This window comes from Mycobacterium sp. IS-836 (assembly GCF_001954275.1).
Taxonomy (GTDB): Bacteria; Actinomycetota; Actinomycetes; order Mycobacteriales; family Mycobacteriaceae; genus Mycobacterium.
The window spans coordinates 1-113619 of the sequence record NZ_MBEU01000004.1; the positions used below are offsets into that span (position 1 = coordinate 1).

A 113619-nucleotide genomic window follows, 5' to 3' on the forward strand; every position below is an offset into this window, starting at 1 on the left:
TTGTCGCAGCAATGCAATCCTCTATCTAGGCAAAACAGCGCATTTGTTAGGTATGCCCTAACCGCATTTTCCGGAACGCTTTGACCTGGGACGACCTCGCGTGGCTGCGCTCGCTGACCGAGCTGCCGTTGCTCCTGAAGGGCATCTGTCACCCCGACGACGCCCGGCGCGCCCGGGACGGCGGTGTCGACGGCATCTACTGCTCCAACCACGGCGGGCGCCAAGCCAACGGCGGCCTGCCCGCCATCGATTGCCTGCCGGCGGTGGTTGAGGCGGCCGATGGCCTGCCGGTTTTGTTCGACTCGGGCATCCGCAGCGGCGCCGACGTCATCAAGGCGCTGGCGCTGGGCGCCACCGCGGTGGGCGTCGGCCGCCCGTACGCCTACGGCCTGGCGCTCGGCGGCGTCGACGGCGTCGTGCACGTGCTGCGCACGCTGCTGGCCGAAGCGGACCTGATCATGGCCGTCGACGGCTATCCCACGCTCAAAGATCTCACCCCGGACACGCTGCGGCGCGTCGACTAAGCGGCGACCGGCGCGCCTGCGACCGTGGGGGAATGCAGGCGATCCTCGAGGAGTTCGACGAGTACCTGGCGCTGCAATGCGGTCGCTCGGCGCACACCCGTCGCGCCTACCTGGGCGACGTGCGCTCGCTGTTCGAATTCCTGGACGGACGCGGCATCGGCCTGGACGGCTTGAGCCTGCCCGTGCTGCGGACGTGGCTGGCCGGGGCGGCCAGCGCCGGCGCCGCCCGCACGACCCTGGCCCGTCGCACCTCGGCGATCAGGGCGTTCACCGCGTGGGCAACGCGGCGCGGACTGCTGACGACCGACCCCGGCGCCCGGCTGCAAATGCCCAAGGCGCACCGCACGCTGCCCGCGGTGCTGCGCCAGGACCAGGCGCTGGACGCCATGGCCGCCGCGAAATCCGGTGCGCAGCAAGGAGATCCATTGGCGCTGCGGGACCGGCTGATCGTCGAGATGCTGTACGCCACCGGTATTCGGGTGAGCGAGTTGTGCGGCCTGGACATCGACGACGTCGACTTCCGGCAGCGGCTGGTGCGGGTCCTCGGCAAGGGCAACAAGCAGCGGACGGTGCCCTTCGGGGTGCCCGCCGCCGACGCGCTGCGGGCCTGGCTGGACGACGGGCGTCCGGCGCTGCTCACCGCGGAGTCCGGGCCGGCGCTGCTGCTCGGCGCGCGGGGCCGCCGGCTCGATGTGCGCCAGGCCCGCACGGTCGTGCACCAGACCGTCGCCGCGGTCAGCGGCGCCCCCGACATGGGTCCGCACGGCCTGCGGCACAGCGCGGCCACCCACCTGCTCGAAGGCGGGGCCGACCTGCGCGTCGTCCAGGAGTTGCTCGGCCATTCCAGCCTGGCGACCACCCAGCTGTACACCCACGTCGCGGTGTCTCGGCTGCGTGCCGTGCACGACCAGGCCCACCCGCGAGCCTGAGTGTGCACCGGCGGCGCCCGGTGTGCGTCCAGGGCGCCACAGCTGCACCCTCGACCACGCGACTAGCCGTCCAGCGGCTTGAGGCGGATGCGGGTCGACTTCAACAGGCCCAGCGGATCGACGTAGTGCGCGCCCGACGCGGGGCCCCACATCGCGCCCCAATGCAAACACGCCGCGGCCCGGCAGCCGGGGTGACCGGCGACCAGCTCGCCCAGCACCGTCGACGCCGTCACCGGCTGGCCGGCCCGCACCGCCGCCCGGACCGGTTCGTAGCTGGTGTGCAATCCGCCGGGATGGGCGAGCGACACCACCGGCCGCCCGGCCAGCATCCCGGCGAACACCACGGTCGCCTGACCCGCCGCGTAGACCGGCTGGCCGGGGGCGCCGGGCAGGTCCACCCCGCGATGCCCGGGATTCCAGTCGGGTGAGGGCGCGTCGAATCCGCGGGAGACCGCCGGCGGCGGCCGCAACGGCCAATCCAACCGAACGTCGTCGGCGGCCGCCGGCACCGCGGTGACCAGGGCCAGGGTCGCCAGCAGCGCCGTCCACCGCACTCGTGCAGTTCAGCGCAATGCCGAAGATCGGGCCAGTCAGCGCTGTGGACAAGCACCGTCAAAGCACCTGGCTGAACGGTGTAAACTCCTTCCCGCGGTCCGTGTAAACGGGCTGACTTCGCGTGTCTGCGCAACAACCGGATGTCGAGCGGTCCCGATTAAGGGTTCGACATCTCAGCAGGCACCAGGGCCCGGCTTCACCCGATGCCGGGCGACAACCGAGAAAAAGGACTGGCCGTAATGGCTGTTGTAACCATGAAGCAGCTGCTTGACAGCGGCACCCACTTCGGGCATCAGACCCGTCGCTGGAATCCCAAGATGAAGCGGTTCATCTTCACCGACCGCAACGGCATCTACATCATCGACCTGCAGCAGACGCTGACCTTCATCGACAAGGCGTACGAATTCGTGAAGGAAACCGTCGCCCACGGAGGCACCGTGCTGTTCGTCGGCACCAAGAAGCAGGCGCAGGAATCGGTCGCCGCCGAAGCGACCCGCGTCGGCATGCCGTACGTGAACCAGCGCTGGCTGGGCGGCATGCTCACCAACTTCTCCACCGTGCACAAGCGGCTGCAGCGCCTCAAGGAGCTGGAGGCGATGGAGCAGACCGGCGGCTTCGAGGGCCGCACCAAGAAGGAGATCTTGGGCCTGACGCGGGAGAAGAACAAGCTGGAACGCAGCCTGGGCGGCATCCGCGACATGAACAAGGTGCCGTCGGCCGTCTGGGTCGTCGACACCAACAAGGAGCACATCGCCGTCGGCGAGGCCCGCAAACTGGGCATCCCGGTGATCGCGATCCTGGACACCAACTGCGACCCCGACGAGGTCGACTACCCGATCCCGGGCAACGACGACGCGATCCGCTCGGCCGCCCTGCTCACCAAGGTGATCGCCTCCGCGGTCGCCGAGGGCCTGCAGGCCCGCGCCGGCCTGGGCCGCGGTGACGGCAAGCCGGAGGCGGAAGCCGCCGAGCCGCTCGCCGAATGGGAGCAGGAACTGCTGGCCTCGGCGACCGCCAGCGCCACCCCCGCTGCCACCCCCTCCGCGGGCAACGACGCCGCTGCGGGCGCAACCGAATCAACACCCACGGAAGGCTGATATGGCGAACTTCACCGCCGCCGACGTCAAGCGGCTTCGGGAGCTCACCGGTGCCGGCATGCTCGACTGCAAGAACGCGCTGGCCGACAGCGACGGCGACTTCGACAAGGCCGTCGAGGCGCTGCGGATCAAGGGCGCCAAGGACGTCGGCAAGCGCGCCGAGCGCGCCACGGCCGAGGGCCTCGTCGCGGCCAAGGACGGCGCGCTGATCGAGCTCAACTCGGAGACCGACTTCGTCGCCAAGAACGCCGAATTCCAGGCCCTGGCAGACCAGGTCGTCGGCGCGGCGTTGGCCGCCAAGGCCACCGACGTCGACGCGCTGAAGGCCGCCAAGATCGGCGACACCACCGTCGAGCAGGCCATCGCGGACCTGTCGGCCAAGATCGGCGAAAAGCTGGAACTGCGCCGCGTGCAGTACTTCGACGGCAAGGTCGAGACGTACCTGCACAAGCGTGCGGCCGACCTGCCGCCCGCGGTCGGCGTGCTCGTCGAGTACACCGGTGATGGCGCCGAGGCGGCGCACACCGTCGCGCTGCAGATCGCCGCGCTCAAGGCCCGCTACCTGTCCCGCGACGACGTACCCGAAGACGTCGTTGCCAGCGAACGCCGCATCGCCGAGGAGACCGCGAAGGCCGAGGGCAAGCCGGAGCAGGCGCTGCCCAAGATCGTCGAGGGCCGGCTGAACGGCTTCTTCAAGGACGCGGTGCTGCTCGAGCAGCCGTCGGTGTCGGACAGCAAGAAGACCGTCAAGGCGCTGCTCGACGAGGCCGGCGTCACGGTGACGCGGTTTGTCCGCTTCGAGGTGGGTCAGGCCTAGCCGGCCGGGGCGAACAGCTAGCGTCACTGTTATGCGACGCGTGCACGCTTTCGGTGATGATGCCCTCGGCGATCTCGACGCGGTCGGCCTCAGCGCCGCCATCCGCGCGGAATGGGTCAGCCGGGCCGATGTCATCGAGGCCGCCATCTCCCGCACCGAGGCCGTCAACCCGGTCCTGAATGGCTTGGCGCACAAGGCGTTTGACCAGGCTCGGGCCACCGCGGCAGGTTCTCGTGCGACGGGCTTCTTCAGCGGCGTCCCGACGTTCATCAAGGACAACGTCGACGTCGCCGGCCTGCCGACGATGCGGGGCGCCGACGCCTGGACGCCGTTCGACGCCGTCGCCGACGGCGAGTTCACCCGGCTGTATCTGGTCACCGGGCCGACAGCGCTTGGCAAGACGCAGATGTCGGAATTCGGGTTCAGCGCATCCGCCGAACATCCCCGACTGGGCCCGGTGCGCAACCCGTGGGATACCGACTACACCGCAGGTGCCTCGTCGTCGGGGTCGGGCGCGTTCGTCGCGGCGGGCGTGGTGCCGATCGCGCACGCCAATGACGGCGGCGGCTCCATCCGAATTCCGGCCTCCTGCAACGGACTTGTCGGGTTGAAGCCGTCGCGCGGCCGGCTGCCGCTGGATCCGGAGCTGCGCCGGATGCCGGTAGGCATCGTCACCAACGGCGTGCTGACCCGCTCGGTGCGTGACACCGCCGCGTTCTATCGGGAGGCTGAGCGCGTCTGGCGCAATCCCAAGCTGCCGCCGGTCGGGGACGTCACCGGCCCCGGCAGGCAGCGGCTGCGCATCGCGGTGTTGACCCGTTCGGTGCACCGGGAGTGCAGCCCGCAGCTCCGCGAGCTGACGCTGAAGACGGCCAGTCTGCTCGAGGAACTGGGCCACCGCGTCGAACATGTCGACGAGACCCCGGCCCCGGCCGGGTTCTCGGACGACTTCGTGCTGTATTGGGGATTCCTGGCGCTGGCGCAGGTGCGCGCCGGGCGGCGGCTGTTCGGCAAGACGTTCGACCGCACCCGGCTGGACGCCCTGACGCTGGGACTGGACCGTCACACCAGCCGCAATCTGCACCGGTTGCCTGCCGTGATCATGCGCCTGCGCAGGATGCGGCGCCGCAGCGCGGAGTTCTTCCGCAACTACGACGCGGTGCTCACGCCCACGGTCGCCGACGAAACCCCGCGGGTCGGATACCTCGCGCCGACCGACTATCAGCAGCTGATGCAGCGGCTGATCGACTGGGTGGCGTTCACGCCGTGGCAGAACGTCACCGGCGATCCGGCGATATCGCTGCCGCTGGCCCAGACCGCGGATGGCATGCCCGCCGGCATGATGCTGTCCGCCGACATAGGGCAGGAAGCGCTGCTGCTGGAGCTGGCCTACGAACTCGAAGAGGCCCGGCCGTGGGCGCGGATCCAGGACCCCGACGGGGCCACGTAACTCAGTCCGATCCGAGCTTTTCGAGCATCCGTTTGAACTCGCGTTGCTGGGCCGCAGTCAGTTTGGCCAGGATGCGCGAATCGGCGACCCGGACCGCGCCCTCCGCGCGCTTCAATAGGGTGCGGCCCGCGGCGGTCAGCGTGGCCGGCAATGCGCGCCCGGAGGACACCGACTCCGGTCGGGCCACCGCGCCGATCTCTTCGAGCCTGCGCAGCACCGTGTTCATGGCCTGCGGCGTGACGTTGGTGTTGCGGGACAATTCCGCGCTGGACATGCCCGGGTTCATCGAAAGGATCCGCATACAAACGAATTCGGGCAGTGTCAGCCCGAGCGGGCCCAACACCGTGGAGACCTCCGGTCGCAGTACCGCCGCCACCCGGTAGAGCAGGAAACCGAGTGGGGCGTCTTCGATCTGACCCATGTCAATGATATTGACATACGTCGCGGGCCGGCAGCGACCGTATCTACAGAATCGGCCGGCCGCCCGTCACGGCCACCCGCGCACCGGAAATGTAGCTCGCATCATCGGAGGCCAACAGCACGTAGATTCCGGCGAGCTCGGCCGGCTGGCCGGCACGGCCGAGCGGCACGTTGTCGCCGAAGGATTCCACACTTTCCGCGGGCATGGTCGACGGAATCAGCGGCGTCCAGATGGGGCCGGGTGCCACGCTGTTGACGCGGATTCCTTTGTCGCCCAACAGTTGAGCCAGGCTGGCCGAAAAGTTGGCGATCGCCGCCTTGGTCGCCGCGTAGGGCGCCAGGGTGGGGTTGGGGCTGTCGGAGTTCACCGAGGAACTGCCGATGATCGACGACCCGGGGCGCATGTGCGGCAGCGCGGCCTTCGCGAGGTAGAAATAGGCACCGACATTGAGCCGGAAGGTGTAGTCCCATTCTTCGTCGCTGATCTCTTCCAGGTTTTTGTGCATCATTTGATATGCGGCGTTGTTGACCAGGATGTCGATGCCGCCGAATTCTTTGACCGCCCGCTCGACCACCGCCCGGCAGTGGGCCGCGTCGGAGAGGTCGCCTGGAACCAGCACGCACCGGCGCCCCGCGTCCTCGACGTAGCGGGCGACATCGCGCGCGTCATCGTGCTCGTTGAGGTAGGAGACGAGGACGTCGGCGCCCTCCCGGGCGAACGCTATCGCGACGGCCCGCCCGATTCCGCTGTCACCTCCGGTGACGATCGCCCGCTTGCCGGTGAGTTTGCCCGAGCCGCGGTAACTGGTTTCGCCGCAATCGGGCACGGGATCCATCCGGGCCTGTAGCCCGGGCGGGCTCTGTTGCTGCGCAGTAAAAGTCATACGCTGCGGCTACCCGCGGGGGTGGCCGCTAATCAACTGATGATTCTGGTGCCGCTGTTAATTCTGTGGTTCCAAGCGAAACGTCATGCGGCGCAATGTGGCACAAAAAGAATGCCGGCCATTCCTACTGGTAATCGAGGCGCAGATCGGGAAATTTGCGTTTGGCCCCGTTTAGCCCCGCGACAAATGGGTTATGCGAATTGCCATGCCGTTGTCGCACCCTGCCCAAGGGGGTGACAGTTCGACACGAAAGGAAATTTGAGCATGAAGGTCAGCAAAACTGCTGTAAAGACGGCTATTGCCGCCGGGGGAATTGCGGCGACAAGCGTTTTCGCCGCAGCGACCGCCTACGCTGCGCCGCCCAACATCCAGGGTTTCGGCACCAGCGAACAACTCGTGGACGGGCCGCTGATCACCAACTACACCGTGAGCAACCTGCAACCCAGCAACGCGGTGATCCCCGGCTACACGCCCAAGGGAACGCTCTACCAGGCTGACATCACCGCCAGGTCGGACAGCGGCCTCGTTACCCCGATGGTTAACGACTTCATCGCCCGCGGGCCCAACGGTCAGAACTACCGCGTGATCGACAAGGTGCAGGCCCCGGGCAGCCTTAACCCGGCGCCCATCCCGCAGGGCAGTGAATCGACGGGCACGCTGTACTTCGACGTGACCGGCGCACCGCCGAACGGCGTCGCGTACAACGACGGGATGCAAGACGTCCTGATCTGGACGTCGAACGTGCCTGGCGGCGCGGGGCCTGCCGCGCCGAACCAGAGCCCGGCACCCGGCGCGCTGCCTAGCCCGGCGCCCAACGGGCCGGCGCACACCTAATCGGCTGGCACGAATCTCCCTGCGCCACACCTGCTGGCGCGGGGAGGTTTGCGTATGCGGGAATTCTCACGACCGAAGGGGGTATCCGGCTGATATGACTGACATCGACCACAGGCCAGCCGACGTCCGTGAACAAGCTCAGCGACATGCCGAACAGGCGCGCGCGACGATGGGGGAGAAGCGCAGCGACGCCGACGGCGGGCTGAGCGGCTGGGTGGCCGGGCGTGCCGGCGAATGGGACCTCAGCGGCCAGGACGAAACCACTTTGCAGCGCCAGAAGTTCTTCTGGAACGTCTTGGTTGACTATTGGTTCCGCATGGAGATGGACGGCTGGGAGAACATCCCGCCGCCGCCGGCGCTGCTGGTGGGGATTCACTCGGGCGCGCCGTTCGTCTGGGACGCGTGGACCGTCGGTATCCAATGGTGGCGCCGCTTCGGGCAAGACCGCCCGCTGCACGGCACCGCCCACGACGCGTTGATGGCGATCCCGCTCATCGGGCGCTACTTCCGCTCGATGGGGGTGCTTCCGGCCGCCCCGGACGCGATCGCCACCGCGCTGGCCGAGGGGCGCGACGTGGCGTTGTGGCCGGGCGGCGAAGTGGATTCGCTGCGCCCGTGGACCGAGCGTGATCACGCCAACCTCGCGGGGCGCACGGGGTTCGTGAAGATGGCGATTCGCGCCGGCGTGCCGATCGTGCCGATCGCCACCGTCGGCGGTGCCGACGCGATGCCGGTGCTCATTCGCGGCGACCGGTTGTCGAAGGCGTTGCAACTCGACCGCCTGCTGCGGCTGAAAGTGTTCCCGCTGGCGGTCTCGCTGCCCTGGGGCATCGCGCCGGCGGCGCTTCCGCAGCTGCCGCTGCCGGCCAAGATCAGGACCCGGTTCATGCCCGTGGTCGAGCTGGACCGCGACCCCGCCCGCGCCGACGACGACGACTACGTCGACCGCAAGTACCGCGAGGTGGAGGACAGCATTCAGGAGGGCATGGACGCCCTGGCGCGCAAGCGCGCACTGCCGCTCTTCGCGTGACCGGACACCCGAAAGGTCATGTGGGACAGGGCATTTAGGTCAGGCTTGAGCGCCCGTCGGGATCGAGCCCAGCGCCGCCGGTTCGTTGACGATCCATTCCGGATGCGGCGGTGTCACGGCCATGTAGCCCACACCGCGCACGGTGTCGACCATCGATTCGTATTCGGTTCCGAGCTTGGCGCGCAGTCGCCGCACGTGAACGTCGACCGTACGGACCCGGCCGTTGCAGTCGTATCCCCACACCTCGTGCAGCAACCGGGTGCGGCTGAACGCCCGGCCCGCATGCTGCACAAGGAAATTCAACAGTTTGAACTCCGTCAGCGTCAGACCGAGGTCCCTGCCCGCGAGCGACCCGGTGAAACTCGCCGGGTGCAGAGTGAGGTCGCCGAACCGCAGTGTGCCGTCGACCGCGTTGCGCCGGCGTTTGACCGCCAGGCGTAGGCGCGCCTGCAACTCGTCCGCGCTGCCCGCCGGCAGCATCACGTCATCGAAATTCCAGTCGACGTCGATGGTGACGACGTTTGCCGGGGTAACGACGGCCAGCACCGCGGTGCCCGGCGCGCTGGTGGTGAGGCGCCGGCAAGCGGTGCGAGCCGCGGTGAGGTTGGTACGCGCATCGATGATCGCGACGTCGGCCTTTTCGCACTGCCCGTCAATGTGATCGCCCAGCGGCGCGCGCCGCATGCTGTGTGCGAATGAACTCAGCGTCGGTAATACCGATTCGAAATCGTCGGCATCGGTGAGTAGTAGTACGTCCAAAGACATCTCCAAAATTCATGACAGTTCTGTCATGGAACCCGTAGGCACCTCCCATGGAGATGTCCCGCCAGCGCAGCGCTGAATACCCGCCTCAGGGCAGAACTATGCCACCTTAATTTCCCCGCCGGGCGGCAATGGTGAGCGCCCGGAGAAAGTCGACGGGCCCGGCCCGTGAGGCCGGGCCGGACCCATCCGCGGAAACAAGCCGCTAGTTCTGGTTAGACTTCTGCCGTTCCTCGGCCACCTGCGCGCTGCCGCGCGCCGCCTCGGCCTCGGCCTCCTTCTTGGCCGCGTTGCGCTGCGCCTCGGCCTTGTCCTGCTGGGCCTGGCCCTCGCGGGTGAGGTCATCTCGACCCGATACGGCTCCGACGGCCTCCTTGACGCGTCCCTTGGCGTCCTCGACGACGCCCTTGACGGCTTCGGCAGGTCCGGATTTGTTGGTGTCCGCCATGAATGATTCCTCCTCAGTGGCGTACTTATTTGGGCGATTCACGCCCAATGCCGATCCACAAACGGTCGGCCCGGTCAGCGCGGGTCCGGTCCTTATTCTCAAGACCTCGATTTCGCCCGCAAGGATGCGGATTCCCCATGCCGCAGGATGCTCAAACATCGACCAGCTCGTGCGGGCAACCGAGCAGATAATGCACCCCGCCCATGCCGGATTGTGCTGCGATGAGGCAGGATGTGAAATGCCGTTCCGGGTGAGGTCGTCCGGGATGGCACTGTCATGCGAGGAGTGTGATGACGGACCCCGAGCCAACCAGCGCCAACGGTGTACCGATGGGCCGATCGAAGTATTCGAGAGTGTTGCTCAAGCTCGGTGGCGAGATGTTCGGCGGCGGGCAGGTGGGCCTGGATCCCGACGTCGTGGCACAGGTGGCCCGCCAGATCGCGGAGGTCGTTCGCGACGGGGTGCAGGTCGCCGTCGTGATCGGTGGCGGCAACTTCTTCCGCGGCGCGCAGCTTCAGCAGCGCGGCATGGAGCGCACCCGGTCGGACTACATGGGCATGCTCGGCACCGTGATGAATAGCCTTGCGCTGCAAGACTTCCTGGAGAAGGAAGGCATCGTGACCCGGGTCCAGACCGCGATCACGATGGGCCAGGTGGCCGAGCCGTACCTGCCGTTGCGCGCCGTGCGCCACCTGGAGAAGGGCAGGGTGGTGATCTTCGGCGCCGGCATGGGGCTGCCGTACTTCTCCACGGACACCACCGCCGCGCAGCGGGCGCTGGAGGTCGGCGCGGAAGTCGTCTTGATGGCCAAGGCGGTCGACGGGGTGTTCTCGGAGGACCCGCGGCAGAACCCGGACGCCGAGCTGCTCACCGCGATCAGCCACCGCGAGGTCATCGACCGCGGGCTGCGCGTGGCCGACGCCACCGCCTTCAGCCTGTGCATGGACAATGGCATGCCGATCCTGGTGTTCAACCTGCTGACCAGTGGCAATATCGCCCGGGCGGTCGCTGGTGAGAAGATCGGAACGCTGGTCACCACTTGAGGGGCGCAGAAATGAGGAGCGGCGCAGATGATTGACGAGGCTCTCTTCGACGCGGAAGAGAAAATGGAGAAGGCCGTATCCGTAGCTCGCGACGACTTGTCAACCATCCGAACCGGCCGCGCCAACCCGGGGATGTTCAACCGGATCGTCATCGACTACTACGGCACCAACACGCCGATCACGCAGCTGGCGAGCATCAACGTCCCCGAGGCCCGGCTCGTGGTCATCAAGCCCTACGAGGCCAATCAGCTGCACGCCATCGAGACCGCGATTCGCAACTCCGACCTCGGGGTCAACCCCACCAATGACGGCACCCTGATCCGGGTGGCCGTGCCGCAGCTCACCGAGGAGCGCCGCCGCGAGCTGGTCAAGCAGGCCAAGCACAAGGGGGAGGAAGCCCGGGTGTCGGTGCGCAACATCCGCCGCAAGGCGATGGAAGAGCTGCACCGCATCCGAAAGGACGGCGAGGCCGGCGAGGACGAGGTGGGCCGCGCCGAAAAGGATTTGGACAAGACCACCCATCAGTACGTCACCCAGATCGATGAGCTGGTCAAGCACAAAGAAGGCGAGCTGCTGGAGGTCTAGCGGCCGCTCAGCAACGAACCCCGTGTCGTCCAACTACGCCGCCGCAGGCATCCCGCCCGAGGAGCCGGCGCGTGGGGTGCACAACACTCTCCCGCAGCCGGCGAAGAAGACGTCCCGGGCCGGCCGCGACCTGCCCGCGGCGATCGTGGTGGGGCTGTTCACCGGTGGACTCGTCGTCGGGACCCTGTTCTTCGCGCCGCGCTATTGGGTGGTGCTGTGCGCCGGGGCGATTCTGCTCTCCAGCCATGAGGTGGTGCGGCGGCTGCGGGAGGCCGGCTATGTCATTCCGGTCATCCCGCTGCTGGTCGGCGGCCAGGTCACCGTCTGGCTGACGTGGCCGTACGGCGCCCGGGGCGCGTTGGCCGGCTTCGGGGCCATGGTGGTGGCCTGCATGTTCTGGCGGCTGTTCATGCACGACAAGAGCAGGCCCCACGATCAGTCCGCTGGTCCGCCGTCGTCGCATTACCTTCGGGACGCGTCGGCCACGATCTTCCTGGCCGTCTGGGTGCCGCTGTTCGCCTCGTTCGCCGCGCTGCTGGTCTACCACCCGAAGGAAGGCGCGGGGCGGGTGTTCTGCCTGATGGCGACGGTCGTCGCCTCCGACGTGGGCGGGTACGCCGTGGGGGTGCTGTTCGGGAAGCACCCGATGGTCCCGGCGATCAGCCCGAAGAAATCCTGGGAGGGGCTGGCCGGCTCGCTGGTCTGCGGCGTCACCGCCGCGACCCTGTCCGTGACGTTCCTGGCCGGCAAAGCGTGGTGGATCGGCGCGCTGCTGGGCGTTCTCCTGGTGCTCACCTGCACCCTCGGCGACCTGGTGGAGTCGCAGGTCAAGCGCGACCTCGGCATCAAGGACATGGGCCGGCTGCTGCCCGGTCACGGCGGCCTGATGGATCGCCTCGACGGCGTGCTCCCGTCGGCCGCCGCGGCGTGGGCCGTGCTCACGCTGCTTCCCTAGGTCCTTCCCTGGGGGCTTCCCCAGGTTCCGGAGCCCGCGGCGTGGCCGATACTGGACAGATCATGGTCCAACAGCTGGTTTTCGACGAGCCCCGGCCGAGCAGGCCGCCGCGGCACCTGGCCGACCTCGACGCGGCCGGCCGCGCGTCGGCGGTCGCGGAGCTGGGCTTGCCGGCGTTTCGGGCCAAACAGCTCGCGCACCAGTACTACGGCCGCTTGCTCGCCGACCCGCGACAGATGACCGACCTCCCGGCGGCCGTGCGGGACCGGGTCGCCGAGACGATGTTCCCGAAGCTGCTCACCGCGGTCACCGAGGTCACCTGCGATGCCGGCCAGACCCGAAAGACGTTGTGGCGGGCCATCGATGGCGCCACGATCGAGTCGGTTCTGATGCGCTATCCGCAGCGCAACACGCTATGCATTTCGTCGCAGGCCGGCTGCGGCATGGCGTGCCCGTTCTGCGCGACGGGTCAGGGCGGGCTGACGCGCAACCTGTCCACCGGCGAGATCCTCGAGCAGGTGCGTGCGGGAGCGGCGGCGCTGCGCGACGACTTCGGCGACCAGCGGCTGTCGAACGTCGTCTTCATGGGCATGGGTGAGCCGCTGGCGAACTACGCCAGGGTGCTGGCCGCGGTGCGGCGCATCGTCGAGGCGCCGCCGCACGGTTTCGGCATCTCGGCCCGATCGGTGACGGTGTCGACGGTGGGTCTGGTTCCCGCGATCCGCAAGCTCGCCGACGAGGGGCTGGGGGTCACGCTGGCGTTGTCGCTGCACGCGCCCGACGACGAGCTGCGCGACACGCTGGTGCCGGTCAACAACCGCTGGAAGATCGGCGAGGCCCTCGACGCGGCCCGGCACTACGCCGATGCCACCGGGCGGCGGGTATCGGTCGAGTACGCGCTGATCCGCGACGTCAACGACCAGCCCTGGCGAGCCGACCTGCTCGGCAAGCGGCTGCATCGGGCTCTTGGGCCGCTGGTGCACGTGAACCTCATTCCGCTCAACCCGACGCCGGGCAGCGATTGGGACGCCAGCCCGAAGGCCGTCGAGCGCGAGTTTGTCCGGCGGATCCGAGCGAAAGGAGTGTCATGCACCGTGCGAGACACCCGGGGCCGAGAGATCAGCGCCGCGTGCGGTCAGCTCGCCGCGCAGCCTGAACCGCGCTGACCCCTCGCGCGTCTTTAAGACATAAACCAGCAAATGAGGTGTGCCATGATTCGCCTGTTGTCCCCGCTCAGATTGTTTGCCGCAGCGGTTTTTGCCGCCGCATTGATATTCGGCCTGGCCGAGGCGCCGCACGCGAAGGCCGCCGACGAGCGCCTGCAGTTCAGCGCAACGACCCTCAGCGGTGCGCCGTTCAATGGCGCCAGCCTGCAGGGCAGGCCGGCGGTGCTGTGGTTCTGGACGCCGTGGTGTCCGTTCTGCAACGCCGAAGCTCCCGGCGTCGGCCAGGTGGCCGCCGCCAATCCCGGAGTCGCCTTCGTCGGCATCGCCGCCCACTCGGATGTAGGCGCGATGCAGAACTTCGTGTCCAAGTACAACTTGAACTTCCCCAATCTCAACGACGCCGACGGTGCGATCTGGGCCCGGTACAACGTGCCCTGGCAGCCGGCCTATGTGTTCTATCGGGCCGACGGCAGCTCGACATTCGTCAATAACCCGACGGCGGCCATGCCACAGGACGAGCTGGCGGGCCGCGTGGCCGCGCTGACGCACTGACCCGGTGAACCAGGGCCTCATTGGTCTGGCCTTCGCCGCCGGATTGGTTGCGGCCCTCAACCCGTGCGGGTTTGCGATGCTGCCCGCGTACCTACTTCTGGTGGTGCGCGGGCAGCCACCCGCTGCACGGTCGCTGGGGCCATGGCCGCCGATCGGCCGCGCAGTAGTGGCCACCGCCGGGATGGCGCTCGGCTTCGTGACGGTGTTCGGCGTGTTCGGGGCGCTGACCATATCGGCGGCCGCGACGGTGCAGCGCTACCTGCCCTACGGGACGGTCGTGATCGGCGTTGTGCTTGTCGCCCTTGGGGTTTGGCTGCTGTCCGGTCGGGAGTTGACGGCGCGCGCGATGGGCCCGCGGTGGGCGCCGAACGCGCGGCAGGGGTCGTGGCTGGTGGGCATGTACGGGTACGGCGTCAGCTATGCGATCGCCTCGCTGTCGTGCACCGTCGGTCCGTTCCTGGCGGTCACCGGCGCGGGCTTTCGGGGCGGATCGATCCTCAACGGTGTGGCGATCTATGTGGCCTACGTCGCGGGCCTCACCGCGGTGGTCGGCGTGCTCGCCGTCGCCGCGGCCATCGGCGGTTCGGCGTTGGCCGACCGGATTCGGCGAATCCTGCCGTTCGTCAACCGGATCGGTGGAGCACTGCTGGTGGTGGTCGGTCTGTACGTGGCCTACTACGGCGTCTACGAGCTCCGGTTATTCAACGGCCGGGCGAATCCGCACGACGCGGTGATCGGCGCGGCCGGGCGCCTGCAGGGACTGCTGGCCGGCTGGGTGCACCAGCATGGCGGATGGCCCTGGGTCGCCGCGCTGTTCGTGCTGCTCGCCGGCGCGCTCGTCGGCGCCTGGTACCGGCGGGCGCGGCGCTGAAACCCTTTCCCGGCCCTACCTGATCCAGCCGCGCCGGCGGCCCCACAGATCGCGCACCAGAACGACGAGCGTCAGTGCGGCAAACCCGATCAGGTACCAGTTCTCGACGTGACCGACGTGGTTGCCGCGCAGCATCGCCAGCAGGAATAGGACCGCGAATATCCCGACGCCGTGCCAGGTGCGGTGGTTGATCCGGCTCCACCCCCACGCCGCCGACGGCACCTCGGCGGGGTCGACGCCGTTGAAGTGCTCCACCTCGGTACTGGCCACGGCGATTTTCCCTTTCGGATCGGATCGGTTTAACCGAGATTCTGGCATACGCGAGGACCCGCGGGCATCGGGGCGCGGGGCACAATGAATGGGTGACCGACCCGGCAACCGAAGGAAACGCCCAGGGCCGCCTGCGGGTGCTGGTGCTGGGCAGTACCGGCTCGATCGGCACCCAGGCGCTGGAAGTCATCGCCGCAAATCCGGAGCGCTTCGAGGTGGTGGGGCTGGCCGCCGGGGGCGCGAACGTGGACACGCTGCTGCGCCAGCGCGCCGAGACCGGGGTCACCAACATCGCGATCGCTGACGATCGCGCGGCCGAGCGTGCCGCCCAGGAAGTCGGGCACATCCCCTACAGCGGTCCCGACGCGGTCACCCGGCTGGTCGAGGAGACCGAGGCCGACGTCGTGCTCAACGCGCTGGTCGGGGCCTTGGGCCTGCGGCCGACACTGGCCGCGCTGGCGTCGGGAGCGCGCCTGGCACTGGCCAACAAGGAATCGCTGGTCGCCGGCGGGCCCCTGGTCGTGCGGGCGGCCCGACCGGGTCAGATCGTGCCCGTCGACTCCGAGCACTCCGCGCTGGCCCAGTGCCTGCGCGGGGGCGACCCCGACGAGGTCGCCAAGCTGGTGCTCACCGCCTCCGGCGGACCCTTCCGCGGCTGGGCCGCCGCCGACCTCGAGGCCGTCACCCCCGAGCAGGCCGGCGCCCACCCGACCTGGTCGATGGGCCCGATGAACACGCTGAACTCGGCGTCGCTGGTCAACAAGGGACTCGAACTCATCGAGACCCACCTGCTGTTCGGCATCCCCTACGACCGCATCGAGGTCGTGGTGCACCCCCAGTCGATCGTTCATTCGATGGTCACGTTCGTCGACGGCTCGACCATCGCCCAGGCCAGCCCCCCGGACATGAAGCTGCCGATTTCGCTGGCGTTGGGCTGGCCCCGGCGAGTCGGCGGCGCCGCGCTCGCCTGCGATTTCACCACCGCTTCGACCTGGGAATTCCAGCCGCTGGACAGCGCCGTCTTCCCGGCCGTCGAGCTGGCCCGGCACGCCGGGACGACCGGCGGCTGCATGACCGCCGTCTACAACGCGGCCAACGAAGAGGCCGCCGAGGCGTTTCTCGACGGCCGGATCGGCTTCCCCGCCATCGTGAGAACGATCGCCGACGTGCTACACGCCGCGGACCAATGGGCCCCCCACTTGGGCGAGGTACCCGCTACCGTGGATGACGTACTAGACGCGCAGCGCTGGGCACGTGAGCGAGCGCAGCGCGCAGTCAGAAAGGTCCTAGCAGCCCGATGATGTTCGCAATCGGCATTGCGCTGTTCGCGCTCGCCATCCTGATCTCGGTGGCCCTGCACGAATGCGGCCACATGTGGGTCGCGCGCGCCACCGGCATGAAGGTGCGCCGGTTTTTCGTCGGCTTCGGCCCCACCTTGTGGTCGACGCGGCGCGGCGAGACCCAGTACGGCGTCAAGGCCGCGCCGCTGGGCGGCTTCTGCGACATCGCCGGCATGACCCCGGTCGAGGATCTGGCGCCCGACGAGGCCGACCGCGCCATGTACAAGCAGGCGACCTGGAAGCGTGTCGCCGTGCTGTTCGCCGGCCCGGGCATGAACTTCGTCATCTGCCTCGTGCTGATCTACGGCATCGCACTGGTGTGGGGGCTGCCCAACCTGCACCCGCCCACCCGGGCCGTCGTCGGCGAAACCGCTTGTGTCGCACCGGAAACGGCGCCGGGCAAGATCGGCGCCTGCACCGGGCCCGGGCCGGCGGCGCTGGCCGGCATCCGCGCCGGCGACGTCGTCGTGAAGGTCGGGGACACCCCGGTCGCCAACTTCGAGGACATGGCCGCCGCGGTGCGCAAATTGCACGGCACCGTTCCGGTCGTCGTCGAGCGAGGTGGCACCACGATCACCACCTACGTCGACGTGACGCCCACCCAACGCTTCTTGACCAACGGGCAGGGCGGCCAACCCCAGGCCTCGACGGTGGGCGCGATCGGGGTGGGCGCCGTCAAGTCCGCGCCCGCGCACTACGGCGTGCTCTCCGCGATACCCGCCACCTTCACCTTCACCGGCGACCTCACCGCCGAGGTGGGTAAGGCGCTGCTCGCGATACCCACGAAAGTCGGTGCGCTGGTGCATGCCATCGGCGGCGGACAGCGTGACCCGCAGACACCGATGAGCGTCGTCGGCGCCAGCATCGTCGGCGGCGACACCGTCGACCACGGGCTGTGGGTGGCGTTCTGGTTCTTCCTGGCCCAGCTGAACCTCATCCTGGGCGCGATCAACCTGGTGCCGCTGCTGCCCTTCGACGGCGGCCACATCGCGATCGCGGTGTTCGAAAAGATCCGCAACAGCATCCGATCCGCCCGCGGCATGGTCGCGGCCGCGCCGGTGAACTATCTCAAGCTGATGCCCGCGACATACGTGGTCCTGGTGTTCGTGGTCGGCTACATGCTGCTGACGGTGACGGCCGATGTGGTCAACCCGATCCGGATCTTCCAGTAGTAGAGAGAAGGCATACACGTGACCGTTGGCCTGGGCATGCCGGACGCGCCGGCGCCCACGCTCGCCCCGCGCCGCAAGACGCGGCAACTGATGGTGGGCGACGTCGGGGTCGGCAGCGACAATCCGATTTCGGTGCAGTCGATGTGCACCACCAAGACCCATGACGTCAACACCACCCTGCAGCAGATCGCCGAGTTGACCGCGGCCGGCTGCGACATCGTCCGGGTGGCCTGCCCGCGGCAGGAGGATGCCGACGCGCTGGCCGAGATCGCCCGACACAGCCAGATCCCGGTGATCGCGGACATCCACTTCCAGCCGAAGTACATCTTCGCCGCCATCGACGCGGGCTGTGCCGCCGTGCGGGTAAACCCGGGCAACATCAAGGAATTCGACGGCCGGGTGGGCGAGGTCGCCAAGGCCGCCGGCGCGGCGGGCATTCCCATCCGCATCGGGGTCAACGCCGGCTCGCTGGACAAGCGGTTCATGGAGAAGTACGGCAAGGCCACGCCCGAGGCGCTGGTCGAGTCGGCGCTGTGGGAGGCCTCCCTGTTCGAGGAGCACGGCTTCGGCGACATCAAGATCAGCGTCAAGCACAACGACCCGGTGGTAATGGTCGCCGCGTACGAGCAGCTGGCCGCGCAGTGCGACTACCCGCTGCACCTCGGCGTCACCGAGGCCGGCCCCGCCTTCCAGGGCACCATCAAGTCCGCCGTCGCCTTCGGTGCGCTGCTGTCGCGGGGCATCGGCGACACCATCCGGGTATCGCTGTCGGCGCCGCCCGTGGAGGAAGTCAAGGTCGGCATCCAGATTCTCGAGTCGCTGAACCTGCGGCCGCGTTCGCTGGAGATCGTGTCGTGCCCGTCGTGCGGTCGCGCGCAGGTCGACGTCTACACCCTGGCCAACGAAGTCACCGCCGGTTTGGACGGTCTCGACGTGCCGCTACGGGTCGCCGTGATGGGCTGCGTCGTCAACGGGCCGGGGGAGGCCCGCGAAGCCGACCTCGGCGTCGCGTCGGGAAATGGCAAGGGCCAGATCTTCGTTCGCGGCGAAGTCATCAAGACCGTGCCCGAAGCGCAGATCGTCGAGACGCTGATCGAAGAGGCCATGCGGCTCGCGTCCGAGAACAACAGCGATCACGGACCGGACACAACCGCGAGCGGTTCGCCTATTGTGACCGTAAGCTGATAGGGGCCTTACCGGCCTTCGGTCCGCACCACAGAGAGTTCGCCAGATGTCGGCTCCGCCCATCTTTCGCCTCATCGGCGACCGGCGGGTGTCCGTGGTGCGTGACGCCGCCGCGGTGTGGCGGGTCTTCGAAGAGGACCCGGTCGGGTCGTGCATGGTCGCGGCGCGCGTGGCGGATCACGGCATCGACCCCAACTCGATCGGCGGCGAGCTGTGGACCCGCCGCGGCGTGGAGGAGTCGCTGTGCTTCGCCGGGGCCAACCTGATCCCGCTGCGCGGCGGGCCGGCCGATCTGGCTGCGTTCGCCGACGAGGCGATGAGCGGGACGCGACGTTGTTCGTCGCTGGTCGGCAGGGCCGGCCTGGTGATGCCGATGTGGGAACGGCTCGAGTCGGCGTGGGGTCCCGCGCGCGATGTCCGCGACCACCAACCGCTGATGGCGTTGACGACGCACCCGAGCTGCGAGATCGACACCGAGGTACGTCAGGTCCGCCCGGAGGAACTGGACGCGTATCTGGTGGCCGCCGTCGACATGTTCATCGGCGAAGTGGGCGTCGACCCGCGGCTCGGTGACGGCGGTCGCGGCTACCGCCGCCGGGTGGCCAGCCTGATCGCGGCGGGACGCGCGTGGGCGCGCTTCGAGCACGGTGAGGTCGTGTTCAAGGCCGAAGTGGGATCGCAGTCCCCGCGCGTCGGCCAGATTCAGGGGGTATGGGTGCACCCCGAGTGGCGCGGCCTGGGGATCGGCACCGCCGGCACCGCAATGGTGGCCGCCGTGATCGTCGGCGGCGGGCGGATCGCCAGCCTCTACGTGAACAACTTCAATGCGGTGGCCCGTGCGGCCTACGCCCGGGTGGGCTTCGTCGAGGTCGGCACCTTCGCGACCGTGCTGCTGGACTAGCTGTATGCGAGCGTGCGGCTGGCCGCACGTTCGGCACCCAACGTGCGGCTGGCCGCACGTTCGACGGCAGGGCCTGGCGCCGAGCGGCCCATAACGGTTGGGTCTCGGTGTGTCGGCGCCGGTGTGGAGGCCCTCGCTTTAACATCTGTACCGATGGCAACAAAAACCACATTGACCCCATTGGTTTCTGGCGTGCTGCTGGTCGCGGTGATCGCCATGTCCGGGTGCACGCCGCGGCCCGACGGCCCGGGCCCGGCCGCCGAGAAGTTCTTCCACGCGCTGTCCATCGGGGACACCGCGTCGGCCGCCCAGCTCAGCGACAACCCCAACGAAGCCCGTGAAGCGTTGAACGCCGCCTGGGCCGGACTGCAAGCAACACACCTCGACGCCCAGGTTCTGTCCGCGAAGTACGCCGAGGACACCGGCACGGTCGACTACCGGTTCAGCTGGCACCTGCCCAAGAACCGCACCTGGACGTATGACGGCCAGCTGAAGATGGCTCGCGACGAGGGTCGCTGGGAGGTCCGCTGGGCCGCCAACGGGCTGCATCCCAAGCTGGGTGAGCATCAGACGTTCGCCTTGCGCGCCGACGCGCCGCGGCGCGCCTCGGTGAATGAACTCGGGGGCAGCGACGTGCTGGCGCCGGGCTACCTGTACCACTACACGCTGGACGCCACCCAGGCCGGGCCCGGCCTCATCGGGACGGCGCACGCGATCGTCGATGTGCTACGGCCCCTGAACGATTCGCTGACCGACCCGCAGTTGCTGGCCGAGCAAGCCAGCTCGGCGACCCAGCCGGTCGACCTGGTGACGCTGCAACCCGCCGACAACGACAAGATCTTCCCGCTGATCGGCAAGCTGCCGGGGATCGTGATCACGCCGCAGGCCGACATGCTGCCCACCGACCCGCATTTCGCGCCCGCGGTCATCAGCCAGGTGAAGAAGGCCGTCATCGACCAGCTCAACGGTCAGGCGGGCTGGCGGGTGGTCAGCGTCAACCAGAACAACGTCGACGTCGCCGTGTTGCACGAGGTCGAGGGCACGCCGGCGCCGTCGGTGTCGATCACCCTGGACCGGGCGGTGCAGAACGCGGCCCAGCACGCGGTCGACACCCGCGGCGGCAAGGCGATGATGGTCGTGATCAAGCCGTCGACGGGGGAGATCCTCGCGATCGCGCAGAACGGCGCGGCCGACGCCGACGGCCTGATCGCCACCACCGGCCTGTTCCCGCCCGGATCGACATTCAAGATGGTCACCGCTGGAGCGGCCATCGAGCGCGACATGGCCACCCCCAACACGATGCTGGGCTGCCCCGGCCGCATCGACATCGGGCACCGCACCATCCCCAACTACGGCGGCTTCGACCTCGGCGTGGTGCCGATGTCACGAGCGTTCGCCAGTTCGTGCAACACCACATTTGCCGAGCTGAGCAGCAGGATGCCGCCCCGTGGCCTGACGCAGGCGGCCACCCGCTACGGGATCGGGCTCGACTACCAGGTGGACGGCATCACCACGGTCACCGGGTCGGTGCCGCCGACGGTGGACCTGGCCGAGCGCACCGAGGACGGGTTCGGCCAGGGCAAGGTGCTGGCCAGTCCGTTCGGCATGGCCCTGGTCGCGGCCACGGTCGCCGCCGGCAGGACGCCCGTGCCGCAGCTGATCGCCGGACGGCAGACGGCGGTCGACGGCGACAACACCCCGATCAGCCCGAAGATGGTCGACGCGCTGCGGCCCATGATGCGGCTGGTGGTGACCAACGGCACCGCCAAGGAGATCGCCGGCTGTTGCGGTGAGGTGTACGGGAAGACCGGTGAAGCCGAGTTTCCGGGCGGATCGCATTCCTGGTTCGCCGGGTACCGCGGCGATCTGGCGTTCGCCTCGCTGATCGTCGGGGGCGGCAGCTCCGAATACGCGGTCCGGATGACCAAGGTGATGTTCGAGTCACTGCCGCGGGACTTCCTCGCCTAATCCGATGGTGGCGACCCACTGCGCCCGGCTACGCCGCGCTTGCGATCGCCACCCGCGCCCGGTCCGCGCCGCCGCAACAGCGGTAAATTGCGAACATGACGGATACCGGCCCCGACATGGTCACGTTGCGCGTCTCCGACGCCGACCGCAACGGAACCATGCGGCGCCTGCACAACGCCGTCGCGCTCGGGCTGATCGACATCGGCGAGTTCGAACAGCGCTCGTCGCGGGTGTCCTACGCGCGCACCCGTCATGAGCTCGACGAGCTCGTCGGCGACCTGCCCGGGCCGGGTGCCATCGTCACCTCCGCGGCCGACCGGGTGGAGCTGCGGGGCTGGGCCGGTTCCCTGAAGCGGCACGGCGAATGGATGGTGCCCACCCGCCTGGCGCTGGTGCGCCGCCTGGGCTCGATCGACCTCGACCTCACCCGGGCGCGGTTCGCCGGGCCGGTGGTGGTCATCGAACTCGACATGAAGTTCGGCTCCCTGGACCTGCGGCTGCCCGACGGCGCCAGCGCCTCGATCGACGACGTCGAGGTCTACGTGGGCAGCGCCGCCGACCGGCGCAGGGACGCGCCGGCCGAGGGGTCGCCGCACGTGGTCCTGACCGGCCGGGTGACGTGCGGTTCGGTGATCATCCGCGGGCCGCGCCGTTCGCTGCTGCGGCGTCGCTAGCGAGCCGAATTCGCGAGTGTGCTTATTTGCAGGCGGCTCGTTGAACGCACCGCCGAATGAGCCTCGTTAAGCTGGCTGCATGCCCGCTCGCACCGCGCTTTCCCCCGGAGTGTTGTCCCCGACGCTGCCGGTGCCCAATCGCATCCCGCGTCCGGAATACGTCGGCAAGGCGACCGCCAAGGAGGGCACCGAGCCGTGGGTGCAAACGCCGGAGGTAATCGAGAAGATGCGCGTCGCCGGACGGATCGCGGCCGGCGCGCTCGCCGAGGCGGGTAAGGCGGTCGCGCCCGGGGTGACGACCGACGAGCTGGACCGCATCGCGCACGAGTACATGGTCGACAACGGCGCCTACCCATCGACTCTGGGTTACAAGGGATTCCCGAAGTCGTGCTGCACGTCGCTCAACGAGGTCATCTGCCACGGCATCCCCGACTCGACCGTGATCGCCGATGGCGACATCGTCAACATCGATGTCACCGCCTACATCGACGGTGTGCACGGCGACACCAACGCGACGTTCCTGGCCGGCGACGTCTCCGAGGAGCATCGGCTGCTCGTCGAGCGGACCAAGGAGGCGACGATGCGGGCGATCAACGCCGTCAAGCCGGGGCGTGCGCTGTCGGTCGTCGGCCGTGTCATCGAGGCATACGCAAACCGGTTCGGGTACAACGTGGTTCGCGACTTCACCGGGCACGGCATCGGCACCACGTTTCACAACGGCCTGGTGGTGTTGCACTACGACCAGCCCTCGATCACGACGGAAATCCAGCAGGGCATGACGTTCACGATCGAACCGATGATCAACCTCGGCGGCCTGGACTACGAGATCTGGGACGACGGCTGGACGGTGGTCACCAAGGACCGCAAGTGGACCGCGCAGTTCGAGCACACCCTGCTGGTCACCGACACCGGCGCCGAAATCCTGACCCAGGTGTAAGGACCCGTTGAACGGCGCGCTGCTCGTCGCGGGCACCAGCTCCGACGCCGGGAAATCCATGATGGTCGCGGGCCTGTGCCGGCTGCTGGCGTGCAAGGGCATCCGGGTCGCGCCGTTCAAGGCGCAGAACATGTCCAACAACTCGGTCGTCACCGCCGAGGGCGGCGAGATCGGCCGGGCTCAGGCGATCCAGGCGCGGGCGGCGGGGCTGGAGCCCAGCGTGCGGTTCAACCCGATCCTGCTCAAACCGGGCGGCGACCGCACGTCGCAGCTGGTGATCCGCGGGCAGGTGGCCGAATCCGTCAGCGCGGCCGGCTACATCGAACATCGCGACCGGCTCGCCGGCATCGTCGCCGACGAGTTGTCCTGCCTGCGTGACGAATTCGACGCGGTGATCTGCGAGGGCGCAGGCTCACCAGCCGAAATTAACCTGCGCGCAACGGATTTGGCCAACATGGGCCTGGCCAGGGCCGCGAACCTGCCGGTGGTCCTGGTCGGCGACATCGACCGCGGCGGCCTGCTGGCCCATCTGTTCGGCACGGTCGCCGTGCTCGAACCCGACGACCAGGCGCTGATCGCGGGGTTCATCGTCAACAAATTCCGCGGCGACCCGGCGTTGCTGGAACCCGGGCTGCGCCAGCTGCTCGCCCTGACCGGCCGCCCGACCTACGGGGTGCTGCCCTACACCGACGAGCTCTGGCTGGACGCCGAGGACTCGCTGTCGGTGGTCGCCCATCGCGTCGTCGGCACGCCGGCGCCGCCCCACGGCAGCCAGTGGCTGCGGGTGGCCGCGGTCCGGCTGCCCAGGATCTCCAATTCCACCGACGTCGAGGCGCTGGCGTGCGAGCCCGGCGTGCTGGTGCGCTGGGTCACCGACCCGGCCGACCTGGTGGACACCGACCTGATCGTGCTGCCTGGCAGCAAGGCCACCGTCGCCGACCTGACCTGGCTGCACGATCGGGGCCTTGCCGCCGCGATCACCCGCCACGCCGGGGCCGGCAAGCCGGTGCTGGGCATCTGCGGCGGCTTGCAGATGCTGTGCCGGCGCATCGAGGACACGGTGGAATCCGGCGCCGGGGAGGTTGCCGGCCTCGGGCTGTTGGACGCCGACATCGCGTTCGACCGGACCAAGACGCTGCGCCGCTGGCAGCGGCCGCTGGCCGGGTACGAGATCCATCACGGGCGGCTGTCGCGGTGCGACGAGGACACCTGGTTCGATGCGGACTCCCAACCACAGGGCATCGTGCGCGGCGCGGTGTTCGGCACGCACTGGCACGGGCTGCTCGACAACGACGACTTCCGGCGCGCGTGGGTGACCCGCGTCGCCGACGCCGCCGGTCGCGGCGGATTCGTGGCTTGCCCCGACACCGACGTCACCGCACGCCGCGATGCCCAATTGGATGTGATCGCCGGGCTGCTCGCGTCGCACCTCGACGTCGATGCCGTCCTCGGCCTGCTCGACGGGCCCCCGCCGCGTCGACCGCACATCGCAAGCGCGCTGCGGCCGTAGCGCCGCACAAGCCTCGCGCACACCGGCCGCTTCCCTGTAGCGTGCGGGAGTGCCCTCGATGATGACCACACTCGACGGGTTTCCCGTTCCTGTTGGCGTAGCCGGTCCCGACAAGGGCGTCGTCGTCGTCATACTCGGCGACGCACAGCGGACGCCCGCCGCGTATGACGCCATGTGCGAGCGCCTGCACACCGCTTCGCTGCGCACGGTCGTCGTCGGCCTCGATCCGCGGCTGACGCCCAAGTCGGTGGTCGGAATCCTCGACGCGCTGGGCATCGGTTGGGCCGTGGTGGTCGGCGACCGTGCGGGTGCCGACCTGGCGTGGGAACTCGCGGCGACCAAGTTGGGCCGGTTCACCGGCCTGGTCGTCATCGACCGCGGGCACCCGCGGGTGCCCGACCCCAGCGGGGTCATTCGCGACGAACACTGCCCGCCGGTGGAGATCGGCACCACCGTTCTGGTCAGCTCCCCGGGCGGGCGGTCGGTGGCCCGCAACAGCCAGCGCTTCGTGTATGCCGAATACCGCACGGTGGATCTGCTCGGGCGGCGCAACGCGCAGGAGTCGACCGCGCAGTTGGCCGCCGAGATCGTGTTGCGCGCCAGCACCTGGTAGCCGGTCCGGATTCGCGCATGTTGTCCGTGGCCGCGCTGGACCAGCTGGTCGGGATCGATGAGGTGGATACGGTCATCGTGGCCTTCACCGATATGCAGGGCCGGCTCGTCGGCAAGCGGATCGCGGCCCGGCTCTTCCTCGACGAGGTCGCCGCCCACGGCGCCGAGTGCTGCAGCTACCTGCTCGCCGTGGATGTCGAAATGAACACCGTGCCCGGTTACGCGATGTCGAGCTGGGACACCGGATACGGCGACATGGTGATGATGCCCGACCTGACCACACTGCGACTGGTGCCCTGGCTGCCCGCCACGGCGCTGGTCCTCGCGGACCTGTGCTGGGCCGACGGCAGCGCGGTCGCCGCCTCGCCCCGCGCCGTGCTGCGCCGTCAGCTGAACCGGCTGGGTAAGCGCGGACTGGTCGCCGATGTCGCGACCGAGCTGGAGTTCATCGTGTTCGACCAGTCCTATCGCGAGGCCTGGGCCGGCGGCTATCGCGGGCTGACGCCGGCCAGCGATTACAACATCGACTACGCGATATTGGCGTCGTCGCGGATGGAGCCGCTGCTGCACGACATTCGGTCGGGCATGCAGGGGGCGGGCCTGCGGTTCGAGGCCGTCAAGGGCGAATGCAACAGGGGGCAGCAGGAGATCGGCTTCCGTTACGACGAGGCGCTGGTGACCTGCGACAACCACGCCGTCTACAAGAACGGCGCCAAGGAAATCGCCGACCAGCATTCCCAGAGCCTGACGTTTATGGCGAAATACGATGAGCGCGAAGGCAATAGCTGTCACATCCATCTTTCGCTGCGAGCCGAGGACGGGCCTGAAAAAGGTAAAGCGGTGTTCGCCGACGACTCCGGGCCGCACGGCATGTCGTCGACGTTTCGCAGTTTCGTCGCCGGCCAGTTGGCCACGCTGCGCGAACTCACGTTGTTCTTCGCCCCGAACATCAACTCCTACAAGCGATTTGCCGACGGCAGTTTCGCGCCCACCGCGCTGGCGTGGGGGCTGGACAACCGCACCTGCGCGCTGCGGGTCGTCGGCCACGGCCGCAACATCCGGGTCGAATGCCGGGTCGCGGGCGGCGACGTCAACCAATACCTCGCGGTGGCGGCACTAATAGCCGGTGGGCTGTCCGGCATCGAGCGGGGGCTGGAGCTACCCGATCCGTGCGCGGGCAACGCCTACGAGGACCCCGACGCGAACCGGCTGCCCGCCACGCTGGCCGAGGCCGCCGCGTTGTTCGAAGCCTCGGCGCTGGCGCGCGAGGCGTTCGGCGACGACGTGGTGACGCACTACCTCAACAACGCGCGCGTGGAGGTGGCGGCGTTCAACGCGGCGGTCACCGACTGGGAGAGGGTGCGCGGTTTTGAACGCCTCTAGACGACCCAGACGACCGGTGGTGGGCCTGACCACCTATCTGGAGCGGGTGCAGGCGGGAATCTGGGACGTCCCGGCCGGCTATTTGCCCGCTGACTACTTCCAGGGCGTCATCGATGCCGGTGGGGTCGCCGCGTTGCTGCCGCCGCAGCCGGCCGACGCCGATGCCGTAAGCGCGGCGCTGGACAGCCTGGACGCCTTGGTGATCACCGGAGGTTACGATCTCGACCCCGCCGCCTACGGACAGCCGCCGCATCCGACCACCGACCAGCCGCGCACCGTGCGCGACGCGTGGGAGCTCGCGCTGTTGCGGGGCGCGCTGGACCGAGCGCTCCCGGTGCTCGGCATCTGCCGCGGCGCGCAGGTGCTCAACGTCGCGTTCGGCGGCACGCTGCACCAGCACCTGCCCGACGTGCTCGGCCACGATGGGCATCGGGCCGGCAACGCCGTGTTCACCACGCTGCCGGTGCGGACGGTGCCGGGGACGCGGCTGGCCGCGCTGATGGGGGAGTCCACCGACGCGTCGTGCTATCACCATCAAGCCATCGACAAGGTGGGTCATCCCCTGGTGGTCAGCGCGTGGGACGCCGACGGCGTCGTCGAGGGGTTGGAGCTGCCCGGCGACCACTTCGTCCTCGCGGTGCAGTGGCATCCGGAGCAGACCCTGAGTGACCTGCGGCTGTTCAAGGCGGTCGTCGACGCCGCGCGGTCCTATGCGGACGGCCGATGACTCAACTGATCAACCCCGCCACCGAGGAAGTGCTGCGCTCGGTGCAGCACGCCGATGCCGCCGCGGTCGACGACGCGGTGGGCCGGGCGCGGGCGGCCCAACGCCGCTGGGCGCGGTTGCCGCCGGCCGAACGTGCGGCCGGGCTGCGCGCCTTCGCCGCGGTGGTCGACGCCCATCTCGACGAGCTGGCTGCGCTCGAGGTCGCCAACTCGGGTCACCCCATCGCGTCGGCCGAATGGGAAGCGGCCCACGTCCGCGACGTGTTGACGTACTATGCCGCCAGCCCGGAACGGTTGTCCGGCAAGCAGATTCCCGTGGCCGGCGGCCTCGATGTCACCTTCAACGAACCGCTGGGCGTCGTCGGGGTGATCACGCCGTGGAACTTCCCGATGATGATCGCGTCCTGGGGCTTCGCGCCGGCCTTGGCCGCGGGCAACGCCGTGCTGGTCAAACCGGCCGAGTGGACGCCGCTGACCACGATCCGGCTCGGCGAGCTGGCGCTCGAAGCCGGGTTGGACAAGGACCTGCTGCAGGTGCTGCCGGGGGAGGGCGCGGTGGTCGGGGAGCGGTTCGTCACCCACCCCGACATTCGCAAGATCGTGTTCACCGGGTCCACCGAGGTCGGCAAGAAGGTGATGGCCGCCGCGGCCAGCCACGTCAAGCGGGTGACCCTGGAACTCGGTGGGAAAAGCGCGAACATCGTCTTCGCCGACTGCGACCTGGAGCGCGCCGCGGCGACCGCACCGGCCGGGGTGTTCGACAACGCCGGTCAGGATTGCTGTGCCCGCAGCCGGATCCTGGTGCAGCGCAGCGTTTATGACCGCTTCATGGAGTTGCTCGAGCCCGCGGTGCAAGGGGTGGTGGTCGGTGACCCCACGTCCCGCGACACCGAGATGGGCCCGCTGGTATCGGCGGCGCACCGCGACAAGGTCGCCTCCTATGTGCCCGACGACGCCCCCGTCGCGTTTCGTGGCAGCGCCCCCACCGGGCGCGGATTCTGGTTTCCGCCAACGGTTCTGACCCCGCAGCGCACCGACCGCAGCGTCACCGACGAGATCTTCGGCCCGGTCGTCACCGTGCTGCCCTTCGACGACGAGCACGACGCCGTCACGCTGGCCAACGATACGGCGTACGGCCTGTCGGGATCGATCTGGACCGACGACCTGTCCCGCGCGCTGCGGGTATCGCGCGGGGTCGAATCCGGCAACCTGTCGGTGAATTCGCACTCGTCGGTGCGCTACAACACCCCATTCGGGGGCTTCAAGCAGTCGGGGCTGGGGCGTGAGCTCGGCCCGGACGCGCCGCTGCACTTCACCGAAACCAAGAACGTGTTCATCGCGATCAAGGAGGAGAGCTGATGGACTTGACCCGACGGCTCGCGGGCCGGGTGGCGGTGGTCACGGGGGGCGGCGGCGGCATTGGCGTGGCCGCGGCGCGCCGGATGCACGCCGAGGGCGCGACCATCGTCGTGGGCGACCTCGACCGCGACGCCGGCGCCGCGGCCGCCGAGGAGGTTTCGGGTTTGTTTGTGGCCGTTGACGTTTCCGACGAGGACGCCGTCAACGCGCTGTTCGACACGGCGGCGGCAACCTACGGCTCGGTCGACATCGCATTCAACAACGCGGGCATCTCGCCGCCCGAGGACGACCTGATCGAGAACACCGGGCTGCCGGCGTGGCAGCGAGTCCAAGACGTCAACCTCAAATCGGTGTACCTGTGCTGCCGGGCGGCGTTGCGCCACATGGTGCCCGCGGGCAGCGGTTCGATCATCAACACCGCGTCGTTCGTCGCGGTGCTCGGCTCGGCGACTTCGCAGATCTCCTATACCGCCTCCAAGGGCGGGGTGCTGGCGATGTCGCGGGAGCTGGGCGTGCAGTTCGCCCGGCAGGGCATCCGCGTCAACGCGCTGTGCCCGGGACCGGTCAACACCCCGCTGCTCGCCGAGCTTTTCGCCAAGGACCCCGAGCGGGCCGCGCGCCGGCTGGTGCACGTGCCGCTGGGCCGCTTCGCCGAACCCGACGAAATCGCTTCCGCGGTCGCGTTTTTGGCCAGCGACGACGCGTCCTTCATCACCGCGTCGACGTTCTTGGTCGACGGCGGCATCAGCTCGGCCTACGTCACGCCGCTCTAGGCGGGGTCGATGAGCTCGTTGAAATCGGCCACGGAACCAATGCCCTCGACATAGCCGAAGGAGCCTTGCTCGAGCACTTCGCGCGCGGCTCGAAGGACGGCGCTCAGCCCGGCGCGGCAGAACGAGGTGCCGATGCTCACCCTGCGCACGCCGAAGTCCTTGAGCTGGGCGAGGGTGAATCGGTTCCGCCCGAAGCCGGCCACGTAGTTCAACGGTTTCGTGACGCTGCTGCACGCCGCGCGGAGCGCCGATTCGTCGGGCAGGCCCGGCGCGTACAGCACGTCGGCGCCGGCGGCCTCGAATGCCCGCAGCCTCGACAGGGTGTCGTCGAGGTCGGGACGGCCCCGGATGAAGTTCTCCGAGCGAGCGGTCAACGTGAAGGGATAGGGCAGCGCGCGGGCGGCCTCCGCGGCGGCCTGTATTCGTTCGATCGCCAGTTCGCGGGCGAAGATGGGCTCGTCGGGGTCGTATGTCGCGTCTTCGATGGACGCCCCGGCCAGGCCGATCTCACCCGCCAGCCGGATCGTCTCCGCCACCGTCTCGGGCGATTCCCCGAACCCGTTCTCCAGATCCGCGGTCACGGGCAGGGGCGTCGCGTCGACGATCGTGCGCACGTGTTCGAGCGTCTCGTCCCGGCTGACCGCGCCGTCGCCGTCGCGCCGGCCCAACGAGAACGCGAGGCCGGCACTGGTCGTCGCCAGCGCGTGGAATCCGAGATTGGCGAACAAGCGAGCGGTGCCGATGTCCCAGGGATTCGGGAGCACGAGCACCTCGTCGCCGGTGTGCAGTTGCCGGAACCGTTCGCCGCGATCGGTGCTATCCATACCTACGGTCTAGCACTGGCCTCCGACAGCTAGCCGGTTGTGAAGGTGATCAGCGGAATGGCCGTTTCGGCCTGTGTCGCGCCGCCGTGAAAACCGATGAGGCGAGCCGTCTCCACCGGCTCGTGCCCGGTGGCCAGCACCGCGGTATTGCCGGTGCAGACAACGACGACATCGCCGATTCGTGCCAGGTGTGCCGGATTGACCGGGCCGAACATGCCCGTCGCCACCGCCTCCTCGCGGCTGTAGACCTTGGCCCAGCCGTCGAGCACTTCGCTCCAGGTGGACCGCACGCCGTCCGCTGCGCCGGGCTCGGTGTGCAGGTAGCGCACCCGCGGCTCGCCGGCGACCACCCGCACCCCCTCGGCCAGGCGCGGGTCGGTGTCGAGGTCGACGCGCGCTTCCGGCGGGACGTTGAGGCCGCCGTGGTCGGCGGTCACCAGCAGCGCCGCGTCGGGAGGCAGCGTCTCGACCAGGCGGGTCAGCAGCGCATCGACACGCGCCGCCGCTTCGTGCCATTGGGGCGAGCCGATGCCGAACACGTGGGCCGCGGTGTCCAGATCGGCGGTATAGCCGTAGACCAGCCCGGGCGCGGCCGCCAGCTCGTCGCCCAGCCTTAGGGCGTAGTCGTCGGAGGGCTGTGTGGGCCGGAAGTCGGCCCCGCCATACGCGGCGTCGGTCAGGCCGCTGCCGATAAAAGCCGCCGGCAGCACGGCGCGCGCGCTGATGCCGGAGCGCTGCAGCCGCGCGAACCAGGTGGGCAGCGGCTGCCAGACGTCGTGCGGCGGGTCGTCGCGCCACACGATGTGGGTGAGCACCCGGTCGGTGCCGGGCACGTTGAGCGTGAAACCGAGGATGCCGTGCTGTCCCGGCTGGGCCCCGGTGCCCAGCGACACCAGGCTGCTCGGGGTGGTCGACGGGAAGGTGCAGGCGAGCTCGCTGAGACGCCCCGTGTGGCCGGCGACCACCGAGGCGAGCAGCGGTGCGCTGCATGCCAACTCGGGCAGCAGGTGCCAGCCCAGGCCGTCGACCAGCACCACCGCGACGCGATCGACCGGGCCAACGGGTTCGGTGAGACCCAGGGCGTCGACCGCGCCCGGGGCGCCGAGCAGTGCGGCCGCGGCGGGCAGCACATCGCAGATCGAACCGGGCACGCTTGAGCCCATTTCCCTATGCCCACTTCTCGTCGAGGCGGCCATAGCGCCAGACGAGCACGGCGCCGGCCCACGTGAGCGCGAACATGCCGACGACGACGAAGCCGACGGTGTTGAGGTCGAGGCCGCCCAGCCATTCCCAGAACGGGCCCCGCCATCCCAGCTGGCCCGCGAACAGACCGAGCAGTTCGATGCTGCCGATCAGCAGCGCGACCGCGACCGACAGCCCGGTGACCGTGATGTTGTAGTAGATCTTGCGCGCCGGTCGCGAAAAGGCCCAGCCGTAGGCGAAGTTCATGAACGAGCCGTCGAGGGTGTCCAGCAGGCACATGCCGGCGGTGAACAACACCGGCAGGCACAAGATGGCGTACCAGGGCAGTCCGGCCGCCGCGCTGGTGCCCGCCAGCACCAGCAGCGCGATCTCGGTGGCGGTGTCGAACCCGAGGCCAAACAACAATCCGACCGGGTACATGTGCGAGGACTTCGTGATGGACTTGGCGAAGCGGCCCAGTAGCCGGTTGAGCAGCCCGCGGTTCTCCAAGTGCCGTTCGAGTTCCGCCGCGCCCGTTTCGGGGTCGCAGTCTCCGCGGCGCAACCGAGCGAACACCCGCACGATGCCGACCAACACGATGACGTTGAGGATCGCGATCAAATACAGGAACACGCCCGAAACGCCGGCGCCGATCAGCCCGGTGTAGCGGTGCAGCGTCGAGGAATCATCCTCGACGGGCCCGGCGACGGCCTTCACGCCGGTTGCCAACAGTAACGCCAGCACGAACACCACCGTGGAGTGCCCCAGCGAGAAGAAGAACCCGACGGCAAGGGGGCGCCGCCCGTCGCTCATCAGCTTGCGGGTGGTGTTGTCGATCGCGGCAATGTGGTCGGCATCGAAGGCGTGCCGCATGCCAAGGGTGTAGGCCGTGATCCCGACGCCGATGCCAAAAGCTTTGCCGCCCAAGCTGAGTCGCGCCGGATCAACGATGAAGACCAGGGTGGCCCAGCCCACCAGGTGCAGGGCCACGATCACCGCGAGCATAGACCCCAGTCGCCACCACTCCGCGGGTGACAGGGCGCTGCGCACGCTAGACCAGCGCGACATGTCGTCCTTTCGGCTCAGCACAGACCGAGTAGCGCGTTTTCGACCACCTCGGGCAGCGCGGGATGAATCCAGTACTGGCCGCGGGCCATTTCGGGGGCGGTGAGCCCGAAGCTCATCGCCTGGATCAGCGGCTGGATGATCGACGAGGCCTGGTGGCCCATGATGTGCGCGCCCAGCAGGCATCCGCTGTTGCGCTCGGCGACGAGTTTGACGATGCCGGTGGTGTCCTCCATCGCCCAGCCGTAGGCGACGTCACCGTAGCTCTGCACCGCGACCGACACATCGAATCCGCGTGCGACCGCCTGGTTTTCGGTCAACCCGACCGATGCCAGCTGGGGGTCGGTGAACACCGCCGCCGGCACGTAGCGGTGATCGGTGACGGCCATCGACTCGGTGTCGTCCCAGTCGCACAGCAGGTTGCGTTGCACGACACGGGCCTCGTGGTTGGCGACGTGCTTGAGCTGATACGGAGACGAGACGTCGCCGAGCGCGAAAACCCCGCGCGCGGAGGTCCGTTGGTATTCGTCGACCACCACCCGGCCGTTCTCGACGTCGACACCGGCCTGGCCGGCGTCCAGCAGATCGGCATTGGACAACCGGCCGGTCGCCACCAGCAGCACACCGGCGGTCAGCTTGGAGCCGTCGTCGAGTTCGACCTCAACTCCAGAACCTGGGCCGGAGCCGCGGTTGAAAGCGGCGACGACGTTACGGTGCGTGCGCAGTTCCCATTTGCTCGAGGCGATGCGGGTGAACCGTTCGCACAGGGTGTCGTCGAGATGACGTAGCATCGTCCCGCCCCGGATCACCAGCGTCACCCGCACGCCGAGCGCGGAGAAGACGTGCGCGAATTCGGCCGCCACAAAGCCGCTTCCGACGATCACCACGTGCTCGGGCAATTCGGGGATCCGCATCACGGTGTCGCTGGTGTGGTATTCGACGCCGGACGCGAGGATCGCGGGCGGAACCACCGGCCGCGAGCCCGCCGCGATCACCACCTGATCGGCGGCGAATTCCTCGCCCGCGTCCGTGCGCAATAGGTAGCGCCCGTCGGGCTGCACCGGGCCGAATCGGGTGTGCTGGTGGTACACGTCGACGTTGGGTGAGCTGCGGCGATAGTCCTCGCCGCTGATCGCGATCGGATCGATCCGTCCGAAGACGCGTGAGACGATGTCGTCCCAGCGCACCCGGTCGATGTGGGCGTCGATGCCGTAGCGCGCCGCGCCGCGGATCTCATCGGCGACCCCGGCGGCGTAGACGAACATCTTCGTCGGGATGCAGCCGACGTTCAGGCAGGTGCCTCCGAAGGTGCCCTGCTCGCAGATCGCCGCGCGCTTGTTCGCGTAGCGCTCATCGAGAATGCTGTTGCCCGAGCCGGTTCCGATGATCGCGATGTCGTAAGTCTCCACGCTGTCATCCCTTCCCGGACGACGCCGGCGCGCCGGTGTTTAAGTCGAGGTAGCGATCCAGCCACAGGTCCAATTGCCGGTAGGCGACCTGGCGCGGCTCCGGCAGCGACAAGAACACGTCGTGTTTGGCGTCGGTCACCGGAACGATGGTGGTGCGGTTGCCGATGCAGCCCGCCCATCGCGCGATCTGGGTGACGTCGAGGACCGCGTCGCCGCGCTGCATGGCCGCCGCATCGTTGGTTTCGCGCACGCTGTGATCGGAGCGCAGGATCAAATTGGGCACACCGACGTCGAGCCCGCGGTGCAGCCGGGCCTGGCCGCGGCGGACCGCGTGTAGCCATCCCAGGGTGATCGGGAAGCCGCCCAACGGTTTCCACGCGAGGTTGTAGTCGAACTCGCCGGCGTAGTCGCGGTGCAGGGTGGTGCCGTAACCGCCTTCGGTGGGGGAGCGGATCACGCCCTTGGCGCGCACTCGGGACAGGCCGGCGATCGCCGCGGAGGTGACGAACAACCGCAGGATGGCCGGGCCGTGCAGGTCCAGGAACGGGCTGTTGAGCACCAGGCCGCCGATGCCGGCGTGCGCCGCCGCGCCGCGCCGGCGCATCCGGTCCAGCCATAGCGGCACGATGAGCCCGCCCAGGGAGTGGCCGTACAGCAGGACCTTCGCGCGCTCCTGCTGCTCGTTGATGACGGCCAGCGCCTGTTCGAGTTCGGCGTCGTAGGCGGCCAGGTCGGTGATGAAGTGCGGCGTCTGGCCCTCGCGATGCGAACGGCCGCACTTCTGCAGGTCCAGCGCGTAGAACGCGAAACCCCGCTCGGCGAAGTGATCGGCCAGCTCGGTGTGGAAGAAGTAGTCGGTGTAGCCGTGCACCGCGAGCACCGCGTGGTCGGCCCGGCCGGCGTGTGCCTCGGGGCCGCGCCGGATCAGGGTTGCGGCGATATCGCCCTCGCCGGCGGGATCGCGCCCCAGCGGGAGCGTGCGCTGCCAATACCCGGGCAGGACATCGGCCACCCAGCCAGTCACCCCGCCAGTCACGAGGCCAGCTTAAAGGTTTTGCTGGTGACGGGCGGGCCGCACGCGTCAGTGCGCGGATGGTGCCCGGGATAGCCTGGGACGGTGTCAGGCCTAGCCAGTACCGCGCGCACCGACGTCGTGCTGGTAGGCGCGGGGATCATGAGCGCGACATTGGGTGCGTTGCTGCGGCGGCTGGAACCGAACTGGTCGATCACCCTGATCGAGCGGCTGGACGCCGCCGCCGCCGAAAGCAGCAGCCCGTGGAACAACGCGGGCACCGGTCATGCCGGGCTGTGCGAGATGAACTACACGCCACTGCGCGCCGACGGCTCCATCGACATCACCAAAGCGGTGGCCGTCAACGAGCAATTCCAGGTGACCCGCCAGTTCTGGGCCTATGCCGTCGACAGCGGCATTCTGGGCGACCCCCGCTTCGTCAACGCCGTCCCGCATGTGAGCTTCGTCCACGGCGCCCAGGGCGTGGACTACCTGCGACGGCGGCAGCGGGCGCTGGCCGACAATCCGCTGTTCGCCGGCACGGAACTGATCACCGACGCCGACGAGTTCGCCCGCCGGCTCCCGTTCATGGCCGCCAAACGCGACTTCGCCGAGCCGATCGCGCTCAACTGGGCCGCCGCGGGCACCGATGTCGACTTCGGCGCGCTGGCCCGCCAGCTCATCGGGTTTTGCGTGCGGGGCGGCGCCACCGCCCTGTTCGGTCATGAGGTCCGCGACCTGCGCCGCCAATCCGACGGCAGCTGGACGCTGCTGGTCCGCAATCGCCGCACCGGCGAAAAACGCCGCTGCAACGCCAAATTCGTGTTCGTCGGCGCCGGGGGCGACACCCTGCCGCTGCTGCAGAAGTCGGGCATCAAGGAGGTCAAAGGCTTCGCCGGATTCCCCATCGGCGGGCGGTTCCTGCGCACCGACAATCCGACGCTCACCGCCGCGCACCAGGCCAAGGTGTACGGCGTTCCCGCGCCGGGGGCCCCGCCGCTCGGGGCGCTGCATCTGGACCTGCGGTTCGTCAACGGCAAGCCGTGGCTGGTGTTCGGGCCCTATGCCGGCTGGTCGCCGAAGTTCTTGAAGCACGGCCACTTCTCCGATCTGCCGCGGTCGATCAAGCCCGACAACGTGTTGTCGATGCTCGGTGTCGGCGTCACCCAGCTGACGCTGATCAACTATCTGATCGGCCAGCTGCGGCTCTCCGGACCGGATCGGGTCCGCGCGCTGCGCGAATTCGCGCCCGGCGCCATGGATTCCGACTGGGAGCTGACGACGGCGGGCCAGCGCGTGCAGGTGATCCGCCGGGATCGCCGCAAGGGCGGGGTGCTCGAGTTCGTCACCACCGTGCTGAGCGACGCCGACGGCACCATCGCGGGGCTGCTCGGGGGTTCGCCGGGCGCATCGACGGCCGTGCCGGCCATGCTCGATGTGCTGCAGCGCTGCTTCGCCGGCCGGTACCCGTCGTGGCTGCCGATGCTCAAAGAGATGGTGCCGTCGCTGGGGGTCGAGCTATCCCGTGAGCCGGCGTTGTACGACGAGGTGTGGTCGTGGGGAACCAAGGTACTGCAGTTAGATTCCAGGGGGCGATCATGACGGTGGCGTTGCGCCGCAGTTGGGCCAAAGACCTTGATGCTGCGACTCTTTACGAGTTGCTCAAGCTGCGGGTGGAGGTCTTCGTCGTCGAGCAGGCGATCCCGTATCCGGAGCTGGATGGGCGCGACCTGCTCGCCGAGACCCGGCACTTCTGGCTGGAGACACCCGACGGCGACGTGATCTGTACGCTGCGGCTGATGGAGGAGCACGCCGGCGGCGAGAAGGCATTCCGGCTCGGCCGGCTGTGCACCAAGCGCGCGGCGCGGGGCCAGGGCCACACCACCCGGCTGCTGGCCGCCGCGCTGGCCGAGGTGGGAGACTACCCGTGCCGCATCAACGCGCAGACCTATCTCGCGGACATGTATGCGCAGCACGGATTCGTCCGCGACGGTGACGATTTCGTCGACGACGGGGTGCCGCACGTGCCGATGCTGCGGCCCGGCTGGCGTCCGGTGGCCCAGACATGAACTCAGACATGAATTCAGGCATGAAGCCCTACCCGTTCAGTGCGATCGTCGGGCACGACCAACTGCGGCTAGCGCTGCTGTTGTGCGCCGTGCGGCCGGAGATCGGCGGGGCGCTGATCCGCGGCGAGAAGGGCACCGCGAAGTCGACGGCGGTGCGCGGCCTTGCCGCGCTGCTCTCGGCCGCGACCGGGGGCGCCGATGCCGGCTCGGGGGCCGGACTGGTCGAAATGCCGCTCGGCGCAACGGAGGACCGGGTCATCGGTTCGCTTGATCTGCAGCGCGTGCTGCGCGACGGTGAGCACGCGTTCTCGCCGGGACTGCTGGCCCGCGCACACGGTGGCGTGCTCTATGTCGACGAGGTCAACCTGCTGCACGATCACTTGGTCGACGTGCTGCTCGACGCCGCCGCGATGGGGCGGGTGCACATCGAACGCGACGGCATCTCCCATTCGCACGAGGCCCGTTTCGTGCTGATCGGCACGATGAATCCCGAGGAGGGCGAACTGCGCCCGCAACTGCTGGACCGCTTCGGTCTGACCGTCGACGTGCACGCCTCGCGTGACGTCGACGTGCGGGCGCAGGTCATCCGGCAGCGGATGGCGTACGAGGCCGACCCCGACGCGTTCGCCGAGCGCTATGCGGAGGCCGACGCGGAGCTGGCCCGCCGGATCGCAGCCGCGCGGGCGCTCGTCGATGACGTGGTGTTGCCGGACAACGAATTACGGCGCATCGCGGCGCTGTGCGCGGCGTTCGACGTCGACGGCATGCGGGCCGATCTGGTGGTGGCCCGCACCGCCGCCGCGCACGCCGCCTGGCGCGGCGCCGACACCGTCGAGGAGCAGGACATCCGGGTGGCGGCGGAGCTGGCGCTGCCGCATCGGCGCCGCCGCGATCCCTTCGACGAACCCGGCATCGACCGCGACCAGCTGGACCAGGCCCTGGCGCAGGCGGGCAACGACCCGGAACCCGACCCCGAGCCCGATCCCCCCGGTGGCGGTCAGTCGGCCAATGACCCTGAACCGCAACCTAATTCGCATGCTGAATCGCAACCACCTAAACCCAGTGCGCCACCCGCGCGGACCTTCCGCACCCGGGCGCTGCGGGTGCCCGGCATCGGCGAGGGCGCACCGGGCCGACGGTCGCGGGCCCGTAACGTCTCCGGCAGGGTGGTGGCGGCCGCCGACGGCGACGACGCCGGTCCCGCGGCGCACGGACTGCACCTCTTCGCCACCCTGCTAGCTGCGGCCGCGCGCGCGGGCGCGGGCGCGCCGGCACCGGGGCCGGACGACGTGCGCCGGGCGATCCGCGAGGGCCGCGAAGGCAATCTGGTGATCTTCGTTGTCGACGCGTCCGGTTCGATGGCCGCCCGCGACCGGATGGCCGCGGTCAGCGGCGCCACCCTGTCGCTGCTGCGCGACGCGTATCAGCGCCGCGACAAGGTCGCGGTGATCACCTTCCGCGGCCAGGGCGCGCGGCTGTTGCTGCCGCCAACGTCGTCGGCGCACATCGCGGCCCGGCGACTCGGCCGGTTCGACACCGGCGGCAGGACACCGCTGGCCGAGGGGCTGCTGGCCGCGCGCGAGCTGATCGTCCGGGAAAGGGCGCGCGACCGCGCGCGCCGTCCGCTGGTAGTGGTGCTCACCGACGGCCGGGCCAACGCCGGGCCGGACCCGTTGGGCCGCAGCCGAACCGCGGCGGCGCGGTTGGTCGCCGAAGGCGCCGCCGCGGTGGTCGTGGACTGCGAGACGTCGTATGTGCGGCTGGGCTTCGCCGGGCAGCTCGCCGGTCGGCTGGGTGCGCCGGTGGTACGGCTGGAGCAGTTGCACGCCGATCATCTGACGCGGGCCGTGCGCAGCGTCGCCTGAGAGGGATAACCGCTTATGCCACAGGGCCGTCCGCTACAGGTCCCCGACGATGGCCTGACCACCCGGGCGCGGCGCAACGCGCCGATATTGGCCGTCCACACCGGCGACGGCAAGGGCAAGTCGACGGCGGCATTCGGAATGGCGTTGCGGGCCTGGAACGCCGGGCTTGACGTCGCGGTGTTCCAGTTCGTCAAGAGCGCCAAGTGGAAGGTGGGCGAGGAGGCGGCATTCCGTCAGCTCGCGCAGTTGCACGACCAGCACGGCGTCGGGGGCGCCGTCGAATGGCACAAGATGGGCGCCGGCTGGTCCTGGTCGCGCAAGGCGGGCGGCGAATCCGACCACGCCGCCGCGGCCGCCGACGGCTGGGCGGAGATTTCGCGCCGGCTCGCCGCGCAGCGCCACGACTTCTATGTGCTCGACGAATTCACCTATCCGCTGAAGTGGGGCTGGGTCGACGTGGACCGGGTGGTGGAGGTCCTGGCGGCCCGCCCCGGCCAGCAGCATGTCGTGATCACCGGACGCGATGCCCCGCAGCGGCTGGTCGAGGCCGCCGACCTGGTCACCGAGATGGGCAAGGTCAAACATCCGATGGACGCCGGGCGCAAGGGCCAGAAGGGCATCGAATGGTGAGTGTTCCTGCGGTCGTCGTCGCCGCACCGGCATCGGGTAGCGGAAAGACCACGGTCGCAACGGGTTTGATGGGGGCGCTGCGCCGGGCGGGCCACACCGTCGCTCCGTTCAAGGTGGGCCCCGACTTCATCGACCCCGGGTACCACACGCTGGCAGCGGGACGGCCCGGGCGGAACCTGGACCCGGTACTGGTGGGCGAGGGGCTCATCGGTCCGCTCTACGCCCATGGCGCCGGGGGCGCGCACGTCGCGGTGATCGAGGGCGTGATGGGACTCTTCGACGGCCAGATCGGGCCGGCCGAGACCACCCCGGCCGCGGGCTCCACCGCTCACGTCGCCGGTCTGCTGGGCGCCCCGGTGATCCTGGTGGTCGACGCGCGCGGCCAGAGCCACAGCATTGCCGCTCTGCTGCACGGCTTTTCAACGTTCGATGCTGCGACGCGCATCGCCGGAGTCATCCTCAACCGGGTCGGGTCGGCGCGACACGAGCAGGTGCTGCGCCAGGCATGCGAGCACTCCGGCGTCCGCGTCCTGGGAGCGATTCCGCGCCTCGCCGAATTGGAGTTGCCCACAAGGTATTTGGGGCTCGTCACCGCCGTCGAGTACGGACGGCGCGCCCGGCAGGCGATCGAAGCGATAACCGACTTGGTCGCGCGCCACGTCGATCTGGGCGCCGTGGTAGCGACCGCGACCGCGCGGGTCACCGATGCGCCGTGGGATCCCGCGGCGGCGGTGGGCGCAACTCCGGGAGGCGGAGCTGTCGTGGCCATGGCGGCGGGCAAGGCGTTCAGCTTCGGCTACGCCGAACATGCCGAGCTGCTGCGCGCCGCCGGTGCCGACGTCGTCGAGTTCGACCCGCTGGTCGATCCGTTGCCCGACGGCACCGACGCGGTGCTGCTGCCCGGCGGCTTCCCGGAGCAGTTCACCGCGGAGCTCTCGGCCAACGACGTGGTCCGCCGGCAGATCAACGAGCTCGCCGCCACCGGCGCGCCGGTGCACGCCGAATGCGCCGGGCTGATCTATCTGGCCGACGAACTCGACGGGTATCCGATGTGCGGGGTGCTGACCGGCTCGGCGCGGTTCACTCCGCGGCTGACGTTGGCGTATCGCGACGCGGTGGCCGTCGCGGATTCGTCGCTGTATTCGACCGGAGAGCGTGTGGTCGGACACGAATTCCACCGAACCGCAGTCACATTCACCGACAGTTATCAACCGGCGTGGGTGTATCGGGGTGACGGCGTGGACGATGACAGCGCGCCCGTGCGCGACGGCGTGGTACACGCCGGGGTGCATGCGTCGTATCTGCACACCCATCCGGCCGCGACGCCGGACGCGGTGGCGCGTTTCGTGTCCCGCGCCGCGAGTCGCCGAGCGTAACGCCACGGCGAAAATTGGGGCCGAAAACCGCCGTGGCGTTACGCTCGCGGCGCCAACCTCCCCAACCACTAGGCTTGGCGGGTGACCGAGAGCGCCTATCTGGTCGGATTGCGGCTGGCCGGTAAGAAGGTCGTTGTGGTCGGCGGGGGAACCGTCGCGCAGCGCCGCTTACCCCTGCTCATCGCGACCGGCGCCAACGTCCACGTCATCTCCCGCACCGTCACCCGCGCCGTCGAGGCGATGAGCGGAATCACCTTGTCGTTGCGCGAATACCGCGACGGGGACCTCGCCGGCGCCTGGTACGCCATCGCCGCCACCGACGACGCGCACGTGAACGCCGCGGTGGTCGACGAGGCCGAACGGCGCCAGATCTTTTGCGTCCGCGCCGACATCGCGATCGAGGGGTCCGCGGTGACCCCGGCGACCTTCAGCTACGCGGGGTTGTCGGTCGGGGTGCTGGCCGGCGGCGAGCACCGCCGGTCCGCGGCAATCCGGTCGGCCATCCGCGAGGCGTTGCAGACCGGGCTGATCATCCCGGAAACCGCCGAAGAGAGCTCCGACGTGATGCGCGGCGGGGTGGCGCTGATCGGTGGCGGTCCCGGCGACCCGGAACTGATCACCGTCCGTGGCCGCCGCCTGCTCGCCCAGGCCGACGTGGTGGTCGCCGACCGATTGGCGCCGCCCGAACTGCTCGCCGAGCTGCCACCGCACGTGGAAGTCATTGACGCCGCGAAGATTCCGTACGGCCGGGCCATGGCGCAGGACGCGATCAACGAGGTCATGATCGACCGAGCCCGGGCCGGCAACTTCGTGGTGCGCCTCAAGGGCGGCGACCCCTTTGTGTTCGCGCGCGGCTACGAAGAAGTGTTGGCGTGCGCCGACGCCGGGATTCCCGTCACGGTGGTGCCGGGTGTGACAAGTGCCATAGCGGTGCCCGCATTGGCCGGCGTTCCCGTCACCCATCGGGCGGTAAATCACGAGTTCGTGGTGGTCAGCGGCCACCTGCCGCCCGGTCACCCCGAATCGTTAGTGAATTGGGATGCGTTGGCAGCAATGTCCGGAACGATCGTTTTGCTGATGGCCGTCGAACGTATCGAGCTTTTCGTCGACGCCCTGCTGCAAGGGGGGCGACCTGCGGATACGCCGGTGCTGGTAGTACAACATGGAACGACGGCCGCTCAGCAGACGTTGCGGTCGACTCTTGCCGACACGCCCGAGAAGATTCGTGCCGACGGGATTCGACCTCCGGCGATCATCGTCATCGGCCCGGTGGCGGCCTTCGGCGTTTAAACAAATCTTAAGATTACTGTAAGGTAACCCAATATGACGGCTCTCAACGACAGTGAGCGCGCGGTCCACAATTGGACAGCCTCGCGCCCCGATCGTCCAGCCCCGATGCGCGCCACGCGCCCGGCGGAGACCGCCTCAACACGTATGAGCAGGTATTACCCCGCATGGCTGCCGTCTCGCCGTTTCATCGCAGCGGTTATCGCGATCGGTGGGATGCAGCTGTTGGCGACCATGGACAGCACCGTCGCCATCGTCGCGCTTCCTAAGATTCAAAACGAGCTGAGCCTGTCCGATGCCGGCCGTAGCTGGGTGATCACCGCCTACGTGCTCACCTTCGGCGGGCTGATGCTGCTCGGCGGGCGCCTCGGCGACACTATCGGGCGAAAGCGCACCTTCATCGTCGGCGTCACCCTGTTCACCATCTCCTCGGTGCTGTGCGCCGTCGCGTGGGACGAGGCGACGATGGTCATCGCCCGGCTGCTGCAGGGCATCGGATCGGCCATCGCATCGCCGACCGGTCTGGCGTTGGTCGCGACCACCTTCCCGAAGGGCCCGGCGCGCAACGCCGCGACGGCCGTGTTCGCCGCGATGACCGCGATCGGCTCGGTGATGGGTCTGGTGGTCGGCGGGGCGCTGACCGAGGTGTCGTGGCGGCTGGCGTTCATCGTGAACGTGCCGATCGGGCTGGTGATGATCTACCTGGCCCGCACCGCGCTGCGGGAAACCAACCGGGAGCGGATGAAGCTCGACGCCACCGGGGCGATGCTGGCCACGCTGGCATGCACCGCCGCCGTTTACGCGTTCTCGATGGGTCCGGAAAAGGGCTGGGTCTCACCCACCACCATCGGCTCGGGCGTGGTGGCGTTGGCCGCGGCCATCGCCTTCGCGATCGTGGAGCGCACCGCTGACAACCCCGTCGTGCCGTTCGACTTGTTCCGTGACCGCAACCGGCTGGTCACCTTCGTCGCGATCTTCCTGGCCGGCGGGCTCATGTTCAGCCTGACCGTGTCCATCGGCCTGTACGTGCAGGACATCCTCGGTTACAGCGCGCTGCGCGCGGGCGTCGGCTTCATCCCGTTCGTGATCGCGATGGGCATCGGCCTGGGCGTGTCCTCGCAGCTGGTGTCGCGGTTTTCGCCGCGGGTGCTGACCATCGGCGGCGGAGTCCTGCTGTTCTGGGCGATGATCTACGGCTGGGCGTTCATGAACCGCGGCGTCCCCTACTTCCCCAACCTGGTGCTGCCCATTGTCGTCGGCGGCATCGGCATCGGCATGGCGGTCGTGCCGCTGACGCTGTCGGCGATCGCCGGCGTCGGATTCGACCGGATCGGCCCCGTTTCGGCGATCGCGCTGATGCTGCAGAGCCTCGGTGGCCCGCTGGTGCTGGCGGTCATTCAGGCCGTGATCACCTCGCGCACGCTGTACCTGGGTGGCACCACCGGCCCGGTGAAGTTCATGAACGACGCTCAGCTGCACGCCCTAGACCACGGCTACACCTACGGCCTGCTGTGGGTGGCCGGGGTGGCCGTCATCGTCGGCGGTGCGGCGCTGCTCATCGGCTACACCCCCGAGCAGGTCGCGCACGCTCAGGAAGTCAAGGACGCGATCGACGCCGGGGAGCTGTAGCCCGGCATCATCCGGTTTCGGCTGCGCCGCCCTCGCGGCTCGGCTGCTGACAACCGTTAGGCTTGCCCGCTGTGATCACCCGGATGTCCGAGTTGTTCCTGCGCACTTTGCGCGACGACCCCGCCGACGCCGAAGTGCCCAGCCACAAGCTGCTGGTCCGGGCGGGATACGTCCGGCCCGTCGCGCCCGGGCTGTACAGCTGGCTGCCGCTCGGGCTGCGGGTGCTGCGCAACATCGAACGCGTCGTCCGCGAAGAGATGAACGCCATTGGCGGGCAAGAGATTCTGTTCCCCGCCCTGCTGCCGCGCGCGCCGTACGAGACGACGAACCGGTGGACCGAGTACGGCGACGGCATTTTTCGGCTCAAAGACCGCCGCGGCAACGACTACCTGCTCGCCCCCACCCACGAAGAGGTCTTCGCGCTGACGGTGAAGGGGGAGTACAGCTCCTACAAGGACTTTCCGCTGACGCTCTACCAGATCCAGATCAAGTATCGCGACGAGGCGCGGCCGCGGGCCGGCATCCTGCGCGCCCGGGAATTCGTCATGAAGGACTCCTACTCCTTCGACATCGACGAGGCCGGGCTCAAGGCGTCCTACCACGCGCACCGGGAGGCCTACCAGCGGATCTTCGATCGGCTGAAGGTGCGCTACGTCATCGTGTCGGCGGTGACGGGCGCGATGGGCGGCAGCGCCTCCGAGGAGTTCCTGGCCGAGAGCCCGGTGGGTGAGGACACCTTTGTGCGGTGCCTGGAGTCCGGTTACGCGGCCAACGTCGAGGCCGTCGTCACCGCCCGCCCGGACGCGCTGCCCATCGAGGGGCTCCCCGAGGCGGTGGTGCACGACACCCCCGACACCCCGACCATCGCCACGTTGGTGGCCTGGGCGAATGAGGCCGGCCTGGGCCGCACGGTGACCGCGGCTGACACGCTGAAGAACGTCCTGGTCAAAGTCCGCCAGCCCGGCGGCGACTGGGAGCTGCTGGCCATCGGCGTGCCCGGCGACCGCGAGGTCGACGACAAGCGGCTCAGCGCCGCGCTGGAGCCGGCCGAGTACGAATTGCTCGGCGACGACGATTTCGCCAAGTATCCCTTTCTGGTCAAGGGCTACATCGGGCCGAAGGCATTGCGGGACAACGACGTTCGTTATCTTGTCGATCCACGGGTGGTCGACGGCACCAGCTGGATCACCGGGGCCGACGAGCCGGGCCGCCACGTGGTCGGGTTGGTGGCCGGGCGCGACTTCACCGCCGACGGCACCATCGAGGCCGCCGAGGTGCGCGAGGGTGACCCGTCGCCCGACGGCGCCGGCCCGCTGGTCTCCGCGCGCGGCATCGAGGTCGGCCATATCTTCCAGCTCGGCCGCAAATACACCGATGCCTTCACCGTCGACGTCCTCGGCGAGGACGGCAAGCCGGTGCGGCTCATCATGGGCTCCTACGGCCTCGGGGTGTCGCGGCTGGTGGCCGTCGTCGCCGAGCAGCAGCACGACGAGCTGGGCTTGCGCTGGCCGGCGTCGATCGCGCCGTTCGACGTCCACCTGGTGATCGCCAACAAGGACGCCGAGGCCCGCGCCGGTGCTACCAGGCTGGCCGGCGACCTGGACCGGCTGGGGCTCGAGGTGCTGCTCGACGACCGCACCGCCTCGCCCGGCGTCAAGTTCAAGGACGCCGAGCTGCTGGGCATGCCGTGGATCGTCGTGGTGGGCCGCGGCTGGGCGGACGGCGTGGTCGAGCTGCGCGACCGCTTCGGCGGACAGACCCGCGAGCTGGCCGCCGGCACCTCGCTGGCCACCGACATCGTGGCGGCTCTGCAGGGCTAGCCGCTCACCCCGCTATTCGTTGCCGCCCGGGAAACTCGTCGTGATGGGCCACGCGTTCAGTACCCGGTTCCACCGGGCGGCCAAGACCGTGCCCTGCGACAGGGCGGTCGCGGCGAACGCGCGGTCGTCGGCCGTCTCGGCGTGCTCGATGACGGCGCGCCAAGCCGTCTGGCCGTCGCTTTCCATCCGCACCGCCAGCCGTGCCGCATCCGCCGGGCTGCCCACCAGCATCGGTAGCTGGTAGCCGGGCGCGGCGACCGGGGCGGTGACCTTGCGGGCGCTCAGCATGGCGATGACGTCGTCGCGGCGCTGGCGGTGCTGCAGCAGCGCCTCCACCACCAGGTTGTTGACCCCGGGCGGCGACAGCGCGGACACGATGCCGTAGCCGTAGATCGTCGAGTGTTCGACGGACAGCGCGTCGCACAGCGCCGCGTTGTCGGCGTCCTTGCCGGAGCTCATGGCGTCGGCCCCGCGGGCACCAGGGCTACCAAGTACGACGCCGTGCAGGAAGCGGCGATGGAGCCGAGCAACCCGGCCCGGTAGCCCGATGACGACGCCACCAACCGGCTGGCGCTCTCGGCCGACGCGCGCAGCGAGTTGACCACATCGGCCAGCGGGGGCGGCGGTGGCGGCGGCGCGCCGTGCTCGGCGGGAGCGGGGCTGGGCGTTTCGCTCGAGGAGGACGAGAGCTTGCCGGCCGCCCGGGCGATTTCGGTGGACAGCGCCCGCGCATGCGCGGCGCGCTGGGTGGCGACGACGGTCAGCGCGGCGGCGATCTGCGGCGGGTTGCCGACGGCCGCCGCGGCGGCAGTCGCAAGCGCGCTGTCGCGGCGGGCCTGGTCCAGCGGCCCGAGCAACTCCTCGACGGCGGGGGGCTTGGGCGGGGACTCGCCACAGGCGGACGCGGCCACCCCGAGCGCGGCGATTGCCGCGCCGCCGGCGAGCACACCCCGCCGGTTGGTGACGGGTACGGGCACAGAAACATCCTGCCATTGCCGCGGGGTCGGCCACGCCGAGAGGACCTTGACTGACCCACTACCTGACCCACTACCTGACCATGCGATCCACCCCGTCATGGGCGATTCCTGGCGTATCGTTGATAGCTGGTTCTGGTGGAACGCCCACCGTTTCGCCGGGACACCGGAAGCCGCCCCGGGCGGCTGAGAGGCGGCGGTATCCGCCAGATGACCGGACAACTCAAGATGAGGAGCTCGCCGTGACCACCGGGCTACCTTCGCAGACGCAGGTGATCGAGCTACTCGGTGAAGAGTTCGCGCGCGCCGGCTATGAGATCGAAGACGTGGTCATCGACAGTCGGGCGCACCCGCCGCGGATCGGTGTGATCGCCGACGGTGACACCCCGCTCGACTTGGACACCATCGCCGCGTTGTCGCGCTCGGCGTCGGCTTTGCTGGACGCCTCGGACCTTCTCGACGGCATCCGCGAGCGCTACGTCTTGGAGGTCAGCTCGCCGGGCGTGGACCGCCCCCTGACTAGCGCGAAGCACTTCCGCCGCGCGCGCGGGCGCAAGGTCGAACTGGCGCTGGCGGACGGATCGCGGTTGACCGGCCGCGTCGGCGAGACCCGCGACGAGACGGTCGCGTTGGTGGTCCGCGACGGCCGCGAATGGGCGGTGCGGCAGATCCCGCTCGCAGAGATCGTGAAAGCCGTTGTCCAAGTTGAGTTTTCGCAGCCACCCCAGGCGGAGTTGGAACTGGCGACTGGGGCCCTCACGGGGCAGGCCGACAGGACGGAGGCCGGAGCATGAATATCGACATGGCCGCGCTGCACGCGATCGAGGTGGATCGGGGGATCTCGGTCAACGAATTGCTCGAGACGATCAAATCCGCGCTGCTCACCGCCTACCGCCACACCCAGGGTCACCAGAACGACGCGCGCATCGAGATCGACCGCAAAACCGGTGTCGTCAAGGTGATCGCCCGCGAGCTCGACGAGGACGGCAACCTCATCAGCGAATGGGACGACACCCCGGAGGGCTTCGGCCGCATCGCCGCCACGACCGCACGCCAGGTGATGCTGCAGCGGTTCCGCGATGCCGAAAACGAGCGCACCTACGGCGAGTTCTCCACCCGCGAGGGCGAGATCGTCGCGGGGGTGATCCAACGCGACAGCCGCGCCAACGCCCGCGGCCTGGTCGTCGTCCGGATGGGCACCGAAACCAAGGCGTCCGAGGGCGTCATCCCGGCGGCCGAGCAGGTCCCCGGCGAGAGCTACGAGCACGGCAACCGGGTCCGCTGCTATGTCGTCGGCGTCACCCGAGGTGCCCGCGAGCCGCTGATCACGCTGTCGCGGACCCACCCCAACCTGGTGCGCAAGCTGTTCTCGCTGGAGGTCCCCGAGATCGCGGACGGATCGGTCGAGATCGTGGCGGTGGCCCGCGAGGCCGGTCACCGCTCCAAGATCGCGGTGGCCTCCCGCGTGCCGGGCCTGAACGCCAAGGGCGCCTGCATCGGCCCGATGGGGCAGCGGGTCCGCAACGTGATGAGCGAGCTCTCCGGCGAGAAGATCGACATCATCGACTACGACGAGGATCCGGCCCGCTTCGTGGCCAACGCGTTGTCGCCGGCCAAGGTGGTCTCCGTCTCGGTGATCGACCAGAGCGCCCGCGCCGCCCGGGTGGTGGTCCCGGACTTCCAGTTGTCGCTGGCCATCGGCAAGGAGGGCCAGAACGCGCGGTTGGCCGCCCGGCTGACCGGGTGGCGCATCGACATCCGCGGCGATTCGCCGGGAAGTTCCGAGGGGCACGCGGAGAACCAGGCCGAACACGGCGCCGGCCATCCGGTGGCACACGACCGCTGACCTGTAACCGCCCCGGCGCGGGCGGTTCTGACCATTGATCCGGTGACGCTAGACTGAGCCGTGATCCAGCGCGAGCCTTCGGAGTCCGCGCGCGGACGGCCGGGTAGACCGGTGCGGACGTGTGTCGGGTGCCGAAAGCGAGAGCTGGCCGTCGAACTGCTTCGAGTGGTCGCCGTGTCGGCCGGGAACGGCGAATACGCCGTGATCGTTGACACGGGGAGTAGCCTGCCGGGGCGGGGTGCATGGCTGCATCCCGTACCGCAGTGCGTCCAGCAGGCGATTCGGCGGCGGGCTTTCACCAAAGCGTTGCGCATCGCCGGTTCACCGGATACGACCGCGGTGGTCGAGCACATAGCGACGCTTAATGCGCCCGGCTCACCCGGCACCAACAGAAGAGGCAGCAAAGAACATGAGCACACCGTGAAGTCCCGATGACAATGCGTCATAGCTAAACCCGAGGCGCGGCCGCCCCACGACTGTCGCCTCATAGACAGGAGAAGTAGTGGCAGGTAAGGCCCGCGTACACGAGTTGGCTAAGGAACTCGGTGTCACCAGCAAGGAAGTCCTCGCCCGGCTGAATGAACAGGGCGAATTCGTCAAATCCGCATCGTCGACCGTAGAGGCGCCGGTCGCTCGCCGGCTGCGCGAGTCGTTCGGCGGCGGCAAACCCGCCGCGGAAAAGGCGCCAGCGAAGGCCGCCAAGGCCCCCGCCAAGGCCTCCGACCAGGCATTGGACCAGGCCCTCGACCAGGCGATAGACAAGTCCGCGGGCAACGGCGAAGCCACCGCGGCCCCCGCCCGGCCCGCCGCCAAGGCGTCCCCGGCCGCGGCGGCCGAGGCGACCGCGCCACCCGCGCCGCCGTCGGGCCAGCCGAAAGCGCCGGCCCCCGGCCAGCCGGCCCCCCCGCCAGGGATGACGCCGGGACCGCGTCCCGGTCCGGCGCCGAAGCCGGGCGTGCGCACCCCACGCGTCGGCAACAACCCGTTCTCGTCGGCGCAACCCGTCGACCGTCCCATCCCACGTCCCATGGCGCCCCGTCCCGGCGCGGCCCGGCCCGGGGCACCGCGCCCCGGTGCGTCGCCGGGCAGCATGCCGCCGCGTCCCGGCGGTGCCGGTGCGCAGGGCCGTCCGGCGCGCGCCGGTGGGCCGCGGCCCGGCGGCGGCCGGCCCGGTGGGCCCGGTGGCGGCCGCGACGCCGGTGGCGGTAACTACCGCGGCGGCGGGGGCGGCGTGGGTGCCGCACCCGGCGGCGGCGGCGGTTTTCGGGGCCGTCCCGGTGGCGGCGGCGGCCGTCCCGGACAGCGCGGCGGCGCGGCCGGCGCGTTCGGCCGTCCCGGCGGCGCGCCCCGGCGTGGCCGCAAGTCCAAGCGGGCGAAGCGCGCCGAGTACGAGAACATGCAGGCGCCCGTCGTCGGCGGCGTGCGGTTGCCGCACGGCAACGGCGAGACGATCCGGTTGGCCCGCGGGGCCTCCCTGTCCGACTTCGCCGAGAAGATCGACGCCAACCCGGCCGCACTGGTGCAGGCGCTGTTCAACCTCGGCGAGATGGTGACGGCCACCCAGTCGGTGGGCGACGAGACGCTCGAGCTGCTGGGCAGCGAGATGAACTACGTCGTCCAGGTCGTCAGCCCCGAGGACGAAGACCGCGAGCTGCTGGAGTCGTTCGACCTGACCTACGGCGAGGACGAAGGCACCGAGGAAGACCTGCAGACACGTCCGCCGGTGGTGACCGTGATGGGTCACGTCGACCACGGTAAAACCCGGCTGCTGGACACGATCCGAAATGCCAGCGTCCGCGAGGCCGAGGCGGGTGGCATCACCCAGCACATCGGCGCCTACCAGGTTTCCGTCGACCTCGACGGCGCCGAGCGGCTGATCACCTTCATCGACACCCCGGGTCACGAGGCGTTCACCGCCATGCGTGCCCGCGGCGCCAAGGCCACCGACATCGCGATCCTGGTGGTCGCCGCCGACGACGGCGTGATGCCGCAGACGGTGGAGGCCATCAACCACGCGCAGGCCGCCGATGTGCCGATCGTGGTTGCGGTCAACAAGATCGACAAGGAGGGCGCCGATCCCGCCAAGATTCGCGGGCAGCTCACCGAATTCGGTTTGGTGCCAGAGGAATTCGGCGGCGACACGATGTTCGTGGACATCTCGGCGAAGGTGGGCACCAACATCGAGGCGCTGGAGGAGGCGGTGCTGCTGACCGCGGACGCCGCCCTGGACCTGCGGGCCAACCCCGACATGGAGGCCCAGGGTGTGGCGATCGAGGCGCACCTGGACCGCGGCCGCGGGCCGGTGGCCACCGTGCTGGTGCAGCGCGGCACGCTGCGCGTCGGCGACTCGGTGGTGGCGGGCGACGCCTACGGGCGGGTCCGCCGCATGGTCGACGAGCACGGCGAGGACGTTGAGGAGGCGCTGCCGTCGCGGCCGGTGCAGGTCATCGGCTTCACGTCGGTGCCCGGCGCCGGTGACAACTTCCTGGTCGTCGACGAGGACCGCATCGCACGCCAGATCGCCGACAGGCGCAGCGCCCGCAAGCGCAACGCCCTGGCGGCTCGGTCGCGCAAGCGGATCAGCCTGGAGGACCTGGACTCGGCGCTGAAGGAAACCAGCCAGCTGAACCTGATCCTCAAGGGCGACAACGCCGGTACCGTCGAGGCGCTGGAGGAGGCCCTGATGGGCATCCAGGTCGACGACGAGGTGGAACTGCGCGTCATCGACCGCGGCGTCGGTGGCATCACCGAGACCAACGTCAACCTGGCGTCGGCCTCCGACGCGGTGATCATCGGCTTCAACGTCCGCGCCGAGGGCAAGGCGACGGAGCTGGCCAACCGCGAAGGCGTGGACATCCGGTACTACTCGGTGATCTACCAGGCGATCGACGAGATCGAGAAGGCCCTGCGCGGCATGCTCAAGCCGATCTACGAGGAGAACCAGCTGGGTCGCGCCGAGATCCGCGCGATCTTCCGGTCCTCGAAGGTCGGCGTCATCGCCGGCTGCCTGATCACCTCCGGCATCGTGCGCCGCAACGCCAAGGCCCGGTTGTTGCGCGACAACATCGTCGTCTCCGACAACCTGACGATCACGTCGCTGCGGCGGGAAAAGGACGACGTGACCGAGGTCCGCGACGGCTTCGAATGCGGTATGACACTGGGTTACTCCGACATCAAGGAAGGCGACATCATCGAGTCCTACGAGCTCGTTCAAAAGGAACGCGCCTAATGGCCGATCCCGCTCGGGCGCGCCGGCTGGCCAAGCGGATCAACACGATCGTCGCGTCGGCGATCGAGTTCGAGATCAAGGATCCCGGGCTGGACGGGGTGACCATCGTCGACACGAAGGTAACGGCCGACCTGCACGATGCGACGGTGTTCTACACCGTGATGGGACGAACGCTCGACGACGAGCCGGATTACGCGGCCGCCGCGGCCGCGCTGGATCGGGCCAAGGGCGCCCTGCGCACCATGGTCGGGGCGGGAACCGGTGTCCGCTTCACTCCCACTTTGACGTTCACCCGGGACACGACGTCCGACACCGTGCGACGGATGGACGAGTTGTTGGCCCGTGCCCGCGCCGCGGACGCCGATCTGGCGCGGGTTCGGGTGGGCGCCAAGCCGGCAGGGGAGGCCGACCCGTACCGTGAAACGGGGCTCGACGCTAAGGACACCGGTGACGACGATCAACGCGAAAACTGAGCTGGCCGATGCCCCGGTTGCCGGGGTACGCGTCGACGCCGTCCGCGCCGCCGAATTGCTGTCGGCGGCCACGACGATCGCGGTGGTCTGCCACGTCCATCCCGACGCCGACACCATCGGTGCGGGGCTGGCGCTGGCCACGGTCCTGGATCGGTGCGGCAAAGAGGTCGAGGTCGGTTTCGCCGCGCCGGAAACGTTGCCGGAGTCGCTGCGGACGCTGCCCGGTTGCCACCTGCTGGTCCACCCCGACGCGATGCGCCGCGGCGTCGATTTGGTTGTGACCGTTGACGTTCCGAGCGCCAAACGGCTCGGTGCCCTGATCGACCTGGCCGGGCCGGACCAGCACCTGCTGGTGATCGATCACCACGCCTCCAACGACATGTTCGGTACCGCGAATTTCGTCGACCCGGCGGCCGACTCCACCACGCTGTTGGTTGCCGAACTCCTCGACGCGTGGGGCAAGCCGCTCGACACCGACGTCGCGCATTGCATTTACGCGGGACTGACGACCGACACCGGGTCCTTCCGCTGGGCCAGTGCGCGGGCCCACCGGCTGGCGGCCCGGCTGGTGGACGCCGGCGTGAACAACGCCGCGATATCCCGGGCGCTGATGGACACCCATCCGTTCGCGTGGCTGCCGATGCTGTCGCGGGTGCTGGGTTCCGCGCAACTGATGCCCGACGCCGCCGGTGGCCGCGGCCTGGTCTACGTGGTCGTCGAGAACTCCGAATGGGTCAACTCGCGCCCGGAGGAAGTCGAGAGCATCGTCGACATCGTGCGCACCACGCAGCAGGCCGAGGTGGCGGCGGTGTTCAAGGAGGTCGACCCGCAACACTGGTCGGTGTCGATGCGGGCGAAGGCCGACGTGGATCTGGCGGCAGTCGCGTCCGTGTTCGGCGGTGGCGGCCACCGCTTGGCCGCCGGCTATTCGACCACCGGCTCGATCGACGACGCCGTGGCCTCGCTGCGCACCGCCCTCGGCTGATTCGGGTTACAGCGCCGACGGCTGTATCACTTCGCCTTGGGCATGGCGTTGCCCCAAAAGGCGAGGACGGCGATGGCGAAGGCAACGAACACGATCGCCAGGCCGAGGGCCGGCCACTTCCACATCCGGGTTCGACGAGTGGTTCGACGGCTGCCGGAGACGACCGCCCCGATGCCCGCCAGCAACGCGGCAACAGCGACCCCGCCGACGATGACGCCCGCTCCGCTCCACATGTTGTGAACGAAGCGCGTCACCGCTGGGCTGTCGCAGTCGTCGCTGCAAATGGGCATCATCGTCCACAACAAACCCAGCGCCGCGGCGGCGAGCGCCAGCAGGCTGGCCCCCGCTTGCACCACAAAAAGGCTCACCGTCGCGGTTTTGTCGGCGGTCGATCGTTGCCGGGGAGGCGGCGCGAAGCTCGCTCCGTAGGGCGGCTGGTGGAAGGTCACGCGCCTAGCGCACCTGGGAGCGTCCGCGTTGCAGCACGGCCTCACGGTTGGCGGCGATGTCGTCGCCGCTGGTCCGGAATTGCCTGGCCGCCATGGCTTCCAGCCACAGCCCGGCGCTCGTCTGCGAATCGTCGATCCGGTGATACGACGCCAGCAGCGCCCGCACCGCGTTCTGGTTGTTGCCGACGATGCTCGCCGCCACCTCGCGGGCGGTGGCCAGCAGCGCCTCGTGCGGAACCACCTCGGTGACCAGCCCGGCCCGCAGCGCGTCGGCCGCCGACAGGTAGTCGCCGGTCATGCTCATCCGCCGGGCCAGGCCGACCCCCACCTTCTGCGGCAACCGCACGCTCAAGCCCCAGGTGGGCAGCAGGCCCACCCGGGCGTGGGTGTCGGCGAAGCGCGCCTGCTCCGAGGCGATCACGATGTCGCAGTACAGGACCAGCTCCAGCCCGCCGGTGACGGCGGCGCCGTTGATGGCGCCGATCACGGGCTTCGTCATCGCCGGCCACCGCGGTGAGATGTCCGGCAGGGCCGACTCGCTGCCCAGCTCCTTGAGGTCGAGTCCGGCGCAGAACACCGGATCGCTGCCCGTGACGATGACGACGTCGACGTCGTCATCGGTCTCGGCGTCGGCCAGAGCACCGAAGAACCGGTCGCGCAGCACCGTCGACAGGGCATTGCGGGATTGGGGCCGGTTGAGGGTCAGCGTGCGCACCCGCTCGTCGGTGTCGATCAGCAGGATGTCGTCGGTCATGCCATCACCGTAATCAGGGGCGGCGCCTATCGTTGAGCCATGTGCCGAAACATCACCGAACTGCGGGGTTTGCAGCCCGCGGCCACGGCCGAGGAGATCGCGGCGGCTGCCCGCCAGTACGTGCGCAAGGTCAGCGGCATCACGCGCCCGTCGGCGGCCAACGCCGAGGCGTTCGAGGCGGCGGTCGCCGAGGTCACCGAGACGACGACGCGGCTGCTGCGCGCCCTGCCGCCGCGGCGCCAGCCGCCCAAGACCGTTCCGCCGCTGCGCCGGCCAGAGGTGCTGGCCCGGCTCGGCGGCCCGGTATGACGCTGACCGCCACCGCACCGGCGCTCAAGGAGTGGAGCGCCGTCGTGCACGCGCTGCTGGACGGTCGCCAGCGCGTGCTGCTGCGCAAGGGCGGCATCGGCGAGAAGCGCTTCGAGGTCGCGGCCGAGGAATTCCTCTTCTTTCCGACCGTCGCGCACAGCCACGCGCAGCGGGTCCGGCCCGAACACCGCGACCTGCTCGAACCGGCGGCCGCCGACAGCACCGACGATCAGCTGCTGATCCGGGCCGCCGCGAAAGTCGTTGCCGCACAAGAGGTCAACCGCCCCGACGGGCTGGCTGCAATCGAGGATCTGCACATCTGGACACCCGAATCGGTGCGCGCCGATCGGCTCGACTTCCGCCCTAAGCACAAGCTGGCGGTGTTGGTGGTGTCGGTCATCCCGTTGGCCGAGCCGGTGCACATCGCCCGCAGCCCCGACTACGCGGGCTGCAAGAGCTGGGTGCAGCTGCCGGTGCGGGCGGATTTGGCGGCGCCGGTCCACGACGAAGCAGTGCTAGCCGACGTCGCCGTCCGGGTCCGCGACGCCGTCGGCTGACAGGTCGGGCGGTCCGACCGGAAGCAGCAGCCGCGAGCGTCCGTAGTGCACGGCGTGGTTGGCCGGCTTCGACTGCTGAGCCGTCAACAGCGGTTCGCCGGTGCCGAGGTTGCGCGCGTAGCGGGGGAACCAGCTGCCGGCGATCAGCAGGCGGATGCGTGAGCCGGCCCGGAAACGATGGGCGATCCCGTCGAGTTCGATCCTGACGGTCGTCGCGGCGTTGCCGGCCTGACTCAGGCGCCGGTAGCCGTCGCTGACGTTGCGGGATCGCCCCCTGGCTCCGATATCCCTGACCTCACTCACTCGCACGAACAGGTCGACGTGCGGATTGTCCGAGCTGTGCGCCAGCTCGACGACCGGGGTTCCGTACACGCACACATCGTGGGTGAGCGTCGCGCTGGTGAAGGCGAGCACGTCGTCGCGCAGGGCGAGCCGGCTGTCGTCGCGATAGCCGCCGCTGCGCAACAACAGCGGGCCGCCGGTGGTGGGCGTCGGATCGGCGGGGTCGGAGCGGAACGTCGCCGGGGCCACCCCCGCCAGGTCTGTCGGCCGGGCCTCGTCGAGATACCGCCCGGGCCGCAGATACAGCGCCCGCTCGGCGGTTTGCGGCGGCCAGTCGGGCACGTTGCGCCAGCCTTGGCCGGTGACGTACACGCGGACCCGGCTGGGCCGGCGCAGAGCGGGCGCGCCGCCCAGGTGGGTGTCCAGCCAGTCCATCGAATCCGCGACCGTGATACCCAGCGCCCTGCTGAGCTGCTGGGTGTGTGTCCAGGGTCCGACCGTGAGGGCGACGTCGACGCCGCGACGGCGCAGATGGGCGTAGTGGTGCAGGGTTTGCTTGACGAAGATGTCCTGCCAACCTCCCACCAGCAGGACCGGCACCTGGACCCGGTCCAGCGCCTCGGGGAACCGCAGCCGGTCCCAGAACGGGTCGTCGCGGTCGGGATGTTCGATCCACGATTCGAACCAGGGCGCGCCCGTGCCGAGCAGCGCCCGCGCCGCGGCGCCCATCGGCAGTTCACCCACTGCCCGGGCGATATTTCGCTGCGCCCGTAGTTGACGGATGGCGGTCCCGATGCGCCCGGCGCGCTCTTGGTGGGTGACCAGATCGCACCAGCCCAGGAATTCGTTGACCGTGAAAGAGCCAGTGCCCCAAACCGAGTCGTTGAAATCGTGCGGGCCCACGGTGATGACGGCCGCGGCCAATTCCGGCGGCGGATCGGACAACAGCGCCCACTGCGTGAATCCCAGATACGAGAGCCCGATTGTGGCGAATCGACCTGTGAACCAAGGCTGTTCACGCAGCCAGGCGACCGTGTCGGCGCCGTCAGCGGCCTCGTTGACCATCGGCTCGAACACCCCGCCGGAGCCGAACGTCCCACGCACGCTTTGCAATACGACGTGATAGCCGCGGGCCGCATACAGTCGGGCGAACACCAGCGAGAAGGGAAATCCGCGCCCGTAGGGCCCGCGGACCAGCACGGTGCCGGCGGGTGTGGCGGTCGTCGGCGCGTAGTGGTCGCCCACCAGGTGGATCCCGTCGCGCATCGGGACTTCAACCCGATTCACGGTGTACCCAGTGCTCGCCGGGGGCAGGCCCAACAATCGGCCGACGGCATTGCCGCCGGCCTGCTTGAGCGCGCCCAGCGCGGGTTCGGCGGGCCGGGTCGGTGTCGACGTCACGGCCCTCAGGTTAGGGGTCACCGGCCGGGCTAGAACTTGTAGTACGGCACGAGGTCGTTGGCCCGCTGCAGGTTGGTGGACGGGCAGTCGACCTCGGGGTTGGAGTAGATGGTCGAGTAGTACAGCGCCTGCTGCAGCACCCCGTAGCTGGTCTTGAACGCCACCATGCAGGAGAAGTACCAGTAGCTGTTGTGATACGTCGGCTTCAAGACCCAGTACGTGGCGGCGCGATGCCCGGCGATGGTGGTCTCCAGCGCGTCGGGCGGCAGCGACTGTTCGTATTGGCGCCAGATGATGGGCTCGACGGCCAATTGGTAGTTGCCCGCGTCGAAGTGGCAGCGCAGCCCGTCCTCGGGCTCCGGCGGAGTGAAGGCCAGCCCGAGCCGCTGCAGGGCGTCGAACGGGATGTCCCGGCACGGATCGAAGGGGCTCGGGTCAGTGGTTGCCACGATCGGGCTCTTCATCGTGGTCTCCGGGGTCTCCATCGGGGCCGCGGTCGAGCGCAGCTCGACGGCCTTGTCCGCGGCTGGCGCGGGCGGGCCGGTGTACCAGCCCGCGGTTCCCCCCAGGGCCGCCGCGATCAACGCAGCAACCGCTCCGATCAGTCGCACTCTGGTGAACACCATGCCCCCTGATCCGCGCCCCCTGACGCCTCGGCGATCCCTTGGCCGGGAGTGTACAAGTCGGGTCAGCAGCCTCACAGAGAAACGAGAACACGTTCTAATCCGTCGATCAAGGCCCTGGCCGAAACCCGCCTAGGGCAGCGGGTCGTTAGGCTGGTTAGTCGTGGCAAGTCAGCAGTCGGGCAACGGGGGACAGCCGACCGGTCAACCAACCTTGTGGGCGGTTTCGGACCTGCACACCGGCCACGTCGGCAACAAGCCCGTCACCGAATCGCTGCACCCGTCGTCGCCGGAGGACTGGCTGATCGTCGCCGGCGACGTCGCCGAACGCACCGACGAGATCCGCTGGACCCTTGACCTGCTGCGACGCCGCTTCGCCAAGGTGATCTGGGTCCCCGGCAACCACGAGCTGTGGACCACGAATCGCGATCCCGCGCAGGTCTTCGGCCGGGCGCGGTATGACTACCTGGTCCACATGTGCGACGAGCTCGGCGTGGTCACACCCGAGCACCCGTTTCCGGTGTGGACCGAACGCGGCGGCCCCGCCACGATCGTGCCGATGTTCCTGCTTTACGACTACACCTTCTTGCCCGAGGGGGCGACGAGCAAAGCCGAGGGTCTGGCCATCGCGCGCGAGCGCAACGTGGTGGCCACCGACGAATTCCTGCTCTCACCGGAGCCCTACCCCACCCGCGACGCCTGGTGCCGGGAGCGGCTCACGGCCACCCGCGCGCGCCTCGAACAGCTGGACTGGATGACACCGACCGTCCTGGTGAACCACTTCCCCCTGGTCCGCGACCCCTGCGACGCGTTGTTCTACCCGGAATTCTCGCTGTGGTGCGGCACCACCAAGACCGCCGATTGGCACACCCGCTACAACGCCGTCTGCTCGGTCTACGGGCACCTGCACATCCCGCGGACCACCTGGTACGACGACGTGCGCTTCGAGGAGGTGTCGGTCGGTTACCCCCGGGAGTGGCGGCGGCGCAAGCCGTACACCTGGCTGCGCCAGGTCCTGCCGGATCCGCAATACGCGCCCGGCTACCTCAACGACTTCGGCGGTCACTTCGTGATCACCCCCGAGATGCGCAAACAGGCCACGCAGTTCCGGGAACGGCTGCGCCAGCGGCAGTCACGATGACCGAGCCGATGCTGGTGTCGTCGGTGCTGCCGGCGCCGGGGGATCTGGCGTCTGGGGATCTGGCGTACGCGGAGGCGTACTCCGATCCGCCCGGGCTGGCCCCGTTGCCCGAAGAAGAGCCGCTGATCGCCAGGTCGGTTGCCAAGCGGCGCAACGAATTCATCACCGTCCGGCATTGCGCCCGGATCGCGCTGGGCGAGCTCGGGCTGCCGCCGGTGCCAATCCTCAAGGGCGACAAGGGACAACCGTGCTGGCCCGACGGCGTGGTGGGCAGCCTCACGCACTGCGCGGGCTATCGCGGCGCGGTGGTGGGGCGCAGCGCATCCGTGCGCTCGGTGGGCATCGACGCCGAACCACACGACGTGTTGCCCAACGGCGTGCTGGACGCCGTCACGCTGGAGGAGGAACGCCACGAGATTTCCGCCCTGCCCGAGGGCCTGCATTGGGATCGAATCCTGTTCTGCGCCAAGGAGGCAACGTATAAGGCCTGGTTCCCGCTGACCAAGCGCTGGCTGGGTTTCGAGGACGCCCACGTGGTGTTCGACGTCGATCCGGCCGGTGGCGGAACCGCCGGGGTGTTCGTGTCCAAGATCCTGATCGATCCCGCCGCGCTGTCGGGCCCGCCGCTGACCGCGCTGCGGGGGCGCTGGTCGGTCGAGCGCGGGCTGGTGCTGACCGCGATCGTGCTATGAGCGAACCGGGCCCCGGCGGCTCCGGCATTGTGGTGATCGACAAGCCGGCCGGAATGACCAGCCACGACGTGGTGGGCCGGTGCCGCCGCATCTTTTCCACCCGCAGGGTGGGACACGCGGGGACGCTGGACCCGATGGCCACCGGCGTGCTGGTGATCGGGGTCGACCGCGCCACCAAGATCCTCGGCCTGCTGACGGCGGCGTCGAAGTCGTACGCCGCCACCGTCCGCCTCGGCCAGACCACGTCCACCGAGGACGCCGAAGGTGAACTGCTGCAAAGTGTCTCGGCCGAGCGGGTGACCGGCGAGGCGATCGCGGCCGCGGTCGCCGGGCTGCGCGGTGAGATCCGGCAGGTGCCGTCGGCCGTCAGCGCGATCAAGGTCGGCGGGCGTCGCGCCTACCGGTTGGTCCGCGAGGGCCACGAGGTCGAGCTCGAGGCCCGGCCGGTGCGCATCGACCGGCTCGAGGTGTCCGACGTTCGACGCCACGGCCCTCTCGTCGACCTCGACATCGAGGTCGATTGCTCGTCGGGCACCTACATCCGCGCACTGGCGCGCGATCTGGGCGCCGCACTCGGTGTCGGCGGACACCTGACGTCGTTGCGGCGCACCCGCGTCGGCCGCTTCACGCTGCAGGAGGCGCACTCACTCGACGAGCTGGCCGAGCGCGACGCCTCTTCTAGGCTGAGCTGGACGCTCGACGAGGCGTGTCTGCTGATGTTTCCGCGCCGCGAGCTGTCCGCCGAGGAGGCCGAGGCGACGAGTAACGGCCGGTCCCTTTCGCCGGCCGGTGTCGACGGCGTCTATGCCGCCACGGACCCCGACGGCCGGGTGATGGCGCTGCTGCGCGACGAGGGATCGCGCACGAAGTCGGTGGTGGTGATACGGCCCGCGACGCTGTAGGCATACGCTGGGTCGCGGGTAGCTAGACGGGCTACGGTTCGGAAGGGGACAACGATGTCCAGCAAGATGTCCAACAAGGTTTACGTCGTCGGCGTCGGCATGACGAAATTCGAGAAGCCGGGCCGCCGAGAGGGCTGGGACTACCCGGACATGGCGCGGGAGTCCGGCACCAAGGCCCTGGAGGATGCCGGGGTCGACTACCGCGACATCGAGCAGGGCTACGTCGGCTACGTCGCGGGCGACTCGACGTCCGGGCAGCGGGCCCTCTACGAGCTGGGCATGACCGGCATCCCGATCGTCAACGTCAACAACAACTGCTCCACCGGCTCGACGGCGCTTTTCCTGGCGGCGCAGGCCATCCGCGGCGGAATCGCGGACTGCGCCATGGCGCTGGGTTTCGAGAAGATGCAGCCCGGGCCCTTGCAGGGCGGTGCCCAGGACCGGGAATCGCCGATGGGCAAGCACGTCAAGGCGTTGGCCGAGATCGACGAATTCGCTTTCCCGGTGGCGCCGTGGATGTTCGGGGCGGCCGGCCGCGAGCACATGAAGAAGTACGGCACCACCGCCGAGCACTTCGCCAAGATCGGCCTGAAGAACCACAAGCACTCGGTCAACAACCCGTACGCGCAGTTCCAGGAGGAGTACACCCTCGACGACATCCTGGCGGCGAAGATGATCTCCGACCCCCTTACCAAACTGCAGTGCTCGCCGACCTCCGACGGCTCGGCCGCGGTGGTGCTGGCCAGCGAGGAATACGTGGGCAACCACGGCCTGGCGGGGCAGGCGGTGGAGATCGTGGGGCAGGCGATGACCACCGACTTCGAGTCCACCTTCGACGGCAGCGCCCGCAACATCATCGGCTACGACATGAATGTGCAAGCCGCCCAACGGGTTTACGACCAGTCCGGGCTCGGTCCCGAGGACTTCCAGGTGATCGAGCTGCATGACTGTTTTTCCGCCAACGAACTCCTGCTTTACGAGGCGCTCGGCCTGTGCGGGGAAGGTGAGGCGCCCAAGCTGGTCGACGACAACCAGACCACCTACGGCGGCCGCTGGGTGGTCAACCCGTCGGGCGGACTGATCTCCAAGGGGCACCCGTTGGGCGCGACGGGGCTGGCGCAGTGTTCCGAGCTGACCTGGCAGCTGCGCGGGGCGGCCGACAAGCGTCAGGTCGACAACGTCACCGCCGCTTTGCAACACAACATCGGCCTGGGCGGCGCGGCCGTCGTGACGGCATACCAGCGCGCCGAACGCTGAACCCATGATCGAGTGGTCCGACACCGACCTGATGGTTCGGGACTCGGTTCGCCAGTTCGTCGACAAGGAGATCCGCCCGCATCTGGACGAGTTGGAAACCGGCCAGATGTCGCCGTATCCGATCGCGCGAAAGCTGTTCAGCCAGTTCGGTCTCGACGTCATGGCCGCCGAGGCGGTCAAGAAGATGCTGGACCGCGAGCGGGCCAAGGAAGCGGGCGAGGCGCTCGACGAAAAGCAGGACGGGACGGGCGGTTTCGGCGCGCAGGGATCGATGGTCGCGGTGCTGGTGTCCGAAATCGCCCGGGTCAGCATCGGATTGCTCTCCACCGCGTCGGTCAGCCTCGGCCTGGGCGCGGCGACCATCATGAGCCGCGGGACGCTGGCCCAAAAGGAACGCTGGCTGCCCGGGCTGATGACGCTGGAAAAGATCGCGGCGTGGGCCATCACGGAACCGGATTCGGGCTCGGACGCGTTCGGCGGGATGAAGACCTACGTCAGGCGGGACGGCGCGGACTACATCCTCAACGGGCAGAAGACGTTCATCACCAACGGGCCCTACGCCGACGTCCTGGTCGTGTACGCGAAGCTCGACGAGGGTGACGCCTCCCCGGATAGCAAGGTCGACAAGCGGAACCGCCCCGTGCTGGTCTTCGTGCTCGACTCGGGCATGCCGGGCCTGACGCAGGGCAAGCCGTTCAAGAAGATGGGCATGATGTCCTCGCCCACCGGCGAGCTGTTCTTCGACAACGTCCGCCTGAGCCCGGACCGGCTGCTCGGCGAGAGCGAACGGCACGACGACGGCGACGGCCGCGACAGCGCCCGGGCGAACTTCGCGGCCGAACGGATCGGCATCGCGATGATGGCGCTGGGCATCATCGACGAATGTCACCGCCTCTGCGTGGATTACGCGAAGAGCCGAACGCTGTGGGGCAAGAACATCGGGCAGTTCCAGCTGATCCAACTCAAGCTGGCCAAGATGGAAATCGCCCGAATGAACGTGCAGAACATGGTCTTTCAGATCGTCGAGCGCCAACAGGCCGGTAAACCGTTGACCCTGGCCGAGGCGTCGGCGATCAAACTGTACTCGTCGGAGGCGGCCACCGAGGTCGCGATGGAGGCCGTGCAGCTGTTCGGCGGCAACGGCTACATGGCCGAGTACCGGGTGGAGCAGCTGGCGCGCGACGCCAAGTCACTGATGATCTACGCCGGCAGCAACGAGGTTCAGGTCACCCACATCGCCAAGGGCCTGCTAACCGACTAAACCGGGGTCACCCAGATCGCCCTGGCCGCCGGGCTGCCCAGGTCGACGGTGGCCTCGGCGCCGTCGGCGGATTCGATCGCCACCGAGATCATGCCGGCGAATTCGCGGCGGGTCAGCACCCGCACCCGCGAGTCGAGATTGATCCCGACGCTGTCGAAATAGCGCAGCATCTCCGGGTCGGAGTCGGAGATGCGGGCCACCGTGCCGGTGTCGCCGTCGCCGCACGCCCAGAGCTGACGGGCCGGCGGGGTGGGCACCCGTCCGTCGGAGGCCGGGATCGGGTCGCCGTGCGGGTCGCGCTGCGGAAATCCCAGCTTGGCGTCGATGCGGGCCACCAACCGGTCCGACACCGCGTGTTCGAGCACCTCGGCCTCGTCGTGGACCTCGTCCCAGCCGTAGCCGAGCTCGTTGACCAGGAACGTCTCCAGCAGGCGGTGCCGGCGCACCATCTCCAGCGCCGCCCGCCGCCCCGCCTCGGTCAGGGTCACCGCGCCGTACTTCTCGTGGTCCACCAGGCCCTGCTCGGCGAGTTTGCGGATCGACTCCGACGCCGTGCTGGCGGAGACCCCGATCTTCTCGGCCAGCATCTTGGTGCTCACCTTCTGCGGGGCCCCCGCGGGGGACCACTCCTGGGCATTCCAGATGACCTTCAGATAGTCCTGGCCAACCGCGGTGAGACCGCCAGGCTCTTCGTCAGCCCTCACAACCGGAAGTTTAGGCAACCGTGCCTGATCTGGCGTGCTGTCCGGCCACCCGGCGCCGTAGGCTTGCGGTCGTGCAGCGGTGGCGGGGCCAGGACGAGATCCCCACGGACTGGGGCAGATGCGTGGTCACCATCGGCGTGTTCGATGGTGTGCACCGCGGCCATGCCGAACTCATCGCGCACGCGGTGAAGGCCGGCCGCACCCGCAACGTGCCGGCCGTGCTCATGACGTTCGACCCCCACCCGATGGAAGTGGTCTATCCCGGCAGCCATCCCGCCCAGCTGACGACGCTGACCCGCCGCGCCGAGCTCGTCGAGGAGTTGGGCATCGACGTCTTCCTGGTGATGCCGTTCACGAGCGACTTCATGAAGCTCACCCCGGAGCGCTACGTCCATGAGTTGCTGGTGGAGAACCTGCACGTGGTCGAAGTCGTGGTGGGGGAGAACTTCACGTTCGGCAAGAAGGCCGCCGGCACCGTCGACACCCTGCGCAAGGCCGGTGAGCGATTCGGCTTCGCGGTCGAGTCGATGTCGCTGCTCTCCGAGCACCACGACAGCGAGACCGTCACCTTTTCCTCCACCTACGTCCGGTCCTGCGTGGACGCGGGCGACATGGTGGCGGCCACCGAGGCGCTGGGCCGCCCGCATCGCGTCGAGGGCGTCGTGGTCCGGGGCCACGGACGTGGCGCCGAGCTGGGCTTTCCCACCGCGAACGTGGCGCCCCCGATGTACTCGGCCATCCCCGCCGACGGCGTGTACGCCGCCTGGTTCACCGTGCTTGGCCCCGGACCGATGACCGGCACCGTCGTCCCGGGCGAGCGCTACCAGGCCGCGGTGTCCGTCGGCACCAACCCGACCTTCTCCGGACGCACCCGCACCGTGGAGGCGTTCGTCCTGGACACCACCGCCGACCTGTACGGGCAGTATGTGGCCCTGGACTTCGTCGCACGCATCCGCCCACAGCACAAGTTCGACTCGGTGGCCGACCTCGTCGCCGCGATGGGCCAGGACACCGAGCGGGCGCGCGCCCTGCTCACGGGCTGATAAACTGCCGGACGACATCGGCGCGTGCTGCGGTTCGCGGTGGCCGCGCTCGAGAATCCATGATCGCGGACCAATTGATGGAGTTACTTCGTGGCGCTTACTGCCGAGCAGAAAAAAGAAATTCTCAGCCAGTACGGCTTGCATGACACCGACACCGGATCCCCCGAGGCGCAGATCGCGCTGCTGACCAAGCGGATCGCGGACCTGACCGAGCACCTCAAGGTGCACAAGCATGACCACCACTCCCGGCGGGGATTGCTGCTGCTGGTCGGGCGCCGGCGCCGGCTGATCAAGTACATCTCCCAGATCGACGTCGAGCGGTATCGCTCGCTGATCGAGCGGCTCGGGCTGCGCCGCTGACCCCCGTGTAGAGTGGGAGCGTTCTGGGCCGATTCGGCCTGGGCAAACGGTGCGGTTCGCGCAGATCCGCGTGTGCCGTTCCAGCGTGTTAGTACGCATGTCACAAGGGAGCAGCCCGGTCTGTATCGGGCGGTCTTCGGTAGTGGCTGCCGGGCTCCCCGGATCTGGGGTAGGTCGGCCGCTTCGATCGATGGCCGTAGCCGCATTCAGACTTTGGCTCCGAGTGATGCGTGGGCGCGCGAAATAGCTGAATACCCAGAGAGGCCGTACGGACAACGTTATGTCTGTAGCTGAAATTGAACAGGGCGTCTTCGAGGCGACCGCCACCATTGACAACGGGAGCTTCGGCACCCGCACCGTCCGTTTCGAGACCGGCAGGTTGGCCCAGCAGGCCGCCGGTGCCGTCGTCGCGTACCTGGACGACGAAAACATGCTGCTGTCGGCGACCACCGCCAGCAAGTCTCCCAAGGAGCATTTCGACTTCTTCCCGCTGACGGTCGACGTCGAGGAGCGGATGTATGCCGCGGGGCGTATCCCCGGCTCGTTCTTCCGCCGCGAGGGCAGGCCCTCCACCGACGCGATCCTGACCTGCCGGCTCATCGACCGCCCGCTGCGCCCGTCGTTCGTCAACGGGCTGCGCAACGAGATCCAGGTCGTCGTGACGATCCTGAGCCTGGACCCCAACGACCTGTACGACGTGCTGGCTATCAACGCCGCGTCCGCCTCCACCCAGCTGAGCGGTCTGCCGTTCTCCGGCCCCATCGGGGGCGTGCGGGTGGCGCTGATCGACGGCACCTGGGTCGCCTTCCCCACGGTCGAGCAGCTCGAGCGGGCCGTCTTCGACATGGTGGTGGCGGGCCGCAAGGTCGAAGGTGACGTCGCGATCATGATGGTCGAGGCCGAGGCCACCGAAAAGGTCATCGAGCTCGTCGAGGGCGGCGCCCAGGCGCCGACGGAAACCGTTGTGGCGCAAGGCCTCGAGGCCGCCAAGCCGTTCATCGCCGCGCTGTGCACCGCGCAGGAGGAGCTGGCCGGGGCCGCCGCCAAGCCCGTCGCTGAATATCCGACGTTCCCGGATTACCAGGACGACGTGTACTACTCGGTGGCCTCGGTGGCCACCGACGAGCTGGCCAAGGCGCTGACCATCGGCGGCAAGGCCGAGCGCGACGCGCGCACCGACGAGCTCAAGGCCGAGGTGCTGGCTCGTCTCGCCGAGACCTACGAGGGCCGCGAGAAGGAGGTCAGCGCCGCTTTCCGCTCGCTGACCAAGAAGCTGGTGCGACAGCGCATCCTCACCGACCACTTCCGCATCGATGGCCGGGGCATCACCGACATCCGCGCGCTCTCGGCCGAGGTCGCCGTCGTTCCCCGCGCGCACGGCAGCGCGCTGTTCGAGCGCGGCGAAACCCAGATCCTGGGGGTGACCACGCTGGACATGGTCAAGATGGCCCAGCAGATCGACTCGCTGGGACCCGAGACGTCCAAGCGCTACATGCACCATTACAACTTCCCGCCGTTCTCCACCGGCGAGACCGGCCGCGTCGGCTCGCCCAAGCGGCGCGAGATCGGGCACGGCGCGCTGGCCGAGCGGGCTTTGATCCCGGTACTGCCCGGCGTCGAGGAATTCCCGTACGCCATCCGCCAGGTGTCCGAGGCGTTGGGCTCCAACGGCTCGACCTCGATGGGATCGGTCTGCGCCTCCACCCTGGCGCTGCTCAACGCCGGCGTGCCGCTCAAGGCGCCGGTGGCCGGCATCGCGATGGGGCTGGTCTCCGACGACGTCGAGGTAGACGGCAAGACCGAGCGCCGCTTCGTCACCCTGACCGACATCCTCGGGGCGGAAGACGCATTCGGCGACATGGACTTCAAGTGCGCCGGCACCAAGGACTTCGTCACCGCGCTGCAGCTGGACACCAAGCTCGACGGGATCCCGTCGCAGGTGCTCGCGGGTGCGCTGGCGCAGGCCAAGGACGCCCGGCTCACCATCCTCGAGGTGATGGCCGAGGCCATCGACGCCCCCGACGAGATGAGCCCGTATGCGCCGCGGGTGACCACCATCAAGGTCCCGGTCGACAAGATCGGTGAGGTCATCGGCCCCAAGGGCAAGGTCATCAACGCCATCACCGAGGAGACCGGCGCGCAGATCTCCATCGAGGACGACGGCACCGTGTTCGTCGGCGCCACCGACGGGCCCTCGGCGCAGGCCGCGATCGATAAGATCAACGCCATCGCAAACCCGCAGCTGCCGACGGTTGGGGAGCGATTCCTCGGAACCGTCGTCAAGACAACGGATTTCGGTGCATTCGTGTCGCTGCTGCCCGGACGCGACGGTCTGGTGCACATCTCCAAGCTCGGCAAGGGCAAACGGATCGCGAAGGTCGAGGACGTCGTCAACGTCGGCGACAAGCTGCGGGTCGAGATCGCCGATATCGACAAGCGCGGCAAGATCTCGCTGGTCCTGGTGGCGGAAGACGCGGCTGAAGAAAGCGCAGCACCCGCCGATGCCGGAGCTCCTCAGGAGACCGCGCCAGCCGATGCCGCCAGTTCCGTCTAGAAGGCCAGCAGCTGACCCTGCGGGCGCGTTGCGCAGGGGTAGTCACTACGTCGAGGCGACGAGCTCCGGGCTGCGCCGCACCACGCTGCCGGGCGGCTTGCGGGTGGTCACCGAATACCTGCCCGCGGTGCGTTCTGCGTCGGTCGGGGTCTGGGTCGGCGTCGGGTCGCGCGACGAGGGCGCCAGCGTGGCCGGGGCGGCGCACTTCCTGGAGCATCTGCTGTTCAAGTCGACCCCGACCCGCAACGCCGTCGACATCGCGCAGGCGATGGACGCGGTCGGCGGGGAGCTGAACGCCTTCACCGCCAAGGAGCACACCTGCTACTACGCGCACGTGCTCGACAGCGATCTGGAGCTCGCCGTCGACCTCGTCGCCGACGTGGTGCTCAACGGCCGCTGCGCCGCCGACGACGTCGAGCTGGAACGCGACGTCGTCCTCGAGGAGATCGCGATGCGCGACGACGACCCCGAGGACGCGCTGGGCGACATGTTCCTGGCCTCGCTGTTCGGCGATCACCCGGTGGGCCGGCCGGTCATCGGCACCGCGCGATCGGTGTCGGCGATGACGCGCGCCCAGCTGCACTCGTTCCATCTGCGGCGCTACACGCCGGAACGCATGGTCGTCGCGGTGGCCGGCAACGTGGACCACGACGAGGTGGTCGCGCTGGTGCGCGAGCACTTCGGGCCTCGATTGGTCCGCGGTCGTCACCCCGTTGCGCCCCGAAAGGGCTCGGGACGGGTGAACGGTGGCGGCGGCGGGTTGGTGCTGGGACGACGCGACGCCGAGCAGACCCACGTGTCCCTGGGCGTGCGCACACCCGGGCGCGGTTGGGAGCACCGCTGGGCGCTCTCGGTGCTGCACACCGCCCTGGGCGGCGGGCTGAGTTCGCGGCTCTTCCAAGAGGTTCGAGAGTTGCGCGGGCTGGCCTACTCCGTGTACTCGGCGCTGGACATCTTCGCCGACAGTGGTGCGCTCTCGGTGTACGCCGCGTGTTTGCCCGAGCGTTTCGCCGACGTCATGCGAGTGACATCCGCGGTGCTCGAATCGGTGGCACGCGACGGCATCACCGAAGCGGAATGCCGGATCGCCAAGGGCTCGTTGCGGGGCGGGATCGTGCTGGGCCTGGAGGATTCCAGCTCCAGGATGAGCCGCATCGGCCGCAGCGAACTGAACTACGGCAAGCACCGCAGCATCGAACACACCCTGCGGCAAATCGACGAAGTGACTGTCGAGGAGGTCAACGCGGTGGCGCACCGGCTGCTGCGCAAGCGCTATGGCGCCGCGGTTTTGGGGCCGTATGCCTCGAAACGATCGCTGCCCCAACAACTTCGGGCGATGGTAAATTAGCCCGATGGTACTGGTCGGCCAGCGGGTACTGGGCTTCTGGGACATCATGGTGCCCATCGTCGGCGCGCCGATGGCCGGAGGTCCGGGCACCCCGGCGTTAGCTGCGGCGGTGACCAACGCGGGCGGACTCGGTTTCATACCCGGCGGGTACCTCAGCGCGGAGCAGTTCGCCGACGACATCGGCAAGGCGCGCGCCGCCACCACCGGCCCGCTCGGCGTCAACTTGTTTGTGCCCCAACCCAGCGTCGCCGACTGGGTCCAGCTCGAGTACTACGCGGATGAACTTGACGAGATCGCCGACAGTTACAACGTCGAGGTGGGTTACCCCCAATCAGGCGACGACGACGACTGGGAGCGCAAGCTCGAGGTGGTGGCCGATCTACGCCCGGAACTGGTGTCGTTCACGTTCGGTGTGCCGTCGCCGGATGTCATTCGCCGGCTCGGCGCGTTGGGGTTATTGGTCATGGTCACGGTGACGTCGGCCTACGAGGCGGGCATCGCCCTCGCCGCGGGCGCCGACAGCCTGGTGGTCCAGGGCCCGGACGCCGGCGGGCACCGCGGCACCTTCGCACCGGACATGGAGCCCAATACCGAGTCGCTGCACGACCTGCTCGCCCGGATCCGCAAGGCACACGACGTCCCGCTCATCGCGGCGGGCGGGCTGGGCACCGCCGAGGACGTCGCCGCGGTCCTGGACAGGGGAGCGGTGGCCGCGCAGGTGGGCACCGCCCTGCTACTCAGCGACGAAGCCGGCACCCATGCCGCACACCGCTCTGCCCTGAAGCATCCGCTCTTCACCGCCACCATCGTCACGCGCGCCTTCTCCGGCCGGTATGCGCGAAGCTTGGAGAATCAGTTCATCCGCCTGCTCGATCGTGTTGCGCCACTGGGTTATCCGGAGGTCAACCACATGACGGCGCCGATCCGGGCGGCGGCGGCCGAACGCGGGGACCCGAACGGGATGAACCTGTGGGCCGGAACCGGGTTCAAGGACGCCCAGCCCGGGCCCGCGGCGGACATCATCGCCGGGCTCGTGGAGTAGGTTAGCCCAACACGCTCGCCGGTTCGGCGAACGCCAAATCCAGGTCGGCGGCCACCCGCTCGGACAGCAGCGCGCCGTCGTGCGTCGAAAGCCCTTTGGCCAGAGCCGGATCCGAGCGGCATGCCGCCCGCCAGCCCTGGTCGGCGAGCTTGAGCACATACGGCATCGTCGCGTTGGTGAGCGCGAAGGTCGAGGACTTCGGTACCGCGCTGGGCATGTTCGCCACACAGTAGAACAGCGTGTCGTGCACGGCGAACGTCGGGCAATCGTGGGTGGTCGGCCGGGAGTCCTCGAAGCAGCCGCCCTGGTCGATCGCGATGTCTACCAATACGGAGCCCGGCTTCATATGTGCGACAAGCGAATTCGAGATCAGCGTGGGCGCTTTGCCGCCTGGCACCAGGACGGCGCCGATCACCAGGTCGGCCGCTTTGACGGCGCCTTCGAGCTCGTAGGCCGATGAGTAGCGGGTGCGGACCGCGACGCCGAACTCCGCGTCGAGCCGGCGGAGCTTGTCGATGTTGACGTCGAAAACCGTCACCGCCGCGCCCATGCCGGTGGCCACCCGGGCGGCGTTGTAGCCCGCGGTGCCGCCGCCGATCACCACCACGTCGGCCGGTTCGACGCCGGGCACCCCGCCCATCAGCACGCCGCGACGATGGGGAGGCCCGCCGTGGGTCCGCATCAGGTGATACGCCCCGACCTGCGCGGAAAGCCGGCCCGCGACTTCGCTCATCGGCGCCAGCAGCGGCAGCGCGCCGTCGGCCGATTGGACGGTCTCGTACGCGATCGAGGTCGTGCCGGACGACAACAACGCCTCGGTGCAGGCGCGCGATGCGGCCAAATGCAAGAACGTGAACAGGGTCTGGCCGCGCCGCAGGCTGGCGTACTCGTCGGGCAGCGGTTCTTTGACCTTGAGCAGCAGATCGGCCTCGGACCACACTTGCCCGGCGGTGTTGATCAGCTGGGCACCCGCCGCCTTGAAATCCGCGTCGGAGATTGCCGAGCCCTCGCCGGCGCCCGCCTGCACGAGCACCTCGTGGCCGCGGCGCGTCAGTTCGACCACGCCGGACGGGGTGAGGGCCACCCTGAATTCGTTGTTCTTGGTCTCGGTCACCACGCCGACGCGCATGGCTCAAGTGTGAAGAAAGTTCGGAGAGCCTTCAAACATGCTGACGATAATTCTATAAAGTACACATATGGCCGATAAGACAGCGAAACCAGCGGCTGCCCCGGACGATTCACCGAAGGATGTTCGGCCCATTGATGTGCCTGTCGATCTGGACGGCGTGGACCGCAGGATCCTGGGTTTGCTGCACGCCGATGCGCGCATCCCCAACAACGCGCTCGCCGAGGCGGTCGGGATCGCGCCGTCGACGTGTCATGGCCGGGTGCGCCGGTTGACGGACCTCGGCGTCATCCGGGGTTTCTACACCGACATCGACCCGGTCGCGGTGGGGATGCCCCTGCAGGCGATGATCTCCGTCAGCCTGCAGTCCCACGCGCGCGGCAAGATCCGCAGCTTCATCGCACAGATCCGCCGCAGGCGGCAGGTGATGGACGTCTATTTCCTCGCCGGCGCAGACGATTTCCTGTTGCACGTCGCCGCGCGCGACACCCAGGACCTGCGCTCGTTCGTGGTCGAAAACCTCAACGCCGACGCCGACGTCGCCGGCACCCAGACGTCGCTGATCTTCGAACATCTCCGTGGGGCGGCGCCCATCTAGGGCATATGATCCACCAATGAGTGAGCCCTGTGTGTCGGCCAGCGTTCAGATCGACGCCCGCCCGGACGTGGTCTACGGGCTCATCACCGACCTGCCGACGCTGGCGTCGCTTGCCGAGGAGGCGGTGGCGATGGAATGGCTCAAGGGTGACGCCGTCCGCCCCGGTGCGGTGTTCGTCGGGCACAACCAAAACGGCGGCAAGCGGTGGAGCACGAAATGCACCGTCACCGACGCCGAGCCGGGCCGCACCTTCGCGTTCGACGTGCGGCACACGGTCTTCCCGATCGCACGGTGGCAATACGACATCACCGACTTGGCGGCGCTTGATTTGGACGCGTCGGGCGGCGGGTGCCGGGTCACCGAAAGCACCTGGGACCGCAGGCCCGGCTGGTTTGCCAAGCTCGCGGGCAGGGCCACCGGCGTGACCGACCGCGTGGCCGCCAACAGAAAACACATCGAGCTCACCCTGCAGCGCCTCAAGCAGCGCGCCGAGGGCGGGTAACTCCAGGGGGTGGCACCGATGACAAGACGCGATCCCGCCGTAGCCGTCGTCGGAGCCGGCATGTCCGGGTTGTGCGTCGCAATTGCGTTGCTGCGCAGCGGGATTACCGATGTCACCATCTACGAGAAGGCCGACGAGGTAGGCGGCACCTGGCGCGAGAACACCTATCCCGGCCTGGTCTGCGACATACCCTCGCGGGTCTACCAGTACTCGTTCGCCCGCAAACCCGACTGGTCGCACCTGTTCTCGCCGGGCGGCGAAATCCAGTCCTATTTCTGTGCCATCGCCGATCGCTTCGGGCTGCGGGACCGCATCCGGTTCGGCACCGAAGTCACCCATGCCCACTTCGAGGACGGCCGCTGGGTGCTGCGCACGCGCCCTGGATCAGATGCCGGCGACGAGTCCACCGTGGACTTCCTGATCTCGGCCACCGGCGTGCTGCATCACCCCCGGATGCCGTCGATCCCCGGCCTGGACGACTTCGCCGGCCACCTCTTCCATTCGGCGCGCTGGGATCACGACGTCACGTTGCGGGGGCGCCGAATCGCGGTGGTGGGCAACGGATCCACCGGCGTCCAGCTCGTCTGCGGCCTGGCCGGGCTGGCCGGTCACGTCACGATGTTCCAGCGCACCGCGCAATGGGTGCTGCGGCTGGCCAATCCCCGCTACAGCAGGTTCACCGCCATTACCCGGCGGAAGATCCCGTGGCTCGACGGGTTGGCGTACCGCGGGTACAGCCGCGCCTACGACTTCTTCTCGGTGGGACTGATCAAGCCAGGCCTGCGCCGAAAGATCATGGCGGCGCTGTGCCGCGCCAGCCTCTGGGAGGTGCGCGATCCCGAACTGCGCCGGGCCCTGACACCGGACTACACGCCGGCGTGCAAACGGCTGGTGATGTCGAACGGCTTCTACCGGGCGATGCAGCGCGACGACGTCGAACTGGTCACCGCCGGCATCGACCACGTGGAGCCGCGGGGCATCGTCACCGACGACGGCGTGCTGCACGAGACCGACATCATCGTGTTCGCCACCGGGTTCGACACGCACGCGTTCTTCCGGCCGATGGAGCTGATCGGCCGGGACGGCATCCGCGCCAACGACGTCTGGCGCGACGGTCCGAGGGCCTACCAAACGGTCGCCCTGTCGGGCTTTCCCAACTTCTTCATGATGCTCGGGCCGCACAGCCCGGTGGGAAACCTGGCGCTCACCACGGTGGCCGAATCACAGTCCGACCACATCCTGGGCTGGATCGAGCGCTGGCGCCGCGGCGAATTCGACACGATCGAGCCGACGGCCTCGGCGACCGAGCGTTTCAACGCGAAGCTGCGTGCCGCGATGCCGGACACCGTGTGGACCACCGGCTGTAACAGCTGGTACCTCAACAAAGACGGGGTGCCCGAGGTGTGGCCGCTCACCCCGGCCGAACACCGCTCCATGCTGGCCAACCCCGATCCCAGCCAGTACGAGCTGGCCTAAATCCGTCGGGAATCCCGCGGAAATCCCTGGGGCGCAAAACCCGGTACCGGCGGTTTCGCATATCTGGGCCGAGTCACTATACTTGCCCGTGATGTTCACCGTCGACGACCAGGCCGCCGGTCCGCACTATGGCCGGTCCGGGACGTCGCTGGACCACGAGCGCCTCGTTCTCGAGGCTCGCGACGTGGAGTTCGACTGGGCCAAGTTGCCGCTTCACTACGTGCCCGGCGAGCCGTTTGCCACCCACGTCCTCGACGTGTTGCACCTGCTGCTGCCGGCGGGCGAGGAGTTTTTCGTCGACGTCTTCAAGAGGACGTTGCCGTTGATCAAAGACGATCAGCTGCGGCTGGATGTGCAGGGGTTCATCGGTCAGGAGGCCGTGCATTCCCAGGCGCACTCGGGGGTGCTCGACCACTTCGCCGCCCGGGGCGTCGACGTGACGCCCTACACCGGCCAGATCGGCTGGCTGTTCGGAAAGCTGCTGGGCGAACGGCCGCGGTGGAGCCCGCGGCGACAGCGCAGCTGGCTGCTGGAGCAGGTCTCCCTAGTCGCGGCGATCGAGCACTACACCGCGATTCTGGGTGAGTGGATTCTGAACGCCCCGGCGCACGATGCCATCGGCACCGACCCGACCATGCTGGACATGCTGCGGTGGCACGGCGCCGAAGAGGTCGAGCACAAGGCGGTGGCCTTCGACACCATGAAGCACTTGCGGGCCGGACACTGGCGGCAGGTGCGCGCCCAGCTGGTGGTGACGCCGGCGATGCTGTGGCTGTGGATTCGCGGGGTGCGGTTCATGTACTCGGTGGACCCGCAGCTGCCGCCCGGCACCAAACCGCGTTGGCGGGACTACTTCAGGGCGGCCCGGCGCGGCCTCGTTCCAGGGCCCATGCGATTCATCCGGGTCGTCGCCGACTACTACCGGCCGGGGTTCCATCCGTCACAGCTGGGCGGGCTGGGGCTCGCGGTCGACTATCTAGCCCTCTCGCCCGCCGCCCGCGCCTCGCACTGATCTATGAGCACCACGTCCCGCATCACCGCGTCCGATGGCGTCGAGCTGGCGGTACACGCCTACACCGAGATCGACCCGGCGCGCCCGACCATCCTGGCCATCCACGGCTATCCCGACAACCACCATGTGTGGGATCCGGTGGCCGAGGAGTTCGGCGCGCGCTACCCGGGGCGCTACAACGTCGTGGCCTACGACGTGCGCGGAGCCGGCGAATCATCCCGTCCGGCAAGACGATCCGGATACGCCTTCGGGCAACTGGTGTCCGATATCGGCGCGGTGATCGACAGCCTGGGGGTGCAGCAGGTCCACCTGCTGGCCCACGACTGGGGCTCGATTCAGGCCTGGGCCGCCGTCACGGATGATCCGGTGATGGGCGACTCGGTGATGGGCAGGGTCGCCTCGTTCACGTCGATCTCAGGGCCGCATCTGCGATACGCGGGCGCCTTCCTGCGGTCCGGGCGCACGCCTCGGACGGTGGCCCAGGTGGCCAGGCAATTGGTGTCGTCGGGGTACATCGGTTTCTTCCTGTGTCCGGTTGTGCCGGAGTTGGCGTTTCGCTCGCGTCTGGGCGTGAAAGTCGTTGAAGCTCTGGAACGTATCGGCCGGTCGAGCACGCGAACCCAACACCACAAGGCGCCGCGTTCTGTTGCCGACTATGTCAATGGGCTCAACCTGTACCGGGAGAACATGCCCGCGCCGTTCTTGTCGCCGGGGCCGGAGCTGCCCAAAACCACCGTGGCGGTCCAGGTGCTGGTGCCGCGCCGGGACATCTTTGTGACGCCGGCCCTGCAGCGGTTCACCGGCGCGATACCCGATGGCGGCCGGGTGATTTCGATCGAGGGTGGGCACTGGGTGGTGACCTCGCGCCCAGAGGTCATCGCGCGGCTGACCGCCGAATGGGTCGACCAGACCATCAGCGGCGCGCCCGCCGGGCTGGGTGTGCGTGGCGGTCCGCGCGAGGTGCAAGGCAAGCTCGCCCTTGTCACCGGGGCGGGCGCCGGCATCGGCAAAGCCACCGCGGTGGAACTGGCCCGGCACGGCGCCCGCAAGGTGGTGATCGTCGATCGCGACCTCGCCGCGGCCCGTGAAACCGCGGACGCCGTTCGCGCGGCCTGCGCCGAGGCCGCGGTGTACCAGGCCGACGTCAGCGACGAATCCGCGATGAATAACCTTGCCGCACAAGTCCTCAACGAGCACGGCGTCGTCGACATCCTGGTGAACAACGCCGGCATCGGAATGGCCGGCCGGTTCCTGGAGACGACGTCGGCGAACTGGGACGACATCATCGGCGTCAACGTCCGCGGTGTCATCTCCGGCAGCAGGGCGTTCGGCGCCCAGATGGTCGAGCGGGGCGAGGGCGGAACGATCATCAACGTGGCGTCGGCGGCGGCGTTCCTGCCGTCGAAATCCATGGTCGCCTACAGCACGACGAAGGCGGCCGTGCTGGCGTTCAGTGAATCGCTTCGGGCCGACCTCGCCGACGAGGGGATCACGGTGACGGCGGTGTGCCCGGGGTTCGTCAATACCAACATCGCCAAAAGCACCATCTACGCGGGCATGTCGGCCGAACAGCAGGCGCGCGCCCGGGACAAGGCCGACGCGGCCTACCGGCGCCGCAACTACACGCCGGAAGCCACCGCCCGGGCGATCGTCAAGGCCATCGAGCGCGGCCCGGCCGTGTTGCCGATCGCCGCCGAGTCCAGGATCGGCTACGCGATGCGCCGCATCAGTCCGTCGATGATCCGGCTGTTCGCGCGTTTCGACCTGCGGCAGAAGTAGGGCGAGAAATAGGACCAGCGCTAGGGATTTGACTGTGCCGGAAAGCATTTGGGGATCTAGGCCCGCCGACCTCTATGGCCGCCGCGACCGCGATCGGCTGGGCACGGTGCTGTGGGGGATTCGCACGGTGATCGGCGGATTCGCCTCGGTCTCGCGATGGGAGCCGTCGCGGGTCAAGCCGGTGCGGCGGACGCAGGCCGCGGTGGTCACCGAACGCGAACTCGTCGCGCCCGACGTCGTGGCATTGACGCTGGCCGATCCCGACGGCGGATTGCTGCCGTCCTGGACGCCGGGCGGGCACATCGACGTCCAGTTGCCGTCGGGCCGCCGCCGGCAGTACTCGCTGTGCGGTCCGCCCGGGCGGCGCACCGACTACCGGATCGCCATCCGCCGGATCGCCGACGGCGGCGGCGGTTCGATCGAGATGCACGAGGCGTACGACGTGGGTGACACGTTGGTGTTCGAAGGACCGCGTAACGCGTTCTATCTGGGCACGGCCGAGCGCGACGTGCTGTTCGTGATCGGCGGCATCGGGGTGACACCCATCTTGCCGATGCTGCGGGTCGCCCAGCAGCGCGGAATCGACTGGCGCGCCGTCTATGCCGGCAGCAGCCGCGACTACATGCCGTTCCTGGACGAGGTGGTCGCGGAAGCGCCCGAGCGGGTCACCGTGTGGGCCGACGACGAGCACGGCCGGGTGGCCGGCGTGGACGACCTACTGGCCGGCGCCGGGCCGACGACGGCGGTGTACGTGTGCGGACCCACCGGCATGCTGGAAGCGGTGCGGGTGGCCCGCAACGAACATGCCGATGCGCCACTGCATTACGAGCGGTTCAGCCCGCCGCCGGTGATCGACGGCGTGCCCTTCGAGCTCGAGCTCGCGCGCTCCAACCGGGTGCTGCGCGTGCCGGCTAACCGGTCCGCGCTGGACGTGATGCTCGACAACGATCCGACGACCGCCTACTCCTGCCAACAGGGTTTCTGTGGGACCTGCAAGGTCAAAGTCCTTGCCGGACAAGTCGATCACCGCGGCCGAACCGCGGTCGGCAACGACGAGATGGTGGTCTGCGTGTCGCGGGCAAAGGGCGATCGTCTGGTCATCGACGCCTGACAGCCTCAGTCTTGTGCCGGTGATCGATACAGCCGGTAGCCCACATGCGGCACGGGCACGTCGGGCAGCGGCTTCCAAATCAGGGTGCGGCCGTCGAGGCGGAAGTTTCGCTTCTCGTAGAATTCGCGTGCCTTGCAGTTCCTTTCGGCGCACCACAAGATCACGTCGCCGGAGGGGTTGGCGCGCACGGCCGTGTCGAGGAGGCGGGTGCCGATGCCGCGGCGCTGGCTTTCCTCCGCGGTGTAGAGCGCGTCGATTTGCAGGTCTTCGGGATTGGCCTCGTCGGGTCCGAAGATGGTCACGCCGAGTGTCTTGCCGTCGGCCTCGGCGATCCACATGGACCAGCCGGGCCGACTGAGGTCTTGCGGGTAAGTCTCGGTGGCCCAGCGCCGCGGCGACCCGAGCATGTCGAGCAGGTGCTCCGCCAGTATCCCGGACCACGACTGCCGCCACACGGGATAGTGCATCCGTGCGACATCCGCGAAATCGGCCGGTGTGGCTGCACGGATCCTGATCATTCTGGGTTCATTTTTCCAGTGGCACCCTCCAAATACGCGGCGAGTGCGTTGGTCAGACCCCGACGCGCCATGTCGAGGTCGGCGTACGATCCCAGCTGGCGCTCCGACACCAGACCGCGCATCGCGCCGGGAATGAGGGCGGCCACCTCGCGTACCCGGTCGGCGTCGACGTCGAGACCGGCGAAGGCGTGCTGGCAGGTCTCCAGCCAGCTCTTGCCCCAGGAGAACAATTCGGTGGCCGTTCGCGGGTAGAGACGCTCGAGCTCGCCGGGGTCCCGGGGCAGTGCGGCCCGCAGATTCTCGATCGCGCGTGAATCCGCCGACGCCAGGCCGCGGTAGAGCGTTTCGATGATCGCGCCGACACGCTCCCGCAGTGGCGCGTCCGGGTGGGCCGGTGCCGACAGCGTGGAGAAGGTCGCGGCCCGCCGCTCGGCGGTGCGATGCAGCACCGCGGCCCAGAAACCGTCGGTGTCGCCGAACTGGTACTGCACGGCGCCCCAGGTGGCGCCGATGTCCTTGGCGATGCGGTTGGCCGACACCGAGCCCGGCTCGCCCGATGCCAGAGACCGCAGCGCGGCCTCCAGCATGCTCTCGCGGGTCGCGTTGCCCCGCCGATTGGGGCGCCGATTGGGGCGTCGACCGGCGGCTTTGGTTTCGGGCACCCGCCTAGCCTAACATTTTCATAGACGGTACTGTGATTCTGTGGCGAGGACAGGTCTGATGGCAGGTTTAAATGGCTAAGCCGCCGTTGTCGATGAAACCGACTGGATGGTTCCAGGTCGCCTGGTCCGAGGAGATCGGCGTCGGCGACGTGCACCGGATGAAGTACTTCGACCAGGAGATGGTCGCCTGGCGCGCCGAATCCGGCGAGCTCACCGTGATGAACGCCTACTGCGAGCACCTCGGCGCGCACCTGGGGTACGGCGGCAAGGTGGTCGGCGAGGTGCTGCAGTGCCCGTTCCACGGGTGGCAGTGGAGCCTGCAGGGCCGCAACGTGTGCATCCCGTATCAGGACCATCCCAACCGCGGCCGGCGCATCCGCACCTATCCGGTCGTCGAGCGCAACGAGTCGGTCTACATCTGGCACGACGCCGAGCGTCGCGAGCCCTATTTCGACGCGCCCGACGTGTTCGCCGCCTTCGGCGACGGCAGCAGCGCCGACGACTACTACCCACAGCAGCGCCTGTACCGCGAAAGTCTCGAGCTGCACCCGCAATACGTGCTGGAAAACGGCGTCGACTTCGCGCACTTCAAGTTCGTGCACAACACCCCGATCGTGCCGGTCTTCACCCGGCACGACTTCGACGAGCCGGTCTCCTTCGTCGACTTCACCATCACCTTCGAAGGCGACGACGGCCAGAAGATCGAGGACGTCAACAGCGGGGTGGAGGCCATCAACGGCGGCCTGGGAATCGCTGTGACCAAGAGCTGGGGCATGGTCGACAACCGCACCATCTCGGCGATCACGCCGGTCGACGAGCGCACCTCCGACGTCCGGTTCATGGTCTACATCGGCCGCCCTAAGGCCGGCGCGGGCAAAGATCCGGCCCGAGCCGCGACCAAGGCGCAGGAATTCGGCCGCGAAGTGATCCGCCAGTTCGAGCAAGACGTCGAAATCTGGCAGCACCAGCGCTATTCGGATCCACCCGCGCTGGCCACCGACGAGTACGAGGGTTTCACCGCGATCCGCAAGTGGGCCAAGCAGTTCTACGCCGCATCCCAGAAAGGCTGAATTTTATGAACGCACCCGCTCGACCGATCCGCGTCTTCCAGGTCGGAAGTGGAAACGTCGGTTCGGAGATGATCAAGCGGATCGCCACCCAGCCCGACCTCGAACTCGTTGGCGTGCACTGCTATTCGCCGGAGAAGGTCGGCAAGGACACGGGCGAGTTCGCCGGGTTGGCTCCCAACGGGGTGACGTTTACCGGGAGCGTCGAGGAGATCATCGCCGCCAAGCCCGACGTGCTGACGTTTCACGGCGTCTTTCCCGACGAGGACCTCTACGTCAAAGTGCTCGAGGCCGGGATCAACATCGTCACCACCGCCGACTGGATCACCGGCTGGCACCGCGACAAGAACCACCCGCACCCCTCGGGCAAGCCGGTGACCCAGCTGCTGGCGGAGGCGTGCGAGAAGGGCGGTGCGAGCTTCTATGGCACCGGGATGAACCCGGGGCTGAACCAGATTTTGGGCGTGGTGTGCTCGGCCGACGTCGCCGACATCGAGAACATCACCACCATCGAATCCGTCGACGTGTCATGCCACCACTCCAAGGACACCTGGATCGAGGTCGGCTACGGCCAGCCCGTCGACGATCCCGAAATCCCGGCGAAGCTGGAGAAGTACACCCGCGTCTTCGCCGACAGCGTCCTGATGATGGCGGACTGCTTCGATCTGCCGCTCGACGAGGTCAAGTTCAGCTACGAATTGGGCGCCTGCACCAAGGACGTCGACCTCGGCTGGTACACGCTGCCCAAGGGCTCGCTGGGCGGCAACTATCTCAAATACCAGGGCATCGTCGATGGGGTGCCCCGGGTCGAGACGCATCTGGAGTGGCAGATGACCCCGCACACCGATCCGAGCTGGAACATCAAGGGCTGCTACATCACGCAGATCAAAGGCGACCCGTGCGTCTACAACAAACACATGATTTTCCCCAAACCCGGTGTAGACCTGTCCAATCCGGACAACTTCGCCTCGATCGGCATGACGGTGACCGGGATGCCCGCGCTGTACTCGATCAAGTCGGTGGTGGCGGCGCGGCCGGGACTGATCACCAGCGCCGACCTGCCGCTGCGCGGCTTCGCCGGGCGGTTCAAGAGGTAGCACGCGCCAAGGGTGTCAAGGCGCTTCGTCGTCGTCATCGTCGAAGAGGCGCTCCGGGTGGTGGTAGTCGTTGGTGCGCGCGCCGCGGTCCAACTGCGGCGGCGGGATCCACGCGGTGCGACCGTCGGGGAGTTTCCTTGTCCGCCAGCCCTTGTCGATTAGCTTGTGGTCGGGCGTGCAGGCGAAGGTGAGCTTGTCCGCATCGGTCATGCCGCCTGTGGCCCAGTCGTCGACGTGGTGGACCTCGGACCAGTAGCCGGGCACGTCGCATCCGGGGCGCGTGCAGCCGCGATCCTTCGCGTACAGGACTATTCGCTGATCCGGTGACGCTATTCGTCTGGACCGGCCCAAGTACAGCGGCCGGCTCGAGTGGTCGTCGAACACGGCCAGGTAGTGGTAGGCGTGGCTGGCCATGCGGATCACGTCGCGCATCGGCAGCAGCGTGCCGCCGCCCGTCACGGCGCGGCCCGCGCCCGCCGTCAGCTCCCGCAGGGTGGTCGACACGATGACGGTCACCGGCAAGCCGTTGTGCACACCGAGTTTCGGATCGCCCAGCCGCCCGCGCACCAGGGCGTTCAGCGCGTCGTGCTGGCGCTGGGCATGGTTGCGCGGATCGCTGGCCGCCGACTCCTCGGGGGGTTCGCCTTCGACGCAAGGGGTTTGGTCGTCCGGATTGCACATCCCGGGCGCGGCGAACCGGGCCAGCCAGGCGTCGAGGTTGGCGCGCAACTCCGGGGACGCCACCAGCTTCCCGAGGCTCATCCCGTCGGCGCGCTGACCGCGCCACGTGAAACCGCGCTGCCGCGCGCGGTCGGAGTCGGAGAATTTTCCGTCCGGATTGATCCGCAGCGCGCATTGGTGCGCCACCTTCTGGAGCTGGTCGGGCCGCAGCTTCACCGCCTGGCGGGCCAGAAACCGCTCGGCTTTTTCCACCGTTTCGACGGGTATCGCATCCGGCAGGTCAGCGATGAATGTCTGAATCACCCGCACGTGCTGACCGTCGAGCAGCCCCTCGCGCCACGCCTCGGCGGTGGCCGGCAGCTCGGGTGGCAATTCCTCGCCCGTCAGCGTCAGGCGCGGGGAGAGCTGTTTGGCGTCGCGGACCCGACGGCCGGCTTCGGCGCAGCTGATCCGCAGCCAGTCGGCGACCACTTTGTGGACCGGGCCGCCAATGTCGGCCGGATCCTCCTTCGCGAGGCCGCCGATAACGTCGTTGCTTACGGCCATCTGCCGTCGTCGGGCCGTCTCCATTCGCTCCAGCAGGCGCAGCCGGACCGCGGGGCTCAGGACGTCGAAGTTCAGGCGCCGGATCGCCGCGTCGGCGGCGTCCTGCGCTTCCAAAGCGGCAGCCACTTCGGCCGGAACCTCGATCGAACGCATGTTCGAATTCTAGGTGCGGGCCCCACCCAAGGCCACCGAGAAGGCGGCCGTTGTGGATGAACGCCCAACTGTGGATAAAGGCTCGCGGCCAAGGGCAGTTCCGCGTTTTTCGCGGCAGCGACGTGGGTAACCTTGCGTGGTGCGCGCGGGCTTTGTAATTGCGGCAGCCGCGGTCGCCGTGGTCACCGGCGCATCCTTGTGTGCCACCGGTTCGGCCGATACCCCGGCCGACGGTCCACCGTTCCCGATCGGTCAGATGGGCGTGCCCCTGCATGCGCAGGCGGCCAACGGCGCGACCGCCGACATCACTGTCAACAGCGCAACGTGGTTGCCGCCGGGGTGCACCACTCATTTTGCGGCTCCGACGCCTGGCTCCGCGTGCAACGTGGTGGAACTGACTATCACCGCGACATCGCACCGCTTCTTCCAGTTCGACCAGCGCTACATGTTTGCCAGCTACGGCGGCGGCAATCAGCCGTGGACCCATCCCGGCGACGCGCCGCAGCCGGCAACGCTTGCCGTCGACTACCGGAGGCTCGACAAGATGCCCCCGCTGCAATCGGGCGGCCTTCACGACGGGCAGACCGCGCATGGATTCGTCGGCTTCGGTATGCCGACGGCGGGCGACCTTTACATCACGATCAACGACCCCGCGCAAAGCGCGCCCTACACCGAAGCGGGCTGGATCGTCCACACCTGATCGGCGCGAGAGACGCACGCCGTGGCGCGGAACCGCCCCGGTCTAGTGTGAAGGCCATGCGGGTAGGCGTGCTGGGGGCCAAGGGCAAGGTCGGGTCGACGATGGTGGGCGCTGTGCAGGCAGCCGACGACCTTGCGCTGTCGGCCGAGGTGGATGCCGGTGATCCGCTGAGCCTGCTGACCGACGGCGGCACCGAGGTGGTCATCGACTTCACCCACCCGGACGTCGTGATGGACAATCTGAAGTTCGTGATCGACAACGGAATTCACGCCGTGGTCGGCACCACGGGCTTCACCGCGGAGCGCCTCGAGCGGGTGGAGGCGTGGCTCGCCGATAGCCCCAACACGAGCGTGTTGATCGCGCCCAACTTCGCGATCGGGGCGGTGCTGTCGATGCACTTCGCCAAGCAGGCCGCGCCGTTCTTCGATTCGGCCGAGGTCATCGAGCTACATCACCCGCACAAGGCCGACGCCCCGTCGGGCACCTCGGCCCGAACCGCCAAGCTGATCGCCGAGGCCCGAAAAGGCTTGCCGCCCAACCCCGATGCCACCAGCACCAGCCTGCCGGGCGCCCGGGGCGCCGACGTCGACGGAATTCCGGTGCACTCGGTGCGGCTGGCCGGACTGGTCGCCCATCAGGAGGTGCTGTTCGGAACCGAGGGGGAGACGCTGACTATCCGTCACGACAGCCTGGACCGCACGTCGTTTGTGCCGGGCGTGCTGCTGGCGGTGCGCCGCATCCGGGAACGGCCCGGCCTCACGGTTGGTATCGAGCCCCTGCTCAACTTGCAGTAAGAAACTGCGATGACCAAGACGCTGCGCATCCAGCTGCTCATCGCATTCTTGTGCGTCGCGCTGCTGGTGTACTTCGTGCTGCTGGGCCGCATGGCCGTCGCGATGATCGGCTCGGGGCGGGCCGCCGCCGTGGGCCTGGGGCTGGCGCTGCTGGTCATGCCGATCGTCGGGCTGTGGGCGATGATCGCCACCCTGCGGGCAGGATTCGCCCACCAGAGGCTGGCCCGCCTGATCGCGGAGGACGGAATGGAACTCGACACCAGTGCGCTTCCGCGACGGCCGTCGGGACGCATCGAGCGGGACGCGGCCGACGCGCTGTTCGCCACCGTGCGCGCCGAGGTGGAAGTCGAGCCCGATGATTGGCGGCGCTGGTACCGGCTGGCCCGGGCCTACGACTACGCGGGGGACCGCCGCCGCGCCCGCGAAGCCATGAAAACCGCCGTGAAGCTACAAAGCGAGCTCCACGCCCGGTGAGCAAGACGGGACCGGTTATGGCCGTCCGCCGGGGCCCATCATTCCGCCGGGGCCCATCATTCCGCCGGGGCCCATCATTCCGCCGGAACCGCCCATCATGCCTTGCATCATGGCGGGCATTCCGTCGCGTACGAACCCGCTGACTTCGCGGGCGTGGGCGCGAATCGTCTCGGTGAGGACGGGATTGTCGGAGATTTCTTCGGCGATGACGCCTGTGGGCGTGAGCGTCAGTTGGCGACGGTAGCCGCCGGCGTTGCGGAACAGCGTTGGCAGGCTCTGGCTCATACACATGACCTCGGAACCCTGGCCGAGGTGGGAGTACATGCTGGACACGTGTGCGTGCAGTTTCGCAGCCAGATCGGGGGCATTTGATTCGGTGGTGGTGCGCACCCCTCCGGGGATCTCCTCGACGGTGCGGGTGATCTCGGTGTGTCGGTTGAACATGTCCATGTACAGGCTCATGTCCGCCGGACTTGCACCCATCATGCCGCCGTCGGTCAAGCGGACGCGCGGGACGGATGAACCAAAGACCCCGCGAAGGGCATATCCGATACCCAGCACCGTGCCAGCGCCAAGCGCGGCAAGTGCTGCCCGCCGCGTGAATGTAGCCATCCAGTGGCCTCCTAAGCGCCTCGGTGGTATGTCCTCAACGAATAGACTTGGAGCTCAACGCTTCCCGTGTGGCTACATCAATCGACGGTAGAAGTCGTCATCGTCCGTTTCGCTTCGACCAATCCGGGCCGGGGGATCGTGTCGCGGTCTGATAGCAAAACCAACCGCGATGCTCGTGACGGCGAAGACCAACGCCCACAAAATCACCATCGACGGAATGTGGGCGATCCCGCTGCACCAGCCCCAGCCATTCCCGCCATACCACATCGTCATTACATTTCCTCCAAGGTCGCAATCTTTGCCAAAGGGTACCCCGGTAGGGTATGTAGGTCAAGAGTTCCGCAAGTCGGCCCGCTGTTCTCACCGCGGGCAAGAAGGGGCGCGGTGACATCTGGTTTCCTATGTGGAGGGATACTCTATTGCTCTCCAGCCGGACTGCCGCTCCGGCGCGGCCATCAGATGGGAGCCAGCCGGTGCCGCGACTGCTGATCGTCCATCACACGCCGTCGCCGTTCATGCAGGCGATGTTCGAGGCGGTCCTGTCCGGCGCGACCGATCCCGAGATCGAGGGTGTGGAGGTGGTGCGGCGGCCGGCACTCACCGTCGCACCGGCCGACATGCTCGAGGCGGACGGCTATCTCCTGGGAACCCCCGCCAATCTCGGCTACATGAGCGGCGCACTCAAGCACGCGTTCGACGTCTGCTACTACCCGTGCCTCGACGCGACCCGCGGGCGCCCGTTCGGGTTGTACCTGCACGGCAACGAGGGCACCGAGGGAGCCGAACGCGCTGTGGAGGCGATCACCACCGGGCTCGGCTGGGTGAAAGCCGCTGAGCACGTGGTGGTGTCGAGCAAGCCGAGCAAGGACGACCTGGAGGCGTGCTGGAACCTAGGCGCGACGGTCGCCGCTCAGCTGATGGGGTAAGCAACGTAGCCGAGGGCGCCCGCGAGAACAGCGAATTTGATCAGTGCCGCGATCCGCGCGCGCCGCGCATGAACACCAACCCGCCTGCGCTCGAGCACCTTCAGCAGCGACACCCCCTCGACCGCGTCGCCGGCGACGGCGACACTCACCAAAGCCGGCAACAAAGCCGGGTGCCCGCGCCGCCGCCGCGTGCGGTCGACGAGGAGGGCCGTGAGGATGCCGTAGGTCGTCATGTAGCCGAAGTCCAGCCACAGCGACAACCGCGCGGCCCGCTGACCGTCGGAGCCCCACTGGGTCATGATCTCCTCGGCGCGAGATTCGCTGCCGGCCAGCTCAAATGGGATGATCCCCGGCCCGCCGCTGCGCCGCATTCGACGCTCCAGCACGAGCATTCCCGCCGTGTATCCCACGAAGCAGGCGGTGGCCGTCGCCAGCCGATTGTCCCGTATCCGCTGGATCACCATGCTGACCTCCTAAGCCGGCTGGAACGCCTCGGCCGGCTGGGCCAACGCCAGCGCCGAACTGGTGCCGATCGGCCCGTGCCGGTCGAACAGGGTCGCGGCGCCGGTGGCCACACCGGCTGTGCCGTAGTGGCTTTGGGCCGCCAGGCCGAGGAATTCACCGTCGGGCAATCGGCTCGCGGTCACGGTGTAGTCGGCGTTGATATAGCGCAATCCGCCTGTGCCCCAATGGGTGAGCGAGCTGGTGATGTCGCCGACGAATGCCAGGCGGGTAAACGGCGTCAGGGGATAGCCGTGCACCATCGGGCGGAACAGCCGCACCCAGGCGAACTTCTGCGAGTGCGACTGCTCCCACTCGCCTGCGGCGATGCCGGGACTGCCTTCCAGGGTGGCGCCGTATCCCCAGATGAGAAACGGCATGTCGGCCGGAAAGCCGTCGGAGTCCGCCGGCAGCGGCGGCATCTCGACCGGCGAGGACCACACCCGCCCGTCCGGGTGATCGCCCCGCCGCAGAAACAGCGCGCTGGCCCGCGCGACCGTCGTCCCGTTCTGCACCAACGCGGCGTCCACCAGCTTGATGCGCCGGCCCTCCCGCTGCACCGACGTCTCAATCCGCACCGGTTCGGGCAGCGCCGGACGCAACAGATCGACCGTGAAGCGGGCGGGTTGAAACTCGGGATCGATACCGGATCGCTCTATCCCCCAACCCAACAAACCGCCGACGTTCTGGCCGCCCATCGCCGCGCCCCACGGTCCGCGCGTCAGCGCGCCCGGCAAAAAGAACTCGCCATCGACAGTGAAGAAAGCCTCGGGCATGATGGCGGAATCCTCGGTCGTCACCAGTATCACGATAGGACACCGGATACCGGGCTAGGACAAGGACGCTAGGACAAGGACAGGGCATGCCTGCAGTGATCGAAATTCCCAGTGACCACAATCCCTTCCCGAGCACCGGCGTCTCTCGTGATCCCGACGGCATCCCGCACTACGACCGTCTGCCCGCGACGCTGCTGGACATGCTCGCCGAGCAGGTCGACAACCGCCCGAACAGCGAGGCGGTCGTCGAGCTCGGGGCCGGCCGGCTGACGTACCGGGAACTGTGGAACCGCGCGGCGAGGGTCGCCGGCGGCCTGCAGGCCGAGGGGCTCGGCCCGGGTGACCGTGTCGCGGTGCGTTACCCGGCCGGCATCAATTGGGTGCTCGCGTTCTGGGGCATCGTGATGGCCGGGGGCGTTGCGGTGCCGGTCAATACGCGATCGGCGCAGCCCGAGGTCGAGTTCGTCCTGTCCGACTCGGGCGCCCGGATGGACCTCGCGCCCGGCGCCCCGCTGCCCGACGGCGAGCCGCACGTGACCCACGGGCTCAGTCATACCGACACGGCCGCGCTGTTCTACACGTCGGGAACCACCGGCCACCCCAAGGGAGTTCCGACCACCCACGAGGCGTTCGTGACCAACACCGAGAACGCGATCCGGTGTCTCGAGCAGCCGCGGGATCTCGGCGAGGGCATGCGCACGCTGATCTCGGTGCCGCTGTTCCACGTGACCGGCTGCAACTCACAGCTTTTGGCCGCGGCCCGGCTCGGGGGAGCGTCGGTGATCATGCCCGCGCTCAACCTCGACGAATTGATTGCCACGCTGAGCGCCGAGCGAATCTCGGTCATGGTGACCGTTCCGGCGATCTACGCCTTGATGTTGCGGCACAAGGATTTTGGCAGCGCCGACGTCTCCGGGGTCCGCTGGGTGGGCTACGGCGGCGCGCCGATCGCCCCGTCGTTGGTGCGCGCGGTGAAGGAGGCGTTTGGCCAAGCCACGGTGTTCAACGGGTACGGCATGACCGAGACGGCCTCGCTGATGACCGTGCTGCCCGACGACGACGCGGTCGAGCACGCCGATTCGGTTGGATACGCGGTGCCGTCGGTGGATCTTGGCCTGGTCCCGTTCGGTGGCGACGAGCCCGGCGTGGGCGAGTTGGTGGTGCGCGGGGCCAATGTGACCAGCGGCTACTGGAACCGGCCCGAGGCCACCGCCGCCACGATCGTGGACGGCTGGCTACACACCGGCGACGTGGTGCGGGTCGACGACGCGGGCCGGGTGCATATCGTCGACCGGCTCAAGGACATCATCAACCGAGGCGGCGAGAACGTCTCCAGCGTCGAGGTGGAAGCGGTCCTGCTGTCGGCGCCCAATGTCGCGGATGCGTGCGTGCTGGCGGTGCCCGACGAGGTCATGGGGGAGAAGGTCGGTGCGGTGCTGTTCGGCGACCAAGACCGGATCGACGTGACGGCCGTGCTCGATCACTGCCGTGCCCAGCTGTCCGACTTCAAGGTGCCGCAGTACGTGACGGTGGTGGACAGCGCGCTGCCCCGCAACGCCGGCGGCAAACTGCTCAAGGGCAAACTCCGCGAGCAGGTGCAGTGGGGCGACCCGCTGCGATGACGCTACTGATCGCCAACCGCGGGGAGATCGCGCTTCGAATCATCCGCACCGCAACGGAATTGGGCCTGCAAACGGTCGCGGTCTATGCCGAGGACGACGCCGACAGCCCGCACGTGCACGCGGCCGACGAGGCAATCGGCCTGCCCGGCGCCGGCCCCGCGGCGTACCTGGATCACGCCGAGATACTGTCGGCCGCAAAGAAGTCCGGCGCCGCACTGATTCATCCGGGCTACGGCTTCCTCAGCGAGAACGCCGCGTTCGCCCGTGTGTGCCGGGCGAACGGATACACGTTCGTGGGACCCGACGCCGATGTGCTGGAGCTGGCCGGCAACAAATCGGCGGCCCGGACCGCCGCGATCGCCGCCGGGCTACCGGTGCTGCCCGCAACCAACGGCCCGAGCACCGTGGCGGACATCGCGGCGTTTTTCGCCGATCAGCCGGGCGGGATCATGATCAAGGCGCTCGCCGGCGGCGGCGGGCGGGGCATGCGCCAGGTGCGCAGCGCCGATCACCTCGACGATGCCTACCGCCAGTGCGCCGCGGAGGCACAACTGGGCTTCGGCGATCCGGCGCTGTTCGCCGAGGCGCTTCTCGACGCCGCGCGGCACATCGAGGTCCAGGTCGTGGGCGCACCGGCGGGGTACCAGACGCACGCGCTGGCTCTGGGCGATCGCGACTGCAGCATCCAGCGGCGCTACCAAAAGCTCGTCGAAATCGCGCCCGCACAAGGGCTTTCGGATGGCCTGCGCCGAGAACTGCACCAGGCCGCCGTCCGGCTCTGCGCCAGGATCGGCCTGCACGGCCTGGCCACGGTCGAGTTCCTGGTAACGGGGGAGCAGGTCGCTGGGGATGGATACGTCTTCCTCGAGATCAACCCCCGCATTCAGGTCGAGCACACAGTCACCGAGGAAACCACAGGGGTCGACCTGGTGGCGGTGCAGTTGGGCATCGCTCAGGGTGCGTCCTACTACCAACTCGGCCTGCCGCCCGGAATCGCCTCCGACGGCACCGAAGTCATCGGCGAACCCGCCGCGCGGCGGGGCATCGCGATACAGACACGGGTCAACATGGAGACGTTTGCCGCCGACGGGTCCGTCGTCCCCGCGGCGGGCACCCTGACGGTGTTCTCGCCGCCCACCGGTCCGGGAGTTCGCGTCGACAGCTACGGCCGGCCGGGCCTGGTCACCAGCACGCGGTACGACTCGCTGCTGGCCAAGGTCGTCGCCCATGTGCGCGGATCGTCGTTCGTCGCCGCGGTGCGCAAGGCCCGCACCGCCCTGGGCGAGTTCGGCGTCGAGGGCGTTCGCACCAACATCGAGTTCTTGCGAGAGCTGTTGTCCGACAGCGAAATCCAGTCGGGCATCGTAACCACCGGTTTCCTCGACGAGAAGCTGCCCGAATTGGCGTCCGCCGCACTCGCCCACCAGCATGAGACCCGTGTTGCCAGCGTCGAGCTCTACCCTGGTGAGGAAGCGCTGCGCGCGCAGCTGGCCGGCACCGTGGTCGAGATAGCGCCCGACGGCGTGGAGTTCGCCCCCGGCGCCCAGCTCGTCGTCCTCGAGGCGATGAAGATGCAGCACGCGCTCGTCGCGCCGGACGCGCTGTTCACCGTGCGCGGTTTGGTGACACCCGGCCAGGTCGTCGGAACTGGGGACCCGTTGCTGGTCTTCACCCGAACCGGGACCGCCGGCGTGGGCGAGTCCGCCAGGGCCGCAATGGATCTCGATCGGCCACGCGCCGACCTCGACGAGGTCCGCGAGCGTCACCTGCTCACCCTCGACGAGGGCCGGCAGGCCGCGGTTGCCAAGCGGCACAAGCAAGGCCGCCGCACCGCGCGGGAGAACATCGCCGATCTGGTCGATGCCGGCAGCTTCGTCGAATACGGCGCCCTGGCCATCGCCGCGCAGCGCAGCCGGCGCTCGGAAGAGGATCTGATCGCCAACACCCCGGCCGACGGCCTGGTCGCCGGCGTGGCGACCATCGGCGGAGCCGAGGCCGTCGTCGCGTCCTACGACTACACCGTGCTGGCCGGCACGCAGGGCATGCGCAACCACGCCAAGACCGACCGGGTCTTCGAGTTGGCCACCCGAAAGCGGTTGCCGGTGTTGCTTTTCGCCGAGGGCGGCGGGGGGCGACCCGGCGACACGGACGTCGGCGGCGCCGCCGGGCTGGACGTCCCGACCTTCCGGATGCTGGCCGGCCTCAGCGACCGGGTGCCGCTGGTGGCGATCGTCTCCGGCCGGTGTTTCGCGGGCAACGCCGCGCTGGCGGGGGTGTGCGACGTGATCATCGCTACCCCGGACGCCAACATCGGGATGGGCGGTCCCGCGATGATCGAGGGCGGCGGCCTCGGGGCGTACCCGCCGGAGGCGATCGGGCCGATCGACGTCCAGCGGCACAACGGCGTGGTAAGCCTGGTCGCCCGCGACGAGGCGCACGCGGTATCGCTGGCCAAGCAGTACCTCTCGTACTTCCAGGGCAGCTCCCACGACAAGCGGGTCGAGTGGGAGGCGCCCGATCCGCGGCTGGCCCGGCATGTGGTGCCGCAGAACCGGTTACGCGCTTACGACGTGCGCCGGGCGATCGAATCGATCGTCGACAGGGGATCGGTCCTGGAGCTGCGCCCCGACTACGGTGTCGGGATCGTCACGGCGCTGGTTCGTGTCGAGGGTGTGGCATACGGATTGCTGGCCAACAGCAGCCACCACCTTGGCGGCGCGATCGACGCCGAGGCGGCCGACAAGGCCGGCGACTTCCTGGCGCTGTGTGAGTCGTTCCGGTTGCCGGTGATCTCGCTTTGCGATACGCCGGGATTCATGGTCGGGCCGGACGCGGAGAAGGACGCCGCGGTCCGGCGGTTCGGCCGGATGTTCGTCCTCGGCGCCCGGCTGACCGTGCCGCTCGGAATGATCATCCTGCGCAAGGGTTATGGGCTGGGCGCGATGGCGATGGCCGGCGGCTCCTTCCGCGCGCCACAATTCACCGTGGCGTGGCCGACCGGGGAAATCGGTGGCATGGGGTTGGAGGGCGCCGTGCGGCTCGGCTTCAGCAAGGAACTCGCCGCCCTAACCGATCCGGTTGAGCGCCAGCAACTATTCGACAAGCTGGTGGCGGCCGCCTACGAGCATGGCAAGGCGCTGCGGTCGGCGACCACTTTCGAACTCGACGACGTGATCGATCCCGCGGACTCGCGGGCCTGGATCACCAGGCTCCCGGGAGACCGAGAACCGAACGGTTAGCGGTGACCGTTATCCGTGACCGGACCCGCAACCGACGCCCGGAAGGCATCCCTGCCCACCCGGCACGCCGCCAGGTCCCGCGAACTGGCCGCCGGAGCCGCAGCCGACGCCCGGCACGCAGCCCTGCCCGCCCGGACCACCGCCGGGGCCCTGGTTCTGGCCGCCGGAACCACAGTTGCCGTTGGCGTCGCAGCCGCCGCCGCCCGGGTCGTCCTTGAACACAACGTGGGTGGGCGCCGGCCCCGTCGTCGCTGCTCCCACCGCAAAAACGTCAGCAGCTGCCGTCGGTGCCGCGGCGATCGCCGCGGCGACCGCCCCGGCTACCACCAGTGGTTTCATGAGAGTTAGTTTCGCTAACATGCGTCTCGCATACCACGTCGACACGTGTACAAAACATCGCGAACGAAAATTAATTAGTGCACTAGACAGAAGGCACTTCACATGACCTCACTGGATTTGACCGGCCGCACCGCGATAGTCACCGGGGCCTCCCGTGGCATCGGACTTGCGATTTCCCAACAGCTGGCAGCCGCCGGCGCCAATGTGGTGCTCACGGCCCGAAAGCAGGAGGCTGCCGAGGCGGCCGCGGCGCAAGTCGGTGAGAAGGCCCTGGGCGTCGGCGCTCACGCGGTCGACGAGGACGCGGCCCAGCGCTGCGTCGAGCTCACGCTGGAGCGCTTCGGCAGCGTCGACATCCTCATCAACAATGCGGGCACCAATCCCGCGTATGGCCCGCTGATCGACCAGGACCACGCCCGCTTCACCAAGATCTTCGACGTCAACCTGTGGGCGCCGCTGCTGTGGACCTCGCTCGCCGTCAAGTCGTGGATGGGCGAGCACGGCGGCGCGATCGTCAACACCGCGTCCATCGGCGGCCTGCATCAATCACCGGCCATGGGTATGTACAACGCGACCAAGGCCGCGCTGATCCACGTCACCAAGCAGCTGGCGCTGGAGCTTTCACCGCGCGTGCGGGTCAACGCCATCGCGCCCGGGGTGGTGCGCACCAGGCTCGCCGAGGCGCTGTGGAAGGACCACGAGGATCCGCTCGCCTCGTCGATCGCGCTCGGACGCATCGGCGAGCCAACCGATGTGGCCGGAGCGGTCGCCTTCCTGGTGTCCGACGCGGCCAGCTGGATCACCGGCGAGACGATGGTGATCGACGGCGGTCTGCTGCTCGGGCCGGTGTTCGGATTCCGGCAATGAGCGCCCACGACGTCACTCAGGACGTCACTGACGTCACCGCCGACCTGGACGCGCGGGTGCAGGCGCTGTTGGACGAACACGATCCCGCCACCAGCGACCCGCGGGAATTCCTCGGCGCACAGTACGACGCGGGGCTGGCCTGGGTGCACCTGCCGCTTGGTTTCGGCGGACTGGAGCTACCGCGGAAAGTCCAGGAATTCGTCGATGCCAAGCTGGCCGCCGCCGGCGCGCCCGTCGGCGGCACCGTCAAGAACTACATCGGCATGGGCATGGCGGCACCGACGATCGCGGCGTTCGGGACAGACGAACAGAAGCGAAAGTTCCTGCGCCCGTTGTTCACTGGGGAGCACATCTACTGCCAGCTGTTCAGCGAGCCCGGTGCCGGATCGGATCTGGCCGGGGTGGCCACGCGCGCGGTCCGCGACGCGCATAACCCTCAAGACTGGATTGTCAACGGGCAGAAGGTCTGGACGTCGCAGGCGCAGCACGCGAACATGGCGATCCTTGTCACCCGCACCGACCCGACCGTACCCAAACACTTTGGCCTGACGTACTTTCTGTGCGACATGACGCAACCCGGTGTCGAGGTCCGGCCGCTGCGTCAGATCACCGGCGAGGCGGAGTTCAACGAGGTGTTCCTCACCGACGTCCGGGTGCCGGACGCGAACCGGCTGGGCCCGGAGGGTGGCGGCTGGCGGGTTGCGACCACCACGCTCAACAACGAGCGGGTCGCGATCGGTACTCGCGCCGGTGTCCCGCGCGAAGGCGGCCACATCGGCAAGGTGACCAAGGCCTGGCGAGAAAAGCCCGAACTTCGCGACCCCGCGATGCACGACGAGCTGATGCGGCTGTGGGTCGACGCCGAAGTCCTTCGCCTGGCCGGTGAACGGCTGCGGCAGCAGGCCGTCGCCGGTCAGCCCGGACCGGAAGGCGCCGGCATGAAGGTGGCCTTCGCCAAGCTGGCGCAAGCCATTTCGGGTTTCGAGATCGAACTGCACGGCGAAGCGGGGCTGCGCTACGACGACTGGACCATGCGCCGACCGGAAACGGTCGACCTGGTCGGTCGCGAGCCCGGATACCGCTACCTGCGCGCGCGTGGCAACTCGATCGAGGGTGGCACCTCGGAGATCCTGCGCAACACCATCTCCGAGCGGATCCTCGGCCTGCCGGGCGAACACCGCGTCGACAAGGACGTCGCCTGGAAGGACCTGGACCGATGAGCACCGGCGACCTGCTGTACTCCGACACCGAGGACGCGCTGCGCGACAGCGTGCGTCACCTGTTCGCCGACCGTTGCCCGCCCGAGACGGTTGCCCGGGCATACGATCAACCGCCGCAAGACTTTTCGGCCCTGTGGCGGGCGCTGGCCGCCGACCTCGGGGTGGCCGCGTTGCTGGTGCCCGAGTCCCTCGGCGGTGCCGGCGCGGGAGCCCGCGAGGCCGCCGTCGTCATGGAGGAGATCGGCCGGGCCGTCGCGCCGGTGCCGTTCCTGTCCAGCGCGGTGCTGGCCACGGTCGCGCTGCTGCGGGCCGGCGACACCGAGACCCTGCCCGAGCTCGCGCAGGGCTCGGTCACCGCCGCGCTGGCGGTGCCGCTGTCCACGGCCCCGGGCGATCCGGTCGCCGCAGTCGGCCTCGGCGACGACGGGCTGCGTGGATCGGTCAGCAGCGTCGCGGGCGCCGCCGAAGCCGACGTGCTGGTGGTGCCGGTTGCCGGCCCGGACGGGCTCGAACTGCACACCGTCTCCGCCGCCGCCGACGGCGTCGAGGTGTCGCCGCTGCTGGCCCTGGACATGACGAGACCCCTTGCGAATGTGCGGTTCTCGGCGGCGCCGTCTTCGCGGGTCGGGCCGGCCGACGGTGCCGTGCCCGAGGCACTACAGACCGGCGCGGCGCTGCTGGCGTCGGAGCAACTCGGGCTGGCGCAGTGGTGTTTCGACACCACGCTGGCCTATACCAAGCAGCGCAAGCAGTTTGGCCGCGCCATCGGTTCCTATCAGGCAATCAAGCACCGGCTCGCCGATCTGTGGTTCGAGGTCGGCTCGGCGACGGCGGTGGCCCGCTACGCCGCGGACACCCACGCCCGCGGCGATGAAGACGCGGGCATCGCCGCGGCCCTCGCGCAGGCCTACTGCAGCGGAATCGCGGTGCACGCCGCGGAGGAGTGCGTGCAGCTGCACGGCGGTATCGGGATGACGTGGGAATATCCGGCGCACCTGTACCTCAAGCGGGCCAAGAGTGACCAATTGGCCTTCGGCTCGGCCTATCGTCACCGGGCCCTACTGGGGGAGCTGGTCGACCTGCCGCCGGGCTAGCTCGCTCCGCTTCGGAAGACTCCCCGCGACATTCGGGCCAATGCTTCATGCGGTAGTTCGAGGGCTTTGCGGCACAGCCATAGTTCTTCGGTGAGGTCGTGGAAGCTGACCAGCGCGACCGTGTCGTCACGGCGCCGCATGGCCGACTTGCTCATGCTGGCCCACACCGAGTGGCCCTCCTGGTGCCGCAGCTCGACCAGCCGTGGGCCGCCGGTGCCAACGAGCGCGATCCAGCGATCGTGCGCCGGCAGGCTGCGGAAGATTTCGTCGAAATCCGTCGGTAGCTCGTCGCGGGAGGAATAGCCCACCATGTCGCAGAACGCCGCGTTGGCGAAGAGGATGGTTCCGGCGCGATCGACCGCCAGGGCCGGCGCCGGCAGCCGCTGCAATACGACCAGCGCGGGCATATCCTGCAGCGTTTCGATCGGCAACCGTCCGGGCCGCTTCGGGCGGCGGCGCTCGATGCGTTTACCGCCCACAGTCGTGGGACCGTCCGTAGCCACGGCTCACTCCGTCAATACGCTGGCCCTGTCCCCGACGGGGTAGAGCTCCCTCCCAAGCCATATCGCTGGCAGCAAATGTTAGGTTATGCCGCGCGGCAAAGTCCATATTTCTCTGACCAAATTTGCTATTGGCCACGTGCACAATTGATTGCGGTGGGCCGCAGGGTATCGCGTCGATTTTCGCTAGTGCATTTTATTAGCTGGTGATTAATCCATTTGCTGGCAACACCTGTTGTCGCTATGCCACAGCAAACAATCGGACCCACGCACTCCAGCGGTCAGCGCGGTAGCGCCGCGGCGAATAGGTCCGTCATCGCTGCCCAGTGCCGCTCGTCGGCCGCGGGGTCATAGGGCGGGTTGTCCGGAACGGCGAAGCCATGGGCCGCCGAGTACCACTCGATGGTGTGGGCCACCCCGGCCGCCGTCAGCGCCTTGTCGAGCTGCTCGGCGTGATCGGCCGTGAACGATGCGTCGTTCGCGGCGCCACCGACATACACCGTGGCGCTCATCCGGTCGGCCAGCAGGTGCGGGCTGTCCGCCGTGTCGCTCACCAAGCCGCCACCGTGGAAGGACGCCGCGGCCGCGACCCGGTCCGGAACGCGGCCGGCCACCACCACCGACGTCCGCCCGCCCATGCAATAGCCGCACACTCCGAATCGCTGTCCGAATACCTCGGGGCGAGCGGCCAGGTAGTCGAAAAAGGCGCCGGCGTCGGCGGCCATCTTGTCCGGGGTGATGCTGCCGATCATCGAGAACAGGCGCCTGCGTTCCCGCTCGTCGGCGAACACCGTGGCCATGTCGAAGGGGGCCCAATCGCCGTTGCGGTAGTAGACATCCGGCAGCAGTACCGCGTAGCCGAATCCGGCGAGCTTGGCCGCCATTTGGTGGAAGGTGTCGCGGACGCCGCCGGCGTCCGGGAACATCACCACGCCGGGCCAGGGGCCCGGGCCCTCGGGTGTGAACAGGTGGACGGCGCAGGTGCCGTCTTCGGTGCTTACGGTGTCATCGATGCTCGGCATGCCCTCCGTTCTACTCCGGCGCTCTGGACGTAATTTTTTGGCGTCGACCCGCCGCGCCCGGCTCCGCCGCGCTTGCGATCGCCGCTAAGCTGGCCGCGTGCCCGTTCCCACGCCCTACGAGGACCTGCTGCGCATGGTGCTCGAGCGGGGCGCGGCCAAATCGGATCGCACCGGCACCGGAACGCGGAGCCTGTTCGGCCAGCAATTGCGCTACGACCTGTCGGCCGGCTTTCCGCTGCTGACCACCAAGAAGGTGCATTTCAAATCGGTGGTCTACGAGTTGTTGTGGTTCTTGCGCGGCGAGTCCAACGTCGGCTGGCTGCACGAGCACGGGGTCACCATCTGGGACGAATGGGCAGACAGCACAGGCGATCTCGGGCCGATCTATGGTGTGCAGTGGCGATCCTGGCCCACCCCCACCGGTGAACACATCGACCAGATCAGCGCCGCGCTGGACCTGCTGCGCACCGACCCGAACTCGCGGCGCATCATCGTGTCGGCCTGGAACGTCGGCGAAATCTCGCAGATGGCGCTGCCGCCATGCCACGCGTTCTTCCAGTTCTACGTGGCCGACGGGCGGCTGAGCTGCCAGCTCTACCAGCGCAGCGCAGACCTGTTTCTCGGAGTGCCGTTCAACATCGCCAGCTACGCGCTGCTGACCCACATGATGGCCGCGCAGGCCGGGCTGGCGGTCGGCGAGTTCGTCTGGACGGGCGGCGACTGCCACATCTACGACAACCACGTCGAACAGGTGCGGCTGCAGCTCGCTCGCGATGCGCGGCCGTACCCCGAACTCGTTCTGGCCCAAAGGGATTCGATCTTCGACTACACCTACGACGACGTCGTCGTGAAGAATTACGATCCGCACCCTGCGATCAAAGCTCCCGTCGCTGTATGACGCGCGCTGGCCTGGGCCTGGTGTGGGCCCAGTCGACTTCCGGTGTGATCGGGCGTGGCGGCGACATCCCGTGGCGGGTGCCCGAAGACCTAGCTCGCTTCAAACAGGTCACCATGGGCCACGCTGTGGTGATGGGCCGTCGCACCTGGGACTCGCTGCCGGCCAGGGTTCGGCCGTTGCCCGGCCGTCGAAATATCGTCCTGTCGCGCCAGAGCGACTTCAAATTGGACGGAGCCGAGGTCGTCGGTTCGCTGGACGCGGCGTGTGCCCTCGCAGACAGCGAGCCCGAGACGTGGGTGATTGGCGGCGCACAGATCTACCTGCTCGGGCTGCCGTATGCCACCCGGTGTGAGGTGACCGAGGTCGAGATCGATCTGCCGCGTGACGACGAGGACGCGCTGGCCCCGGTGCTCGATGACGAATGGGCGGCCCGCACGGGCGAGTGGAAGCTCAGCCGCACCGGGCTGCGCTACCGGTTTCACAGCTACTCTCGGCAATGAGTGCACGTGTCCGCGCCCACGGGCTGACCTGACATACTCGACCGGGGGTCGGTCTGACCGGTGTTTCCAGGAGTTTTCAGGAGGGGAATTGGCAGTGATAACCGAACCCGCAAAGACATTCACCCGCATGTTCCGCGGCTACGATCCCGCCGCGGTCGACGCCCACATCGAGGTGTTGACCACCAAACAGAAGCTGCTGCTCGATGACGTCGAGAGCCTGCGGGCGCGGCTGCGGGAATCCGGCGACGAAACGGCCGCGCTGCGCAAGGAGGTCGCCGTCCTCACCGACACCTCGCCCTCGCCGCACGCGATGCAAAAGCGGATGGCGAAGATGCTGCGGCGCGCGGTCGACGAGGTTTCCGAAATGCAGGCCGAGGCGAAGACCGAGGCGGAAGCGCTGATCGCGGCGGCAGAGGCGGAGGCCGAGGCCACCCGGCGACGGCGCGAAGAGATGCTGGCCGACATGGCCGCGCAGCAAAAAGCGCTGGAAGCCGAGTACCAGGAAACCAAGGAAAAGCTCGAGGCCGAGCTGGCCACCCTCCGCGATGACGCCGAGCGGGCGCGTGAGCAGCTCCTCGCCGACGCGAAGCAGCGAGCCGACCGGGATCGTGACGAGGCCCGGCGCGCTGTCGACGTGGCGAGTCAGCAACGGATCAAGATCCTGGAGCACCTGATGGGCGTGTACCGCGATCTGGAAGCGGTTCCGGGAGCGCTCGAGGCGGCGTACCAAGAACGGGACAACCTGTCGGAGCGGAACTCAGAGACCAGCCACGAGACAAGCCACGAGACCAACTCCGCGGTGCCGCTGGACGGGAAGGTCGGCGCGGGGTCAACCCACTAGAGGTGCGGCGGCCAGTATTCTCGGCGCCGTGTCCCCCCGGCTGACTGGCGCCCAAGCCCGGCGGATAGCCGTTGCGGCCCAAGGATTTAACGAGCCGCCGCCCCGCGGCCCGATCACCCGGGCGCACCTGAAGCGCCTGGTATCGAGAATCCAAGTGCTGCAACTGGATTCGGTGTCGGTAGCGGTGCGCGCCCATTACGCGCCGGTGTTCAGCCGGCTCGGCCCCTACGACCGCGACGTGCTGGACCGCGCGGCCTGGGGGCCGCGTTCGTCACGGCTGCTGGCCGAATACTGGGCTCACGAGGCCGCCCTGATGGCCGTCGAAGACTGGCCGTTGATGCGCTGGCGGATGCGTCAGTATCGGCATGGCCGTTGGGGCCCCCACCGGTTTCTCGAGGCGCTGCAGGCCAATCCGCAACTTGCCGACGACGTCGTCGCGGCTGTCGCTGAGCTGGGTCCCAGCACCGCTGGGCAGATCGAGACGCATCTGGCCTCTAAGGACCTCGAGCCGCGCCGCAGGAAGGGCACCTGGTGGACTCGCAGCGACACCAAGTGGGTGGCCGAGGCGCTGTTTTCCGCCGGAGTGCTGACGACCGCCACCCGGGTGGGCTTCGCCCGCCACTACGACCTGGTGGAACGGGTGCTGCCCGCCGAGGTGCTGGCCCGCGAGGTCGACGACGACGAGGCGGTGCGGGAGCTCACGCTGCGGGCCGCCACCGCGCTGGGTGTGGCCGTGGAGGCCGACCTACGCGACTACTTCCGGCTGTCCGCGCAGCAGGTCAAGCCCGCGATCGCCGACCTGCTGGCCGCCGGGGAGATCGAGCGGGTCGACGTCGACGGCTGGCCCGCGCCGGCGTACCTGCGCGCGGGCCGGACGGTGCCGCGCCACGACCGCGGCACCGCGCTGCTGTGCCCGTTCGACCCGTTGATCTTCTTCCGGCCCCGGGTCGAGCGGCTGTTCGGCTTCCACTACCGCATCGAGATCTCCCCGGCGGCCAAGCGTCAGTACGGCTATTACGTGTGGCCGTTGCTGCTGGACGGCCGGCTGGTCGGGCGGGTCGACCTCAAGGCGGACCGCGCCGCCGACGCGCTGCGCGTCGTGGGTGCGTTCGCCGAGCCCGACGTGGCCCGCGCGCGCGTTGCGGCCGCGCTGGCCGGCGAACTTCAGTCCATGGCCGCGTGGCTGGGCCTAGGTGGGTTCAGCGTCTCGACCCGGGGGAACCTGGCCACCGACCTGCGCGCGGCTTCCAAGCGGATGAGCTGATGGCCCGGCTAAGGTGAGCGCCGTGGCCGAGACCGCGCCGCTGCGCGTGCAACTGATCGCCAAGACCGAATTCCTGGCGCCCCCCGATGTGCCGTGGAGCACCGACGCCGACGGCGGCCCCGCGCTCGTCGAGTTTGCCGGGCGAGCGTGCTACCAGAGCTGGTCCAAGCCCAACCCGAAGACCGCGACCAACGCCGGCTACATCAAGCACATCATCGACGTCGGCCACTTTTCGGTGCTCGAACACGCGAGCGTGTCGTTCTACATCACCGGCATCTCGCGGTCCTGCACGCACGAGCTGATCAGGCACCGGCACTTCTCGTACTCGCAGCTCTCGCAGCGCTACGTCCCGGAAAAGGAGTCGCGGGTCGTCGTGCCGCCGGGCATGGAGGACGATCCCGAGCTCCAGCGGATCCTCGCCGCCGCCGCCGATGCCGGCCGGGCCACCTACACCGACCTGCTGGCCAGGCTGGAGGCCAAGTTCGCAACGGGCCAGCCCACCGAAAAGATGGGAGCCCTGCGTCGCAAGCAGGCCCGTCAGGCTGCGCGCGCGGTGCTGCCCAACGCCACCGAAACCCGCATCGTGGTGACCGGAAACTACCGGGCCTGGCGGCACTTCATCGCGATGCGGGCCAGCGAGCACGCCGATGTCGAAATCCGGCGGCTGGCCATCGAGTGTCTACGTCAGCTCGCGGCCGTCGCGCCCGCCGTGTTCGCCGACTTCGAGGTCTCCACCCTGGCCGACGGCACCGAGGTCGCCACCAGCCCGCTGGCCACCGAAGCGTGAGGCGGCCGGGGACACAACCGGGCCGGTAGGTGCCAAAAAGCTTGCCGCCGCCAGGTAGCCTGAACACCGTGAGTACCGTCGGATTCGACGCCCCGGCACGCCTGGGAACTCTGCTAACAGCGATGGTCACGCCCTTTGGCGCCGACGGCTCGGTCGACACGATTGCGGCGGCGCGGCTGGCGAACCACCTGGTGGACGCGGGGTGCGACGGCCTGGTGATCTCGGGCACTACCGGCGAGTCGCCGACCACCACCGACGACGAGAAGCGCGAGCTGTTGCGTGTCGTGCTGGAGGCGGTGGGCGACCGCGCCCGCGTCATCACCGGCGCCGGCACCTATGACACCGCGCACAGCATCCGGCTGGCCAAGGCCGCCGCGGCCGAAGGCGCCCACGGCCTTCTGGTGGTCACCCCGTACTACTCGAAGCCGCCGCAGACCGGGCTGCACGCCCACTTCACCGCCGTCGCCGACGCGACCGACCTGCCGGTGCTGCTCTACGACATTCCCCCGCGCTCGGTAGTGCCGATCGAGCCCGACACCCTCCGCGCGCTGGCCGCACACCCGAACATCGTCGGCGTCAAAGACGCCAAGGGCGACCTGCACAGCGGCGGTCAGATCATCGCCGAGACAGGGCTGGCCTACTACTCTGGCGACGACGCCCTGAACCTGCCCTGGCTGGCGATGGGTGCCACCGGCTTCATCAGTGTGATCTCGCACCTGGCGGCGGGCCAACTGCGAGAGTTGTTGTCCGCCTTCAACTCCGGAGACGTCGCCACCGCCCGCAAGATCAACGTCCTGGTGGGCCCGCTCTGCGATGCCATGAGCCGGCTGGGCGGTGTGACGCTGTCCAAGGCCGGCCTGCGCCTGCAGGGTATCGACGTCGGCGATCCGCGACTGCCACAGATGGCGGCAACTCCGCAACAGAGCGAGGAGCTCGCCGCCGATATGCGGGCGGCCTCGGTGCTCCGATGAGTGCTCCGATGAGCGAGAAGTGACCCAAAGGGTGGCCCGCAAGTGGATGTAGACCTCAGCCCACCAGGTCCGCTGACCGCGGGTGGGTTGCGGGTCACCGCGCTGGGCGGCATCAGCGAAATCGGCCGCAACATGACGGTTTTCGAGCACCTGGGCCGGCTGCTGATCATCGACTGCGGGGTGATGTTTCCCACCCACGACGAGCCCGGTGTCGACCTGATCCTGCCGGACCTGCGCCACATCGAAGATCGGCTCGACGACATCGAGGCGCTGGTGCTAACCCATGCGCACGAAGACCACATCGGGGCGATCCCCTTTCTGCTCAAGCTGCGGCCGGACATCCCCGTCGTCGGATCGAAGTTCACCTTGGCGCTGGTCGCCGCGAAATGCCGCGAGCATCGCATCAAGCCGGCCTTCGTCGAGGTCAAAGAGGGCCAAAGCACCCGGCACGGGGTGTTCGAGTGCGAATACTTCGCCGTCAACCACTCCATCCCCGACGCGTTGGCCATCGCGGTCTACACCGGCGCGGGAACTGTCCTGCACACCGGCGACATCAAGCTCGACCAGCTGCCGCTGGACGGCCGCCCCACCGACCTGCCCGGCATGTCGCGGCTCGGCGACGCGGGCGTGGACCTGTTCTTGTGCGACTCGACCAACTCCGAGATCCCCGGCGTAGGGCCGTCGGAGAGCGAGGTCGGCCCGACCCTGCACCGCCTGATCAGGGGCGCCGACGGGCGGGTCATCGTGGCGTGTTTCGCCTCCAACGTCGATCGCGTGCAGCAGATCATCGACGCCGCGGTCGCGCTTGGGCGGCGGGTGTCGTTCGTCGGGCGATCCATGGTGCGCAACATGGGCATCGCCCGCGAACTGGGGTTCCTGCGGGTGGCCGATTCCGACGTCATCGACATCTCCGCCGCCGAGATGATGGCGCCCGACCAGGTGGTGCTGATCACGACCGGCACTCAGGGCGAGCCGATGTCGGCGTTGTCGCGGATGTCTCGCGGCGAGCATCGCAGCATCACGCTGACCGCCGGTGACCTGATCATCCTGTCGTCGTCGCTGATCCCGGGCAACGAGGAAGCGGTGTACGGTGTCATCGACTCGCTGGCTAAGATTGGGGCCCGGGTGGTCACCAATCAGCAAGTGCGCGTTCATGTTTCGGGCCATGCCTACGCCGGCGAGCTGCTGTTCCTGTACAACGGGGTGCGGCCGCGCAACGTGATGCCGGTGCACGGCACCTGGCGGATGCTGCGCGCCAACTCCAAGCTGGCGGCTCGCGCCGGCGTGCCGCCGGAGTCGATCCTGTTGGCCGAGAACGGCGTCAGCGTCGACCTGGTGGCGGGCAAGGCTTCCATCGCGGGCGCGGTACCGGTCGGCCAGATGTTCGTCGACGGTCTGATCACCGGCGACGTCGGCGACATCACCCTGGGCGAACGGCTCATCCTGTCTTCCGGTTTCGTTGCGATAACCGTGGTGGTCAAGCGCGGCACCGGGCGTCCGGTGGCCCCGCCGCAACTACATTCGCGCGGATTCTCCGAAGATCCCAAGGCGCTCGAGCCCGCCGCCCGCAAGGTCGAGGCGGAGCTGGAATCGTTGGTTGCCAACGATGTGACCGATCCGCCGCGCATCGCGCAGGCGGTGCGGCGCACCGTCGGCAAATGGGTGGGCGAAACCTACCGCCGCCAGCCGATGATCGTGCCGACCGTCATCGAGGTCTAGCGGGTCGCCGCCTTCGGCTTAAGTCTTCTCCGCGTACACCGACCACTCCAGCTGTGATGCCGGGAGCTTGCGACCGGTGGGCTCGACGTAGCGCTGGACGAACTCGTCGGGTCCGGCCTGCTCCACCAGCCGCCACCCGTATTCACCGATGAACCCGGCGACCTCGTCGGGCTGCAGGCCGAAGTGCCAAAGCTGATGGCGCTCGCGGGTGTTGCGGTAGAGCGTCCGGGTGCCGTAGAGGTTGGTCCCGTCGATGAAGTCGCGGCGGACGTAGGTGAACACGAATCGGCTGCCCGGCGCGGCCGCGCGCAGTCCCTCGAGGGTTCGCCGGACACCGTCTTCGGTGAGGTATTGGGTGACGCCCTCGCAGATGAAGAAGGCCCGATAATCGGTGCGATAGCCGTGCTCGGCCAACGAGGTGAGCAGGTCATCGCGTTCGAAGTCCAGTGCCACCAGCCGAACCGACAGCGGCGGCTCGCCCAGCACCCGTCGGACCGTCTTGGCCTTGCGGGCGATGTTGACGGGCAGGTCCACCTCGAAGACGGGCATCCGCACCTGCCGGGTCAGCCGGTACGGGCGGGTGTCCAATCCGGCGCCGAGGATGACGACGGCGTCGATGTTGTCGCGTGCTTCGGCAAGCTTGTCGGCGATGAAACGCTTGCGGCAGGCCATGTTCACCCATAACCCGGGGCCGGTGAACTCCGATCCGCGGATCATCAGACGGCGGATCGGGGCGGCGCGGGTCGCGGCGACGAGCCAGCGCAGTGGGGCCGGCAAGAACAGGTCCGCGAGGTCGTCGTCGACCAGGCGCCGCCCGGGCGGTTCGTTCTGTTCGACGGCCGCCAATACCATCGGGCCGAAGGCGGTCTGCGCCACGGGGTTTCGCGCCATGGCTATCGCTTGTTCAAGTAGCCGGCATCTACCGGCAACGCGACGCCGGTGAGGTAGCGAGCCTGATCGGATACCAGCCATGCCACCGCGTCGGCGATGTCGGCCGGCGCCAGCACCTGCACCGGCAGCGCGTTGCCCATGTCCGGAGGTGAATCGGACTGCGCGACGAGGTCGGCGAGCCACCGCCGGGTGTACTCGTTGTTGATCATCGGGGTGTCGACCCCGGACGGATGTATCGAGTTGACCCGGATGTTGTGGCGGGCAAGCAAATTGGCGTATACACGCATCAACCCGACGATACCGTGTTTGGCCGCGGCATAGCCGATGGAGCCGGCGTCGGCGCTGCCGATGCCGGCCAGTCCGGCGGCCGAACTGATCAGCACGATCGAACCGCCGCTGCCCTGGGAGACCATCGTCGGCATCGCGGCCTCCACGGTGTGGTGCACCCCGGTGAGGTTGACGTCGATGACGTCGCGCCAGCCATCGCCGCCGGACTGCATCGGGGCGATGCCGGCGTTGGCCACCACGATGTCGAGGCGACCGAACTCGTCAAGGCCGGCCTGCACTGCGGCCGAGAGCGATTCGCGATCGCGGACATCGCCCTGTTGGGCGACGATGCGTGCCCCGGTGTCCTCGACCAGCTTGACGGTCTCCGCCAGATCCTCCGGAGTGGCCAGCGGATACGGGACACTCTCGATCTGCGCGCACAGGTCGACCGCGATCACATTCGCGCCGTCGGCGGCCAGCCGCACCGCATGCGCACGACCCTGACCGCGGGCGGCGCCGGTGATGAGCGCGACCCTGCCGTTCAGTGGGCCCTCGAGTGGCCGGCCGGGGCTCACCGGCGCAGTTGCCCTTTGTCCGGATCGCCCGCGGGCACCGGCTGCAGCATCTTGATGTCCGGTGCCCCGGCCAGGTGCTCGCCGGCCGCCGCGAACATCTTGCCGATCGCCGGCGCGGTGCTGTGCGCCTTGAGCGCCTCGGGGTCGGCCCATTGCTCGACGAACACGAACGTCTCACCGGTTTCGTGCAGCGAGTACAACTGGCAGCCCGGCTCGTCGTGCACCTCTTGCACGGCGCTGGTGAGGATGTCGCGGACGGTGTCGACCGATTCGGGTTTGACGGTCATGGTGGCGACGACGACGACGGGCATGTTAGGGCCTCCTGGGCAGGGCGGGGAGCGGCGTGACTTTGATCACCGTTCGTCACCCTACCGACGCCTTCCGGGGGCCGCCGCGGCGCCCGAGGGAGAGGATCGCCGTTACCAGTGTGGCGGGTGGTGCAGATGATGTATTTACGACTACCCTGGCCCCCATGGCTAGTAAGACCGCGGCCCGCTCACGAACCCGAACGAGCAGGTCAAAGGCCGCTTCGCGGGGCAGGTCCCGAAGTGCGCGACCGGCCGCACCCCGCCGGCGGCCCGGTAGGCCCGCCAAACGCCGCAATCCTTCGGTGCTGGTGGCCGCGGGGCTGACCTGCGGCCGCGCCATCCGCGCCACCTGGCTGATGGCGGCGCGCGGCACCGGCGGCGCGGCGCGCTCGATCGGGCGGGCCCGCGACATCGACGCCGGGCATCGCCGCGACGGGATCGCGCTGGTTCTGCTCGGCCTGGCCGTCGTCGTCGCGGCCAGCTCGTGGTTCGACGCCGCCCGGCCGATCGGCGCCTGGGTCGACGTCGTGCTCCGGACGTTCATCGGGTCGGCCGTCCTGGCGCTGCCGGTGGTCTTGGGCGGCGTCGCGGTGGCGTTGATGCGCACCCGGCCCAACCCCGACGCGCGGCCCCGGCTGATCCTCGGCGGCAGCCTGATCGCCCTGTCGGTCCTCGGCCTGCGCCACCTATGGTCCGGCTCCCCGGAAGATCCCGAATTGCGCAGGCGCGCGGCCGGATTCATCGGCTTCGCCATCGGTGGCCCATTGTCGGACGGCCTGACGCCCTGGATCGCCGCGCCCCTGTTGTTCATCGGCTTCATGTTCGGCCTGCTGCTCCTGACCGGGACCACCGTCCGCGAGTTGCCGGACATGATTCGGGCCACGTTCGGCACCCGGTTGATCGACGACGCAGACGGTGACTACGACGAGTCCGCCTACGACTACGCCGACGAGTTCGACGACCGGTTCGACGACGAGGAGCCACCCTTCGATCCGGAACCACAGGCGTGGTCGTCGGAGGGCGCCGGCGACGACGTGTACGACGAAACCCCCACGGTCCCCGAACCGGCCTTCGAAGCCGCCAAACCGCGCGCCCGCCGCGGCTCCCGCAAGCAGGTCCCGGTCACCGACCGGGTCGTCGAGGGCCCCTACACGCTGCCGTCGCTTGACCTGCTGGTCACCGGCGATCCGCCCAAAAAGCGCAGCGCGGCCAACAACCAGATGGCCACTGCGATCGGCGAGGTGCTCACCCAGTTCAAGGTCGACGCGGCCGTCACCGGCTGCACCCGCGGGCCCACCGTCACGCGCTACGAGGTCGAGCTCGGCCCCGGCGTCAAGGTGGAGAAGATCACCGCGCTGCAGAAGAACATCGCCTATGCGGTCGCCACCGAAAGCGTCCGCATGCTGGCGCCGATCCCGGGCAAGTCGGCCGTGGGCATCGAGGTGCCCAACACCGATCGCGAAATGGTGCGCCTGGCCGACGTGCTCACCGCGCCGTCGACCCGCCGCGATCACCACCCGCTGGTGATCGGGCTGGGCAAGGACATCGAGGGCGATTTCATCTCGGCCAACCTGGCCAAGATGCCGCACCTGCTGGTGGCCGGCTCCACGGGCTCCGGCAAGTCCAGCTTCGTCAACTCCATGCTGGTGTCGCTGCTGACCCGGGCCACCCCGGAGGAGGTCAGGATGATCCTGATCGACCCGAAGATGGTGGAACTGACGCCGTACGAAGGCATTCCGCATCTGATCACCCCGATCATCACGCAGCCGAAGAAGGCGGCGGCCGCGCTGGCGTGGTTGGTCGAGGAGATGGAACAGCGCTACCAGGACATGCAGGCGTCGCGGGTGCGTCACATCGACGACTTCAACGCCAAGGTGCGATCGGGTGCCATCACGACGCCGCTGGGCAGCCAGCGGGAGTACCGCCCGTACCCGTATGTCGTGGCGATCGTCGACGAGCTGGCCGACCTGATGATGACCTCGCCGCGCGACGTCGAGGACGCCATCGTGCGGATCACCCAGAAGGCCCGGGCCGCGGGCATCCACCTGGTGCTGGCCACCCAGCGACCGTCGGTCGACGTGGTGACCGGGCTCATCAAGACCAATGTGCCGGCCCGGCTGTCGTTCGCGACGTCGTCGCTCACCGACAGCCGGGTGATCCTGGACCAGGCGGGCGCCGAGAAGCTGATCGGGATGGGCGACGGCCTGTTCCTGCCGATGGGCGCCAGCAAGCCCCTGCGCTTGCAGGGGGCGTACATCACCGACGAGGAGATCCACGCCGTCGTCGCCGCCTGCAAGGACCAGGCCGAACCCGAATACACCGACGGCGTGACCACAGCCAAGCCGACCAGTGAGCGCACCGACGTCGACCCGGACATCGGCGACGACATGGACGTGTTCTTGCAGGCCGTCGAGCTGGTGGTGTCCAGCCAGTTCGGTTCCACCTCGATGCTGCAGCGCAAGCTGCGCGTCGGCTTCGCCAAAGCGGGCCGCTTGATGGACCTGATGGAGACCCGCGGCATCGTGGGGCCCAGCGAGGGATCCAAGGCGCGTGACGTGCTGGTCAAGCCCGACGAGCTGGCGGCGACGTTGGCCGCGATCCGGGGCTCGGCGAGCGGATCCGACCTCCAAGACGAGTGAGCCCCGACGAATAGTCAGAGCAGCAGCAGCATCCGGGTATTGCCCAGAATGTTCGGCTTGACGTAGCTCAGGTCCAGGAACTCGGCGACACCGATGTCGTAGGAGCGGCACATCTCCTCGAACACCTCGGCGGTGACGGGCGTGCCCTCGATTTCGCTGAACCCGTGCTTGCCGAAGAACTCGGTCTCGAAGGTCAGCACGAACAACCGCTGCAACTGCAGCTCGCGGGCGACTTCGAGCAGCCGGTTGACGATCGCGTGGCCGACGCCACGGCCCGTCGCGGCCGGATCGACGGCGACGGTTCGGATCTCGCCGAGGTCGGACCACAACACGTGCAGCGCCCCGCAACCGACCACTTTTCCCGAGAGTTCGGCCACCCAGAACTCCTGAACGGCCTCATAGAGCGTCACCAGGTTCTTTTCCAGCAGGATCTTTCCGGAATAGGTGTCGACGAGTTCTTTGATCGCGGGCACATCGGATGTTCGCGCGCGCCGGACCACCGGCCGCTGATCCTGTTGGCTTTCGGTCACGGGTCAACAGTATTGACATCGGCCACGCCTGCGCTGGTCAACCGTTATTCTGTTGCGGTGTCGGGGCAGCCGCAAACGGGTCCGATAGTGCGGCGTGCCCGGATCGCCAACCTCGCGAACATCCTCACGTTGTTGCGCCTAGTGCTGGTCCCGATCTTTTTGCTCGCTCTGTTCGCCGGAGACGGCCACCAAATCGTCGGGCGCATAGTCGCTTTCGTGATTTTCACGATCGCCATGATCACCGACCGGCTGGACGGCTTGCTGGCCCGCAACTACGGCATGGCGACCGAATTCGGCGCGTTCGTCGATCCGGTCGCCGACAAGACGCTGATCGGGTCGGCGCTGATCGGATTGTCGATGCTTGGGAATCTCCCGTGGTGGGTCACCGTGCTGATCCTGACTCGCGAGGTCGGGGTGACCCTGTTGCGGTTGACGGTGATTCGTCGCGGAGTCATTCCCGCCAGCTGGGGCGGCAAAGTCAAGACCGTGGTCCAGGCGCTGGCGATCGGGTTGTTCGTGCTACCCCTCTCGGGGCCGTTCCTGGTGGGGGCTTCGGTGGTGATGGCTGCGGCGGTCGTGCTCACCGTGGTGACCGGCATCGACTACGTCGCGTCCGCCGTCCGGGAAATTCGCCAGACGACGGGCTGAGCGGGAACCCTGATCGGGAACTAGGCCACCGGTGCCGGCGTTGACCTAGAGAGCTCGTGTCGAGCAGGCCTGACTGGAACGAACCGGGACGAAGGAGAGCGGGAATGCCGCCATTGGTGCGCGAGGTCATCGGCGACGTGTTGCGCCTGGCCCGGACAACGCAGGGACGGACGTTGCGCGAGGTGTCCGATGCGGCTCGGGTGAGCCTCGGGTACCTGTCCGAGGTGGAGCGCGGCCGCAAAGAACCCTCCAGCGAGCTGCTCAACGCGATCTGCGATGCGTTGGAGGTTCCGCTGTCGACGGTCCTCACCGACGCCGGCGAGCGGATGGCGAGCGAGGAACGCGCCGCGCACAGCGAGCCGACTGGCGAGCCGACCACCGTCGCAAGCGGTTCCACCATCGACCCCGGCACCAAGGTCGTCATTCCGCCGGTGGCGTCTCTGGCGGTGGCCTGAGCGCCCCACTAAATTGAGCGGCAGGGTGAGTACGAGCCCAGCAGGGCTCTACCCAAGGCCTACCGGGCCCACAAGTAGCGAAGGCGGAGCTAACCAATGGCCAATCCGTTCGTCAAAGCGTGGAAGTACGTCATGGCGTTGTTCAACGCGAAAATTGACGAGCACGCCGATCCCAAAGTCCAGATTCAGCAGGCCATCGAGGAAGCACAGCGCACCCATCAGGCCCTGACGCAGCAGGCCGCCCAGGTGATCGGCAACCAGCGTCAGCTGGAGATGCGGCTCAACCGTCAGCTGGCGGACATCGAAAAACTGCAGGTCAATGTGCGCCAGGCCCTCACCTTGGCCGACCAGGCCACGTCGTCCGGAGACACCGCGAAGGCCACCGAGTACAACAATGCCGCCGAGGCGTTCGCGGCCCAGCTGGTGACCGCCGAGCAGAGCGTCGAAGATCTCAAGACGCTGCACGACCAGGCGCTGCAGGCGGCGGCCCAGGCCAAGAAGGCCGTCGAACAGAATTCGATGGTGCTGCAGCAGAAGATCGCCGAGCGCACCAAGCTGCTCAGCCAGCTCGAGCAGGCGAAGATGCAAGAGCAGGTCAGCGCGTCGCTGCGGTCGATGAGCGAGATCGCCGCCCCCGGCAACACACCGAGCCTCGAAGAGGTGCGCGACAAGATCGAACGACGCTACGCCAACGCGGTGGGCGCGGCCGAGCTTGCGCAGGGTTCCGTGCAGGGGCGAATGCTCGAAGTCGAGCAGGCCGGTGTGCAGATGGCCGGTCACTCGCGGCTGGAGCAGATCCGCGCGTCGATGCGCGGCGAAGCCCTGCCGACCGGCTCGACTGCCGCGCCGGACGCCACCCCGGCCACTCCCGCGCCCGCCGAGACCGGCGGACAAGCCGCCGAGAAGCCCTTCGGTCAGTCCTAAACCGCGAAGGGTCCCACGATGTCGGTGAACGCGACGGGGCGCGGGTCCTGGCGCGCGTTGTTGCGGCGCGGGCTGGACACCGCCGCCGACCTTTCCGACCTGGTGGCCCAGAAGATCAGCGCCGCCGCGGACCCACGCGCCCGGCTGCTGCGACGGCGCCGGCGCGCGCTGCGGTGGGGCCTGATATTCGCCGCCGGCTGCGTGTTCTGGGCGGTGGTCACGGCCGTGCTCGCGGCCTGGGGCTGGTTCGCGTTGCTGCTGGAGATCACCGGGGCCATCGCGGTCGTCATGGTGATTCCGGCGACGTTGCTGCTGCTTCGCTACCACTGGCTGCGATCCGAGCCACTGCCGGCGAGCCGGCCCGCCAACGCGCGCAGGCTGCCGCCGCCCGGTTCGGCCGCGCGACCCGCGATGTACGCGCTGGGCGCCTCCGAACGCGGGTTCTTCTCGCTGCTGGGTGTGATCGAGCGGGGCGCCATGTTGCCGGCGGCCGAAATCCGCGACCTGACCGCGGCGGCGAACAAGACCTCGGCGGCGATGGCTTCCACCGCGGCCGAGGTCGTGTCGATGGAGCGGGCGGTGCACTATTCGGAGTCGTCGCGGTCGTATCTGGTGCCCACCATCAACGCATTCACCGCGCAGCTGAGCGCGGGCGTCCGTCAATACAATGAAATGGTCACCGCCGCAGCACAATTGGTGTCATCGGCCAACGGCGGTGGTGGTGCCGGGGGAGCGTTAGCCGCGTCGCAGCAACGCTACCGCGACGAGTTGGTCGGAGCGACGGATCGGCTGCTCGGCTGGGCGCAGGCGTTCGACGAACTCGGCGGACTGCAGCGCAAGTAGCGCGCCGCTAATCGTCCGGTCGCGGGCCGTAGCGCTCGATGTAGGCCTGGTGGATGTGGGCGTCGCGCGCCCGGGCGCGTTCGTCGACGAGCCCGGGATCCAGCCCATGCACAGCCAGCATGTGCCGGCGCCACACTTTGTTGAGCGCGTGCGAGAAATACACGAACGGAATGAGAATCGGCAGCGTCATGCTCAGATGGACGTCGAGCGTGGTCGGGATGAACCAGAACGGGATGAGCACCAACACCGCCGGCACCGCGACGCGGATCATCATCCGCGCGACGGCGCCCTTGCCGGCCAAGTCGTTGCGCACCCAATCCCGCATCGAGTCGGGTAGCCGCCGCCCGTAGCAATAGCGGATGTACTGCAGGGCGTTGGGCTTGGTGCGGACGCTGTCGTTGGCCATGTCTGTCGTCATGCCCTGTCAGAACGACGCTTTGAGCGACGGTATTACCAATGCGGCAAGCCCACGCGCCGTGGCCTTGAGCATGTCGAAGAAGTCAAAGTAGTCGCGCCACAGGGTGATTCGCCCGTCGTGCACCTCGAACACGCCGCAGACCCAGAACTGAAGCCGCAGCGGACCGAAGATCAGCGCGTCGCTGCGTTCGGTGAGCACCGCGGCCCCGTCCGCGGCGATGCGGTGGATCTTGACCTCGAACGCGGCACGCCCGTCCATCTGCCGGAACAGCTTCATCGCTCTGGCGCGGCCATGGATTGTCGGCAGTCCGACGTTCTCGTAGACAAGATTGTCGTCCAACGACGCCTCCGCGGTTTCGTAATCCGCGTCCTGCAAGGCGTTCAGGAAACCTTCGACCGTCCTGGTGTTCGCGACGGCCGTACCAGTCGGCTCGGTCATGGCTGCCAGCGTAGGCGAGCCGGGCCGTCCAGCGCTGTGGCAGGGTGGGGATGATGCGCGTCGCCGTCGTCGCCGGGCCGGATCCCGGGCACTCGTTTCCGGCGATCGCGCTGTGCCTGCGGTTTCGCGAGGCCGGCGACGAACCCACCCTGTTCACCGGTGAGGAATGGATCGACACCGCACGCGGCGCCGGGATCGACGCGGTCGCGCTGGACGGCCTCGCCGCCACCGACGACGACGTCGACGCCGGCGCCAGAATCCATGGGCGCGCGGCGCGGATGGCGGAGCTCAACGTGCCCGCCCTGCGCGAGCTGGGACCCGACCTGGTGGTGTCCGATGTCATCACCGCGGGCGGCGGCATGGCCGCCGAGCTGCTGGGCATTCCGTGGATCGAGCTCAACCCGCATCCGCTGTACCTGCCGTCCAAGGGATTGCCGCCGATAGGCAGCGGACTCGCGCCCGGCACCGGCATCCGCGGCCGGCTGCGCGACGCCACGATGCGCGCGCTGACCGCGCGCTCCTGGCGGGCCGGGATCAAGCAGCGTGCCGCCGTCCGCCTGCAGATCGGGCTGCCCGCCGTCGATCCCGGGCCGCTGCGACGGC

The 113619-nt window shown here is 68.6% G+C and carries 114 protein-coding genes and 2 pseudogenes (1 of these 116 only partly in view); 82 read left to right on the plus strand and 34 right to left on the minus strand.

Annotation, left to right across the window (positions count from 1 at the left end; translation table 11 throughout):
* Positions 1-68 precede the first annotated feature (68 nt).
* Together A5747_RS01675 and A5747_RS01680 are read left to right on the plus strand one after the other, a co-directional pair.
* A pseudogene (locus A5747_RS01675) lies at positions 69-524 on the plus strand (alpha-hydroxy-acid oxidizing protein); the annotation flags it as partial.
* A gap of 32 nt (positions 525-556) precedes the next feature.
* A complete protein-coding gene (locus tag A5747_RS01680) occupies positions 557-1453 on the plus strand; it encodes a tyrosine recombinase XerC (protein WP_076121919.1) in 897 nt (298 codons plus the stop codon).
* Positions 1454-1524: 71 nt separating this feature from the next.
* Here the strand turns inward: A5747_RS01680 and A5747_RS01685 are convergent.
* Positions 1525-1968 (minus strand): annotated as a pseudogene (locus A5747_RS01685) (M23 family metallopeptidase); the annotation flags it as partial.
* A gap of 279 nt (positions 1969-2247) precedes the next feature.
* Here A5747_RS01685 and rpsB point away from each other — a divergent pair.
* The 3 genes from rpsB to A5747_RS01700 are packed head-to-tail and all read left to right on the plus strand — an operon-like array spanning position 2248 to position 5372.
* Entirely contained in the window at positions 2248-3105 is an 858-nt protein-coding gene (gene rpsB / locus A5747_RS01690) for a 30S ribosomal protein S2 (RefSeq protein WP_076122157.1), read from the plus strand.
* A 1-nt stretch (position 3106) separates the two neighbouring features.
* Positions 3107-3922, plus strand: a complete 816-nt coding sequence (gene tsf, locus A5747_RS01695) for a translation elongation factor Ts (RefSeq protein WP_076121924.1) — start codon at positions 3107-3109, stop codon at positions 3920-3922.
* A gap of 31 nt (positions 3923-3953) precedes the next feature.
* Positions 3954-5372, plus strand: a complete 1419-nt coding sequence (locus A5747_RS01700; RefSeq protein ID WP_076121926.1) for an amidase — start codon at positions 3954-3956, stop codon at positions 5370-5372.
* 1 nt (position 5373) lies between these two features.
* On the opposite strand, the gene A5747_RS01705 is transcribed toward A5747_RS01700, so the two are convergent.
* Both A5747_RS01705 and A5747_RS01710 read right to left on the minus strand, forming a co-directional pair.
* Entirely contained in the window at positions 5374-5793 is a 420-nt protein-coding gene (locus tag A5747_RS01705; protein WP_076121929.1) for a MarR family winged helix-turn-helix transcriptional regulator, read from the minus strand.
* Between the two features lie 43 nt (positions 5794-5836).
* A complete protein-coding gene (locus A5747_RS01710; protein WP_076121931.1) occupies positions 5837-6676 on the minus strand; it encodes a glucose 1-dehydrogenase in 840 nt (279 codons plus the stop codon).
* Positions 6677-6940: 264 nt separating this feature from the next.
* Between A5747_RS01710 and A5747_RS01715 the strand changes: the two genes are divergently transcribed.
* Both A5747_RS01715 and A5747_RS01720 read left to right on the plus strand, forming a co-directional pair.
* Positions 6941-7510, plus strand: coding sequence for an MPT63 family protein (locus A5747_RS01715; protein ID WP_076121937.1), 570 nt, complete (start codon positions 6941-6943; stop codon positions 7508-7510).
* 94 nt (positions 7511-7604) lie between these two features.
* Complete coding sequence (locus A5747_RS01720) at positions 7605-8540, plus strand: lysophospholipid acyltransferase family protein (RefSeq protein WP_076121939.1); 936 nt, start codon at positions 7605-7607, stop codon at positions 8538-8540.
* Positions 8541-8579: 39 nt separating this feature from the next.
* On the opposite strand, the gene A5747_RS01725 is transcribed toward A5747_RS01720, so the two are convergent.
* Together A5747_RS01725 and A5747_RS01730 are read right to left on the minus strand one after the other, a co-directional pair.
* A complete protein-coding gene (locus A5747_RS01725) occupies positions 8580-9305 on the minus strand; it encodes a winged helix-turn-helix domain-containing protein (protein ID WP_076121941.1) in 726 nt (241 codons plus the stop codon).
* 202 nt (positions 9306-9507) lie between these two features.
* The gene (locus tag A5747_RS01730; protein WP_139333097.1) at positions 9508-9750 is read right to left on the minus strand and encodes a CsbD family protein; all 243 of its coding nucleotides are present in this window, start codon (positions 9748-9750) and stop codon (positions 9508-9510) included.
* Between the two features lie 290 nt (positions 9751-10040).
* Between A5747_RS01730 and pyrH the strand changes: the two genes are divergently transcribed.
* The 6 genes from pyrH (at position 10041) to A5747_RS01760 (ending at position 14922) form a co-directional block, all read left to right on the plus strand.
* Positions 10041-10793 (plus strand): UMP kinase, encoded by a 753-nt coding sequence (gene pyrH / locus A5747_RS01735; protein ID WP_076063525.1) that lies wholly within the window; start codon positions 10041-10043, stop codon positions 10791-10793.
* Between the two features lie 27 nt (positions 10794-10820).
* Entirely contained in the window at positions 10821-11378 is a 558-nt protein-coding gene (gene frr / locus A5747_RS01740) for a ribosome recycling factor (RefSeq protein WP_076063527.1), read from the plus strand.
* Positions 11379-11400: 22 nt separating this feature from the next.
* Complete coding sequence (locus A5747_RS01745) at positions 11401-12333, plus strand: phosphatidate cytidylyltransferase (protein WP_369804968.1); 933 nt, start codon at positions 11401-11403, stop codon at positions 12331-12333.
* A gap of 62 nt (positions 12334-12395) precedes the next feature.
* Entirely contained in the window at positions 12396-13499 is a 1104-nt protein-coding gene (rlmN, locus tag A5747_RS01750) for a 23S rRNA (adenine(2503)-C(2))-methyltransferase RlmN (RefSeq protein ID WP_076121946.1), read from the plus strand.
* Positions 13500-13544: 45 nt separating this feature from the next.
* The gene (locus A5747_RS01755) at positions 13545-14051 is read left to right on the plus strand and encodes a protein disulfide oxidoreductase (protein WP_139333098.1); all 507 of its coding nucleotides are present in this window, start codon (positions 13545-13547) and stop codon (positions 14049-14051) included.
* A 4-nt stretch (positions 14052-14055) separates the two neighbouring features.
* Positions 14056-14922 carry a cytochrome c biogenesis CcdA family protein gene (locus A5747_RS01760; protein WP_076121951.1) on the plus strand — a complete coding sequence of 289 codons (867 nt, stop codon included), beginning with the start codon at positions 14056-14058 and terminating at the stop codon, positions 14920-14922.
* Between the two features lie 15 nt (positions 14923-14937).
* Here the strand turns inward: A5747_RS01760 and A5747_RS01765 are convergent, their stop codons facing one another.
* A complete protein-coding gene (locus tag A5747_RS01765; RefSeq protein WP_076121953.1) occupies positions 14938-15192 on the minus strand; it encodes a DUF2631 domain-containing protein in 255 nt (84 codons plus the stop codon).
* Between the two features lie 92 nt (positions 15193-15284).
* Between A5747_RS01765 and dxr the strand changes: the two genes are divergently transcribed.
* From dxr to A5747_RS01830, 13 genes are all read left to right on the plus strand, one after another.
* Positions 15285-16493, plus strand: coding sequence for a 1-deoxy-D-xylulose-5-phosphate reductoisomerase (gene dxr / locus A5747_RS01770; protein WP_076121955.1), 1209 nt, complete (start codon positions 15285-15287; stop codon positions 16491-16493).
* Positions 16490-17704 carry an RIP metalloprotease gene (locus A5747_RS01775; protein WP_076121957.1) on the plus strand — a complete coding sequence of 405 codons (1215 nt, stop codon included), beginning with the start codon at positions 16490-16492 and terminating at the stop codon, positions 17702-17704. Before dxr ends, A5747_RS01775 begins: the two co-directional genes overlap by 4 nt.
* Positions 17705-17722: 18 nt before the next feature.
* Positions 17723-18889 (plus strand): flavodoxin-dependent (E)-4-hydroxy-3-methylbut-2-enyl-diphosphate synthase, encoded by a 1167-nt coding sequence (gene ispG, locus A5747_RS01780; RefSeq protein ID WP_076063538.1) that lies wholly within the window; start codon positions 17723-17725, stop codon positions 18887-18889.
* A 46-nt stretch (positions 18890-18935) separates the two neighbouring features.
* Positions 18936-19790, plus strand: a complete 855-nt coding sequence (locus A5747_RS01785; protein ID WP_076121960.1) for a GNAT family N-acetyltransferase — start codon at positions 18936-18938, stop codon at positions 19788-19790.
* Positions 19791-19943: 153 nt separating this feature from the next.
* Positions 19944-21758, plus strand: coding sequence for a penicillin-binding transpeptidase domain-containing protein (locus tag A5747_RS01790; RefSeq protein ID WP_076121962.1), 1815 nt, complete (start codon positions 19944-19946; stop codon positions 21756-21758).
* Between the two features lie 95 nt (positions 21759-21853).
* Positions 21854-22432, plus strand: a complete 579-nt coding sequence (locus A5747_RS01795) for a DUF1707 domain-containing protein (RefSeq protein WP_076121964.1) — start codon at positions 21854-21856, stop codon at positions 22430-22432.
* A 79-nt stretch (positions 22433-22511) separates the two neighbouring features.
* Positions 22512-23369 carry a type I methionyl aminopeptidase gene (gene map / locus A5747_RS01800; protein WP_076063546.1) on the plus strand — a complete coding sequence of 286 codons (858 nt, stop codon included), beginning with the start codon at positions 22512-22514 and terminating at the stop codon, positions 23367-23369.
* Between the two features lie 7 nt (positions 23370-23376).
* Positions 23377-24879: a cobyric acid synthase gene (locus A5747_RS01805; RefSeq protein WP_076121967.1), complete on the plus strand. Its 1503-nt coding sequence runs from the start codon at positions 23377-23379 to the stop codon at positions 24877-24879.
* Between the two features lie 58 nt (positions 24880-24937).
* Positions 24938-25492 carry an alpha/beta hydrolase gene (locus A5747_RS01810; RefSeq protein ID WP_076121968.1) on the plus strand — a complete coding sequence of 185 codons (555 nt, stop codon included), beginning with the start codon at positions 24938-24940 and terminating at the stop codon, positions 25490-25492.
* Between the two features lie 17 nt (positions 25493-25509).
* Positions 25510-26874, plus strand: coding sequence for a glutamine synthetase family protein (locus tag A5747_RS01815; protein WP_076121970.1), 1365 nt, complete (start codon positions 25510-25512; stop codon positions 26872-26874).
* Positions 26875-26890: 16 nt separating this feature from the next.
* Positions 26891-27601, plus strand: a complete 711-nt coding sequence (locus A5747_RS01820; protein WP_175611168.1) for a gamma-glutamyl-gamma-aminobutyrate hydrolase family protein — start codon at positions 26891-26893, stop codon at positions 27599-27601.
* Positions 27598-28959, plus strand: coding sequence for an aldehyde dehydrogenase (locus A5747_RS01825; RefSeq protein WP_076121972.1), 1362 nt, complete (start codon positions 27598-27600; stop codon positions 28957-28959). Before A5747_RS01820 ends, A5747_RS01825 begins: the two co-directional genes overlap by 4 nt.
* Positions 28956-29732 (plus strand): 3-oxoacyl-ACP reductase, encoded by a 777-nt coding sequence (locus A5747_RS01830; protein WP_198938114.1) that lies wholly within the window; start codon positions 28956-28958, stop codon positions 29730-29732. The genes A5747_RS01825 and A5747_RS01830 overlap by 4 nt, the downstream gene beginning before the upstream one ends.
* Here the strand turns inward: A5747_RS01830 and A5747_RS01835 are convergent.
* The 5 genes from A5747_RS01835 to A5747_RS01855 are packed head-to-tail and all read right to left on the minus strand — an operon-like array spanning position 29729 to position 35236.
* Positions 29729-30556, minus strand: a complete 828-nt coding sequence (locus tag A5747_RS01835; RefSeq protein WP_076121976.1) for an oxaloacetate decarboxylase — start codon at positions 30554-30556, stop codon at positions 29729-29731. The genes A5747_RS01830 and A5747_RS01835 overlap by 4 nt on opposite strands.
* Before the next feature lie 29 nt (positions 30557-30585).
* Positions 30586-31707 carry an alkaline phosphatase family protein gene (locus tag A5747_RS01840; RefSeq protein WP_076122161.1) on the minus strand — a complete coding sequence of 374 codons (1122 nt, stop codon included), beginning with the start codon at positions 31705-31707 and terminating at the stop codon, positions 30586-30588.
* A 16-nt stretch (positions 31708-31723) separates the two neighbouring features.
* A complete protein-coding gene (locus A5747_RS01845; protein ID WP_076122160.1) occupies positions 31724-32806 on the minus strand; it encodes a HoxN/HupN/NixA family nickel/cobalt transporter in 1083 nt (360 codons plus the stop codon).
* A 14-nt stretch (positions 32807-32820) separates the two neighbouring features.
* Positions 32821-34212 (minus strand): mycothione reductase, encoded by a 1392-nt coding sequence (mtr, locus tag A5747_RS01850; protein ID WP_076121977.1) that lies wholly within the window; start codon positions 34210-34212, stop codon positions 32821-32823.
* A gap of 4 nt (positions 34213-34216) precedes the next feature.
* The gene (locus A5747_RS01855) at positions 34217-35236 is read right to left on the minus strand and encodes an alpha/beta hydrolase (RefSeq protein ID WP_233147923.1); all 1020 of its coding nucleotides are present in this window, start codon (positions 35234-35236) and stop codon (positions 34217-34219) included.
* 93 nt (positions 35237-35329) lie between these two features.
* Between A5747_RS01855 and mqo the strand changes: the two genes are divergently transcribed.
* The 8 genes from mqo to A5747_RS01895 all read left to right on the plus strand — a co-directional run bounded on the left by mqo (position 35330) and on the right by A5747_RS01895 (position 45900).
* Positions 35330-36826 (plus strand): malate dehydrogenase (quinone), encoded by a 1497-nt coding sequence (mqo, locus tag A5747_RS01860; RefSeq protein WP_076121981.1) that lies wholly within the window; start codon positions 35330-35332, stop codon positions 36824-36826.
* Positions 36823-37293 (plus strand): GNAT family N-acetyltransferase, encoded by a 471-nt coding sequence (locus A5747_RS01865; RefSeq protein ID WP_076121983.1) that lies wholly within the window; start codon positions 36823-36825, stop codon positions 37291-37293. Before mqo ends, A5747_RS01865 begins: the two co-directional genes overlap by 4 nt.
* 20 nt (positions 37294-37313) lie before the next feature.
* A complete protein-coding gene (locus A5747_RS01870; protein WP_076121984.1) occupies positions 37314-39158 on the plus strand; it encodes a magnesium chelatase subunit D family protein in 1845 nt (614 codons plus the stop codon).
* 15 nt (positions 39159-39173) lie between these two features.
* Positions 39174-39788, plus strand: a complete 615-nt coding sequence (cobO, locus tag A5747_RS01875) for a cob(I)yrinic acid a,c-diamide adenosyltransferase (RefSeq protein WP_076121985.1) — start codon at positions 39174-39176, stop codon at positions 39786-39788.
* Complete coding sequence (locus A5747_RS01880; protein WP_142245431.1) at positions 39785-41164, plus strand: cobyrinate a,c-diamide synthase; 1380 nt, start codon at positions 39785-39787, stop codon at positions 41162-41164. Before cobO ends, A5747_RS01880 begins: the two co-directional genes overlap by 4 nt.
* Before the next feature lie 81 nt (positions 41165-41245).
* Positions 41246-42454 carry a uroporphyrinogen-III C-methyltransferase gene (gene cobA, locus A5747_RS01885; protein ID WP_076121987.1) on the plus strand — a complete coding sequence of 403 codons (1209 nt, stop codon included), beginning with the start codon at positions 41246-41248 and terminating at the stop codon, positions 42452-42454.
* Positions 42455-42487: 33 nt separating this feature from the next.
* Positions 42488-44080: an MFS transporter gene (locus A5747_RS01890; RefSeq protein WP_076121988.1), complete on the plus strand. Its 1593-nt coding sequence runs from the start codon at positions 42488-42490 to the stop codon at positions 44078-44080.
* A 71-nt stretch (positions 44081-44151) separates the two neighbouring features.
* Positions 44152-45900, plus strand: a complete 1749-nt coding sequence (locus A5747_RS01895) for a proline--tRNA ligase (RefSeq protein ID WP_076121989.1) — start codon at positions 44152-44154, stop codon at positions 45898-45900.
* A gap of 12 nt (positions 45901-45912) precedes the next feature.
* Here A5747_RS01895 and A5747_RS01900 read toward each other — a convergent pair whose 3' ends face one another.
* Both A5747_RS01900 and A5747_RS01905 read right to left on the minus strand, forming a co-directional pair.
* A complete protein-coding gene (locus A5747_RS01900) occupies positions 45913-46359 on the minus strand; it encodes a ferritin-like domain-containing protein (RefSeq protein WP_076121990.1) in 447 nt (148 codons plus the stop codon).
* Entirely contained in the window at positions 46356-46877 is a 522-nt protein-coding gene (locus A5747_RS01905; protein WP_233147916.1) for a hypothetical protein, read from the minus strand. The genes A5747_RS01900 and A5747_RS01905 overlap by 4 nt, the downstream gene beginning before the upstream one ends.
* A gap of 239 nt (positions 46878-47116) precedes the next feature.
* Between A5747_RS01905 and rimP the strand changes: the two genes are divergently transcribed.
* The 6 genes from rimP (at position 47117) to A5747_RS01935 (ending at position 53407) form a co-directional block, all read left to right on the plus strand.
* Positions 47117-47668: a ribosome maturation factor RimP gene (rimP, locus tag A5747_RS01910; protein ID WP_076121991.1), complete on the plus strand. Its 552-nt coding sequence runs from the start codon at positions 47117-47119 to the stop codon at positions 47666-47668.
* Positions 47665-48720 carry a transcription termination factor NusA gene (nusA, locus tag A5747_RS01915; protein ID WP_076121992.1) on the plus strand — a complete coding sequence of 352 codons (1056 nt, stop codon included), beginning with the start codon at positions 47665-47667 and terminating at the stop codon, positions 48718-48720. Before rimP ends, nusA begins: the two co-directional genes overlap by 4 nt.
* A gap of 174 nt (positions 48721-48894) precedes the next feature.
* Positions 48895-49155 carry a YlxR family protein gene (locus tag A5747_RS01920; protein ID WP_369804978.1) on the plus strand — a complete coding sequence of 87 codons (261 nt, stop codon included), beginning with the start codon at positions 48895-48897 and terminating at the stop codon, positions 49153-49155.
* A gap of 67 nt (positions 49156-49222) precedes the next feature.
* Positions 49223-51949, plus strand: coding sequence for a translation initiation factor IF-2 (gene infB / locus A5747_RS01925; protein WP_076121994.1), 2727 nt, complete (start codon positions 49223-49225; stop codon positions 51947-51949).
* Positions 51949-52422, plus strand: coding sequence for a 30S ribosome-binding factor RbfA (rbfA, locus tag A5747_RS01930; protein WP_076063583.1), 474 nt, complete (start codon positions 51949-51951; stop codon positions 52420-52422). The genes infB and rbfA overlap by 1 nt, the downstream gene beginning before the upstream one ends.
* The gene (locus A5747_RS01935) at positions 52397-53407 is read left to right on the plus strand and encodes a bifunctional oligoribonuclease/PAP phosphatase NrnA (RefSeq protein WP_076121995.1); all 1011 of its coding nucleotides are present in this window, start codon (positions 52397-52399) and stop codon (positions 53405-53407) included. Before rbfA ends, A5747_RS01935 begins: the two co-directional genes overlap by 26 nt.
* A 26-nt stretch (positions 53408-53433) precedes the next feature.
* On the opposite strand, the gene A5747_RS01940 is transcribed toward A5747_RS01935, so the two are convergent.
* Complete coding sequence (locus A5747_RS01940) at positions 53434-53856, minus strand: hypothetical protein (RefSeq protein WP_142245423.1); 423 nt, start codon at positions 53854-53856, stop codon at positions 53434-53436.
* Positions 53857-53860: 4 nt separating this feature from the next.
* Positions 53861-54610 carry an enoyl-CoA hydratase gene (locus A5747_RS01945; RefSeq protein WP_076121997.1) on the minus strand — a complete coding sequence of 250 codons (750 nt, stop codon included), beginning with the start codon at positions 54608-54610 and terminating at the stop codon, positions 53861-53863.
* A gap of 39 nt (positions 54611-54649) precedes the next feature.
* Between A5747_RS01945 and A5747_RS01950 the strand changes: the two genes are divergently transcribed.
* Both A5747_RS01950 and A5747_RS01955 read left to right on the plus strand, forming a co-directional pair.
* Positions 54650-54919 carry a DUF2277 family protein gene (locus tag A5747_RS01950; protein ID WP_076121998.1) on the plus strand — a complete coding sequence of 90 codons (270 nt, stop codon included), beginning with the start codon at positions 54650-54652 and terminating at the stop codon, positions 54917-54919.
* On the plus strand, positions 54916-55476 hold the full coding sequence (locus tag A5747_RS01955) for a DUF1802 family protein (RefSeq protein WP_076121999.1): 561 nt from the start codon (positions 54916-54918) through the stop codon (positions 55474-55476). The genes A5747_RS01950 and A5747_RS01955 overlap by 4 nt, the downstream gene beginning before the upstream one ends.
* Here the strand turns inward: A5747_RS01955 and A5747_RS01960 are convergent.
* The gene (locus A5747_RS01960) at positions 55435-57159 is read right to left on the minus strand and encodes a CocE/NonD family hydrolase (RefSeq protein WP_076122000.1); all 1725 of its coding nucleotides are present in this window, start codon (positions 57157-57159) and stop codon (positions 55435-55437) included. The two genes, A5747_RS01955 and A5747_RS01960, sit on opposite strands and share 42 nt — an antisense overlap.
* A 29-nt stretch (positions 57160-57188) precedes the next feature.
* A complete protein-coding gene (locus A5747_RS01965) occupies positions 57189-57782 on the minus strand; it encodes a DUF3558 domain-containing protein (protein WP_076122163.1) in 594 nt (197 codons plus the stop codon).
* 163 nt (positions 57783-57945) lie between these two features.
* Here A5747_RS01965 and A5747_RS01970 point away from each other — a divergent pair, with 163 nt between their 5' ends.
* Genes A5747_RS01970 through A5747_RS01990 form a run of 5 tightly spaced genes read left to right on the plus strand, consistent with a single transcriptional unit; the run spans position 57946 to position 63035 of the window.
* Positions 57946-58923, plus strand: a complete 978-nt coding sequence (locus tag A5747_RS01970; RefSeq protein ID WP_076122001.1) for a metallophosphoesterase — start codon at positions 57946-57948, stop codon at positions 58921-58923.
* Entirely contained in the window at positions 58920-59615 is a 696-nt protein-coding gene (locus tag A5747_RS01975; RefSeq protein ID WP_076122002.1) for a 4'-phosphopantetheinyl transferase, read from the plus strand. Before A5747_RS01970 ends, A5747_RS01975 begins: the two co-directional genes overlap by 4 nt.
* A complete protein-coding gene (gene truB / locus A5747_RS01980) occupies positions 59612-60517 on the plus strand; it encodes a tRNA pseudouridine(55) synthase TruB (protein ID WP_076122003.1) in 906 nt (301 codons plus the stop codon). The genes A5747_RS01975 and truB overlap by 4 nt, the downstream gene beginning before the upstream one ends.
* A gap of 54 nt (positions 60518-60571) precedes the next feature.
* Complete coding sequence (locus tag A5747_RS01985; RefSeq protein ID WP_076122004.1) at positions 60572-61774, plus strand: lipid-transfer protein; 1203 nt, start codon at positions 60572-60574, stop codon at positions 61772-61774.
* A gap of 4 nt (positions 61775-61778) precedes the next feature.
* A complete protein-coding gene (locus tag A5747_RS01990) occupies positions 61779-63035 on the plus strand; it encodes an acyl-CoA dehydrogenase family protein (protein WP_076122005.1) in 1257 nt (418 codons plus the stop codon).
* On the opposite strand, the gene mntR is transcribed toward A5747_RS01990, so the two are convergent.
* Positions 63032-63739, minus strand: coding sequence for a manganese-binding transcriptional regulator MntR (gene mntR / locus A5747_RS01995; protein WP_076122006.1), 708 nt, complete (start codon positions 63737-63739; stop codon positions 63032-63034). The genes A5747_RS01990 and mntR overlap by 4 nt on opposite strands.
* Before the next feature lie 71 nt (positions 63740-63810).
* On the opposite strand from mntR, the gene A5747_RS02000 reads away from it, so the two are divergent.
* The 5 genes from A5747_RS02000 to A5747_RS02020 all read left to right on the plus strand — a co-directional run bounded on the left by A5747_RS02000 (position 63811) and on the right by A5747_RS02020 (position 70086).
* On the plus strand, positions 63811-64782 hold the full coding sequence (locus tag A5747_RS02000; RefSeq protein ID WP_076122007.1) for a bifunctional riboflavin kinase/FAD synthetase: 972 nt from the start codon (positions 63811-63813) through the stop codon (positions 64780-64782).
* A gap of 90 nt (positions 64783-64872) precedes the next feature.
* Positions 64873-65142, plus strand: a complete 270-nt coding sequence (gene rpsO / locus A5747_RS02005; protein WP_076063605.1) for a 30S ribosomal protein S15 — start codon at positions 64873-64875, stop codon at positions 65140-65142.
* Positions 65143-65422: 280 nt separating this feature from the next.
* Positions 65423-67696, plus strand: a complete 2274-nt coding sequence (locus A5747_RS02010; RefSeq protein ID WP_076122008.1) for a polyribonucleotide nucleotidyltransferase — start codon at positions 65423-65425, stop codon at positions 67694-67696.
* Positions 67677-69044 carry a pitrilysin family protein gene (locus tag A5747_RS02015; protein ID WP_076122009.1) on the plus strand — a complete coding sequence of 456 codons (1368 nt, stop codon included), beginning with the start codon at positions 67677-67679 and terminating at the stop codon, positions 69042-69044. Before A5747_RS02010 ends, A5747_RS02015 begins: the two co-directional genes overlap by 20 nt.
* A gap of 4 nt (positions 69045-69048) precedes the next feature.
* Positions 69049-70086: a nitronate monooxygenase gene (locus A5747_RS02020; RefSeq protein ID WP_076122010.1), complete on the plus strand. Its 1038-nt coding sequence runs from the start codon at positions 69049-69051 to the stop codon at positions 70084-70086.
* Between the two features lies 1 nt (position 70087).
* Here the strand turns inward: A5747_RS02020 and ald are convergent, their stop codons facing one another.
* Complete coding sequence (gene ald / locus A5747_RS02025; RefSeq protein ID WP_076122011.1) at positions 70088-71215, minus strand: alanine dehydrogenase; 1128 nt, start codon at positions 71213-71215, stop codon at positions 70088-70090.
* Between the two features lie 67 nt (positions 71216-71282).
* Here ald and A5747_RS02030 point away from each other — a divergent pair, with 67 nt between their 5' ends.
* The 6 genes from A5747_RS02030 (at position 71283) to A5747_RS02055 (ending at position 77690) form a co-directional block, all read left to right on the plus strand.
* Positions 71283-71810 (plus strand): Lrp/AsnC family transcriptional regulator, encoded by a 528-nt coding sequence (locus tag A5747_RS02030; RefSeq protein ID WP_076122012.1) that lies wholly within the window; start codon positions 71283-71285, stop codon positions 71808-71810.
* Positions 71811-71826: 16 nt separating this feature from the next.
* Complete coding sequence (locus A5747_RS02035) at positions 71827-72312, plus strand: SRPBCC family protein (RefSeq protein WP_076063616.1); 486 nt, start codon at positions 71827-71829, stop codon at positions 72310-72312.
* A gap of 18 nt (positions 72313-72330) precedes the next feature.
* Positions 72331-73788 (plus strand): NAD(P)/FAD-dependent oxidoreductase, encoded by a 1458-nt coding sequence (locus A5747_RS02040; RefSeq protein WP_076122013.1) that lies wholly within the window; start codon positions 72331-72333, stop codon positions 73786-73788.
* A 91-nt stretch (positions 73789-73879) separates the two neighbouring features.
* A complete protein-coding gene (locus tag A5747_RS02045) occupies positions 73880-74800 on the plus strand; it encodes a metal-dependent hydrolase (RefSeq protein ID WP_076122014.1) in 921 nt (306 codons plus the stop codon).
* 3 nt (positions 74801-74803) lie between these two features.
* Positions 74804-76579 carry an SDR family oxidoreductase gene (locus A5747_RS02050; RefSeq protein ID WP_076122015.1) on the plus strand — a complete coding sequence of 592 codons (1776 nt, stop codon included), beginning with the start codon at positions 74804-74806 and terminating at the stop codon, positions 76577-76579.
* 28 nt (positions 76580-76607) lie between these two features.
* Positions 76608-77690 (plus strand): PDR/VanB family oxidoreductase, encoded by a 1083-nt coding sequence (locus tag A5747_RS02055; protein ID WP_076122016.1) that lies wholly within the window; start codon positions 76608-76610, stop codon positions 77688-77690.
* Positions 77691-77695: 5 nt separating this feature from the next.
* On the opposite strand, the gene A5747_RS02060 is transcribed toward A5747_RS02055, so the two are convergent.
* A complete protein-coding gene (locus A5747_RS02060; protein WP_076122017.1) occupies positions 77696-78208 on the minus strand; it encodes a GNAT family N-acetyltransferase in 513 nt (170 codons plus the stop codon).
* On the minus strand, positions 78205-78795 hold the full coding sequence (locus A5747_RS02065) for a TetR family transcriptional regulator (protein ID WP_076122018.1): 591 nt from the start codon (positions 78793-78795) through the stop codon (positions 78205-78207). The genes A5747_RS02060 and A5747_RS02065 overlap by 4 nt, the downstream gene beginning before the upstream one ends.
* A gap of 146 nt (positions 78796-78941) precedes the next feature.
* Here A5747_RS02065 and A5747_RS02070 point away from each other — a divergent pair, with 146 nt between their 5' ends.
* Both A5747_RS02070 and A5747_RS02075 read left to right on the plus strand, forming a co-directional pair.
* Positions 78942-79940, plus strand: coding sequence for a Rieske 2Fe-2S domain-containing protein (locus A5747_RS02070; protein ID WP_076122019.1), 999 nt, complete (start codon positions 78942-78944; stop codon positions 79938-79940).
* Positions 79941-79945: 5 nt separating this feature from the next.
* Positions 79946-81034: a dihydrodipicolinate reductase gene (locus A5747_RS02075; RefSeq protein ID WP_076122020.1), complete on the plus strand. Its 1089-nt coding sequence runs from the start codon at positions 79946-79948 to the stop codon at positions 81032-81034.
* Between the two features lie 15 nt (positions 81035-81049).
* On the opposite strand, the gene A5747_RS02080 is transcribed toward A5747_RS02075, so the two are convergent.
* Positions 81050-82414, minus strand: a complete 1365-nt coding sequence (locus A5747_RS02080) for an HNH endonuclease signature motif containing protein (protein ID WP_076122021.1) — start codon at positions 82412-82414, stop codon at positions 81050-81052.
* A gap of 139 nt (positions 82415-82553) precedes the next feature.
* Here A5747_RS02080 and A5747_RS25185 point away from each other — a divergent pair, with 139 nt between their 5' ends.
* Genes A5747_RS25185 through A5747_RS02095 form a run of 3 tightly spaced genes read left to right on the plus strand, consistent with a single transcriptional unit; the run spans position 82554 to position 84382 of the window.
* Entirely contained in the window at positions 82554-83114 is a 561-nt protein-coding gene (locus tag A5747_RS25185; RefSeq protein ID WP_076122164.1) for a hypothetical protein, read from the plus strand.
* Positions 83115-83170: 56 nt separating this feature from the next.
* Positions 83171-83908, plus strand: coding sequence for a 4-hydroxy-tetrahydrodipicolinate reductase (gene dapB / locus A5747_RS02090; RefSeq protein WP_076122022.1), 738 nt, complete (start codon positions 83171-83173; stop codon positions 83906-83908).
* A gap of 9 nt (positions 83909-83917) precedes the next feature.
* Positions 83918-84382, plus strand: coding sequence for a hypothetical protein (locus tag A5747_RS02095; RefSeq protein WP_076122023.1), 465 nt, complete (start codon positions 83918-83920; stop codon positions 84380-84382).
* Positions 84383-84397: 15 nt separating this feature from the next.
* Here the strand turns inward: A5747_RS02095 and A5747_RS02100 are convergent, their stop codons facing one another.
* Positions 84398-84994, minus strand: coding sequence for a hypothetical protein (locus tag A5747_RS02100; protein ID WP_076122024.1), 597 nt, complete (start codon positions 84992-84994; stop codon positions 84398-84400).
* A gap of 473 nt (positions 84995-85467) precedes the next feature.
* Here A5747_RS02100 and A5747_RS02110 point away from each other — a divergent pair, with 473 nt between their 5' ends.
* A complete protein-coding gene (locus A5747_RS02110) occupies positions 85468-85920 on the plus strand; it encodes a flavodoxin family protein (RefSeq protein ID WP_142245425.1) in 453 nt (150 codons plus the stop codon).
* Here A5747_RS02110 and A5747_RS02115 read toward each other — a convergent pair.
* Positions 85905-86384, minus strand: coding sequence for a hypothetical protein (locus A5747_RS02115; RefSeq protein WP_076122026.1), 480 nt, complete (start codon positions 86382-86384; stop codon positions 85905-85907). The two genes, A5747_RS02110 and A5747_RS02115, sit on opposite strands and share 16 nt — an antisense overlap.
* Before the next feature lie 9 nt (positions 86385-86393).
* Positions 86394-87221 carry a thioesterase family protein gene (locus A5747_RS02120; RefSeq protein ID WP_076122166.1) on the minus strand — a complete coding sequence of 276 codons (828 nt, stop codon included), beginning with the start codon at positions 87219-87221 and terminating at the stop codon, positions 86394-86396.
* Positions 87222-87283: 62 nt separating this feature from the next.
* Here A5747_RS02120 and A5747_RS02125 point away from each other — a divergent pair, with 62 nt between their 5' ends.
* Positions 87284-88819: a class I adenylate-forming enzyme family protein gene (locus A5747_RS02125; protein ID WP_175611275.1), complete on the plus strand. Its 1536-nt coding sequence runs from the start codon at positions 87284-87286 to the stop codon at positions 88817-88819.
* Positions 88816-92058, plus strand: a complete 3243-nt coding sequence (locus A5747_RS02130) for a carboxyl transferase domain-containing protein (protein ID WP_076122028.1) — start codon at positions 88816-88818, stop codon at positions 92056-92058. The genes A5747_RS02125 and A5747_RS02130 overlap by 4 nt, the downstream gene beginning before the upstream one ends.
* 9 nt (positions 92059-92067) lie before the next feature.
* Here the strand turns inward: A5747_RS02130 and A5747_RS02135 are convergent, their stop codons facing one another.
* Positions 92068-92397 carry a PE-PGRS family protein gene (locus A5747_RS02135; RefSeq protein ID WP_076122029.1) on the minus strand — a complete coding sequence of 110 codons (330 nt, stop codon included), beginning with the start codon at positions 92395-92397 and terminating at the stop codon, positions 92068-92070.
* A gap of 102 nt (positions 92398-92499) precedes the next feature.
* Here A5747_RS02135 and A5747_RS02140 point away from each other — a divergent pair, with 102 nt between their 5' ends.
* Genes A5747_RS02140 through A5747_RS02150 form a run of 3 tightly spaced genes read left to right on the plus strand, consistent with a single transcriptional unit; the run spans position 92500 to position 95578 of the window.
* Positions 92500-93264, plus strand: coding sequence for an SDR family oxidoreductase (locus A5747_RS02140; protein ID WP_076122030.1), 765 nt, complete (start codon positions 92500-92502; stop codon positions 93262-93264).
* Positions 93261-94484: an acyl-CoA dehydrogenase family protein gene (locus A5747_RS02145; RefSeq protein WP_076122031.1), complete on the plus strand. Its 1224-nt coding sequence runs from the start codon at positions 93261-93263 to the stop codon at positions 94482-94484. Before A5747_RS02140 ends, A5747_RS02145 begins: the two co-directional genes overlap by 4 nt.
* A complete protein-coding gene (locus A5747_RS02150) occupies positions 94481-95578 on the plus strand; it encodes an acyl-CoA dehydrogenase family protein (protein ID WP_076122032.1) in 1098 nt (365 codons plus the stop codon). The genes A5747_RS02145 and A5747_RS02150 overlap by 4 nt, the downstream gene beginning before the upstream one ends.
* On the opposite strand, the gene A5747_RS02155 is transcribed toward A5747_RS02150, so the two are convergent.
* Both A5747_RS02155 and A5747_RS02160 read right to left on the minus strand, forming a co-directional pair.
* The gene (locus A5747_RS02155; protein ID WP_233147917.1) at positions 95575-96081 is read right to left on the minus strand and encodes a PAS domain S-box protein; all 507 of its coding nucleotides are present in this window, start codon (positions 96079-96081) and stop codon (positions 95575-95577) included. The two genes, A5747_RS02150 and A5747_RS02155, sit on opposite strands and share 4 nt — an antisense overlap.
* Positions 96082-96359: 278 nt before the next feature.
* Positions 96360-97100: a dienelactone hydrolase family protein gene (locus A5747_RS02160; protein WP_076122034.1), complete on the minus strand. Its 741-nt coding sequence runs from the start codon at positions 97098-97100 to the stop codon at positions 96360-96362.
* A gap of 97 nt (positions 97101-97197) precedes the next feature.
* Here A5747_RS02160 and A5747_RS02165 point away from each other — a divergent pair, with 97 nt between their 5' ends.
* The 7 genes from A5747_RS02165 to A5747_RS02195 all read left to right on the plus strand — a co-directional run bounded on the left by A5747_RS02165 (position 97198) and on the right by A5747_RS02195 (position 104080).
* Positions 97198-97998, plus strand: a complete 801-nt coding sequence (locus tag A5747_RS02165) for a thymidylate synthase (RefSeq protein WP_076122035.1) — start codon at positions 97198-97200, stop codon at positions 97996-97998.
* Positions 97995-98498 (plus strand): dihydrofolate reductase, encoded by a 504-nt coding sequence (locus A5747_RS02170; RefSeq protein WP_076122036.1) that lies wholly within the window; start codon positions 97995-97997, stop codon positions 98496-98498. The genes A5747_RS02165 and A5747_RS02170 overlap by 4 nt, the downstream gene beginning before the upstream one ends.
* 94 nt (positions 98499-98592) lie before the next feature.
* Entirely contained in the window at positions 98593-99339 is a 747-nt protein-coding gene (locus A5747_RS02175; protein WP_076122037.1) for a cell division protein DivIVA, read from the plus strand.
* A 28-nt stretch (positions 99340-99367) separates the two neighbouring features.
* Positions 99368-100603: a winged helix-turn-helix domain-containing protein gene (locus A5747_RS02180; protein ID WP_076122038.1), complete on the plus strand. Its 1236-nt coding sequence runs from the start codon at positions 99368-99370 to the stop codon at positions 100601-100603.
* A 22-nt stretch (positions 100604-100625) separates the two neighbouring features.
* Positions 100626-101390: an FAD-dependent thymidylate synthase gene (gene thyX / locus A5747_RS02185; protein ID WP_076122167.1), complete on the plus strand. Its 765-nt coding sequence runs from the start codon at positions 100626-100628 to the stop codon at positions 101388-101390.
* Positions 101391-101458: 68 nt separating this feature from the next.
* The gene (gene dapA, locus A5747_RS02190) at positions 101459-102361 is read left to right on the plus strand and encodes a 4-hydroxy-tetrahydrodipicolinate synthase (protein ID WP_076122039.1); all 903 of its coding nucleotides are present in this window, start codon (positions 101459-101461) and stop codon (positions 102359-102361) included.
* 42 nt (positions 102362-102403) lie between these two features.
* Entirely contained in the window at positions 102404-104080 is a 1677-nt protein-coding gene (locus A5747_RS02195; RefSeq protein WP_076122040.1) for a ribonuclease J, read from the plus strand.
* Between the two features lie 18 nt (positions 104081-104098).
* On the opposite strand, the gene A5747_RS02200 is transcribed toward A5747_RS02195, so the two are convergent.
* Genes A5747_RS02200 through A5747_RS02210 form a run of 3 tightly spaced genes read right to left on the minus strand, consistent with a single transcriptional unit; the run spans position 104099 to position 106124 of the window.
* The gene (locus A5747_RS02200) at positions 104099-104971 is read right to left on the minus strand and encodes an SAM-dependent methyltransferase (RefSeq protein WP_076122041.1); all 873 of its coding nucleotides are present in this window, start codon (positions 104969-104971) and stop codon (positions 104099-104101) included.
* A 2-nt stretch (positions 104972-104973) separates the two neighbouring features.
* Positions 104974-105813 (minus strand): mycofactocin-coupled SDR family oxidoreductase, encoded by an 840-nt coding sequence (locus A5747_RS02205; protein ID WP_076122042.1) that lies wholly within the window; start codon positions 105811-105813, stop codon positions 104974-104976.
* The gene (locus tag A5747_RS02210; RefSeq protein WP_076122043.1) at positions 105810-106124 is read right to left on the minus strand and encodes a putative quinol monooxygenase; all 315 of its coding nucleotides are present in this window, start codon (positions 106122-106124) and stop codon (positions 105810-105812) included. The genes A5747_RS02205 and A5747_RS02210 overlap by 4 nt, the downstream gene beginning before the upstream one ends.
* Positions 106125-106285: 161 nt before the next feature.
* Here A5747_RS02210 and A5747_RS02215 point away from each other — a divergent pair, with 161 nt between their 5' ends.
* Positions 106286-108760 carry a DNA translocase FtsK gene (locus tag A5747_RS02215; RefSeq protein ID WP_233147918.1) on the plus strand — a complete coding sequence of 825 codons (2475 nt, stop codon included), beginning with the start codon at positions 106286-106288 and terminating at the stop codon, positions 108758-108760.
* Positions 108761-108774: 14 nt separating this feature from the next.
* Here the strand turns inward: A5747_RS02215 and A5747_RS02220 are convergent, their stop codons facing one another.
* A complete protein-coding gene (locus A5747_RS02220) occupies positions 108775-109290 on the minus strand; it encodes an amino-acid N-acetyltransferase (protein WP_076122044.1) in 516 nt (171 codons plus the stop codon).
* Positions 109291-109347: 57 nt separating this feature from the next.
* Here A5747_RS02220 and pgsA point away from each other — a divergent pair, with 57 nt between their 5' ends.
* The 4 genes from pgsA (at position 109348) to A5747_RS02240 (ending at position 112160) form a co-directional block, all read left to right on the plus strand.
* Positions 109348-109938, plus strand: coding sequence for a CDP-diacylglycerol--glycerol-3-phosphate 3-phosphatidyltransferase (gene pgsA / locus A5747_RS02225; RefSeq protein ID WP_198938112.1), 591 nt, complete (start codon positions 109348-109350; stop codon positions 109936-109938).
* A 104-nt stretch (positions 109939-110042) separates the two neighbouring features.
* Complete coding sequence (gene clgR / locus A5747_RS02230; protein WP_076122045.1) at positions 110043-110393, plus strand: transcriptional regulator ClgR; 351 nt, start codon at positions 110043-110045, stop codon at positions 110391-110393.
* Positions 110394-110489: 96 nt separating this feature from the next.
* Complete coding sequence (gene pspA / locus A5747_RS02235) at positions 110490-111317, plus strand: phage shock protein PspA (protein ID WP_076122046.1); 828 nt, start codon at positions 110490-110492, stop codon at positions 111315-111317.
* 18 nt (positions 111318-111335) lie between these two features.
* Complete coding sequence (locus tag A5747_RS02240) at positions 111336-112160, plus strand: hypothetical protein (protein ID WP_076122047.1); 825 nt, start codon at positions 111336-111338, stop codon at positions 112158-112160.
* A 7-nt stretch (positions 112161-112167) separates the two neighbouring features.
* Here the strand turns inward: A5747_RS02240 and A5747_RS02245 are convergent, their stop codons facing one another.
* Together A5747_RS02245 and A5747_RS02250 are read right to left on the minus strand one after the other, a co-directional pair.
* Positions 112168-112566, minus strand: coding sequence for a DUF5313 domain-containing protein (locus A5747_RS02245; RefSeq protein ID WP_076122171.1), 399 nt, complete (start codon positions 112564-112566; stop codon positions 112168-112170).
* 18 nt (positions 112567-112584) lie between these two features.
* Positions 112585-113016 carry a limonene-1,2-epoxide hydrolase gene (locus A5747_RS02250; protein ID WP_076122048.1) on the minus strand — a complete coding sequence of 144 codons (432 nt, stop codon included), beginning with the start codon at positions 113014-113016 and terminating at the stop codon, positions 112585-112587.
* 53 nt (positions 113017-113069) lie between these two features.
* Between A5747_RS02250 and A5747_RS02255 the strand changes: the two genes are divergently transcribed.
* Positions 113070-113619, plus strand: the beginning of a protein-coding gene (locus A5747_RS02255) for a glycosyltransferase (protein ID WP_076122170.1). The gene runs 617 nt beyond the window's last position; 550 of the gene's 1167 nt are visible here — the first part of the coding sequence; it begins with the start codon at positions 113070-113072; the stop codon falls past the right edge of the window.

Excerpts from the sequence above, each read along its gene's own strand:
- A5747_RS01680 (WP_076121919.1), top strand. The coding sequence starts at position 557 with ATGCAGGCGATCCTCGAGGAGTTCGACGAGTACCTGGCGCTGCAATGC.
- rpsB (WP_076122157.1), top strand. The coding sequence starts at position 2,248 with ATGGCTGTTGTAACCATGAAGCAGCTGCTTGACAGCGGCACCCACTTC.
- tsf (WP_076121924.1), top strand. The coding sequence starts at position 3,107 with ATGGCGAACTTCACCGCCGCCGACGTCAAGCGGCTTCGGGAGCTCACC.
- A5747_RS01700 (WP_076121926.1), top strand. The coding sequence starts at position 3,954 with ATGCGACGCGTGCACGCTTTCGGTGATGATGCCCTCGGCGATCTCGAC.
- A5747_RS01705 (WP_076121929.1), bottom strand. The coding sequence starts at position 5,793 with ATGGGTCAGATCGAAGACGCCCCACTCGGTTTCCTGCTCTACCGGGTG.
- A5747_RS01710 (WP_076121931.1), bottom strand. The coding sequence starts at position 6,676 with ATGACTTTTACTGCGCAGCAACAGAGCCCGCCCGGGCTACAGGCCCGG.
- A5747_RS01715 (WP_076121937.1), top strand. The coding sequence starts at position 6,941 with ATGAAGGTCAGCAAAACTGCTGTAAAGACGGCTATTGCCGCCGGGGGA.
- A5747_RS01720 (WP_076121939.1), top strand. The coding sequence starts at position 7,605 with ATGACTGACATCGACCACAGGCCAGCCGACGTCCGTGAACAAGCTCAG.
- A5747_RS01725 (WP_076121941.1), bottom strand. The coding sequence starts at position 9,305 with ATGTCTTTGGACGTACTACTACTCACCGATGCCGACGATTTCGAATCG.
- A5747_RS01730 (WP_139333097.1), bottom strand. The coding sequence starts at position 9,750 with ATGGCGGACACCAACAAATCCGGACCTGCCGAAGCCGTCAAGGGCGTC.
- pyrH (WP_076063525.1), top strand. The coding sequence starts at position 10,041 with ATGACGGACCCCGAGCCAACCAGCGCCAACGGTGTACCGATGGGCCGA.
- frr (WP_076063527.1), top strand. The coding sequence starts at position 10,821 with ATGATTGACGAGGCTCTCTTCGACGCGGAAGAGAAAATGGAGAAGGCC.
- rlmN (WP_076121946.1), top strand. The coding sequence starts at position 12,396 with ATGGTCCAACAGCTGGTTTTCGACGAGCCCCGGCCGAGCAGGCCGCCG.
- A5747_RS01755 (WP_139333098.1), top strand. The coding sequence starts at position 13,545 with ATGATTCGCCTGTTGTCCCCGCTCAGATTGTTTGCCGCAGCGGTTTTT.
- A5747_RS01775 (WP_076121957.1), top strand. The coding sequence starts at position 16,490 with ATGATGTTCGCAATCGGCATTGCGCTGTTCGCGCTCGCCATCCTGATC.
- A5747_RS01785 (WP_076121960.1), top strand. The coding sequence starts at position 18,936 with ATGTCGGCTCCGCCCATCTTTCGCCTCATCGGCGACCGGCGGGTGTCC.
- A5747_RS01790 (WP_076121962.1), top strand. The coding sequence starts at position 19,944 with ATGGCAACAAAAACCACATTGACCCCATTGGTTTCTGGCGTGCTGCTG.
- A5747_RS01795 (WP_076121964.1), top strand. The coding sequence starts at position 21,854 with ATGACGGATACCGGCCCCGACATGGTCACGTTGCGCGTCTCCGACGCC.
- map (WP_076063546.1), top strand. The coding sequence starts at position 22,512 with ATGCCCGCTCGCACCGCGCTTTCCCCCGGAGTGTTGTCCCCGACGCTG.
- A5747_RS01810 (WP_076121968.1), top strand. The coding sequence starts at position 24,938 with ATGATGACCACACTCGACGGGTTTCCCGTTCCTGTTGGCGTAGCCGGT.
- A5747_RS01815 (WP_076121970.1), top strand. The coding sequence starts at position 25,510 with ATGTTGTCCGTGGCCGCGCTGGACCAGCTGGTCGGGATCGATGAGGTG.
- A5747_RS01825 (WP_076121972.1), top strand. The coding sequence starts at position 27,598 with ATGACTCAACTGATCAACCCCGCCACCGAGGAAGTGCTGCGCTCGGTG.
- A5747_RS01835 (WP_076121976.1), bottom strand. The coding sequence starts at position 30,556 with ATGGATAGCACCGATCGCGGCGAACGGTTCCGGCAACTGCACACCGGC.
- A5747_RS01845 (WP_076122160.1), bottom strand. The coding sequence starts at position 32,806 with ATGTCGCGCTGGTCTAGCGTGCGCAGCGCCCTGTCACCCGCGGAGTGG.
- A5747_RS01865 (WP_076121983.1), top strand. The coding sequence starts at position 36,823 with ATGACGGTGGCGTTGCGCCGCAGTTGGGCCAAAGACCTTGATGCTGCG.
- A5747_RS01870 (WP_076121984.1), top strand. The coding sequence starts at position 37,314 with ATGAAGCCCTACCCGTTCAGTGCGATCGTCGGGCACGACCAACTGCGG.
- cobO (WP_076121985.1), top strand. The coding sequence starts at position 39,174 with ATGCCACAGGGCCGTCCGCTACAGGTCCCCGACGATGGCCTGACCACC.
- A5747_RS01890 (WP_076121988.1), top strand. The coding sequence starts at position 42,488 with ATGACGGCTCTCAACGACAGTGAGCGCGCGGTCCACAATTGGACAGCC.
- A5747_RS01900 (WP_076121990.1), bottom strand. The coding sequence starts at position 46,359 with ATGAGCTCCGGCAAGGACGCCGACAACGCGGCGCTGTGCGACGCGCTG.
- nusA (WP_076121992.1), top strand. The coding sequence starts at position 47,665 with ATGAATATCGACATGGCCGCGCTGCACGCGATCGAGGTGGATCGGGGG.
- rbfA (WP_076063583.1), top strand. The coding sequence starts at position 51,949 with ATGGCCGATCCCGCTCGGGCGCGCCGGCTGGCCAAGCGGATCAACACG.
- A5747_RS01945 (WP_076121997.1), bottom strand. The coding sequence starts at position 54,610 with ATGACCGACGACATCCTGCTGATCGACACCGACGAGCGGGTGCGCACG.
- A5747_RS01950 (WP_076121998.1), top strand. The coding sequence starts at position 54,650 with ATGTGCCGAAACATCACCGAACTGCGGGGTTTGCAGCCCGCGGCCACG.
- A5747_RS01955 (WP_076121999.1), top strand. The coding sequence starts at position 54,916 with ATGACGCTGACCGCCACCGCACCGGCGCTCAAGGAGTGGAGCGCCGTC.
- A5747_RS01975 (WP_076122002.1), top strand. The coding sequence starts at position 58,920 with ATGACCGAGCCGATGCTGGTGTCGTCGGTGCTGCCGGCGCCGGGGGAT.
- truB (WP_076122003.1), top strand. The coding sequence starts at position 59,612 with ATGAGCGAACCGGGCCCCGGCGGCTCCGGCATTGTGGTGATCGACAAG.
- A5747_RS01985 (WP_076122004.1), top strand. The coding sequence starts at position 60,572 with ATGTCCAGCAAGATGTCCAACAAGGTTTACGTCGTCGGCGTCGGCATG.
- A5747_RS01990 (WP_076122005.1), top strand. The coding sequence starts at position 61,779 with ATGATCGAGTGGTCCGACACCGACCTGATGGTTCGGGACTCGGTTCGC.
- A5747_RS02010 (WP_076122008.1), top strand. The coding sequence starts at position 65,423 with ATGTCTGTAGCTGAAATTGAACAGGGCGTCTTCGAGGCGACCGCCACC.
- A5747_RS02015 (WP_076122009.1), top strand. The coding sequence starts at position 67,677 with ATGCCGCCAGTTCCGTCTAGAAGGCCAGCAGCTGACCCTGCGGGCGCG.
- A5747_RS02020 (WP_076122010.1), top strand. The coding sequence starts at position 69,049 with ATGGTACTGGTCGGCCAGCGGGTACTGGGCTTCTGGGACATCATGGTG.
- ald (WP_076122011.1), bottom strand. The coding sequence starts at position 71,215 with ATGCGCGTCGGCGTGGTGACCGAGACCAAGAACAACGAATTCAGGGTG.
- A5747_RS02030 (WP_076122012.1), top strand. The coding sequence starts at position 71,283 with ATGGCCGATAAGACAGCGAAACCAGCGGCTGCCCCGGACGATTCACCG.
- A5747_RS02035 (WP_076063616.1), top strand. The coding sequence starts at position 71,827 with ATGAGTGAGCCCTGTGTGTCGGCCAGCGTTCAGATCGACGCCCGCCCG.
- A5747_RS02040 (WP_076122013.1), top strand. The coding sequence starts at position 72,331 with ATGACAAGACGCGATCCCGCCGTAGCCGTCGTCGGAGCCGGCATGTCC.
- A5747_RS02045 (WP_076122014.1), top strand. The coding sequence starts at position 73,880 with ATGTTCACCGTCGACGACCAGGCCGCCGGTCCGCACTATGGCCGGTCC.
- A5747_RS02050 (WP_076122015.1), top strand. The coding sequence starts at position 74,804 with ATGAGCACCACGTCCCGCATCACCGCGTCCGATGGCGTCGAGCTGGCG.
- A5747_RS02060 (WP_076122017.1), bottom strand. The coding sequence starts at position 78,208 with ATGATCAGGATCCGTGCAGCCACACCGGCCGATTTCGCGGATGTCGCA.
- A5747_RS02065 (WP_076122018.1), bottom strand. The coding sequence starts at position 78,795 with ATGCTGGAGGCCGCGCTGCGGTCTCTGGCATCGGGCGAGCCGGGCTCG.
- A5747_RS02070 (WP_076122019.1), top strand. The coding sequence starts at position 78,942 with ATGGCTAAGCCGCCGTTGTCGATGAAACCGACTGGATGGTTCCAGGTC.
- A5747_RS02075 (WP_076122020.1), top strand. The coding sequence starts at position 79,946 with ATGAACGCACCCGCTCGACCGATCCGCGTCTTCCAGGTCGGAAGTGGA.
- A5747_RS02080 (WP_076122021.1), bottom strand. The coding sequence starts at position 82,414 with ATGCGTTCGATCGAGGTTCCGGCCGAAGTGGCTGCCGCTTTGGAAGCG.
- dapB (WP_076122022.1), top strand. The coding sequence starts at position 83,171 with ATGCGGGTAGGCGTGCTGGGGGCCAAGGGCAAGGTCGGGTCGACGATG.
- A5747_RS02095 (WP_076122023.1), top strand. The coding sequence starts at position 83,918 with ATGACCAAGACGCTGCGCATCCAGCTGCTCATCGCATTCTTGTGCGTC.
- A5747_RS02100 (WP_076122024.1), bottom strand. The coding sequence starts at position 84,994 with ATGGCTACATTCACGCGGCGGGCAGCACTTGCCGCGCTTGGCGCTGGC.
- A5747_RS02115 (WP_076122026.1), bottom strand. The coding sequence starts at position 86,384 with ATGGTGATCCAGCGGATACGGGACAATCGGCTGGCGACGGCCACCGCC.
- A5747_RS02125 (WP_175611275.1), top strand. The coding sequence starts at position 87,284 with ATGCCTGCAGTGATCGAAATTCCCAGTGACCACAATCCCTTCCCGAGC.
- A5747_RS02130 (WP_076122028.1), top strand. The coding sequence starts at position 88,816 with ATGACGCTACTGATCGCCAACCGCGGGGAGATCGCGCTTCGAATCATC.
- A5747_RS02135 (WP_076122029.1), bottom strand. The coding sequence starts at position 92,397 with ATGAAACCACTGGTGGTAGCCGGGGCGGTCGCCGCGGCGATCGCCGCG.
- A5747_RS02140 (WP_076122030.1), top strand. The coding sequence starts at position 92,500 with ATGACCTCACTGGATTTGACCGGCCGCACCGCGATAGTCACCGGGGCC.
- A5747_RS02145 (WP_076122031.1), top strand. The coding sequence starts at position 93,261 with ATGAGCGCCCACGACGTCACTCAGGACGTCACTGACGTCACCGCCGAC.
- A5747_RS02150 (WP_076122032.1), top strand. The coding sequence starts at position 94,481 with ATGAGCACCGGCGACCTGCTGTACTCCGACACCGAGGACGCGCTGCGC.
- A5747_RS02160 (WP_076122034.1), bottom strand. The coding sequence starts at position 97,100 with ATGCCGAGCATCGATGACACCGTAAGCACCGAAGACGGCACCTGCGCC.
- A5747_RS02170 (WP_076122036.1), top strand. The coding sequence starts at position 97,995 with ATGACGCGCGCTGGCCTGGGCCTGGTGTGGGCCCAGTCGACTTCCGGT.
- A5747_RS02200 (WP_076122041.1), bottom strand. The coding sequence starts at position 104,971 with ATGGCGCGAAACCCCGTGGCGCAGACCGCCTTCGGCCCGATGGTATTG.
- A5747_RS02210 (WP_076122043.1), bottom strand. The coding sequence starts at position 106,124 with ATGCCCGTCGTCGTCGTCGCCACCATGACCGTCAAACCCGAATCGGTC.
- A5747_RS02215 (WP_233147918.1), top strand. The coding sequence starts at position 106,286 with ATGGCTAGTAAGACCGCGGCCCGCTCACGAACCCGAACGAGCAGGTCA.
- clgR (WP_076122045.1), top strand. The coding sequence starts at position 110,043 with ATGCCGCCATTGGTGCGCGAGGTCATCGGCGACGTGTTGCGCCTGGCC.
- pspA (WP_076122046.1), top strand. The coding sequence starts at position 110,490 with ATGGCCAATCCGTTCGTCAAAGCGTGGAAGTACGTCATGGCGTTGTTC.
- A5747_RS02240 (WP_076122047.1), top strand. The coding sequence starts at position 111,336 with ATGTCGGTGAACGCGACGGGGCGCGGGTCCTGGCGCGCGTTGTTGCGG.
- A5747_RS02245 (WP_076122171.1), bottom strand. The coding sequence starts at position 112,566 with ATGGCCAACGACAGCGTCCGCACCAAGCCCAACGCCCTGCAGTACATC.
- A5747_RS02250 (WP_076122048.1), bottom strand. The coding sequence starts at position 113,016 with ATGACCGAGCCGACTGGTACGGCCGTCGCGAACACCAGGACGGTCGAA.